Below are 115343 nucleotides of genomic sequence, written 5' to 3'. Positions count from 1 at the left end.
AAACTTGCTGAAGGGCAAATATTCTATCTTGAAGGTGGAAAGGCCTATTATTTTGCCCAAAACTTAAGCCTGTACAAAGGGTTTACTCTGGAAACGGATCCTGCTGATATTCAAGCAGGCAAAGGTCGGGCAAGAGTTTATATGGGTGGTACAGCCATCGTTAATAATAATCCTAATAGCTGCAATTTCATGTTAGGGCGCCAACCTTTGTCCGGAGAAAACCCATCTGTCCGAATTAATATCAAGTCCCTCGTTTTCCGTGACATTGATTTTGATTGCCCTTTAGCTCAAAATTACGGACAAAAAGGAGGAAACGGAACAGGAAATTATTTTGCGAATATGTTCTCTAATGGTATGGGCGTACAAATCCACAGTTTTGAGATTCACAATTGTTCATTTCAAAGGTTCATTCGTGGATTTATCCGTGTTCAAGGTTCTGCCGTCAAAGTAATTGAACATTTTCTGATTGATGGCTGTGACTTTTACAATGATGGTTACTATGACAACAATGGCCGTGGTTATCCTTGGATTGCAGGTGATGGCAAGCAACCGAAATCAAATATCTTCTCAGATATGGAATTTACGAATAATACTTTTTATGATTCACCACGTACCAGTTTCTTTAATGATAATAATGCAGAACTTGACTGGCCGAGTAGTGTCAGCTATCATATCACATTAACAAACAATACATTCGTGAACTTCAGTACCCGTTCTACAGGCCATAAACTTTTTGACTTAAGGTATCTTCCAGGAGGTTCTGTAATAACCGTCAAGAATAATCTGTTTATTCTAACCAAACAAGATAATGATTCCCGGCCTCTGTATTTTGAAGGTGCAGATATTCGCAACATCGAAGGGACTGGAAAAGTACTTTTTGATGTGGCTAATAACTGGTCAACGAATACGCACCTGACCGGAGGGCAGATATTTACAGGTGGTTCTTTCGCTGCCAGCAAACGCAGTTTCGCATCTTTTGGCGACGAAGCAATTAAGAATGGTCGTGAAGAACTCCAAGTTCATGTAGACAATATTTCGCCAACAGAATTAATGTCAAGTCCTAACCCACCACATATTGCACCGGATGCAGAGATGCACAATGTAAATAATCTGCAAGGGTTATATTATAATAATACAGAAACTGTTCGTAATAGCAATATCTACAAATTAGAAATCGGCGCGTCAAAATGGCGAGAGCACACAAAATAATTTAATAATTTTATAAGGAGGATATGTCCAAATAGCATATCCTCCTTTACTTGAAGCTTGATTATACGATCCCGTTTAATTGCTTTTTCAGCGCAAGCAATTGGTCCCGTACAGACATCAGTGTTTCAAGGACTTCATTCTGTTTATTTACTCCATTGCGATTTTCGTTCAGGTATTTCCTGGCAGCAGCAATCTTCAGTCCGCGGACTTTGATTAAATTATAGATTACCTTGATCTGTTCTATGTCTTTATCCGTATATTGACGCACCTTATTGCCCGTCACCTTCGGCCGAAGATGAGGGAACTCCTTTTCCCAAAACCGTAAGGTAGATTCATTCACTCCTACTTCTTTGGCTACCTCCTTAATGGAATAGTAAAGTCTGACGTCTTTATTCGGATTTAATGCCATAATTAACAGCCTTTTTATTAAACAAAACAGAATTTAATGACAAAATTAGCTAAATCTTTGTATCTTTGCAAGAGTTTTTGAAAAAGAATCAATTAAAACAGAAATAAAACGATGATGACAGCAAATGAGATCCGAGACTCCTTCAAGAAATTCTTCGAGTCCAAGGGGCACGTTATCGTACCATCAGCCCCTATGGTCATCAAGGATGACCCTACACTGATGTTTACGAATGCGGGGATGAACCAGTGGAAGGATATTATTTTAGGGACAAAGGATCCAGAGCCTCGGCGACGGTGTGACTCTCAGAAATGTCTGCGAGTAAGCGGCAAGCACAATGACCTTGAAGAAGTCGGTCATGATACTTACCATCACACCATGTTCGAAATGCTCGGCAACTGGAGTTTTGGTGACTATTTCAAAAAAGGTGCTATCGATTACGCCTGGGAATATCTGGTGGATGTCCTTCAGATGAATCCTGATGATCTGTATGTCACAGTGTTTGAAGGCGATCAGAAAGAGAACCTGAAACGCGATGACGAAGCTGCCAGTTATTGGGCCAAACACGTGTCTGCTGACCATATCATCAATGGTAACAAGCATGACAACTTCTGGGAGATGGGAGACACCGGACCTTGTGGCCCGTGTTCTGAAATCCATATTGATGAGCGTTCGGCAGAAGAAAAGGCGAAGGTACCGGGAAAAGACCTGGTCAACAAGGACAATCCTCAGGTTATAGAAATCTGGAACATTGTGTTCATGCAATATAACCGTAAAGCAGACGGTAGTCTGGAACCACTGCCCATGCATGTCATTGACACGGGAATGGGATTTGAGCGACTCGTCCGTATCATGCAGGACAAACATTCCAATTATGATACGGATATTTTCCAACCGATTATACAGGAAATCGAAGGTCTCTCTAACAAGAAATATGGGTTTACCACACCTTCAGGAAAGAATGGCGAGGGAACTACAGAACAGGAAAGAACAGATATAGCCTTCCGGGTCATCGCTGACCATGTACGTGCCGTAGCCTTCTCCATCGCTGACGGGCAACTGCCGGGGAACGCCAAAGCAGGATATGTTATCCGGCGTATCCTTCGCCGTGCCGTACGCTATGCCTACACTTTCTTAGGTCAGAAAGAGGCTTTCATGTACAAGTTAGTGCCCGTTCTTGTCCAAGAAATGGGTGAAGCCTATCCTGAACTGCCTGCCCAGCAAGAACTGATTACCCGCGTGATGAAGGAAGAGGAAGATTCCTTCCTGCGCACTCTCGACAAGGGTATCCAACTTCTTGACGGAGATATGGATGAACTGAAAGCTCACGAGAAAACGAAACTGGACGGAGACAGTGCCTTCCGCCTGTTTGACACTTATGGTTTTCCTTTGGACCTGACGGAATTAATCTGCAGGGAAAATGGCTATACCGTGGATGTCGAAGGCTTTAATAAAGAGATGTCCCAACAGAAAGCCAGGGCACGCAATGCAGCTGCCGTAGAAAACGGAGATTGGGAAGTCCTGTGTGAAGGAGTACAGCAGCAGTTCGTGGGTTATGACTATAGTGAATACGAATGTCACATCACCCGTTACAGAAAGGTAACTCAAAAGAAGAAAACGTTCTATGAGCTCATGCTTGACTATACACCTTTCTACGGTGAGATGGGTGGACAGGTAGGAGAATCGGGCACACTGGTCTCTGACAGCGAAACCATTCAAGTCCTGGATACCAAACGTGAGAATAACCAGAGCATCCATATTGTCAAAAACTTGCCTAAAGATCCAAGAGCAGACTTTACCGCATGTGTAGACCTGCAGAAACGTGACGGGTCTGCTGCCAACCATAGTGCAACCCATCTCCTGGACTATGCCCTCAAGCAAGTCCTGGGTGAACAGGTAGAGCAGAAAGGATCATTTGTAGATGACAAAACGTTGCGATTCGATTTCTCACATTTCAAGAAAGTAAGTGATGAGGAACTCCGTAAAGTAGAGCATATCGTCAATGACATGATCCGCCAAGATCTTCCTTTGGAAGAGCACAGAAACACACCTATTGAAGAGGCTAAAAAACTCGGTGCCGTAGCCCTTTTTGGAGAGAAATACGGAGATAATGTACGTGTTGTCCGCTTTGGTCCCAGCTGTGAATTCTGCGGAGGAATCCATGTCAAGAGCACGGGACATATCGGATTCTTCAAAATCATATCAGAAAGTAGCGTCGCAGCAGGCGTTCGTCGTATTGAAGCTCTTACGGGCAAAGCTTGTGAGGAGGCTATCTATGCCCTGGAAGACCATTACAAGACCATCCGTTCACTGTTTAACAACACTAAGGACCTTGAGGGTACCGTAAAGAAATATATCAGTGAGCATGAAGAGATGAAGAAAGATATTGAACAACTTCATGCCCAGGCAGTAAGTCGCCTGAAAGAGGAGTTGGTCAAGTCTGCAAAAAAAATCGACGGGGTCACGGTCATTCGTTCTGTCGTACCACTCAAGCCGGAAGGGGCTAAGGACCTGGTGTTCCAGATACGGGCTGCCATCCCTCACAAACTGGTTTGCGCTATCGGCAGTACAGGAGAGGACAAACCTCTTCTAAGTGTCATCTTCAGCGATGATATGGTGAAGGACCATCAACTGAATGCCGGTAAGATGATCCGTGAAGCTGCCAAACTCATAAAAGGTGGCGGAGGAGGTCAGGCTTACTATGCACAGGCCGGCGGTAAGGATATGAATGGGCTGTCTGCTGCAATAGACAAGATCATTGATCTGGCTAATCTGTAAGCCTTCGTAAGCAAACATAAAAAATCCGAACTTCAATTTATGAAGTTCGGATTTTTTCATGACTGGTAAGGCGAGATCCTGTAAAGTTTACCCCACTCAGAATTCTGTCTTCCAAAGTCACTAATCCTTCAAAGAATACGTGATCGTGGTCACTACACGCACCTTCTTGATATAAGGCGTATTAGCATCACGATTATCAATAGAAAACTGTCCCTGGTCTGCACTGATGATCTTATTCAATGTGCTATGACTGTTTTTGGCAAATTGAGTTGCCGTCTTCTCTGCATTGACAATCGCCTCTTCCATCAATTTCGGTTTCAATTTTGCGAATGCCACATATTCATAAGAGACCGGATTATCATAATTATTTGAAACGATTGCCACCCCTTGCTTGAATAGTTCTCCTTGTCTGGAAATAAGTTTGCGAACCAATCTTACATTCCTGGAGGTCACCGTCACGATAGAGGTCACATTATACCGATAAGGCATCTTGTTGACATTATACTGATCCGCGCTCATATCAATGACTTGCGGGGCGTTGATACTGATCTCATCCGTTTTGATCCCATTCTGAATCAAAAAATTCTTAATGGTCCGTTGCGAAGCAGCCATCTGATCATATAATTCAGAAAGATTGTTTCCCAGGACCTTTGATGGAATAGGCCAGGTCACCTTATCCGCCCAGACCTCCTTTTCGGCAAGTCCTTTTACCGTGACTTTCCGGTCCTTATTCGCGAAATCATCAATGCCACCTTTGATACAAAAACCTAAGACAATAATTCCGATTGCCGTAATCGCGGCACTTATTACACTCCTGTAGAATATTCCGTTTTTCATGTCAAAATATTTTTATAAGTAATATCACTGGGGTTGCGCCGTCACTGAAACTACTGAGTTCCAAAATGCAAGCAACTTCAACATTCATTCTGCCTCAAGACACAAAGGAACCTGTTTGAGACGAAAAAACTCAACCTCAACAAAGATAAATAAAAAATTCAACATAACGATCCGACTCATCTGATTTTACAACGAAAAAGTTGTATAATCCTTTTCTAAAAGGAAGAATGACTCTAAATATATTTCTGATCTAAGAAGTCACGGCCTTATCACAAATAGAAACACCTGATCTTATTTCTCTATAAGATGAAACTCCTGCATATCCGGCAGAAAGCGCCGGAATTCCTCAAGGGTGAGATGACGCCCGCGAAGACTGCGCACTTGAGGATAATTGACAAACTCCTCCAGTTTGGAGGTATACCAGTCATGCTCTTTGATTGATGATTCCACTTTCAACTGCCTCTCAAGAGACCAGGCAAACTTAGGGTTCACACGGGAGAGATAGTATTGTCCGGAGGCCAAACGCAAGACCAGCAGTAAGGAAACAGACGATAAGCCTCTCCTCAAACGGCACTCCGCCCAGTCAGCCACTTCCCATCCCTTCGTAGAAGTCATCACACTGATATTCCATCCATATTTTCGATTCAGTTCATTCATTTTCGCACGAAAAATCATGCCATGTGAAGACGTATCCTGAAGCCCATGGTATCCGATAGCATAGTGGATCATTTCATGAAGGAGCACATTCTGGGCTTGTCGCTCAGTCATATTATAATAGGTGGTCAGTCGGATCGTGAAATCAGAAAACACGGTCTTTCTCAAATGCCTGATCCGTTTAAAACTCATCGTACCCAATTGTGTACGGGCTCGGGACAACCCGAAATGGGGGTCAGGCAACCGACCCTCAAAATATTTCTGATTGAAAACACAAAAATTGGCTTTCATCCAATCAATGGAAACTATCATCGCTCTTATTTAATATAATAGACATTTCACTTTACAGACGTCTCTGTGATCTGTTCTCCCCAGACAACTTACCGTCTCGTCCCTGATGATTCCTCAGTCATGCTCCATCCCCTCTGTTTGCGTTTTAGGCCAGTTAATCAGATAAAGTTTACTGGTAGCCCTGGTGATTGCTGTATACAGCCAATGGAAATAAGATGGGGAAAACATCTCATCCGTCATATAGCCCTGGTCCAAATAGACATGCTTCCATTGCCCCCCTTGTGCCTTATGGCAAGTCACAGCGTAAGCAAACTTGATCTGCAAGGCGTTGAAGTAAGCATCCCCGCGAAGTCTGCTCATCCGGTCAGCCTTTCTGGGAAGATCGGTATAATCCTCCATGATTCGCGAGAAAAGTTCATTAGCCTGCTCCCGGTTCAATGCCGGTGACTCTGTCACAAGACTATCCATAATCACCGTAGCAGACAGTTCCTGATCATCATAGTCAGGAAATCTCAAATCCACATCAGCAAAATGAAAGCCATAAAGTTCCCTGACATGATGCACCCGCTCCACTTCAGCACGATCACCGTTAGCGAGAAAATCCAGACAACTGTCCTGTTGTTGCGAAGGTGCCTCTCCCAGTCGTGCCAATAGTCCATGAGGTTCGTCGGGTGTTGAAGCGGGCAAAGAGGAAGTAACCGTATGATCCCCTCCGGACCCCTTCATCATCCAATAATAATTATTCCTCACGATCATAATCCGGTCGCCCCCGCAAAGTTCGTCCTCCATTCCCAGGACCTGATTCCGAATCCCCTGATTATAAATGTTGGCTCGCTTGTTGCTTCTTGTAATCACAATCGTCTCATCCATCCCTACCTCATCATAACTGCCAGACAATTGTTCCACAAAATCTGCACCTGAAAGACACGACACATCAGCAAACCCATCAAACTGGATTTCGGGTGCTGTCAAAGCCCCCTCGAATGAAGTTTCCTTAAAAGAAAGGATGATCTTCCGGAGATTTGACGCATTCGAAAGTATGCCACTCCCCCGTTTCTGACGCAGCACTTCATTCAGATCACACTGGAAGACTTTCAATCCATACGACTGGATGACAGAAGCACACAAGGCCGGAGATTCATCTTCACCTATCGGTGGCAACTGTGCCTGATCACCTATGAGAACCAGACGATCATGCTGGCCGGAGTAAACATATTGGATCAAGTCATCCAGGAGACTCCCGCTGCCGAATCCACTCTCTGATGACTTTTTCTCCACAGGTTGAGGAGACCGGTTGATCATTGAAGCCTCATCTACCATAAAAAGGGTATGCTTGTACCGGTTCTCGGCAAGATTGAATATCCCCCCTATGCCGGTATAGGCTTTCTCACGATAGATACGACGATGGATGGTATAAGCGGCCTGTCCGCTGTTGACGGAAAACACCTTTGCTGCACGGCCTGTAGGAGCCAGCAATACCACCTTCATCTTCAGGTCAAGCATCGTCCGCACGATTGATCCGGAGATAGTCGTCTTCCCGGTCCCGGCACTCCCTCGGAAAATCATTATACTCCGCGGGTCACGGTCCGTCAAGAACCGGGACAGTATCGTCAGTGCCCGATCCTGTTCGGGAGTAGGAGTAAAGCTGAAATGCTGTAAGATCTGATGTTTTAGTTCCTCTTCTTGCATAAATGATTATCTTCCGGAAAGCACAGATTATTTTTCCAGAATAAGACACAAATAAAAACTTTTTGCTATCTTTGCAATTGCAAATGTACAAAATCCCATCGGAATACGAAGGAAATTATGCAAGAATTTCACATTTAGAATCAAGACATGCCGGAAACAGAACCTCATCATATTATCCATCAGCCGAGACTGACCTTTCGGATCAGCTGTGATTCGCTTTCTTTTTCAGTAGCCGACACGACCCTTGAAAGTCAACTCCGCTACGTACCTTATCCGGTGAAGAGTGGCATCTCCATAGCTGCGAATCTGCGTGAAGCGTTCAAGGATAATGACCTTCTGCAAATGGGTTATGACAGGGCAATGATCATCATCGATACCCTCAGCCTCCTCATCCCGACGGAAGAGTTTAAGAAAGATGATGCAGAGGCACTCTATCATTATACTTTTCCGGGACATGACAATGATGTCATCCTGACGAATGTCCTGCCTTACCTGAATTGCGTCGTAGCGTTCTCCGTGAACAAGGATCTCAAGCTCGTCATAGATGATCATTTCAGTGACGTGCGCTTCCAGCCGGTCATGCAGTCTATATGGGATCATCTTCATGAAGAGAGTTTCACGGGAATGTTCAAAAAACTCTATGGCTATTTCCATGACAAGAAACTTGAAATTATCTGCTACGACAAGAACCGGTTCAAGTTCTACAATGCTTATCAAGTCAAGCATTTCAGAGATGCGGTCTACTTCCTTCTCTACGTATGGAATCAACTGGAACTGGATGCACAAAGGGATGAGCTGCATATCTTGGGGAATATCCCGGAAAGGGAAGCTCTCACCAGTGAACTGAAAAAATTCCTGCACAAAGTATATTATCTGAATCCCTCGGCTGTCTATAACCGTGCCCCCATCGCACAGATCAAGGAACTCCCATTTGATTTGCTGGCATACTACATCCATAAACGAGCATGAGAATTATAACTGGAATTTACAAGGGCAGGAGGTTTGATATTCCCCGGACCTTCAAGGCCCGTCCTACAACGGACATGGCCAAAGAAAACATCTTCAATGTCATACGGGGCTACCTTGATCTGGAAGGAGCAATTGCCCTGGATCTGTTTTCAGGCACAGGAAGCATCTCCCTTGAACTCGCCAGCCGTGGCTGTCAGGAAGTAGTAAGTGTGGAAAACGACCGTGACCATGCGAAGTTTATCTCGCAATGTTTTGAAAAAATCGATTGTGACAAGGATATTCTGATCCGGGGAGATGTGTTCAAGTTTATCCGGCATAATCATCAGACCTTCGACTTTATTTTTGCAGATCCTCCCTATACTCTTCCTGAACTGCCCACCATCCCTGAGTTGGTGCTCAACAGTGGGATACTGGCTGAAAATGGTTTATTCATCATGGAGCATGGGAAAAAGCAGGATTTTTCACAACTCCCGCGTTTCAGAGAACACCGGAATTACGGGGCCGTCAACTTCTCCATTTTCAAATAGAGAATATTACAAATACTAATAACACTACTCGTTTCCCGGATCAAGAGATCCTCCCGGAAAACGCAACAGGCTAAAAATACAACTCAACAGAAAGATAAACCAATGTCAGTACATCAGTATTCCAAGATTCATCCTATGGGCACTGTCCCCTTAAAACATTTCAAGGACCTTCTACTACAAAAACAATTTATAGACCTTTCAGGATTAAAGCGTCTGGCTCAGCGCATGAATCCTAAAAACATACATGCTCCTAAAATATTCACCCAACTGGAAGAGCAGACTAAAACACCTGAATCTGAATAGTCTTTTATCAACATATCTTCCTGACCAGGAACAGGTTAACCGGCAACCCTTCAACTCTGAATCACCCTTATCACATCAAAGGAGAAAACAGACGAAGCAAACTCTCCCATAACCGATGTATGAAGGGTCTATGATGGATCTTATGATAGTAATCCTGCAGGAACACGCTTTGCCTTTCATCGTCAAGGTACACCTTCTTGATCCTTAGAGACATCCCCTCATCATAGAAAAATGCATTCGCTTCAAAATCATCCTCAAAACTCCGGAAATCCACATTCGTGCTACCTACCGTTGAAATGTAATCATCACTGACCATCAATTTTGAGTGATTGAATCCGGCCTTGTAAAGATACACTTTCACCCCCGCCTCAACCGTTTCCTCGACGTAAGAACGACTTGCCCAGTCGACAAGGGCAGAATCCCCTTTGAGGGGAATCATCAACCGGATATCTACACCGGCCAGGGCTGCAGTACGCATGGCAAACAATACCGGTTCCGTAGGGAGGAAATAAGGAGATTCCATATAGACATAATGCCGCGCCTGCAGGATAATACGGACATAACCTTGCATGATCGCCGGCCAGGCATCTGCGGGACTGCTGGAGACGACCTGCATCAGACAATCATTGCTGATTGCCGCATTAATAGGCGGATAGTATTTCCTGTCCGTCAGCAACGTACGGTCCACGAAATACCAGTCTACCAGGAAATCCCGTTGGATGGCATATACGCCTCCACCTTCTACCCGTATATGTGTATCGCGCCACGACTGCCGGCCTATCCCTTTCACATATCTCAATGCGATGTTCATCCCCCCGATAAATCCCACACGGCCGTCAATGACAATGAGTTTGCGGTGGTTCCGGTAATTGGCTTTACTCGTAAAAGCGGGGAATTTCACCGGCATGAAAGCATGAACATCAATACCGGCATCCCGCATACGCTCGAAAAAGCGGTTATGCGACCCCCAGGAACCTACATCATCATAAATGACGCGCACCTCAACACCTTCCTGAGACTTGTCAATCAAAGCATCAGAGATAAGATAGCCTAAAGCATCATCGCAGAAGATGAAAGAATCAATATGTATATGCTTTGTGGCTTTCCCTATTTCCCGTAAGAGAGCCGGGAAAAACTCATATCCTGTGGTATAGATCTCCACCACGTTATCCTTGAAAGGCAGAGCGAGGTTCTGTTTTGCGAAAAGTCTCATCAGTGGTTTCTGACTCTCCGGGATATGTAAGTTTTCCTGCTCTGCAAATTCGAGCATGGAGCGTTTCGACAGTTCATCAAGGCTCCGCTGGCTCATCAGCCTCTGCTTCCGGATATTCTGGCCGAAGAAAACATACAAGATGATCCCAATGACAGGTAAGAAAAAGAGAACCAGCAGCCATGCCATCGTTTTTGCGGGCTGTCGGTTATCCATCAATACAGCTACCATTGTCGCGAGAATGACAGCCATATAAGCAACAAGAACTATCCAATGTACATATATCATACTTACCTGCGCGAAATTAAGATTTCAGAATCACCCTCCTTATGTTTCATTTCAAGAGCTCCACAACACCGTCATAGCCCTGCCGTTTACCGGACATCGGCCGTCGGCAACTCACTTCCCGTCTCCCTTCAATTTCTGCAGATAGGCCAGTTCTCCTATCGCAAAATCCGTATTGTCAGGATCGTCAAGCATCCTTTTAAGCAATGCCTCAGCCTCGTCATACCGTTGCAGGTCAATATACACATAAGCCTTGCGGCGGTTCAGGAAATTGACAAAAGAGTTCACGGCCACATTTTCCCGATCCTCCCCGTCAATGTTGTTTTCAACATTCTCAAGAAGGCCGTCTATAAAACTAATGGCCCGGAAATCATGACCGTTAACCAGGCTATTCACGAGTTCTTCCGTATAGGTCACCCGATGAAGTGGGAACACAATATCCAGGTAATAGTAAGCCTGACGATACAGATGAAGTTCGCTATAACAGAACCCGATCAGATAGCACACTTCATAAAAACGATCCTTCTCCTCAGGCTTCAGATCCTCAAACACGGACTGGGCAAAATTAAAGGCGTCCAGAAGATATTGCAAAGATTCATAAAAACAATGATTCAGGAACAGTCGTTTCCCGCGGAATAGCAGATAGGCCAGTTTTGGCTGGGCACTTTCACACATCAGTTTTTGCTCTTCCGTCATCTCCTTTTCCTGATTTCTTTTCCGTTTCTGCAAGGCATCCTCCCACATCAGATGAAATTCTGCCAGACGCTCTTTCGGACAAGTGAGATCATAAGCGGCAAGCAGGCTCACGACCCTGGATTTCGTCAGCTCGCTGCCTGATGGGATACGGCGACTGACAGACAGAGGGATCAGGGTGATCGTAATACGATAATAAATCGTGCGATCCGTCGCCTTCTCAGAGTTCAGATGAAATTCCATGATACGGTTGAGTGGCCCGCGGAGATCAACATACTGTAATTCCAAAGAAGCCTCTTCACGTATCAGTTTTCCCTTTTCTATCAGCGCTCCGCTGACATCATAGTTGCGGATCGCCTTCCCATCTTCCAGATGGCCAGAAGGGCCCTTCAGGCAGACCGGCTCAAATTGCTTCACCCCGAACAAAGTATTCAGCAACTGCTCTATGGTAATTTTTTCATCTGCATTTCCCCTCCAGGAAGGTCCTGCTTTCTGATGCATCATCTCCTGCTCCCGAAGGAGAAACAGCTCCCTGCCCCATTCTGCTGAGTTTGTCTCAAAGTCCTTTTGCTCTGCCTTCTGGTTGTCATCTTCCAATTCCCGGAAACGCTTGACAAACGTACTCTGCCAGCGGAACATGTCCAGCATCTCTCGTTCCAGGACCTCCACGGCATTCTTGAGGGTCAGCAACAGACCTGACACGATATGCAGATCAACGAGGTTCTGGTCCGTATTTAAAGTATATACGATACGACACATCTCAGAGCTGAGCGAACACTGGTTACTCAGACTTCTCACTAAGGCGATGTGATCCATGGACGTCGAGAAAAAGAAAGGATAGGTTAACCGGATATAGGGCGTCCCCTTTTCTATCCGGATATAGAAATGCCCGGTCTGATAGTCAAAATGGTAAAGGACACCATTATGATCCTTGTCATTCTCTATCCTGTATTTGCAGTTGAACTTCTTCAAGGCCATCTTGACCAGCATGGTGTTGAAGGCTAAATCATAGTCATGCAAGGCACGGCCTGAGTCGATGTGCCGTCTCAGGGCCGGTATAATGACAAAGGCCACGATAAAGACGATTGTCCAGAGAACAACTATGATGACTATATTTCTCATTTCTAACTTTTTATATTGCTTCTCTTGACTTTTGCCCCTCCGCTTATACGGAAAGGAACAGATAATGAAGGCCCTTCATACAAGGATATTGCTTCCGAGCATCTTGGCCATCTGATTGCGGATAGTCTGCAAATTCTGGTATTTCTGAATCAGAAGTTTCATTTCTCCACTGTCACCGGTGCTCTCGGTGATCTTCCTTTTCAGTTCGTCCAGGTAATGCTCCACATAGTCCAGACGGAAATTGAGGATCAGGGTAAGCACATCATGTGCCAGACGGGAGGGCTCATCCTCCACCTTCAGACTCTCTGAAAGGTGGAACCGATCCGTACACATCCGTGCAGCCAACTGACTGATCTTGGGATTAGGGTGATTGATGAAATAGTTCTCACTTTCAAAACCTGTGTCCTTCAGATGCTCTACACATTCATGAAGGATCTGATTGTAAATATCCTCTGAAAACAGGAGTTGGTCTGTGCTGAGGTCTGCATCAACATATTGGGCAACGGGCAACGTGACATCCTTTCCCTGATGGTCCTGGACGGTGATCTTTTCATTTCCATGCCGGATGACCAACTGGATAAGTTGCTGTTCCACTTCCTTTTTCTGACTTATCGCTGCCGGTTCTGCTATCTGCGGCCGGGCAGCGGGCACAGCAGAATGCTGGTCAAGTCCGGCAGCACGTCTCTCTGCCTTCTCCTGCTCACTTTTTCCATTACGGATAAACTGGTTCATCTGCCGGATGAGTGTTGACTCATTCAGCCCAAGTCTTGCGGAACAAAGGTGGATATAGGTAGCCCGGACGATCTGGTCCGTGATGACGGAGACACTTTCGACAATCGAATTAATCGCCTCTGACCGCTTGATCGGATCCGAGACCCCCTTAAGAAGGACACGGATCTTAAACTCGATAAAATCTTCCTGATGGCCTTCCACATAACTTTTAAAATCGGCAGCCGTATGGCTCCGGGCAAAGCTGTCAGGATCATTACCATCGGGAAGGAGCAGGACCTTGACGTTCATCCCTTCTTTGAGGAGCATGTCGGTACCACGGAGAGCAGCATGGATCCCGGCTGCATCACCGTCATACAACAAGACAATATTATTCGTGAAACGATGAAGGAGACGTATCTGATACACGCTCAGTGCCGTTCCTGAGTTGGCTACCACATTCTCTATGCCACTCTGATTCATGCTGATCACATCCGTGTATCCCTCCACCATGTAGACCAGATTCTCACGGGCGATCGACTTCTTGGCCTGATAGATGCCATAAAGCTCCTTCTCTTTATGATAGATCGGACTATCCAGGGAATTCACATACTTCTGGCTGACCCCTTTCGTCCGCTTGTCCAAGACACGCCCCCCGAAAGCAATGACTTTTCCACTGACACTGATCCAAGGAAACAGCGCACGGCCGGCAAACCGGTCTTTCAGATGTCCGTCACGACCCTCATAGCTCAGCCCTGTCTTTTTAAGGAACTCCGGCTGGTACCCTTCCCTGACCGCCTCTGACGACATCGCATCCTGCAGGGGAAGGGCAAAACCCAACTGGAACCTGCTGATGATGTCATCCCTGAAACCACGACTGCGGAAATAGGCCATCCCCACAGCCTTGCCGTCCGGGTGCTGATGAAGGATGTTCTGAAAGTATTTTGCTGCCCATTCGTTGACGATGAACATGGACTCACGCTCGCCCTCTTCTCTCTTTTCCTCAGGAGTCAACTCTTTTTCATGGATTTCAATATTATATTTTCTGGCAAGCCATCTCAGGGCTTCCGGATAAGTCATCTGCTCCAGCTCCATCAGGAAATGGACGGCATTACCTCCCTTCCCGCAGGTAAAACAATGACAGATCCCCCTGCTCGGAGAAACTGAAAAAGAAGGATGCGTATCATTGTGAAAAGGGCAAAGACCGACATAATTGACACCCCGTTTCCTCAGTGTAACAAATTCCGAAACCACATCTACAATGTTCGTGGCTGCCATAATCTTATCAATCGTAGCTCTGTCTATCATATTGCTCTTCTTTCCCTCTCTACTTCCAGAAATGTCCTCACAGAATTTTATTTTCTTATATTGTTATCAGATAAAAGATTTCCTTTGTCCGCCCATCCTGTAACTTGCTGTCTCGTAAGGATGATTATGCAAATATACGAACTTTTTTCAAATTGTAGAATACACCTAATTATTTTTCATGAATCAAACCATGCTTTTTCAGTCAAAAAGACATCAAAAGGATCTATTATTGCACAAACCTTTCGTTTTGTGCACATCGTAAACGAAAACGTGCAATTTTCAAGTATTTTATTTGCCCAACAAGCAAAAAATTCGTAATTTTGCGCCGAATTTCGAAATTAATTTATTTATACATAACAATTTATGAAGTTGAAAATCGTTGTACTTGCCAAACAAGTACCTGACACAAGAAACGTGGGAAAGGACGCCATGACAGCTGAGGGAACTGTCAACCGTGCAGCCCTCCCTGCCATCTTCAATCCTGAAGATTTGAATGCTCTGGAGCAAGCTCTTCGCATCAAGGATCAGAATCCGGGTTCTACTGTTGGTATCCTGACCATGGGACCTCCCCGTGCCGGTGAGATTATTCGACAGGGCCTCTATCGTGGTGCCGATACGGGTTGGCTACTGACTGACCGTCTCTTTGCCGGTGCTGACACGTTGGCTACTTCTTATGCCTTGTCTCTGGGTATCCGTAAGATCGGAGATGTAGATATTGTGATCGGAGGTCGTCAGGCCATTGATGGTGATACGGCTCAAGTCGGTCCTCAGGTAGCCCAGAAACTGGGACTCAATCAAGTCACTTATGCCGAAGAGATTATAAAGATAGACAACAAAAAAGCCACGATCAGACGTCATATTGACGGGGGTGTAGAAACAGTGGAAGCTCCTTTGCCACTTCTCGTAACCGTTAATGGTACGGCTGCGCCATGCCGCCCGTGCAACGCCAAACTGGTCATGAAATACAAGTATGCGTCTTGTCCTATGGAGCGCAAAGGGGATGAGCCATGGACTGAACTTTACAAGACCCGCCCTTACCTTACCTTGAACCAGTGGAGTGTGGCCGATGTGGCAGGTGACTCTCAACAATGCGGCCTGAGTGGTTCCCCGACAAAGGTCAAAGCCGTACAAAATATTGTCTTCCATACCAAGGAAAGCAAGAGGCTGACTTCTTCTGATGAGGATATAGACCAGTTGATGAAAGAATTGATTTCGGAGAAAATTATCGGTTAATTACTGTAGTACCAGAAATTTATGAATAACATTTTTGTATATTGCGAGGTTGAAGGCACTACCGTTGCCGAGGTATCTCAGGAGTTGCTTTCCAAAGGCCGTAAACTGGCCAGTCAGCTGGGCGTAGAACTCGAAGCTGTCGTAGCCGGAACCGGCATAAAGGGTAAGGTGGAAGATCAGATCCTGCCCTACGGCGTTGATCATCTGTTCGTGTTCGATGCAGAAGGCCTTTTCCCTTATACCTCTGCTCCACATACGGACATTCTCGTCAACCTCTTCAAAGAGGAAAAGCCACAGATCGCTCTCATGGGAGCTACCGTTATCGGCCGGGACCTGGGCCCTCGTGTCTCATCATCCCTGACATCAGGACTGACCGCTGACTGTACCCAACTGGAGATCGGTTCTTATGATGACCGGAAGACCGGCAAGCACTATGACAATCTGCTCTTCCAGATGCGCCCGGCCTTCGGCGGGAATATCGTTGCAACCATCGTCAACCCTGATCACCGTCCGCAAATGGCTACCGTCCGCAGCGGTGTCATGCAAAAGGCTCTCTACAAGGGAAAAGCTAAAGGTCAGGTGTCTTACCCTGACGTGGCCAAATATGTTCCGGAAACCGACTTTGTCGTCAAGGTTATTGACCGTGAAGTCAAGGCTGCCAACTGTAACTTGAAAAGTGCTCCTATCATCGTTGCAGGGGGCTATGGTATGGGCAGCAAAGAAGGTTTCAATATGCTCTATGAACTCGCTGATGAACTCCATGCAGAGGTGGGCGCTTCCCGTGCTGCCGTCGATTCAGGATGGATAGACTCCAGCCGCCAGATCGGCCAGACCGGTGCCACCGTTCACCCAAAGGTTTACATCGCCTGCGGTATCTCCGGACAGATCCAGCATATCGTCGGTATGCAGGACGCAGGTATCATCATCTCTGTCAACTCTGATCCAGACGCTCCCATCAATAAGATTGCAGACTATGTTATCGTTGGTACCGTCGAGGATGTTGTACCTAAACTTATCAAGCATTACAAACAGAACACCAAGTAAACTATGGCAAATTATTATAGTGATCATCCAGAGATTGCATTCCAACTGAGCAATCCTCTGATGAAACGTATTGTTGAGCTTAGAGAGCGCAACTTCGTCGAAAAAGACAAATATGCTGAAGCTCCTGTCAACTACGAGGATGCTATGGAGAATTACAAACGGGTGCTGGACATCATCGGTGATATTTCCGCCAATGTCCTTCAGCCTAATTCGGAATCCATCGACCTGGAAGGTCCTCACCTTGAGAATGGCCGCATGAAATACGCCAGCAAGACCTATGAGGATCTTGACGCTACCCGTAAAGCCGGACTCTGGGGAGTTACCATGCCTCGCCAGTATGGTGGGCTCAACTTCCCTCTGACCATCTTCTCCATGATGTCAGAAGTGGTGGCAGCTGCCGATGCCGGCTTCCAGAACATCTGGAGCTTGCAGAGTTGTATCGACACTCTTTATGAGTTTGGCTCTGACGAGCAACGGGAAAAGTATATCCCGCGGGTTTGTCAGGGGGAGACCATGAGTATGGACCTCACGGAACCTGATGCCGGCTCTGACTTGCAGCGTGTCATGCTGAAGGCTACCTTCGATGAGAAGGACAACTGCTGGCACCTGAATGGGGTCAAGCGTTTCATCACGAATGGTGACTCTGACATCCACCTTGTCCTGGCTCGTTCTGAAGAGGGTACCCACGACGGACGCGGATTGTCCATGTTCATTTATGACAAGCATAACGGTGGGGTAACCGTCCGGCATATTGAGAACAAACTCGGTATTCACGGATCACCTACCTGCGAGTTGGTCTTCAAGAATGCAAAGGCTGAACTTTGTGGAAGCACCCGCCTGGGCCTCATCAAGTATGTCATGGCGCTGATGAATGGTGCCCGCCTGGGAATCGGTGCACAGAGTGTAGGGGTTGCACAGGAAGCTTATGACCTGGCCGTAATGTATGCCAAGGAACGTGAACAATTCGGAAAGAAGATCATCTCTTTCCCGGGTGTCTATGACATGCTGTCCCGCATGAAAGCCAAACTTGACGGTGGCCGTGCACTGCTCTATGAGACTGCCCGCTATGTGGATATCTACAAGACCCTTGAAGACATCTCACGGAGCCGCAAACTGACCCCTGAAGAACGCAAGGAGATGAAGAAATACGGACGTATGGCAGACGCCATTACTCCGCTTTGCAAGGGGATGAATTCCGAATATGCCAACCAGGCTGCCTATGATGCCATCTCCATCCACGGAGGTTCCGGCTTTATCATGGAATATGAAGCCCAGCGCCTCTACCGGGATGCCCGCATTTTCTCCATCTACGAGGGTACAACACAGTTGCAAGTGGTCGCTGCGATCCGCTATGTGACCAACGGCACTTACCTCAAGATCATTGAGGAGATGCTGGGACACGAAGTAGCTGAAGACCTGAAGCCTCTTCAAAAACGTGTCGAGGAGATGACTGCCCTTTACAAACAATCCATTGAATATGTAAGGGATGCTGACAATCAGGAGATGCACGATTTCCTTGCACACCGGCTTTGTGACATGACGGGTGATATTCTCGTTTCCCTGTTGCTTTTGGATGACGCCACTCGAAATGAAGATCTTTTCGGGCGGAGTGCAAAGGTTTTTGTCTTTGCAGCAAATGCTAAGGTAGTAGGAAATGCAGACTATATCCAGAACTTTATCGCAGAAGACTTGACGGATTTCCGCGTGGAAGAAACTCAGGAAGAAGCTGGAAAATAAAAGGTTATCATATCAAGAACAAAAGGGCGTCCGGTCAGGCCGCCCTTTTTTATAGGTTCTCAGTTGCTGAAAAAAATTAATCATGGCAAAAGTATTAGTCACAGGAGCCAATAAAGGAATCGGCTTCGCTATCAGTAAACAGTTAGGGCTCTGCGGATGGCATGTACTCGTAGGAGCTCGTAGCCGGGAAAGAGGAGAAAAAGCGGTCTGCCGCCTGAAGGCCATGGGGGTCAAAGAGGTGGAATGGGTTGAGGTCAACCTTTCTGATTTAGAGGCTATCCGACGTTCCGTAAAGTTAATTAAAGACAGTCACCCGGATCTGGAAATGCTGGTTAACAATGCCGGGATACCCGGGAACATGGAATGTGCAAGTTATGAGTCTGACATGGAAGACATCATCGAAACGGTAAAGGTGAACTATATCGGCACCTACGCCCTGACAAAAGGGCTTGTCCCTGTCATCGCCAGAAACCGTGGAAGGATCGTTAACATCACCGTCCCTACCAGCGTCAACCCTTATTGGAATCCGCTGGCCTACAAAGCCAGTAAGGCTGCCCAGAATGTGATGACCGCTACCATGGGTTTTGACTTTGACAAAAACAAGGTTCCGGTAGAGATTTTCTGCGTTCATCCCGGACCTACCACTACCGACCTGAATGGCAATATGACAGGGGAAGGATTTCATACCCCGGAGGTCGTCGCCGGAAAGTTCATGGAGATCATCAACGACGGGAAACGTCACCAGGGTGAATTCATAGAGATCTTCCCCATCGTATCTGCCTGATCACTGTACAGCAAGGAGATGCCCTGTTCCGCAAGTGAGCGGACGGGCATGTCCTCAATTAATTCAATATTCACTGCATGGGGAATTGCTGGTAAATCGTCAGGCCATAATCCCTTGCTATGGAGTAGACATAGTCCATGATGTCCGCCAGATGCTCCTCATAAAGTTTCCAGTCCTTTATTTTCAAGAAGAAATAAAACTCTACAGGAACGCCGCACTGGGTAGCCTCCAGCTCGCGGACCATCACCATCATTTCACTGTTCACATCATCACGCCTCATGAGGAATTCCTCCATGGCACGGCGGAACAGTCCCATATTCGTAACCTTCTTCTCATCGTCCACGAATTTAATACTCCGGAAATCGAAGTAAACGGCTCGCTTGATACGGCGGCCGGGACTTTGTTCCATTCCGATCCAGTTCTGGAAACTCCCGTTAATCAATGCTTGAGGCGAGATCGTAACTATCGTATTATCAAAATTCTGTACCTTGACCGTAGAGAGCGACATTTCCTTGACAACACCGTCAACAGTCGTATCCGGGACTGTGATCCAGTCGCCGACATGAATCATATCATTACTCGTCAAGCGCACTCCTGAGACCAGTCCTTCAATGGTATCCTTGAAAACGAGCATGAGCACGGCCGAGGTCGCGCCCAGTCCGGCAAAGAGCGCCATCGGACTCTTGTTGAGTAAGATGGCGATGATCACGACAAAGGCTATAAAGACCATCAAGATCTTCAGCACCCCGCAGAACGATTTCAGATATTGGCGGGTGGAAGACCGTCGGCTGATTATTTCCAGTTGATTGAAAGAATCAATAAACACGACTGCCGTGCGGGTGGTCATGACAACGATATAAATGGCTGTCAGACGGGTCAGGATGACACGGATGGAAGGAAACTGGTAGAACACCATCGGCAAGAGTTTCCAGACGACAATGGCCGGAACAATCCGGCAGGCACTGACCAGGACTCTCTCGTTGAATAAGACCGAATCCCATTTCGCTGTTGTTTTCCGGGTGATGCTCATGATCAGGGGGACAAGGGTCTTCCGGCAGATCACATAGAACAGCCAGGCCAGGAATGCGGTCACGAGAATGAGTAGGACATGTCGCAAGACAGGGACGGCAGGGCCATGAATCCCCGTGAGGGAAATCATCTGCTCGACAAAAATTCTGATCCTTTCCAACCAGATATGAGAACTCACTAATTTATGAACTTGCAAGACCATAGTAAAAAATTAAGAATGAAAGGGACAAGGGGCCATCATGTATTTCCAAAACAAGACAAGAATCCCCCGGCATAAGATTTATTGAGGAGAACAGAGTGATATACAGACGCGGTCCTGAAAGGCTCTCGCATTGACCGCATGCATCACCCCCTGGTTAAGGATGGCGAAACAGAGCAGGTGACTGTTGGCTGCCGTACAATAGCCTGCGAGAGAGACCACTCCGGTCTCGGTGCCCGTCTTTGCATGCACGTTCCCCCGTGTAAAAGCATTATGCATCCGGTGTTCCAGTGTACCGTCCACGCCCATAATGGGAAGTGCCGGATGCAGATGCATATAGATATTATCATTCTGATAAGCATATCTCAGCAAACGTACCAGCAACTCAGGCGTAATATAATTATAGAGTGACAGACCGCTTCCGTCAGCCAACCGGTAACGGGAAGGATCCAGACCTATTTTCTCGATCAGTTTCCGTTCCACAGCCCTTGCGCTCTTTGCTGACGCAGGATGATTGCCGGTGGAAGCAGCTACTTGATAATATAGTGATTCCGCATAAAGATTATCACTTTCCTTAAGCATCCTGACCAGGATCTGATCCAGGCTGTGGTAACGCGTACAAACCGTGAAGGCATCATCCGGACAACGCTTCGTACCTGTGGAAAACGGTGAAAAGATCACACCTGATTCACGGAGCCTGGAGATAAAACGGTCCATGAACTGGTCCTTTCCGGAGATCAGAAGAGGAGAAAGCGTAGGATTGTCATCATCCCAGCACCATCCTTCGCCATAAAGGTTGGTGTCTTTCATTGACTTGTCTGCATAGATGGAACCATGGATGGAATCCACTCCCATCTCCTTCAAGTTGGAGATGAAAGCTGACAGGTCATCAGAATTGAACCGGGGATCCATCCCTCCCACTAAATATACATCTCCCGTAAGGGTGTGGTTCTCTATCTTGCCGGTGTATCTTAACTGGGTCTTAAACTGGTAGGAACCTCCCAGACGGTCAATAGCCGTAATCGCGGTCAGCAGTTTCAGGCAAGAAGCAGGACGCATCATCTGGAATTCATTTTTCTCGAAGATGCATGAATCTGCCGTAAGATCCCATACCATCATCCCTACCTGGGAAGTCTGGAACATCTTGTTCTCCAGCAGTTTGTTGATCTTTTCCTGCACTGATTTCGGCCATGGCAGATTTGTGACAGTATCCGTATTGACGGAATCAGACCATGCCGAATCCTCCTTGACCTCCTCATTATTCTCTATATTTTCATCAATGACCTGAGCTTCCGCCGGCACGAGCATCACGGTCATCACCAGCAAAAGTAAACATCTCAAATTTTTCATCATCCTATATTATTCATTTATTGAATGTCCGGAACACGCGATCCCCTTCGGATCCATGTACAAGAACCATCCTTCATCTCTCCTGGCTCACACACCGTTTCTTCAGCTCAGACAGGAAGCCCTCCTCTTCTACCGGCATTACTGCCTCCATTCTCTTTCCAGATCCATACACCAACAGAAGATAATGGTTCAGTCCAAACACGGTTTTCATACGAGTCACCTCCTGGAGTTCCCTCAAGGGAATGGATTTATTAATTGAAAACCTGCCCTTATTGATGATCAGTATCTCCTGTTCCTTCCCAGGTGTCCCCGCTCCGACCTTATGAAAAGTGTAAGTCGTATGGATAACCCGTTCGATCATGCATAAAATAAGTACCATAAGCAATGTACCGATCAACGCATGCTTTTCCCAAAAGAAATAAAAGGTGAGAATCGAAAATAGAACGATACCACTCATAGCTCCTATCGTAAAACGATGATGAAATGTCTTGTCCATTACCTTTTTTCTTTTCATTCAGACCGAACAGAAATACACTCACTGGAAACCTGAACGGCGACATAGATGGTTACAAGTGCAAAATTACAAAAAAATGCTCGTTTAAGCTCCCTTTTGTTCATTAATTACACTTTTTATATCCGTTTACCCCTTTTTCACCTCCATTCAGCCTCCACAGAATAAATCCCCGGCGATCAGCCTTTGCTGAAAGCAACCGGAATGATCATTTGATCTGCTTCAAAGCGAGTTTGACGACCTGCTCCACCGGGAGATCGGGCTGTTCAGCCATAATTGCCCTTACAACCTTATCGGAAGGTGCCGGAGAAAAACCGAGCATGGTCAATGCGCTCACAGCCTCATCCTTAATATCCATATTAATGGAACTCTTGCTGGTCCCGCCTGCGGGAATCTCATCGGTGATGCCCAGGCTGACGATCTTATCCTTGAGGTCCAGGATGATACGCTGAGCTGTCTTCAGTCCGATGCCCTTGACGCTCTTGAGCATTTTATCATTCCCTGTAGAAATAATATTGCACAGTTCGCCCGGAGAAGTAGAAGAAAGGATCATCCTGGCCGTATTGGCCCCTATACCGGACACGGTGATCAACAGGCGATACAGGTCACGCTCCTGACGAGTGTAAAAGCCGAAAAGGGTGAAAGAATCATCACGTCCTCCCGTCACGAGAGACTCATGGACGAAAAGTTTGACCTCCCGGTTTTTTAAACCCTGGACAGCCGTATACGTGTTCAGGGATATGTTCAGCGCAAAACCTACCCCTGAAGCCTCTACGACAGCCAGTGCAGGAGTTATTTCCGTAAGTGTACCTTTGACATAATCAATCATAATTTTCTTTTTAAAGTTCAGACCTATTATACATTTTATCCCTCCGCAGGCCGGTGCAGTTCGATGATCGGTATTTCCGGTGGATCCCCGAGGCGGAAGGGCATGGTGCCGCCGATGCCGGTCGAGACATACAACATACTTCCGTCCTCGGTATACTTTCCACCCCACTCATGGTAGAACCATTTGACCGGGGAGAAATGGCCTATCCTCAGTTGTCCTGCATGGGTATGCCCGCTCAGTGTCAAGGCGATGTCCGTATGATGCAGGACCCCCATCCGCCAATGATGGGGATCATGGCTCAACAGGATCTTGAACATCCCCTCGGGTAATCCTTTCATTGCATGATCCAGATCACCATAGCTCTGAAAAGGTGGTCTGCTGATATTCTCCACCCCGATCACCGCTATCGTCGAATCCTCATCAGCAGGAGCATCCGGACAGGACTCCCCCCTTACACGACCGGCTGCCTCCTCCTGAGAATGACGAGCCACTTTTACCGGCCGGTGGATCAGGACATGATCGTTCAGAAGGAGTTTCCACCCCATCTTCTCTTCCAGATAATGGAGCACTTTCTGGTTCTTGCGGATATTTTCCTCGGAAGTATCCTTTCCATATTCACAATAATCATGGTTGCCCAGGACGGACAAGACTCCGTCGGGAGCATGAAGTCTGTCCAGGACAGTAGTAAAGGGGATGATCTCCTCCGCGCTGACATTCACCAGATCGCCCGTGAAGACGATCAGGTCCACCTTCTGCTTCTGCACCGTATCCACCACTTTAGTGATGAAGGACCGGTTTTTCAGAAATGTGCCGATATGAATATCGGAAAGTTGAAGGATACGATAGCCCTCGAAAGCCTGGGGAAGAAGAGGAGAGACACAAGATACCCTCCTCACCTTGATATGGCGCCAGCCGATCAGTAACCCGTAAACGGCTATCAGGAATATGCATCCTGCGCCGATCACCCCCGGCAACCAGCCCAGAAAGGGCCATAAGATCAGGAAGACAAGACCGGGGATGCCAATAAAAAGGATGGCCCCGAAGATCCCTCTCACCAATGAATTATGATGTATCGTCAATTTCATAACCTGTTCGGATAATTCAATACAAATATAGTGAATTCTTTGGAAAGGCCATCCTCACTGACTGGTTTTTATCAATTTTTCCGGAAAGGCCTGGTGATCCGGACATCCTGGGCCCGCCTGCGGGAACGAGCAGGCAACGGTATAAAGGGAACAGGAAAAATTATGGAATAAATTTGTTTTTCTGTATAAGTTAATGTATCTTTGCAAAGATACATCCTTTCTAAAAAATGCAGAATCAACATACATACGGACTTTTAGATAAAATCATTTATCCCAAAGATTTACGAAAACTCAGCATAGACCAACTCCCTGAGGTATGCAAGGAACTGAGAAAAGATATTCTTGACGAAGTATCGATCAATCCGGGGCACCTGGCTTCTTCGCTCGGTGCCGTGGAAATAACGGTAGCCTTGCATTACGTATTCAACACTCCCGATGACCGGATCGTCTGGGATGTGGGGCATCAGGCCTACGGGCATAAGATTCTGACCGGCCGCAGAAAACTCTTCTACACGAACCGACAGTTGCACGGCATCCGCCCGTTCCCCTCTCCTTTGGAGAGTCCTTATGACACCTTCACCTGCGGGCATGCCTCCAATTCCATCTCGGCTGCACTGGGCATGGCCGTAGCCGCTAAGAAAACCGGGCATGAGAAACGGCATATCGTAGCCGTTATCGGAGACGGCGCAATGAGCGGGGGACTCGTTTTCGAAGGACTCAATAATGTGAGCTCCACGCCCAATGACCTGCTCATCGTCCTGAATGATAACGACATGAGCATTGACAGGGCCGTAGGGGGAATGGAGAAATATCTCCTGCGGCTGGATACATCGGATACCTATAACCGTCTCCGCTTCAAGGCGAGCAGATGGCTCTTTTCCAAAGGTTATCTGAACGAGAACCGAAGAAGGGGGATTATCCGGTTGAACAATGCCATCAAATCGGCCATCAGCCATCAGCAGAACATCTTCGAGGGAATGAACATCCGTTATTTCGGCCCTTATAACGGGCATGATGTGAAAGAACTTGTACATACCTTCCGTCAGCTGAAGGACATGAAGGGACCGAAATTACTGCACCTCCACACCATCAAGGGAAAGGGTTACAAACCTGCTGAGAAATCGGCCACCGTCTGGCATGCCCCCGGGAAATTTGACATCCAGACCGGTTACCGGATCATCCAGGACAGTACTGACCAGCCTCCAAAATTCCAGCAGGTGTTCGGAGAAACGCTGCTTGAACTGGCTAAAAGTAACCCCCGGATTGTGGGGGTGACCCCTGCCATGGCCCCCGGGTGCTCCATGAATATCATGCAGAAAGTCATGCCGGACCGTGTGTTCGATGTGGGAATTGCCGAGGAGCATGCCGTCACCTTCTCGGGGGGGATGGCAAAGGACGGACTTCAGCCTTTCTGTAACATCTACAGTGCTTTCGCCCAAAGGGCTTATGATAATATCATCCATGATCTGGCTATTTTGAATCTGCCCGTCGTCCTCTGTCTGGACAGGGCAGGAATAGTCGGCCCTGACGGCCCTACACACCACGGCGTCTTTGATATGGCTGCACTGCGTCCGGTTCCCCATCTGACCATCGCTTCTCCAATGAATGAACATGAACTGAGAAAACTCATGTATACGGCACAGTTGGAAGGCAAGGGGACTTTCGTGATCCGCTACCCGCGGGGAAGAGGCGTGCTCACCGACTGGCGCTGCCCCCTGGAAGAGATCCCCGTAGGAACGGGGAGGAAACTGAGGGACGGGAAGGATGTGGCTGTCCTCAGCATCGGTCCTATCGGCAACGATGTAGAAAGAGCCATTAATGATCTGGAACAGGACAAAGATCCTCTTGCGGCCAGAGCCTCTCTGGGAAAGGTAGCTCATTATGACATGCGCTTCCTCAAACCGCTTGATGAACAACTCCTGAAGGAGATCGCAGAAAGATTTTCCAAGATCATTACCATTGAAGACGGAGTGAAAGCCGGCGGATTCGGCAGTGCTGTCCTGGAATGGATGAACGATCACGGATTCCATCCTGATATTCTGCGGATGGGCATACCGGATGAATTCGTAGAACACGGGACCGTGGAACAGTTGCATCAGATTGTGGGCATAGATACGGAAAGTATTAAACAGAATATCGCAGCACTGCTGTAACGGGCGTGCTGCCCCGTTCGCTTCTCTGTAGTCAATCTGTTTATATTCAAAAAGGAAAAACAGGAGGATAGATCGGTCTGTCCTCCTGTTAATGATTAACAAGGTGCCCACACCTATAATAATCTATTTATCATTATAAAGCATTTTACAGTATTATGAGGATTATCATTTCAGGCGCTTATGCCATAGGAACATACCTTGCCAAATTATTGTCCCGCAATGAAGAGGATATTACCCTTATCGATGAGGATGCAGACCGACTGGCAGAGATCGGCTCCGACTATGACCTGCTCACGCTGGAGGCCAATCCCGGGAGCATCAGGACTCTGAAGGAAGCGGGAGCACCAAACGCGGACCTCTATATCGCCGTGACGAAAAGTGAAGCGCTCAACCTGAACACTTGTATCCTGGCAAAGGCCCTGGGCACAAAAAAAACCGTCGGAGAAATAGGAAACTCCGAATACATTGAACCCGAATCACAAAAGTTCCTGCAACGACTGGGCATTGATTCCGTCATTTTCCCGGAGGTGCTCGCCGCACAGGACATCAACAACGGCCTGAGAATGAGTTGGGTCCGGCAGCGCTGGGATGTACACGGGGGTGCCCTCGTTATGCTCGGCATCAAACTCCGGGATAGTTGTGAGATTCTCAACCGACCCCTGAAAGATATCTGTGGCATGGGAGCACATTATCATATCGTTGCCATCAAACGCGGAGACGAGACCATTATTCCTTCGGGAAATAATAAACTGAAGACCTATGACCTGGCATATTTCATGACTACAAAGGACTATATCCCCTATATCCGGAAAATCGCTGGAAAGGAAAACTATGAAGATGTCAGGAACGTCATGTTCATGGGAGGCGGTGAAACTGCCGTAAAAGCCCTCAACACGCTCCCGGAATACATGAATGCAAAAGTCATTGAAAATGATAAAGAGCGTTGTAAAAGACTCAACGAACTTTTAGATGACAGGACACTGGTCATCCACGGTGACGGACGTGACGTCTCCTTACTGCAGGAAGAAGGTATCTCCAGCACACAGGCTTTCGTGGCTCTCACGCCGAACACGGAAACGAATATCCTGGCCTGTCTCACAGCAAAGAGGATGGGGGTCAGGAAAACTGTGGCAATGGTCGAAAACATTGATTATATCAGCATGGCAGAAAGCCTGGACATCGGAACGATTATCAACAAGAAAGTCATTGCGGCCTGCCATATCTATCAGATGATGCTCGACGCAGATGTGATGGATGTCCAATTCCTGATGAATGCCAATGCAGATGTCGTCGAATTCATCCCTAAAGAGGGCTCCAGAGTCACCTTAAAACCAGTTTGCAAACTCGGACTGCCTCACGAAGCTACCATCGGCGGCCTTGTCAGAGAAGGAAAAGGAATGCTGGTATCCGGAAACACACAGATCCAGACCGGTGACGCAGTAATCGTTTTCTGCCATCATATTAACCTGAAGAAAATTGAAAAGTTCTTTATCTGATCCATCAAAGACCAGGACAAACGAATAAATAATGCTTCATTTCAAATTAATCAACAAGATTATCGGCCATCTGCTTCTTATAGAAGCCTTCCTGATGAGTTGGTGCCTGGTCGTCAGCATCATCTACCATGAAGATGACATCTTCGCCTTTCTCTGCTCCATTACTCTTACCGTGCTCGCGGCTCTGAACCTGATCACGATAGGCAGGAATGCCAGGAATATCCTTTCACAAAGAGATGCTTACCTCATCGTCGCCGCAGCCTGGATCATCTTCAGCCTGTTCGGCACCCTGCCCTTCCTGATCAGCGGATACATCAGGAACTTCACGGACGCTTATTTCGAGACCATGTCTGGTTTTACAACCACAGGAGCCTCTATCATCGATAACGTCGAAGCCCTGCCACACGGCTTGTTGTTCTGGCGGTCACTGACCCAATATATCGGGGGACTGGGGATCGTCTTCTTTACCGTGGCCCTGCTGCCTTCTCTCGGAGGGGGCTCCATAAAAATATTCGCTGCCGAATCCACCGGACCGTTCAAGACCAAACTCCACCCTCGTATTTCCACAAATGCCAAATGGATATGGGTCGTCTATCTGATTCTTACCACAGGCTGTGCAGCCAGTTACTATATCGGCGGGATGAACTTGTTTGATGCCATCAATTTCTCGATGACGACAACTGCCACAGGAGGTTTCGGAACTCATAATGACAGCTTTGCCTTCTATCATTCCAAATTCCTGGAATACGCCTGCACGCTTTTCACTTTCCTGTCAGGAATCAACTTCACCCTTCAGTACAATTCTATCTTCAAGGGCAAGATACAGAACCTGTTCCATAATTCAGAGTTTAAGTTTTACCTGATCATGGTCCTCACCTTCTCTGCCTTCATCATGTCAAAACTGATACTGAATAATCACTATGACCTGGAACACGCTTTCCGCAAAGCAGTTTTCCAGGTGGTAACCTTCATTACGACAACCGGTTTTTTCAGCGATGACGCCTCGACATGGCCCCATATCACATGGGTGATCCTCGCCGTCTGCATGTTCTTCGGAGCCTGCTCGGGAAGCACGAGCGGAGGACTGAAATGTATCCGAGGGGTCATGACGATGAAAACGATCAGAAATGAATTTCTCCAGATCCTGCATCCTAATGCCGTCCTGCCGGTAAGAATCGACGGAATAAATGTATCGCAAGAAAAGAGGCTGACATTGCTCTCCTTTCTCTCCACTTACCTGATCCTCTGCCTGGTCACCTCTTCAGCCCTTATAGCCATGGGGATTGATAACACCAATGCCATTACGATGGCGTTGAGCAGTATGGGAAATGTAGGGCCGACACTTGGAACGGAGATCGGACCAACAATGTCATGGAGCATACTGCCTGCTGCCGCAAAATGGCTGTGTGCATTCATGATGCTGATCGGACGCCTGGAGCTCTTCACCGTACTGGTTATCTTTACCCCTTCTTTCTGGAAGAATCATTGAATTACAGAAAACCCGGAAATCAAGGAATCTTCCGCACTGCCATAGAAATCGTGTTGATTTATATTATTTAAATGGACCGGAACACTATATTATCTTCTGATTATTTGGAAAAATCAAAAGATTATGATATATTTGCAGATATATAACTAAATTATTATGAAACCATTTAAATTTGAACCTCTGTTGAAGTCGACCCTCTGGGGAGGCAACAAAATTATCCCGTTTAAGCACCTGAACATGCAACAGGATAATGTAGGAGAGAGTTGGGAAATCTCAGGTGTACCGGGTAGTCAGAGTATTGTAGCAGAAGGCCCTTACAAAGGGAAAACACTTCAGGCCCTCATTTCCGAGTTGAAAGACTCACTCGTGGGCGTAGACAATTACAAGCACTTCGGCACGGAATTCCCCCTGCTCATCAAATTTATTGATGCCAGCCAGCAACTCTCCATCCAGGTTCATCCGAATGATGAGATTGCCCACCAACTCGGCAAGGAGCGCGGCAAGACAGAAATGTGGTATGCGATGAATTCAGACCAGGGTGCAAGTCTGATGTGTGGCCTGAAGCAGCACATCAACCCGGAGCAATATAAAGCCATGGTGGCAAACGATACGATTACCGATGCCCTCGCCAATTATCCCGTCAAGGAGGGAGATTGTTTCTTCATACCTGCCGGCCGCATCCATAGCATCGGGAAGGGTTGTTTCCTGGTTGAGATACAGCAGACCAGTGATGTCACTTACCGTATCTATGATTTCAAGCGTAAGGACAAGAACGGCAACTATCGCCAGTTGCATACTCGTGAAGCTGCGATGTGCATTGACTATCAGGTCAAGAGCAATTATCGCCAGCAGTATGTCCCTCAGAAGAATCAGGGGGTCAGTCTGGTCAAGTGCCAATATTTCAACACTACGGTTTATGATTTAACTGAGCCAATGACGCTGGACTACAGTGAGCTTGACAGTTTCGTCATCCTGATCGGCGTGGAGGGCAAAGCAAAGATGAGCGACAATGAAGGCAATGAATTTGAGCTCCAGGCTGGTGAATCCCTTCTGATCCCTGCCACGACAAAACAGGTACATGTAGACGGTAATATCAAATTCCTGGAATCTTATGTATAAGGTATCCTGAAAATCAGAAAAAGAGAGGATGTTTCAAGTGTGAGATCCCCTCAAAAAAGTCAGACGTTAAATTAAACGTTATAATGCTCTATTCTGAGCCCGGTATATGCCGGGCTCATTCTTTTCAGCCCCAATGACATTTGCCCATCACTTCTTCAGCCATCAACACCAGACTTTTGGGGATTCAATATGTCCCATGCTGAGAGCGATACACCATTGAGGCTATCCCAATGCACCATTGAGATCATCCCGATGCACCATAGAGACCACCCCAATGCACCATAGAGACCACCCCAATGCACCATTGAGGCCATCCCGATGCACCAGGGATGAACATAGGCAGCAATGCCAAAGTCAGGGATCATAGTCACCTACCGCTCTCATCAAATACTGAGAAAATGATCAAGGTCTTTCAGCAAACGCTGAAAAGGTTCGGAATATTGATAGACCATATTTTTCTTCATCATCTGAGTCACACTCTCGATGCTGTGTTTATAACTCGACATCTCAGTCGTTTCCTGCATCACATGGACCGACTGCTCCCGGATTTCCTCCTCCCGTTCCTCCTCCAGTTTCTCGGAAACCTTCATGACGACAGGACACACCACCTTATCAAACAGATGATGTCCCTGGATAAACAAATAAGTATTGTCTGACCGTACCCCCAGTCGGTTGAGATCTTTTATCAAGGCCTCCTTCTGATCCTGAAACTGAGGGTAATCCTTTCTCAACCGTTGCAGTTTACGGTCAATTTTCCTGCGCATGTAAGAGATCATCTCCTCAGGGTGATTGATCTTGACATACCCCGGCTCAATGATTTTATTGAAATCCGTAATGGTGAAGTCATTATAATGAGGTCCTCTGTAGAACCAGATATTCCAGACGAATAAAGGCCATATTGCCTCAGAATAATCAAACAGATACTTCTCAAAGTCGAAAATATTATGATCATTCAGGGTCACCATCACACAGGCGTCATGCAAGCCAGGCGCATAGCACTGGTAATTTTCTATGGCATAGACATACGTATGGAAGATATAAGGATTCTCATTGATTAATTTCGACGTCTCGGTTGCCCCCTGGATAAGATAGTCATAGTCCGCATCCACACAGGCAATCATATCCCTGCCTACGCCGGAAAGCATATTGGCAATCGCAGCCTTCTTCCCCCTTTCCAGATAACTGCCCCTGACGGGGAGCATGATTTCGAAATAGCGGGTATTATTCTCAAAACGGCCCAGCACCTGCCGCCAGAAGAGTACATCATCATAACTTTCCACATAGGCGACAATCTTCCTACGGGCATGCTGAGAATTCAGTCGGTTGGCGGCTTCAAAATATTGAGAGGTTATATGGTCTTTTAATCTTGGAGACATAAGCAGCAAATTTACTTATCCTCCGGTTTCCCGGAAGTGTGGGCACCAACAGTAATATCCGTCACTTCAGTAACATTGTCCATCCATCCATTCATGATCACAGCCGGACTGTGCGTAGTCATGATCAACTGGACATTCGGGTTCAGTTTCAAGACCAGGTCAATCAACTGTTTCTGCCAGTCGAAATGCAGGCTCACCTCCGGTTCGTCCATGAAGAGGACGTAAGGTTTCTGGTCCTCTACCAGGACGGTCAGGAGGATGCAGAGCATCTGTTTCTCACCGCTTGACAACATATAAGGGACCAGTGTCTCCCCCAGTTGTGAAAAGCGTATCTCATTTTCCGTACGTATAATCTTCTTGCCCGTGGAGGCGAAGAGTTGATCGACCATATCCTGAAACATCTTTTTCGGTCCAGCGATTTTCTCCGCTTTTCCCGCTGCATCAGGTCCCCCGCACTGCAAGACCTGGATGATGCGATTACCGATATTGACCTGATAGTCCAGATATTTTCGCTGGAGATTATAAAGTTGCAGATCCATTTCCGTTCCCATCGGAATATCCAGTTGAGACACCAGCTCCGAGTTGACCAATGGCCGGTCAAAAGAGCGGATGACATCATAGCGGATCCATTTTGCGTCCCCCGGACACACCTGAAGATGAACGCCCTTCAAAAGATGACTGGGGAATTCGCCCCCCTGTGACAGTCCCTTGATGACCTTGTTCAGGATGGTGGTCTTCCCGACCCCATTGATACCACTCAGAATATTCACCTTACGGTCAAGATTCCAGATAATATGTTTGACCCCGCTCCAAAGAGAGTCAATTTCGATCTTTACGATATAATCAGCGTATTTCTGCATAATCTAAAAATCTCCCAATCACTTGTTCTATTCCTTATCTCACTTCCAGATGACAAATATAAGAAAAAGAAACTAAAATCAAAAGGAGTTCAGAATTTATTATTAACTTTGCGAATGATTTAACGGGAGACAGCATAAAGCACGGCAGTACCCTTCTGCTTGTGAGATGAAGGGCAAGCATTCATAATGATCATAAAGAATGATAAAAGACAGCGATCAAGATGACAATTATCCGAATATTTCGTTTTATGATCATGCCCTGCTTTATTTCACGAAGAGAGCATTAACAAGATGACACATATCAGCAAGCCACTTCAAGCACACCTGAGCATTTTCAGCGCCGAGATATTCTGGGGTCTGATGGCCCCTATAGGGAAAGCAGCCATGACCCATGGCATTGATGGAATAGACCTGGTGACCTTCAGGGTCCTGGGAGGAGTCATTCTTTTCTGGATCAGTTCGTTATTTGCCCCTAAGGAGACCGTTCCCATGAAGGATAAGTTGAAATTCATCGGTGCCGCCATTTTCGGTCTGATCTGTAACCAGTTCTGCTACAATATCGGACTGAGCATCACCTCCCCCAACAATGCCAGCATCATGACGACGACGATGCCCATCTTCTCCATGATATTTGCCTTTCTCATCCTGAGAGAGCCCATCACCTTAAAAAAGCTGTCAGGCGTCTTGATCGGCTGTGCAGGTGCCCTGATCCTGATTCTGACCAGTGCATCAGCCAATAATGCCAAAGTAGGGAATATCCGCGGCGACCTGCTGTGCCTGACCGCCCAGTGTTCCTTTGCCCTATACCTGACCCTGTACAATCCTCTGGTAAGAAAATATTCAGTCTTCACGACCAACAAATGGATGTTCCTCTGGGCTGCCATCATGATCCTGCCCTTCTCCACCCACCATGTCATCACCACTGTTGACTGGAGCAGGATCCCCTCCACGACCTTGTGGGAAGCAGGATACGTCGTCGTCATCGGCACCTATGTCTGCTACTTGCTGACGATGATTGCCCAGCAGACCCTGCGCCCCACCGTCGTATCCATCTACAACTACGTCCAGCCCATCGTTGCAGTCACCGTCAGCGTTCTCACAGGGATGGGTGTTTTCAAGTGGAGCCAAGGACTGGCCATCATCTTTGTCTTCTCCGGTGTCTGGCTGGTCACACACTCCAAGTCCAGGCGTGACGACCGCCCGCAAAAGGCCAGCGCTCACCCGGAGCATTGAGAGCCGAGGACACCGGCAGCCCGTGGAGTCAGAAAATACCATACTTATGGTAGGGAGAATGCCGTGAGTATGCGATTACCGGGAAGCCTTTTTCAGCGTAACTTTGTAACATGAATAAAAGATAAGAAGAGACCAGAGCAGGATACCCTTCTTACCCCCGTATAAAATATAACAACAAAAGAATTATGAGTAACAAAAAGAAACTTCACTTCGAGACTTTACAAGTTCATGTAGGGCAGGAACATGCCGACCCGACAACAGATTCACGGGCCGTACCTATTTACCAGACCACATCCTATGTGTTCAAGAACTGCAAGCATGCCGCTGACCGTTTTGGGCTCCGTGACCCGGGCAACATCTACGGCCGTCTGACCAACACCACCCAGGGCGTACTTGAAGACCGTGTAGCAGCCCTCGAAGGAGGTGTCGGCGGCCTGGCTGTAGCTTCCGGTGCAGCAGCCGTCACCTATGCCATCCTCAACCTTGCCTTTGCCGGCGATCATGTCGTAGCCAGCAAGACCATTTACGGCGGTTCGTATAATTTATTAAAACATACGCTTTCCCGCTACGGGATCTCCACGACCTTCGTTGATCCTGACGATCTCGACGCCTTCGAAAAAGCTATCCAGCCGAACACCAAACTGGTCTACATCGAGACCCTGGGCAACCCGAACTCCAACATCTCTGATATTGAAGGCACTGCAGCCGTCGCTCACCGGCACGGCATTCCGGTGGTTATTGACAACACCTTCGGCACCCCTTATCTGATCCGCCCAATAGAACATGGAGCAGACATCGTCGTCCATTCCGCCACCAAGTTTATTGGCGGTCACGGTACCACACTCGGAGGAATTATCGTAGACGGGGGCACCTTTGACTGGATGCACAGTGACAAATTCCCCGGTTTTACCCAGCCTGATCCCTCCTATCATGGACTGAAATTCGGCGAGCTGCCGGCACCATTCGTCACTCGTGTCCGAGCCCTGATCCTCCGTGATGAGGGTGCGACCATCGCGCCCATCGCAGCCTGGATCCTTCTGCAGGGCCTGGAGACATTGAGTCTGCGTGTAGAACGGGAAGTCTATAATACTCAAAAGATCATCGAGTATCTGAAAACCCAGCCCCAGGTCAAGAAGATCAACCATCCATCCCTGCCTGACCATCCGAACCATGACCTGTATGAAAAATACTTTCCTCATGGAGCCGGCAGCATTTTCACCTTTGAGATTGACGGATCCCAAAAGAAGGCGACAGACTGGATCGACCATCTGAAGATCTTCTCCCTGTTAGCTAACGTAGCCGACGTGAAATCCCTGGTCATCCATCCGGCCTCTACGACACACTCAGAGCTCAGTCCAGAAGAAGCTGCCGATCAAGGGATTTACCCGAACACCATCCGCTTAAGCATAGGCACGGAACATTACCTGGACCTCATCGATGATCTGGATCAGGCTTTTGAGGCCGTCAAGGACGAGAAATAGTCCGCATCTTGGCAAAGGAAAGAGGACATTATCAGGAATCCGGAGCATCGCCTATAGATGTTCCGGCATCCTGAACAAAATAAAACATTCATAAAAAGGAGATCATAATGACAAAGATTGCAAAAAATATTACGGAATTGATCGGCCATACCCCCTTGGTAGAGTTAGCCAAATATTCTGCCTTCAGAGGTCTGAAGAAACCGGTCATTGCAAAAGTTGAATCCTTCAACCCAGGAGGAAGCATCAAGGACCGTATCGCCCTTGCGATGATTCAAGACGCAGAAAAGAAGGGTACGCTCAAGCCAGGCGCGACAATCATTGAGCCGACCAGTGGGAATACGGGTGTAGGTCTCGCTTTGATGGCAGCCGTAAAAGGTTATAAGCTGATACTGACCATGCCGGAGACCATGAGCATCGAACGCAGGAACCTCGTAAAAGCATACGGAGCCCAGGTGAAGTTGACCAGTGGCCGTGATGGGATGACAGGAGCCATCCAGGCAGCCAACACACTCAGGGATTCCATTCCCGGCGCCGTCATTTTGGGGCAATTTGACAACCCCGCCAATCCGAAGGCCCACTATGAGACTACAGGACAGGAGATATGGGCAGACACCGATGGAAAAGTAGACATCTTCGTAGCCGGCGTCGGCACCGGCGGTACAATCTCCGGTGTGGCAAAGGCTCTGAAAGAGAAGAACCCGGAGATAAAGATCATCGCCGTCGAACCCTCCACCTCACCGGTACTCAATGGCGGCAAGAGCGGTCCCCACAAGATCCAGGGTATCGGAGCCGGATTCATTCCGAAGACTTACGATGCCGCCCTCATTGACGAAGTCATCGACGTAGATAATGATGCCGCCATCCTTGCCGGACGCCAACTGGCACAGCAAGAAGGACTGCTGGTAGGAATCTCTTCCGGTGCGGCAGCCTTTGCTGCTACTGAGATAGCCAGGCGGCCGGGGAATGGCAACAAGACCATTGTCACCCTGCTCCCTGATACAGGAGAGCGTTACCTGTCGACGGTCCTCTATGCCTTCGACGAATATCCTCTATAAAGAGAAGTCATGAAGGAAACGTTAAAGAAGGCCATGAAGAAGGCGCACTCCCATCAGCGAGTGCGCCTTTTTTCATAAGATTCCGATAAGGGTCCGTTGCCGCCCCGTCTCACCTCTCCAGCAGATGGCCCCCCAGACTATCCTTTGGTTCCGGTATAGGTCTGTTGGCATTTTCCTTCGCCCCCAAATCAACCAGTTCTTTAGCTTTCTTTGCGACACTCTGCTGTCCGGAGATCAATTTATTATCCGCAGAATCATACGCAGCCTGTGACTTCTTAAGCAGATCACCGAGTTTGTCATAGCGCTGGCAGAAATCCCCGAGCCGGTCCAGGAGCGCCTCAGCCAGGCCAAACACCTTCTGCTGGTTCTCTGCCTGTGTGTTCTGGACCCAGGCAACACGAATCATGTGGAGGATAGCCGTGAGATTCTGCTCACTGGTAAGAAACACCTTCTTCTGGAAAGCCTCATCCCAAAGGTGAGGATCATTGACCAGGGCCAACTGCAACGAGGCTTCCACAGGCATGAACATGATGACGAAATCAACGGCTTCCCGCGGGCTCTTCACATATTTGCTATAATCCTTCTGAGCCAGTTCCCTGACATGGCTGCGGACACTGACCAGATGTTCTTTCAGATAGCGGTCCTTCTCTTCAGGAGCAGTGGCATTGACATATTTCTCGAAAGCGACCAAGGAGACCTTTGAGTCGATGATCACATCTTCCCCCTGAGGGTAGTGAAGGATAACGTCAGGGATCATCTGAGCGCCCGTCTGGTCATTCCGTATCGGTTTTCCATCAGCATCACGGAGATGAGCCTGCACGTCATATTCCTTCCCCTCGACCAGTCCCTGGCTGTCCAGGAGATCCCCGAGGATCACCTCCCCCCAGTTGCCCGTCACCTTATTGTCACGGCGCAGCACATTCACCAGGGAGTCCGCCTTATCCCCTATGACCTGATTACTTTTCCTCATCTGGTCGATCATCTCACGGAGCCCCGCCTGGCCTGCAGCAGTTTTTATAGAACTGTCATTCAAGGCTTTACGCATATCCGAGATAGCCGTCTGCAACGGAGCCGTAATATGTCCGACATGCTCCACATTCGCCTCTTTCAACGCCCTGGAATTTTCTTCCAGCACGGCCCGGGCCGCAATATCCATCTCCTGTTTTGCAGATTTCAACTGCTCAGCGAACTGTCTCTCCTGCTGCCCCTTCAGGTCTGCGAGTTGTTTCTGGAACGATGCCCCCTGGTCCTGCAGTTGCTTCTCGTACATGGACTTCAACTCTTCCCGCTGGCTGCGGGTATTCTCCGCATCCTCCGTTCTCTGCCCCTGAAGGATCTCCAACTGCGTATGCGCTTTTCCGACCTCAACCTTCAGCGCAGCCTGAGAACGGCCGGCCAGGAGATAGCCGGCGACAGCGCCAGCTAAAAGGCCGATTATAAGTAATACTATATCCATTATTTACCTCCCAAGAATATTCCGTTAATGCAAGACAACCATATAATTCCGGATCAGCCAGTAAGAAAAGATTCCCGCGACATAACCCACCAGAGCTATCCAACTCACATGCTTCATATACCAGCCGAAAGTAATCTTCTCCAGTCCCATGACCACGACCCCCGCGGCGCTTCCGATGATCAGGATAGAGCCGCCGACCCCTGCACAATAGGCCAGCAGTTGCCAGAAGACCCCGTTTACCGCCATATCTCCTATTGCCTGTACAGGGTACATCCCCATACAACCGGCAACCAGGGGCACATTATCAATGACACTGGAGATCAGTCCGATAATACCGGTTACCATATAATGATTGCCGTTAAAAGTAACGTTCAGGCCCTGTCCCAGTATTTTCAGGGCACCGATCTCTTCCAGGCAGGCCACTGCCATCAGCACCCCCAGGAAGAAGAGGATGGTAGAAAGGTCAATATGAGACAACAGACTGGCCACCCTCCTGACGAAAGACTTCCTGCCTGTCAGGCGATGGAGACGGCGATAGAACAGTTCAGTGACGATCCAGAGGATGCTCAGCACAAGAAGGATGCCCACAAATGGAGGAAGATTCGTCAAGGTCTTGAATACAGGAACGAAAATCAAACCGCCGACCCCAAGGAAGAAGATGGTCTTGCGCTGCCGCCCGGAGAAATCCAGCACCTGATATTCAGGTTCCTCAGAAATCGGAATGTCCTCAGGAGTTTCCAGGTTCCCCGTGAGCTGGGTCTGGAGGATCAGGGCAGGGATGACCACCGAAATGACCGACGGGATGAAGACCTCCGAGAGGACTCCTGCAGGAGTGATCAGGTTCTTGTTCCATAGCATGATCGTCGTCACGTCACCGATAGGAGAAAAAGCCCCGCCCGAATTTGCCGCCAGGATAACCATAGAGTCATAGATCAGACGGTCCTTCCGGTTAGAGGTGAGCTTACGAAGGATCATGATCATTACGATGCTGGTGGTCATATTATCCAGTATGGCAGAAAGAAAGAAAGTCATAAAGGTGATTTTCCACAACAACGACCGCTTGCTCTTTGTCTTCATCACCTTCCGCACCCAGTCAAACCCACCGTTCTGGTCCACGATTTCCACAATCGTCATGGCCCCCATGAGGAAGAAGAGTGTCGTAGAAGTGCTCCCCAGATGCCGCTCTATCGTCTGGTTAACCACGGCAGGAATATCAGCTGCCGGAACACCGGGATTATAAATCCCCGGATTGACCATATACAACGTCCAGCAGGCAGCAAACATCAACAATGCTACAGCCGACTTATTCACTTTCGTCACGCTCTCCAAGGCTATGAAAAGATAACCTACACAGAACACGACCACGATAACGACAGATAATGTAGACATACGAACTAAACGATTAAAATTCCTCTCGAAGCAGCTTTCCCCTTCCATCACGATGAAAAGTGCCCTTTGCCATTCTTAATGCAAAGATACACAACTTTTCAGAAACAGATGCCATTTCCGACGTTATTCGAAAGCAAGAAAGCACTTTCTCTTACAAAGCAGATTAAATATTCACAGTATTTGGCTCATTCATTAATTTTTAGTATTTTTGTCAGGAAATAGAAGAAATGCCATGCAAACCAGTAAATACCTTGTAGCTAATTCCAGGGATGCCCTCTGGGGACTTACGATCAGTACTGTGGGTCAAGAGATTATTCTTCCGGGAGAAGAATATCCCACCCATGGCCATGCTGACGGGTATTACTTCAATGTAGAAAAGGGACGGGTACTCAATGAATACCAGATTCTCTATGAACCTGAAGGAGAAGGCGAATTCCAAAGCGAGCATATCAAACCCGTGAAGATCAAGGCAGGAGATATATTCCTTCTCTTTCCCGGCGAATGGCATTCCTATCATCCTTCAGCAAGCAAAGGCTGGAAGAGTTACTGGATCGGGTTCAAGGGCAAGAATATGGACGACCGGATCAAGGCCGGTTTCCTTTCCCCCGCAAAACCCATCTACCATGTAGGATACAGCAGTGACATCATCCGCCTCTATGAAGAGGCTTACCAGACGGCCTTAAAGGAAGCAGCCTACTCCCAGCAAATGCTGGCAGGCATCGTCAATCATCTCATCGGCATGATGTATTCCCTGGAAAGGAACATCATCCTCAACCGGAACCAGGAATATGTCGACATGATCAACCATGCCCGCAAGATGATCCGGGAATCACTGGAAGAGGACCTCTCCATCCAGGAGATCGCCAATCTTATGGGAGTCAGCTATTCGAATTTCAGAAAACTCTTCAAGGAATTCACCGGCATTGCTCCGGCCACTTACCAGCAGGAGCTCCGCCTGCAAAGGGCAAAAGAACTATTGTCGACGACCGATTTCAGTATCAAGGAAATAGCCTATCGCCTCCGTTTCGAAACTCCTGACTACTTTTCTTCTAAATTCAAGATCAAGACCGGATGCAAGCCCAGTGAGTTCAGACACCGGACCAGGTAAGGCCTGCCGTAAGAGCATTCCCCTACGGACGACTATACAGAAACAAGCACCAGGAAACACCGGCCTTGACCGCTGGCCTTTCCTGACGGTATGGATCTGAAGAGAAAACAGATGCCGTACCTACCTTTTTCCTCATACAAATACTCACTTTTCTCAAATTTTTATGCTTTAAAATCAAATAATGGAGTTGTATCCTCTCCATTCAGAGTATCTTTGTAAAATCAAACTAAACAATACTTAACCACAACTATAAACCGATGACAGAAAAAAGAAAGTGCTTCTTTGCCGTAGACTTAGGTGCGACGAGTGGCAGAACCATTATTGGAACCCTGCATCAGGGAAAGATGAAACTGGAAGAGTTGACTCGCTTCGACAATCATATCATAGAAACAGGCGGTCATTTCTACTGGGATATTTATGCCTTGTATGACGAGATCATACAAGGACTGAAACTTGCACACGACCGCCAGATCCCGGTCGGGAGTATCGGTATCGACACATGGGGATGTGATTTCGTCTTCGTGGGCCAGGACGGTGCCCTGATGCGGAACCCGATGTCCTACCGTGACCCATGTACCATGGAGATTATGGATGACTATTTCAGGAAGGCCGTCTCAAAAGAGGAGGTGTATGAAAGAACCGGAATACAATTCATGAATTTCAATTCACTTTTCCAACTCTATCAGATGAAAGAGTCGGGGAATTCGGCCATGAGACATGCCAGCAAGGTCCTTTTCATCCCGGATGCGCTGAGTTATATGCTGACAGGCAAAGCCATCTGTGAATATACGGTATCGTCCACCTCCCAGCTCCTTAACCCGAAGAGTGGAGACCTGGATGACAAACTCCTTCAGAGTATAGGACTGCGACGGGATCAATTTGGCAAGATGACCCCTCCGGCTACCGTCATCGGACCTCTGACCAAGGAAATCCAGGGGCTGACGGGACTGGGGGCCGTCCCGGTGATCGCCGTTGCCGGCCATGATACCGCCAGCGCAGTGGCTGCAGTCCCCGCCACAGATGAGAAATTCGCCTATCTGAGTTCCGGAACCTGGAGCCTGATGGGAATAGAAAACCGGGGGGCCATCATCAACAAGAAGAGTTTCCAACTTAACTTCACGAATGAAGGAGGAATAGAGGGGACTACCCGCTTTCTGAAAAACATCTGTGGAATGTGGCTTTACGAGCGCTGTCGGTCAGAATGGCCGGAGCTCAAGAGCCTGGGGCATCAGAAACTCCAGGCTGACGCTGCGCGGGAGACAGGTTTCAGAAGTCTTATCAATCCAGATGATCCGGTATTCGCAAACCCTGCCTCCATGGAGGTCGCCATCCAGAACTACTGTTCAGAACATCAGGAGCCCGTTCCCCAAAGTCCTGCTCAGATCTGCCGCTGCATCTTCGACAGTCTGGCACTGCGCTACCGTCAGGTATTCAACTGGCTGAAAGAGTTTGCTCCATTCCCTATCAACACCCTTCACATCATCGGAGGAGGCTCCCTGAATGTCATGCTGGACCAGTTTACGGCCAATTCCTGCGGCATACCCGTACTGGCCGGTCCGCAGGAAGGCACAGCCATCGGTAACATCATGCTTCAGGCCAAGGCCTCAGGCGATGTCAGAGACATCCATGAGATGCGAAAGATCATCGCTGACAGCATCGATCTCAGACGCTATGAGCCGCAAGACAAGGCACAATGGGATGATGCCTATCGGCAATATCTGGATATTTGCAAATAAGGATCGTCAGAAGATCTCCTTCCTTAAACGCTCCCTGACAAGCCGCAGAAACGGTATATTTGACAGGCATCAGCCGGAGGAAAAAGGTGAAAAAACAATATTAATAACTAAAAAATTAAACCAAACAATTATGAAATCAGAAACTATTGAGAAAAATTACCAGATTGCAAAAGAACGCTACGCCTCATTAGGTGTAGATACTGACAAGGCTATTGAGGTATTGCAGAAAACTCCTATCTCCCTGCACTGCTGGCAGGCTGATGATGTCATCGGTTTTGAGCGCAATGAAGCCCTCTCCGGCGGCATCCAGACCACGGGTAACTACCCCGGCCGTGCCCGCAACGTAGCAGAAGTACGTCAGGACATTGAAAAGGTCGTTTCCCTTCTTGGCGGAACTTTCCGCCTGAACCTTCATGAAACCTACGGTGAATTCGGCAGCAAATTCGTAGACCGTGACCAGTGCGAGCCAAAGCATTTCACAGGATGGATGCAATGGGCCAAAGAGCACAATATGAAACTCGATTTCAACTCCACCTCTTTCTCCCATCCGAAGAGCGGCTATCTCTCTCTGGCCAATCCGGATAAGGAGATCCGCGATTTCTGGATCGAGCATACCAAGCGTTGCCGCCGCATAGCCAACGCTATGGGCAAATATCAGGGCGATCCCTGCATCATGAATATCTGGATCCATGACGGGTCCAAGGACTATACCGTGGAACGCTCCCGTTACCGCCAGATTCTGAAAGACTCCCTAGATGACATCCTCTCCGAGAAACTTCCGGATATGAAGACCTGTCTGGAAGCCAAACTTTTCGGTATCGGACTGGAAGCCTACACTGTAGGTTCACACGATTTCTATGCCGGATACTGTTCCAAGAACAATGTGATCTACACCCTGGATACCGGTCATTACGAGCCAACGGAGAATGTCTCTGACGCCATCTCCGCCCTGCTGCTGTTTGTTCCGGAACTGATGCTGCATGTCAGCCGTCCCATGCACTGGGACTCCGACCATGTAACCATCTTCGATGACAAGACCCGCGACCTGTTTGCAGAGGTCGTACGTGCCGACGCCCTCAAGCGCACCCACATTGGCCTGGACTACTTTGATGCCTCCATCAACCGTATCGGCGCCTATATCATCGGTGCGCGGGCTACGCAGAAATCACTTCTGCAGGCACTTCTGGAGCCACTGCCCACACTGCGCAAATATGAGGATGACGGTAAATGGTTTGAGCGTCTGGCTCTTCTTGAAGAAGAGAAGACCCTTCCATTAGGAGCGGTTTATGATTACTTCAACTACAAGAACAACAAACCCGTAGCTGAAGAGTATATCCCGGATGTAGAGAAATACGAATCTGACGTACTGTCAAAGCGCAGCTGATGGAAATTCTCTTTGGATTACTGATCATAGCAGCCGGGGCATTCTGCCAGTCGAGCTGCTATGTTCCCATCAACAAGATCAAGAACTGGAGTTGGGAAAGCTACTGGCTCGTGCAGGGTGTATTTGCATGGCTTATCCTCCCCTTCTTAGGAGCGTTGCTGGCTATACCTGAAGGAGAGTCACTCTTTGGCCTCTTTGCAAGTGCCGATTCCTTCCATCTATGGATGACGATACTCTTCGGAGCGCTCTGGGGTGTCGGAGGTTTAACCTTCGGTCTTTCCATGCGCTATTTAGGAGTAGCCCTGGGACAGTCCATCGCTCTGGGAACATGTGCAGGACTGGGGACAATCATGGGACCGGTACTGCTTAATCTCTTCTTCCCCGAACTCAATGCACTGAGTTCACTGACCTTCGCCGTTATTTTCGGCGTTATCGTCACGCTGGTCGGCATCGCTATCATCGGTATTGCCGGCAAGATGAAAGCCAACAGTCTTCTCAAGAGAGAGAATCAAGAAACCGTCAAGGACTTCAACTTCCCTAAGGGAATTGCCATAGCACTCCTCTCCGGTTTCATGAGCGGATGTTTCAACGTGGGACTTGAATTCGGAAAGGACATCAACTTCGGTGATCTGACCAATCCGATGTTCAAGACACTACCGGCAACATTTCTCGTTACGTTAGGAGGTTTCGTTACCAATGCTCTCTACTGTTTCTACCAGAATCAGAAGAATCATACCTGGGGTGACTATAAGAAGGGAAATGTATGGGGGAACAATATCCTTTTCTGTGCCCTGGCAGGTGCCCTCTGGTACAGTCAGTTCTTCGGCCTCTCACTGGGAAAAGGATTCCTGACCTCTTCTCCTACATTGATGACACTGGCCTTCTGCATTCTGATGTCCCTCAACGTAGTATTCTCCAATGTCTGGGGGATTATCCTGAAGGAATGGAAAGGGTGTTCCAGAAAGACGATCACCGTCCTGGTACTCGGCATTATCGTACTGGTCATTTCCTGTTTCGTGCCTCAATTACTAAAGTAAAAACAAGTATTTATAACCTTAACTCCCGGGCACGACAAACGTCATACCCGGGAGTTTTTGATGAACGATAAAACCCGAATACTATCAAAGTTACATCCGGGTTCTTCTATCAACTATATGTAAAATATCTATCTTAAAGATTTCTCTATTACTTAGGTAAATGGAAAGCCTTGCTCATTTCCTTCATCTGAGCATCTGTCATGCCCTCAGGTTCAAAGCCCATGCTCTTGCAATCCAGATAGATCTTCGCACTCTTCGACAGGACATCTATCTGATCAAAGGCATCCAGTACATCTATGCCCTTGGCAAAGACACCATGCTTTTCCCACAGTACGACATCATAGTCTTCCAGTTCCTTCATCGTACCCTGGGCCAGATTCACGCTTCCAGGCAACTGATAAGGTACGACACCAAGTCCCAGCGGGCAGAAAGCCTTTGTCTCAGGGATCATGCTCCACAACAGATGGGTCAGGACATCCTTTTTCAAGAACGGTCTGTGATGGCTCATAGCCACCAGTTCAATAGGGTGTGTATGAATGGTTGCCTTGTCCCTGGAACATTGTCCCACCAGCCGGTTATGGACGGCGAGATGACTGGGAAGTTCACTGGTCGGCAATACCGGTTGATCAGCAATGATTTCATAATGGGCACAGTCGTCAAGGATACGGATGACACTCCCATTCTCCATCGGCCACCGGGCGAGGTCACGCATACGCTTACCTGTTCCCTTACAGAAAAAGTAACATCCCTTCAAGTGAGGAAGGGTCTCCCCTATGGCTTTCACTTCATCAATGGCAGGCATCTTCCTGATAGCATCATCTACCAGATCCGTAATATTGACCGTGATATTGCCCCCATTACGTTCAGCCCAACCATTCTGCCAGAGATACCCGGCAACTTCCGCAACCTTGTCAACTTCTTTTTTCAAGGCCGGTCTGCCTTCCAAAATGCTCTTCGTCATATTATCTTATTTTTAGTATATTGGTTTATGTTGCAAAGATACTCACTTCCCGCTGTAATGAACCTCAGGATTTGATTTTTCAGCTTAAAGTTTTGAGATTTATCCGTCCCGCTTTTCCGTCCCGCCATCCTATCCGGCCAGATGGATATAGCCCCCCTTACAGGGAATCACAAACCGACAGATCCGGATGACTTCTGAACGCAGGCACTAACCTCATAATAAATTTCTAAAGTATTTTGGAAATTATTAAAATTGTTGTACCTTTGTCTACATGAACGACTTGAATCAAAGCAACATCAGATGGACCGAGAATGTCATCATTGCCGACGCAGATTACATGGATAAGGTAGCCTTTAATCTTATCGTCAACTTCGAGAGAATGATCAACCGGAAAATACCACAGGCTGACATCAGCCAATGGGCGGTAGACATTGCCCTTGACGGAGGACTGCGTGAGGGAAGCCATGAAACGCAGGTAGTCCTCGTCCATGAGCACAATCATCCGAAGCTGGAGAATTTCAAGCCCTCTGTCTATGAGAGCGAACTGAATGCACAGGCTTTCCAGGATCCCAAACTGGGCGAGTTTATTATGAGTTCCATCCCTACGGAAGAAACTGTCACCAAAGACGATCTTTTCCTGGATATCGTCAATGAAGTGATCTCCCAGAAAGGCGTAAGGCGAATCATGATCATTCCAAATGCAGAAGAAGGCCAGCAATACGCAAGGGTACGCCAGTCCCTGGACTATGTAAATGACGATTCCAAGCGCATCACCGTCTTTGCCATGCAGCCCATGCCAGGCGGGAACTTCAGGCAGGAGATCCTGGGCTATTCACTGATGAATGCCCTCGGCATTCATGCTGATGAACTGGACCACTCAAGTTTTCAATAACTAAGGAAAAACCGTAACAAGAAATAAGATAAGGTCTGTGACAGCCTTTCAGCAAGGCTTCATCAAGATCTGTTTATTCATCAAACCAATCATTCACTGATTGCAATTCATTAATTTATAATAGACTATGAGTAGAGTTCTATTGCTGGGTGCCGGTGGCGTAGCCACTGTCTGCGCCTTCAAAATTAACAAGAATCCCGATGTGTTCACGGACTTTATGATCGCTTCACGCCACAAGGAGAAATGCGACCAACTGGTCCAGGCCATCGGCAATCCGAATATCAAGACAGCACAGGTAGATGCTGACGATGTAGAGGCTCTGGAAAAACTCTTCAAGAGTTATCAACCTGACCTGGTCATCAATCTTGTCCTCCCTTATGAAGACCTGACGATCATGGATGCCTGTCTGGCATGTGGATGCAACTATCTGGATACCGCCAATTATGAACCTAAAGACAAAGCCCACTTCGAATACAGCTGGCAATGGGCTTATAAAGACCGGTTCCAGAAAGCAGGCCTGACCGCAATACTGGGTTGTGGTTTCGACCCGGGTGTTTCAGGTGTCTACACCGCCTACGCCGCAAAACATATCTTCGACGAGATTCAATACCTGGATATTGTCGACTGTAATGCCGGAAACCATCACAAAGCCTTTGCGACCAACTTCAACCCGGAGATCAACATCCGGGAGATCACACAAAAAGGCCTCTACTATGAGAACGGCAAATGGATAGAGACCAAGCCGCTGGAGATCCACAAGCCCCTCACCTACCCGAATATCGGGCCACGTGAAAGTTATCTGATGCACCACGAAGAACTTGAGAGTCTGGTCAAGAACTATCCGACCATCAAGCGTGCCCGCTTCTGGATGACCTTCGGCCAGGAATATCTCACTCACCTCCGTGTGATCCAGGACATCGGCATGGCAAGCATCAAACCGATCAATTACAATGGCCAGATGATCGTCCCCCTCCAATTTCTGAAGGCTGTTCTCCCTAATCCACAGGATCTGGGAGCCCATTATACAGGAGAGACGAGCATCGGATGCCGCATCCGCGGGCTGAGAAACGGAAAGGAACATACCTATTATATCTATAACAACTGCAAGCACCAGGAAGCCTATCAAGAAACAGGCATGCAAGGAGTCAGCTACACCACCGGAGTTCCGGCCATGATCGGCGCCATGATGTTCCTCAAAGGGCTCTGGAAAAAACCGGGGGTCTGGAATGTCGAGGATTTCGACCCGGACCCGTTCATGGAACAACTCAACCGGCAAGGTCTGCCCTGGCATGAAATCAAGGATAAAGACCTGGAGGTTTAGCTTTCCTGATCCTCCGGAAAAGCCGGCCGCAGGCAGGCACTTTCTTCATCCGGTCAATGGCAGATCTCACCGACAGATATTTCTTACAATTATATACGATTAATTATGGCACAACAAAACGCTGAAAATACAGATAAGAACGACACGAAGGATACAGCCCAGACCGACAAGCAAACAGCGGCCCAGACGGCAAAACTCCAGGCAATGAAGGATGGAAAACTCAAGGCTCTCCAGTCGGCGATGTCAAAAATAGAGAAGGACTTCGGCAAGGGGTCTATCATGCGTATGGGTGATGAGAGAATACAGGATGTGGACGTCATCCCTACCGGCAGCATCGGACTGGATGTAGCCCTGGGAGTAGGAGGTTATCCCCGTGGCCGCGTTATCGAAATCTACGGTCCGGAGAGTTCCGGCAAGACCACACTGGCCATCCATGCCATAGCCGAAGCCCAGAAACTTGGCGGCATCGCAGCCTTTATCGATGCAGAGCATGCCTTTGACCGCTTCTATGCAGCTAATCTCGGCGTGGATGTCGACAATCTCTACATCTCACAGCCTGATAACGGTGAGCAAGCCCTCCAGATTGCGGATCAACTGATCAGTTCTTCTGCAATAGACATCCTGGTCGTAGACTCTGTAGCCGCTCTCACGCCAAAGGCAGAAATTGAAGGCGAAATGGGAGACAACAAGGTCGGCCTCCAGGCCCGTCTGATGAGTCAGGCACTCCGGAAACTCACAGGGACGATCTCCAAAACCAATACCTGTTGTATCTTTATCAACCAATTACGTGAGAAGATTGGTGTAATGTTCGGGAATCCCGAGACCACTACCGGTGGCAACGCCTTGAAGTTCTACGCATCTGTCCGTCTGGACATCCGCCGCATAAGTTCCATCAAGGATGGTGATCAGGTCATCGGCAATCAGGTCCGTGTAAAAGTTGTCAAGAACAAGGTAGCCCCTCCCTTCCGGAAGGCTGAATTTGAGATCACCTTCGGTCATGGCATTTCTAAAGTTGGAGAGATCGTGGACTTAGGGGTGGAATACGGCATCATCCAGAAGAGTGGCAGCTGGTACAGCTATAACGGCGCCAAGTTGGCACAAGGCCGTGATGCCACGAAGAAACTGTTACAGGACAATCCCGAACTCTGTGACGAACTTGAAGGGCTGATCAAGAAAGCCATTACAGACAAGAAGGAAGAAGAATAGTTCAGCTGGTCACCAGTCTTGCCCCAGAGGGAGACAAAACCAGCCAATTAAAAATAGGATCTGACCAAGGACCTGTGAACCCAAATCCAGGCCCTTGGTCTTTCTGTTTCCACCCCTAGTCCCGACAGCAAACAATTTGAATCTGCCCTCACAGTTTCTTCCTCATCCAGACTGACGTCATGGTACCAATCTCCGGTAAAGAGGGCTGACAAGCCCTTATTCTCTGCCAATTTGTCAAGATGTAGTTCTGATGATCATCTTGGCACATCGTTTGTAATGGATAAAGCGGACAGCAATGTCCACATAAAACAAGAAAATAACAAATAACAACTAAATAATTATGGGAAAGATTATTGGAATAGACTTAGGAACAACTAACAGTTGCGTTGCCGTATTCGAAGGCAATGAGCCGGTAGTTATTGCTAACAGCGAAGGTAAACGGACGACACCTTCCGTAATAGGTTTTGTCAAAGACGGCGAGCGTAAGATCGGTGACCCTGCCAAACGCCAGGCTATCACGAATCCGAAGAACACCGTTTATTCTATCAAGCGTTTCATGGGTGAGACCTATGACCAGTGTGCTAAGGAGATTGCCCGTGTACCTTATACCGTAGTGAATGAGAATGGCTATCCTCGTGTAGAAATCGAGGGGCGCAAATATACACCGCAGGAGATTTCTGCAATGGTCCTTCAGAAGATGAAGAAGACGGCAGAAGACTATCTGGGTCAGGAAGTGACGGATGCAGTCATCACTGTTCCGGCTTATTTCTCTGACACACAGCGTCAGGCTACAAAGGAAGCCGGAGAAATCGCAGGCTTGAAAGTCCGTCGTATCGTCAACGAGCCTACCGCTGCAGCTCTGGCATACGGTGTCGACAAGGCCAACAAAGAGATGAAGATTGCCGTCTTCGACCTCGGTGGTGGCACCTTCGATATTTCCATCCTGGAATTCGGTGGTGGTGTATTTGAAGTTCTCTCCACAAATGGTGACACCCATCTGGGAGGTGACGATTTCGACCAGGTCATCATCGACTGGCTGGTAAAAGGTTTCCAGGCTGATGAAGGAATAGATCTGAGCAAGGACCCCATGGCTATGCAACGCCTGAAGGAAGCTGCTGAAAAGGCAAAGATCGAACTGAGTTCTTCAATGACCACTGAGATCAACCTGCCTTATATCACCGCAGTAGGCGGTGTACCAAAGCATCTGGTAAAGACTTTGTCCCGTGCACAGTTTGAACAACTTGCACATGAGTTGATCCAGAAATGCCTGATTCCTTGCCAGAATGCTGTCCGTGACGCGAAACTGCAGGTTTCTGACATTAACCAGGTGATCCTCGTAGGAGGTTCCAGTCGTATTCCGGCTGTCCAGACATTGGTCAAGAACTTCTTCGGCAAGGAGCCTTCCAAGGGCGTTAACCCTGACGAGGTAGTAGCAGTAGGTGCAGCTATCCAGGGCGCTATCCTGAACAAGGAACAAGGTGTAGGAGATATTGTCCTTCTGGATGTAACTCCGTTGACACTGGGTATCGAGACAATGGGTGGTGTAATGACCAAACTGATCGATGCCAACTCTACGATTCCTTGCAAGAAGAGTGAGGTGTTCTCTACCGCAGCTGATAACCAGACGGAGGTGACCATTCACGTACTTCAGGGAGAACGTCCTATGGCTGCAGACAACAAATCTATCGGCCAGTTCAACCTCACCGGTATTCCACCAGCACGTCGGGGTGTTCCTCAGATTGAAGTTACTTTCGATATTGATGCGAATGGTATCCTGAATGTCAGTGCCAAGGATAAGGCTACAGGTAAGGAACAGAGTATTCGTATCGAGGCTTCAAGCGGACTGAGCAAGGAAGAAATCGACAAGATGAAAGCTGAAGCAAAGCAGAATGAAAATCAGGATAAGGAACAACGTGAGAAAGTTGACAAACTCAATCAGGCTGACTCTCTGATCTTCACGACTGAAAACTTCCTGAAGGATAATGGCGACAAGGTTCCTGCTGACAAGAAGTCACAGGTTGAACAGGCTTTACAACAGTTGAAAGATGCGCACAAGGCACAGGATGTAGCCGGCATTGACAAGGCTATGGCTAACCTGAATACCGTGATGCAGACGATGAGTCAGCAGATGTACCAGAATGCAGGCGGTGCTCAGCAACAGGCTGGTCCGGGTGCTGGAGCCGGTGCTCAAGACAACAACCAGGGATCACAGAACAATAACACCACAAATAACAACAATGGTGGCAAAGGTTCTGATGACAACATCCAGGATGCTGACTTTGAGGAAGTGAAATAGACTTTGACAAATAAACTAGAAAAAGGGGTATAACTTATCGTTATATCCCTTTTTCAGTTATTCAATTTTCGTGTCAGCAAGTGAGCATGGCATCAGGCATGATACCGAGAATCTTACAGATCTTACCCGCCAGAGACAAACTAGGTTCGCTCTTCCCTTTCACGAAATCATTCACCCTGCTTGGACTGACTTTCAATTTTTCAGCCAGTTCTTTCTGTGTCATTTTCTTCTCTGAAAGTCCGCATGCTATCAATTCAGCCGGTGTAGGCTTACCGATAGGGAAATGGATCTTCTCATATTCTTCCACTACATCACTCATCAACGTCAGTTCCACGCACTTAGGATCATCCAGTGGTGTGGAATCGTTTACATAGGGAAGAAGTTCTTCTATGCGCTGCTCCGCAAACTCATATTGCTGTTTGGTAATCTCTGACATCGTTCTGTCCTCCTTCATTTAAATCATTGAAGCATCAATCTCATCATATTCCTTATGGGTACCAACAAACCGGATATACAGCCTCGAAATGGTAAACTGTACTACAACCACTAACCGGTACTTGTTCCCATGAATATTGAATACATAATGTTGGTTACCCACCATATCCGTATCACCAAAGTCCTGCCGCATATCAGCGAGGCTATGCCATTCACGCTTACAGGCTATTTCGTACCAACGTTCGAGGGGTACCCTGGAATCTTCATATTTAGGCTGTTCATAGAAAAGCTTTAGTTTCTTATGGGATATAATTCTCATTTCTGCTGCAAATATAAATATTTGATTCTGTATTTCAAAATTAAAATATGCAGAAATCCTTTATTTCAGAATAATTTAACAGTTGATACGAGAATCCTTTAACTATCTATCACTTCATACAGGATTACCCAGCCACGCCAGAAGCACATAGAGTCCACTGAATAATTGTTTCGTATAAAGAGAAATGTCTCCATACCGAATATCTTTTATTAGAAGTTTACTCTGTATATTCTTACACGGATGCCTATTTTAATTGCTTCATAAATTCACAAAAGCCAAGTTTCATAAACTGGAAATAAGCCGAAATATTTTCTGGAGTATCGATCTTCAATAAACGCATCAACTCTACCGCAAATTCCAGAGAAGCTGTACCATTAGCTGTTACTATTCCATGATCACTTACCGCCTGTTGATTCTGATACCCCGCTTCATTGGTATAATTGTCTCCTCCCCATCGCTTCAGTTCATCCAATCCATTACCTGTATGCTTAATATGATTCAGGAAACCATTTTGTGCAAGGAAAGAAGCTGCATTACAAATAGCTCCAACTATGATCCCTTTCGAAATGGCTTGTTTGATAATAGGCACAAGCTTCTTAGCTTCTTCCGATTTCCAACCGAATCCTCCGATAAGAATCAATGCGGCATAATCAGCAGGCATTGTATCAAAAGTATAGTCCGGTTTTGTATAAAAGCCTCCTACAGAACGCACCAGATCCATTGTCGGAGCCACCACCTTATTTATATATAAAGGCTTTTCTTTTAAGCCAAATCTACCACAATTAATACTTCCTGAAATATAAGCCGGTTCATAATCGGCATATTCGTCAAGTAAAACAAATAAAACTTCCTTCTTCATGTTTAAATAATTTTTGTGTTTTGCAAAGGTATAAAATTAAATGCCTTACCACAATACTGAAACAGGAAATTAATTTCCTGTTTCAGTATAATACAATAAAGGAAGTCTGTTCTTTTATTACATTTCTCTTATTATCTCAAGAAACGCATCACTCACCTTAACGAAGCCATCAGGGCTGCTCATGAGGACGAACTGTTTGAAACCAACGACATCAACACATTGATGAAAAACTTGACGGAATAAAATATTCAATCAGATACTCAGGTTTATTCAAATAATCCTTTAAAAAATGCATAAAGCGTGGCTTCAACATAGAGGCTTTCCATACTGTGGCCGAAACATTAGGCAATGTAGGAAGCCTCACGGAAAAATACAAGCCCCTCAAATTGAAAGGGAGATACAGTGAGTATTGGGAGTTTCATATTGAACCTGATTGGTTACTGGTATGTGAACAAAATGATGAGGTGCTAACTCATATTGCTGTTTGGCAATCTCTGCCTTTGTCCAATCCTCCTTAATTTAAATCATTGAAGCATCAATCTCATCATATTCCTTATGGGTACCAACAAACCGGATATACAGCCTCAAAATCTGTATCACCAAAGTCTTGCCGGATAATTGATACTACATGCATCAACTTGCTTCGAAGATTGTTCAGTCGTTGTTCATTTCTCTAATACTAATTAGGATTCACAGAATAAAGAAACATTCTCTAATTACTCTTATTAATCAGGTTTACCACAACTTTTACCATCACATCTTTCTCCTCCGTCCTACTCTCAGCGATCATCAGCGTAAGGGCGACAAGGGTATTATCAGCTATGCGTTTCCTGCCATCATTACAGTAAAGAATACCATTGTTATTCATATACCAGAGAAATAATGTGGCAGCAATGCGCCTGTTTCCATCGCTGAATGAATGATTCTTTGTTACGAGATAAAGAAGCATCGCAGCCTTCTCCTCTACACTTGGATAAAGATCTTACCGTCAAAGGTCTGGTAGATCTGTCCTATAGAACTCTTGAATGACTCATCTTTCTCATTGCCAAACAATACGGATCCACCAAATTTCTCCCTTAAAAGGTCTATCTCACGCATAGCATTCTCATAGGTAGCATGAAAAGGTTCTTCCTTGGTTATCTTGGCAATATTCAATCGTTGATAGTCATAATCGTCAAGGGTGTCGAGGGCGTATGTATAATCTACTACCACATCAAAGAGAGCATTACTCTCATCGGTAACAGGCACAGGTTGCTGCTGGATAGTACGACCAAGAACCTGCACAAGTTGACGAAGTTCTCCAATCTGATGCTTACGGATTTTATCATTCACAGCATAGCCCTTGATGAGGTATTGCTTCAAGACATTGTTTGCCCATTGGCGAAATTGAGTGCCTCGCTTGCTATTAACACGATAGCCGACAGAAATAATAACATCAAGATTGAACAACTTAGTTGTGATCTTTTGAGTAAATCCTTCTCTACGTCCATATTCTTCGGTATGTGCAAAATTTGCACATACCAAGAATTCATCTAATTCACCTTCCTTGAAAATGTTTCTGATATGGCGGCCAATCACTGTTCTGTCTTTCTCAAACAACGTTGCCATTTGCTGTTGAGACAGCCACACAGTTTCCCCTTCCAACTTGACATCAAGTTGGGTCTTGCCATCTGCACTTTGATAAATAACAATTTTATTGTTCAGGTTAACCGTTGTGCCCATAGCAATATCATATTAAGAGACAAATATACTAAAAATAATCGACACGATAAATGTAAAGAAGAAAAATCAGTATTCCCTTTCTTCGAAGAAGATAAATCATACGATATAAATCGACTTCTAAAATTTTCTACTGACCTATTGCCTATCTCTTCTGATCTTCATACTTACTACATAAAGAATTTCTGCAGCATGCTGCAATTTTACTTTTCAAATTCAAGCCATTAGAACTTACCCAAAACATCATTTTCTCTATTTGTACAAAGATTTCTTCTCTCGTTTTTTAGATATTTACAACTATTCCGCTATCTTTGCAATAACTATTGTCAACGACCAAGCCCAAAGTCTGAAATTGGGAATTGATCAGATTTAATCTAGTTGCCAAAAAGTTATAAAATTCCAACCGTCTTCTGGTTTCTTGATTATCTTATCCGCTTGATTTTTCTTAAGAATCCAAAAAAGTTGCTCCTAAAAGTTAGGAATTTCCATTTTCATGTGTATAAGAAAGTAAAATGGCACAAAAAGAGATCATAGAACAGTTGTTTCGACGATGCTATCGACCAATGATACATCTGGCAAGAATCCTTCTTCATGATGATAAGGAGAGCGAGGATGTTGTCAGCGATGTATTCTTAGAGTTGATGAATAAGGATATCGTACCAGAAAGCGATACGGCCTTAGCCTTCCTGATGACGAGCGTCCGCAACAGGTGCCTAAATATTATCAGGAATCAAAACATTCAACAACGTATCCTTCATCTTTATTTACTGGATGATAAACTGGATGAATATGAAGCAGAAGAAAAGGAAGAAAGAATTCATCAGATAAGGCTGGTCATTGATGAAAAACTATCCGATGACAATCGCAGGATTCTCCTTGAACATTATCAGGAGCATCTTACTTATCACGAGATAGCCTTTCGGGAAGGCATCAGCGAGGTAGCTGTCTACAAACACCTAAAGAAGTCTTTGGATACCATTAAAGAATTAGTGAAGCGTTAATAATGAACGACAATGGAAAAGATTGAACAACTTATACAGATGATGGAGCATCCGGAACAGTATTCGAATGACCAATGGAGAGAAATCCTGAAAGACAAGGATTGCCGGGAATATTATCAATTGATATCAGAGACAGACAATGCCATCCACGACAAACCTCTTTCCGACAAAGATGTCAACCGAGCACAAAAGAATTTTGAAAGCAAATATTATTCCTCAACCCCTCATTTTTTGTTATTGAGAAAGATCGCAGCAATTTTCATCGGCCTTATACTTATCTCTTGTATAGCCATAGCTGCAGTATCTATTGTAAAACACCATCAACGAACACAGACATCACTAACTCATAACGGAATCATAAATCACAAGATAAAAGACAGTGTAAAGACAGTAGTAATGAAGACTGACTCTGTAAAAAGAAAGTCAGATACTGCTGGAGAAAAACGATTTGTCAATGTGTCTCTGGAGAATATTCTTCAGCAAATAGCTGTTTACTATCATGTAAAAGTTTCTTTCACAGACGGAAAAGCCACAAAGATAAGACTTTTCTTCAACTGGAATCAGAATAATACGCTCCCCCAGGTAGTGGAACAACTCAATAATTTTGAAGAGTTCCACATCACCTTATCTAATAATACCCTAACAGTAAAGTAAACATGAAAAAACTATTGATACTCCTTCTGTGTTACTTTACCGGCATTTCTTCCATCGCCCAAAGTATCACCCATAAATATAATAATGTGTCTATATCGGATGCCCTCCAGTCGATAAGTAAGGTTTCAAAAGACTATATCATCAACTTCGTCTACAATGATCTGGAAGACTTCAAGGTGACGACAGATATCCGCAATAAGAGCATTCCAACTGCCATTCGACAGATGATCGGCTTTTATCCTATTGGCATGAAAATAACCAAGGGCGGAACGGATATCAAAGGCCAGCCATTACCTGATATGATCTTTGTAGAATACTTGCAGAAAGAAGACCGTAAAATAACAGGAAAAATACTTGATGAGCATGGACAAACTATGGAATTTGTCAATGTTTCCATCCTACAGCCAAAAGATTCAAGTTTCATTAATGGGGGCGTGACTACAGAAACCGGTGATTTCGTCATCCCATGCAATCAGACCAATGTGTTGCTAAAAATTTCCTATATCGGTTATCGCACCCTTTACCGCCATTTTGCATCTGCCCGTGTGGGAAATATCTCGATGATACCTGACGCTTACCGCATCAAAGGTGTCACCGTAAAAGGCCACCACAAAGTAGAGATGGTAGACCGCTCCGTCTATACCTTCTCCGAGGAACAACTCAAAAATTCCAATCAGGCCCAGCAACTTATTGCCACTCTGCCGGGACTTCGTATCGACCGTATGCGCAACACCCTTGCCACCCTCTCAGGAAAGTCACTCAAGATTCTTATCAACGGCATTGAAGCCAGTGATAATGACCTGAAAATGCTCAAGCCCAAGGAAATCAAGAATGTGGAATACTATACGGTACCACCGGCTCGATATGCTGATGCCGGAACACTCATTAATATCCATACGCGGAAAGCAGATGACGGTTATGCTGCCGGAGTTGATGTTATGCAGGGATTCAAGGATGGTTTCAACAACTCTGCCATCTTTGCCAAGTATAACCATGGCAATAGTCAGTTCTCCTTCGACTACAACTTTTCCTGGCGCAATGTCCCCAACTGCGATACACAGCATTACTACAGTTTTATGGATAATGGCAATAAGACTAACTATAACTATAAAGGAAAATATGATTTTGGCTATACCACACAAGACTTCAATCTGAAATATCTCTATAGCCGTGACGACAGTCTGAACTTTCAGGCAAAGTTCACACCTTCCATCTTCTCTTGGTTCAATAACAGCCATAATAACATTTCGGCTGAAAACAATCTGAAATGGAAAAGCGGATGGAATGAACAGAAGCGACATCAGAACAGTTTCAGTCCTTCAATAGATCTCTATTTTGACAAGAAACTGAGTCATGGACAGGAGTTGACTACTGATATTGTGGGCACATGGTTCCACAATCGGGAGAGCAACAATAACCAACAGTACGAAGAGCAGGAACAAGTTCTTGATGATAATATGCGACAACACAACAACAAGCATTCTCTTATCGGCGAACTAGCCTACAGCAAGGAGTGGAAAAAGGCCAAACTCTCACTCGGTTATAAAGCAACACTGGCGAAATCCGACTTTAAGATCAGTAATGTCCTCTCCGATTATCAGGAATATCAATACCATGCTACCGACGATAAACATTATGCTTATGCACAGTTGAACGGCAGCATCCTCAAAATGGGATATCGTCTCAGCATGGGTGGCACGTATGTTCATTCCAGCAATGACGACACACATTATAACAAATGGTATTTTACCCCAACGGCAGAGTTCAGCTACCCGATGAAAAACGGAATATTACGCTTGGAAGGGAATATCAATACCGATATTCCGTCAATTGCAGACCTAAGCAATAACAGCACAGTGACGATTCCAGGATTGTACCGCCATGGTAATCCTTATCTGAAGAGCGCACTGAATAAGAACATGAAACTATCTTATTCACTCAACACACCTTATATTAATATGGATGTCAATTTCGGCCTAAGTAAAACCGATGATGCGATCAGTAACTATTACCAGTGGCAGGAGCTAAATGGAGACCGTGTGATTGTCTCCCGACCGGAGAACTGTGACTATATGCTCGACTATGGCTTCAAAGGTACTTTCCAAATCAGGCCTTTCAAAAGTGACCTTCTTGTCTTTTCCCTGGAAACCGGTTATTTATGGCAGAAGGAGAAAAGTGAAATCATCGGAACCCATCATTATCATTATCTTCCTTTGGACTGGACTGTGGATTTCCGGAAAGGCAACTGGGGAGCAGAATATTACCAGAGGATACCCAGTAAAATCCTGAGGGGCACTAATATTGACTCTGAAGAGAATACACAAAATATCTATCTCTATTATCAGCATAAACAGTTGCATATAGGTCTTTATATGCTCTTCCCCTTTACAGCAGCGAAGTATACTTCCGACATTCTTAGTAACGAAGTACTTGATTATCATAGCATGAGCAAGGTAACAGAACAGGCTCATACCATAGGACTGCATATAAGCTACAACATCTTCTCAGGCAAGCAGAAAGAACTACGGAAGAAGATAGACAACAAGGACCGCGACCAGGGATTCTTCTAAAGAATACTCGTAACTGTTCGGCCACCAAAAGAGTTATAAAATATTCCCCCTTAAGGGTACCCATCCGGCTGATATAACATTCGATTCATACATTATTTGCAACAGGAAATTCCAATTTACTTGTATCATAACCTCTTCGCCGAGCCTCTACAAGTAGATTATCACAGATCTCTTTCGGCAAACTCTTATTTCTCGACAAGATCCATAGATAACTGGAATTTCCGGCACCTACTAATGCCCACTGGTAATCTGTATCCAACATTAATATTCTGTAATCTGAATAGAATTTCCAGAAGAACGAGACACGTAGCAAACCGGAGATAGAAGTAGTTTTCGCATGACCAGTTATTGTACTTCTACGCCCCTTCCGGATATTCCATCCTGAGTTCTCTACTTGTATCGTTCCATCGTCTTTCAATACATATTCTGCAGTTACATCTGTCAGACCACGTTCAAAACGATGATCCATACGTGCCACTTCATGCCAAAGCCCCAGATACCGTTTCAGATCGAAGTGCCTGACGGGTTCAAGGTCCAGCATCTCTTGCTTGTTCCTGTGAAAAAGACTCATCATTTATGCCTCCTCGTATTTATATTCATAATCTGTTTAGATTATTTTTCCTGAATTGTTTTCCTAATCCATTTATACAAGCTGGAATACAGAAACTTAATTATGAGAGCTATCCTCTCTACCTTTAAAGATTAATCCATTTATTATTAATAAGTTGCATACGACAAAATATCTTATAGGACATAAAATAGTTAAGTCCTGCAAACACAAGAAATATCAGGATTATAATGACACCATCAGCCATTAAAGATACCTCAAATTTAGACCACATCAGAATAATTCCTAAAACTAGAAGAAGTAAAGATGTTATAATCCAGGCACTCTTACGAAAAACGGTACCACCAAGAGTATAGACAGAATGCATCCATATTATCCATGTCAAAAGCATTATATTACCTCCCGCATAACAAGAATTTCCTCCCACTGCATATCCTCCGAAAGATATATAATGATTTTTAAAAATATCTATGCTGATCAGACCAGTTTGAGATATCGGATACCGGAATAGAGAGATAATCCACTGGATAAGATCTGCGGCAATCTGTGCTACAACGACACAAAGTGTATAAAAGACAGTAACCATGACGATACGCGCAAGAAACTTCTCGAGGTTTGTGGCAGGTAACATCAAATAGTCCAATGAACTCTTCCGATCTTTCATATTCGAAAGGATCCATGAAGGTGTCAGGAACAAAAAAACAACAAATACACCAAGAGTAACTCCAGCAGCACTATCCAGGCGGAATGGAAACGAACTACTGGAAGAAAAGATCAGATTCGTAGTAAGAAGATATATAGCCAGAAAAGCTATAAAAAATCCCATGGTAATCTTCATCAATATTGACTTATTGTAATATACTGTCCATTTCAGTACTTTTCCGAAACGATAAATATCAAATGTTTTCATATTATATGCTATTAAAAATCAATAATTTAATCTTCCCTTAGTCGCAGCATTGAAAAAGAGCTCCAGATTGAGGGTTGTCTCCTCATCTTCTGGTTTGCGGAGAGATATAGCCGCATTACCTTGAAAAGAAGGTTCTGCATAAAGAACATCGTCCATCTCCTGTGCACTGCGAAAAGAAAAGGTATATTTGCCGGTAATATCAGCAACAGAAGAATTGACAAGGATATGTGAATTATCTAATATGATAATATGGTCCAGCAGACTTTCCAGATCGTGAACCTGATGAGTAGAAATAATAAGGGTACTCCCCTCTGTCACGTTCTGAGCAACTACCTTACGGAATAAACTCTTCGAAGGAATATCGAGGCCATTGGTCGGCTCATCCATTAGCAAATATCTCGTTCCTGAAGCTAATGCAAAACTCATATAGATTTTCTTCTTCTGTCCCATAGAGAGTTCCTTTAGATTGGGTTCCTCCGACAACTCAAAGTCTCTCAAACAATTTCGGAGTACTTCTATATTGAAATGAGGATAGAAAACCTCATTCATTTTAACAAACTCCCTCAAGGTTACCGGGGGCATATCGTACTCTTCCGGTACAATGAAAATGTCCTGCAAAACAGAAAGCCGACGATCCTTGGAAGGAACACCATCAACAAGGATCTCTCCACTTTTAGGACGAAGGAGTCCTGAAATAAGATAGAGCAGTGTACTCTTACCCATGCCATTTTTACCCAACAAACCATAGATATGGTTACTTTCCAATGAAAAACTCAGATCCTCAAAAACAGGATGCTTTCTGCCTGGATATTCAAAACTGATATGATTGATTTTGATCATAATGTTACTATTTTTAATGTTCAAATAAATATTGCTAATATTAACGGTCAAAATGCCTTTTTGATCATTTATCAAGAGCAGGATTATTCTTGCTCTTAAGCCATTCATCTTCAATATCTCTGATATTGATGCCTAGAAGTTTCATCTGCCGGAAAAGTTCGGGAAGAGTCTCCTCAAGGAAAGCTTTCTTGCGAGAAGCTATGATTAAATCTCTTGCGCCTTCATTGACGAAATAACCTAGGCCTCTCTTATTATATACGACATGTTCACGGGCAAGCAAATCATAAGTCTTAACAACTGTATTTGTGTTAACTTCCAACATAACTGCATACTCTCTGACACTTGGTATACGTTCATGGACTGCATATTTCCCCGCTACGATTTCATCGCACAGGCGATCTGCCATCTGGACATATATTGCTTTGTTATTATTAAAATTCATAAGTTCAATATTTATATTGCGTTATTTCCACTTGTTTTCTCGTATAAAAGATCCAAAGGTAAATTCATGACAGGCATAATATAAATATTCTGTCATTCATCACTATTAACGGATGAATTACTCAGGCTGGAAAACACTCTCTCTATTGCTGCTGCTATATATAATTGCTTCCATAATAATATTCTTTATTGAACACATTACCGAATCCAAGATTGTTATTTTTATTTGTCCTGCTCATTAGTTATAGTGTAGTATATCAATATGACACTACAAATATAAATCAAAATCCATTACGCAACAAACACCAAAGGTGAAAAAGTGATTAGGAAGGATATTATTTAACTATTATACATATAAAAAGGGTGGATAATGCCTACAATTAACTATAAATTAACTTATCTGTACCCTCACCTCAGCACACTGATCTGAACAAGAAATATATATAAATGAAGAAATATCCTATTTATCATACCCACATAAAGATATTTGTCATTATCTCTGACTTATTATTTAAAGCATCTACAACTAACACCAAATCCGACCTTATGCACAACAATATGATAAATCTTCCTTATATTTTTCATCATAAGGTTTGCTTTTTAATGAAGTTTCATTTACCTTTGCAAAACAAAAGGACAATTTATTTCTAAAACCGCCTTTTATAGCAGAGATAAAACCAATAGTACAAATGGAAAATATATCTTTATCGACCGGCCGGAAGACAATTGTGGGAGTTCAATTTCTCTTCGTTGCTTTTGGCGCCACAGTCCTTGTGCCACTCCTTGTCGGACTCGATCCTGCCACTGCCTTATTTACGGCCGGTCTGGGCACTTTCATCTTTCATCTCGTTACCCAAGGAAAGGTTCCTATATTTCTAGGGAGCAGTTTTGCTTTCATCACTCCTATTATCCAGGCCAGCAGAGAATGGGGCATGGCGGGAACCTTAGCCGGGATCGTCGGTGTATCTGTGGTCTATTTTATCATGAGTGCACTAATCAAATGGCAAGGTAAGAAATTTCTGAATCGTATCTTCCCGCCTGTTGTCATCGGCCCAATCATCATCCTCATTGGTTTATCCTTATCCTCTTCTGCTGTAGACATGGCTAAAGGAAACTGGACATTAGCTTTCATTTCACTTGTCACAGCCATCTGCATACTCTCATTAGGCAAGGGAATGTTAAAGCTCGTGCCTATCGTCTGCGGCATCACCGTAGGATACATAGCAGCACTCTGCATGGGTGTAGTTGACTTTTCCGGGGTGGAAAAGGCTGCATGGTTTGCCTTACCCGGATCCATAGCCCATTTCCATCTGCCCGAATTCTCCTGGCAACCAATCGTATTCATGATGCCTGTAGCCATAGCACCAGTGATAGAACATATCGGCGATGTCTATGTGGTCAGTTCTGTTGCAGGAAAAGACTTCGTAAAAGATCCAGGGCTCCACCGTACCATGTTAGGGGATGGTTTAGCCTGTCTGGCTGCCGCCTTTCTTGGGGGCCCTCCTGTCACAACTTATTCAGAAGTGACCGGCGCAATGCAGATTACGAAAGTAAAAGATCCCGTAGTAATACGCATAGCAGCCGGTACTGCGATCATTTTCTCTGTTATCGGTAAACTGAGTGCCCTACTACAGTCTATCCCCCGTGCTGTGCTGGGCGGAATCATGCTGCTGTTGTTCGGTTCTATCGCCAGTGTCGGTGTACAGAACCTGATCCAGCATAAAGTAGACCTCAACGAGACCCGTAATATCATTATCGTTTCCGTAACACTCACAATGGGAATAGGCGGTGCAGTCCTCCAGTTCGGCAACTTCACCATGAGTGGTATTGGTCTTTCTGCCATTATCGGTGTCGTCACCAATCTGCTTCTTCCACAAACGAAAAAGCCTGGGAAAGAATAAATACAGAAAAACTCATGATCTCCTTCCCTGTTCAAACTCATCCAGTTTGCGGCTCATTTCATCCCTCCCGAATCGGATAAGCTCTTCCCCCTTGTCAAAATCAAAAAGACCGAAACGGTCCATAGGTATATCTGCACAGAGGTCAGGCGGAATCAGTTCCATTTCCATTTGCACATTAGCTTGTATGGAGAGACTAGCCACCCGCATGGCTATGTTCATTGCGTTCTCGGAAAAATCATGATAGTGGAAAGGAAGGTTATCGAGGAATTTACCGAATTTCCCCTCCCGTGGTTTCTTTAATTTGGTCACAAAGGCTGGGGCCAACTTTCTATCTGGTGCTGAAGCATTAACGGCAAAGAGCCAGTCACCCTTTTTCCTGGCTACCCTGTTCAATGGCAATGTGTTTTGGACACCACCGTCAACATAGATATGACGATGATCCTTTACCGGTTTAAAGAAACAAGGTATGGACATGCTGGCCCTCATAGCCATTTTCAAGGAACCTTTACGGAAGACCATCTCTTTACCACTCACCAGATCAGAAGCAGAACAGCAGAAATTTACCGGCAGATCCTCTATCTTCGTGTCACCCACCAATTGATTGAAAACAGTCAGTAGTTTCTCTCCCGACATCAGATGATCCAGTCCGATAGAAACATCCATAAGTGACAAGACTTCTTTCTTGTTAAGTTTCAGAACGATCTCCTTAACTTCCTTCATCCTACCTGCAGCCCACAATCCTCCTATTAAAGCTCCAATAGAAGTTCCGGCTACGGAATGGATCACGTATCCCCTCTCCTCAAGGACTTCTATCGCACCGATATATGCGAACCCTCTGGCCCCGCCACCTCCCAGGACAAGTGCTACCTCGTGACTCCTTCCTGGTAAAACCAGCTGTTTTAATCTTTCAAATATATTCATTCTATTTTATTAATGATTACAGACTCATAAATCAATATCATACTGCACCGTAAATGGGATAACAAGTTCAACAGCCTCTACCACAGCAAAACTATAGAACTGAGAAAACCAGTTATAACAGCAGGGGCTTACGCAACGAATAGAGAAAAGAGCTCAAAAGACATAGTACTTAGTACTTTTATTAGATCAAAAGACAAATTTAGCAAAATCCGCTCACAATCGCAAATGTACAAAGAATTAATCCATCTGTGTCCTACTAAATCTATTTTTTCATTTTTTGAATAAAATTATTCCCTTAAACAGAAATTACTTTGTACTTTTGCCGAGCATTAAGTTTTCTCGCTGAAATAGATCTGTAAATTATGCTCATTGTCATTACCATATTTGCCTATTTTGCCATTCTTCTCCTTATCAGCCGATTTACGGCAAAAAAAACAGACAATAACACTTTCTATCGAGGTAATCAGCGATCACCATGGTATATGGTAGCTTTTGGAATGATTGGTGCCAGCATTTCTGGAATTACCTTTGTCTCCGTACCAGGTATGGTAATGCTAACGAATATGACTTATCTGCAGATGTGCATCGGTTTCATTTTCGGTTATTTTGCGGTTGCCTTCCTGCTATTACCAATCTATTATAAGTTCAATCTTACGACCATCTATTCCTATTTGCAAGACCGACTGGGTATGCGATCATACAAGACCGGTGCATCATTTTTCCTATTATCCAAGATGACCGGCGCAGCGGTACGCTTCTATGTCGTATGCATTATCCTGCAGAAATTTGTACTTGAAGGAATCGGTGTACCCTTCCCCGTTACTGTCATTGCTATGGTAGGTCTTATCTGGCTATATACCCGCAGAGGGGGAATCAAGACTCTAGTCTGGACAGACACTTTTCAGACACTATGTATGTTTGTGGCATTAATCCTTATCCTATTTGAAGTCATTTCTGATTTACACTTCACTGTTGGAGACGCTGTTGTTGCCATTGCACATGATACCCATAGTCAGATATTTGTTTGGAATGACTGGATCTCGAAACAGAATTTCTGGAAACAATTCCTGAGTGGCATCTTCATTGTTATTGTGATGACAGGCCTCGATCAGGATATGATGCAGAAAAACCTTACTTGCAAGAATCTTCGTGATGCCCAGAAAGATATGTGCAGCTATGGATTTGCCTTCGTTCCAGCCAACCTTCTCTTCCTCTCCCTGGGAATACTCCTATTGATGTTAGCCCATCAGCAAGGTGTTGCTTTGCCCAAACAAGGTGATGATCTTCTGCCGATGTTCGCCGCCAGTGGCAAACTAGGTGATACTGTTGTTATTCTTTTTACGATAGGAGTTGTGGCTGCAGCATTTTCCTCGGCCGATTCAGCGCTGACAGCCTTAACGACAAGTTTCTGCGTGGACATCTGCAATCAACCCCGGAATGAACATCTGCGCAAAAAGGCCCATATAGGCATAGCCGTCCTTTTCACCCTATTTATATTAGCATTTAAGGCCGTCAACTCAACAAGTGTCATCAATGCCATCTATATTCTTTGCTCTTATACATACGGACCCTTATTGGGTCTCTTCGCCTACGGCCTGCTTACCCGACGAGATGTATCTGACAAGTGGGTTCCTTATATCTGTATTCTCTCCCCTTTTATCTGTCTGATTTTAAATATCGCAGTATCCAAGATGACTAACTACACCTTTGGTTACGAACTCCTCATGCTGAACGGTTCTCTTACCTTTATAGGATTATACCTATCATCATTAAAAAGACATCATCCGTCAATTAGATTATAAATCACAAGGTCAACCCTTCTTTTACAAAAATACCTATGAGCACCGACTCAGGGCATATCACGAGACAATAGCATTGCTACCGCAACATCATAAATCAAGAGGAAGCCATAAAGAACAATGATTTACCAATCGATTTCCCCTATACCCTTCCCACGCAAGAATGCATTAGCCTTACTAAAATGTCTGCAATCAAAGAATCCGCGGTCAGCTGACCGGGGTGAAGGATGAGCAGCGGTCAGCACAAGATGCTTACGGGTATCAATAAGGGGCATTTTCGCTTTCGCATAACTCCCCCATAACATAAACACCAGGTTCTCGCGCTCATCACTCAATTTCCGGATTACAGCATCTGTAAAAGTCTCCCATCCTTTATTACGGTGTGAACCCGTTTCGTAGGCACGCACCGTAAGAACGGAGTTCATAAGAAACACCCCCTGATCTACCCATCGGTCCAGATTACCAGAAGCAGGTATCGGCTTGCCCAGATCCTGATGTATTTCCTGAAATATATTTGCCAAAGAAGCTGGAACAGGTACTCCTTCTGGCACGGAAAAACATACCCCATAATATTGCCCCGGAGTAGGATAAGGATCCTGTCCTAAAATGACAACTTTCACTTTTTCGAAAGGACAAGCATCGAACATGCGAAAGATGAAGCGTCCCCGTGGAAGCACATGATAATTTGCATACTCACTCCTTACAAATGCAACCAGTTTTTCAAAATATGGTTTATCAAATTCTCCTTGCAAACGTCGTCTCCAACTCTCCTCTATCTTGACGTCCATAAATACAAAATTATTGGTCTATCACAAAGATAGATATTATACTGCAAATAACCAAAAGACGATCTCGTTATGCCTAGGAATCCGTCCATATTTAACTTTAATTTCAAAACTGTCTAGGAAAAGGAAGAAAGCTATTTCTTAAAATAGGACACCTTATGAAAAGACGATGGTGAACTGTTTTCTACAACAGGCCAATATTGTATCTTTTGCGCCACCATCTCTCCAGGATTCTACGCAGTATCCTCTTTTTATGCAAAGTGATTCCTAACCCTTTTAACTCTTATCTTTACTTTTTCTTGTCTAAAGCTCAAATTATTAAAGGAGTTTAAGCATTTGTAAGTATTCATTTAGTTCTTTTAATCTTATTTCTTTTTCTGTTTGTACACAAAATCGTAATTTTGCGCCAAATTACAAGTTTAGGACAAAAAATCATCACCAATAAGTTCTAAAAACTTGAAAATCAAGTGACCAAAGCAAAATATAAATCTTAAAAAGAATTTATGGGTAAACAGATTTTCCAAACTGAGTCCAAATCACGATGGATTAAATTTTTGTGGACACTGAGAGTAATGGCAGTAATACTTTTCCTGCTGGTCATCACCTTCATTACGATGTTCGCCTTGGAAGGCTCCCCAAAGATGCCACTGATCCGGGAATACCGCCGGGCTCTGACTGCAGAAAAGCCCTTGATGAGATCCAACGCGATGTCAAGACAGTATAAGACTTTCCGTGATTTCTTCAAAGAGAAGAATATGCACAACGACTATACGGCTGAGGCCATGAGGCAGCACCGCTTTCATGTAAAGGCGGATAAAGCCACTGACCGCTACTTACAAGAATGGGATAGTCCTGCACTAGGGGTTCGGGCTGCATGGTATGTTAACTGGGATGGCCATTCCTTTCAATCCCTTAAACGTAATCTCAAGCATTTGAATATGATCCTCCCAGAGTGGTTTTTTATTAATCCAAAGACCGACTCATTGGAAATCCATATTGATAAAAAAGCCCTCAGACTGTTCCGCAAGTCAGGCATCCCTGTATTGCCGATGCTCACCAACAACTATGGTGAAAGCTTCCGTGCCAAACCTATCGGCAGGATCATAAACAATCCAAAGACCAGCAAAAAATTTATCTATCGCCTCCTGAAGACTTGCCAAAGGTATCATTTTTCAGGCATCAATCTTGACCTTGAGGAATTACAGATCAACGATAACACGAATCTCACCAACTTTGTAAAACATCTCTCCTCTACTTTTCATGACAACAATCTTTTTGTAACCCAGGATATTGCACCTGACAATGAAGACTATGATGTGGTCAATCTTTCAAAATATGATGACTATCTCTTCCTCATGGCCTATGATGAGCACAATGCCGGCAGTTCTCCCGGAGCTATCAGTTCACAATTATGGGTCGAGCATGCCATGGATCAGGCTGCCAGATCCATCCCCAATGATAAAATCGTCCTCGGTCTTGCCGGTTATGGTTATGACTGGACGAAAGCCGACGGGGGCACTACGGTCTCCTATAATGCAGCACTGGCCAGTGCTTCCGATGCCGGTTCTGACATCAATTATGACGAGAACACTTACAATTTGAACTTCTCTTATGATGATGATAATAACCAGTTGCATGAAGTCTACTTCACGGATGCTGCCACCCTGTTCAACCTTATGCGTTTTGGCAGTGAATATCCTACAGCCGGTTTCTGCCTCTGGCGCTTAGGAACAGAAGATCAGCGAATGTGGAAATTCTATGACCATAACATGACCCGCCCAGACGCCGTTAAATTTCCCCTTATTAAATTAGAAAATATCCCTGGGCTCTATGATATTAACTATATGGGCAACGGGGAGATACTCAATGTCAAATCCGAGCCACAACCCGGAAGGGCAAAATTATCCATTGACCGGCAGGACATGCTGATCTCAGGAGAAAAATACTTACAGATCCCGCAATCCTACGAAATTGACAAAATCGGACACGCAAAGAAGAAACAACTATTGTTGACCTTTGATGACGGGCCTGATTACAGATGGACCCCTACTATTCTCAGTATTCTCAAGCATTATCACATCAAGGCTACCTTCTTTATGGTAGGACTGCAGATGGAGAAAAACCTGCCTTTGGTAAAAGAGGTATATCAAGAGGGGCACACTATCGGCAACCATACGTTTACCCACCCGAATGTAGCTATGAACTCCGCTCAACGGGCTTATACAGAACTGAAGCTCACCCGGATGCTCCTGGAAAGTATTACCGGACAAAGCACTATCTTATTCCGTGCGCCATACAATGCTGATGCAGATCCTACGACACGGGATGAAATCGAACCTATTATATTAGCCTCCAGACGCAATTACCTGTTCGTCGGCGAATCCATAGATCCTGATGACTGGCAACCGGGGATCACGACACAACAAATTTACAACCGTGTCATCAAAGGAGTCCACCAGGGCAACGGACATATCATCCTGATGCATGATGCAGGAGGAGTAACCCGTAAACACACCCTTCAGGCTCTGCCTCTCATTATCCGTGAGCTCAAAAAAGAAGGTTACCATTTTATCTCTATCGAACAGTATCTCGGAAAAAGCCGCGACCAACTGATGCCACCGATCAAAAAGGGAAATACTTACTATGCCATGCAATCCAATCTTGCCCTGGCCACCTTGATCTATGAAATCGGCGACTTCATTACGGCACTACTGATCATCTTCCTGGTACTGGGTCTTATCCGATTAGTAGTAATGTATATCCTGATGATCAGGGAGAAGCGGATTGAGCACCATCGCATTTATCCGGAAATTGATCCCCATACTGCACCTCTGGTATCCATTATCGTCCCGGCTTACAATGAAGAAGTAAACATCACTGCTACCTTAAGTAATCTCCGTAAGCAAGACTATCCCAATTTCAACGTTGTCTTCGTGGACGATGGCAGTAAGGATAACACCTTACAATGTGTTCAGGATCATTTCGGTGACGATCATAAAATTCAGATCCTTCACCAGAAGAATGCCGGCAAGGCTTCTGCACTGAACAACGGCATCAACCATACTGATGCAGAATATATCGTCTGTATTGATGCTGACACCCGTCTGCAGCATGACGCCATAGGCATCATGATGAAACACATGTTAGCTGATACCGACAAGAAGGTTGGTGCCGTAGCAGGCAATGTGAAAACCGGGAACGAGCGTAACATCCTTACGAAATGGCAGTCCATTGAATACACTACCAGTCAGAATTTCGACAGGATGGCTTACTCCAGTGTAAATGCCATTACAGTAATACCAGGAGCTATCGGCTGTTTCCGCCGTCAGGCGATCATTGATGCCGGAGGATTGACTACGGATACACTGGCTGAGGATTGTGACCTGACAATGCGTATCCTGGATGCAGGTTACATTATAGAAAATGAAAACAAGGCAGTAGCATTGACCGAGGCTCCAGAAACGATAAGACAGTTTGTCAAGCAGCGCACACGCTGGTGTTTCGGTGTCTTGCAATCTTTCTGGAAGCACCGGTCAGAACTCTTCACCACAAAGCACAAGGGACTGGGGCTATGGGCACTGCCGAATATGCTGGTGTTCCAGTATATCATCCCTACCTTCTCGCCTATTGCCGACCTGCTGATGATCATAGGACTGTTTACAGGCAATTTCTGGCAGATATTCTCCTATTACCTGCTGTTCCTGCTGATCGATGGCAGTGTTTCCTTTATGGCCTTCATGTTTGAGCATGAACGACTCAGCAAACTGTTCTGGATTATTCCGCAACGTTTCTTCTACCGCTGGATCATGTACTTCGTGCTCTTCAAGACCTATCTTAAGGCCATTAAGGGAGAGTTACAGTCCTGGGGCGTTCTCAAACGTACCGGTGATGTGCAGATAGAATGACAAAAAATTGTGAATATTTTGCGAATTTGCTTTTTTGCCGTATCTTTGCTGCATGATTTATCCCAAAAATTTCGAAGAAAAGATCGGTTTCGATGAAATCAAGCAGCAACTCTCAAAATTCTGCCTGTGCAGATTAGGACAGGAACGGGTCACCACCCTTTCCTTCTCCTGTCAGTCAGAGGATATCAACGAAAATCTTGAGGAGGTTCGTGAACTCCGTAGTCTGTTAGAAAAAGAAGAACAGTTTCCGCTTGATGGATTCCTTGACCTTCGTCAGGCCATCCAGAGAATCCATATTCAGAACACCCATCTGGAAGAAGACGAACTCTTCGCTCTCGAAAAACTGTTAAAAACGGAAAGGCTGATTCTTAAATTTGTCAGATCCCGCGATGATGACCAGGGCAAGAAGCAAGAGACAGGTACCGACTGTCCGGGCACCACTTACCCCGCCCTGTACGAATTAGCTGATGGGGTGGCCGATTTTCCTAAGATTATACAAAGGATACAGCAGATTATCGACGAAGATGGACATCTGCGGGACAATGCTTCGCCTGAATTACATGATATTCGCAGCTCCCTCAAGCGTGCCCGGGGAAGCATTACCAAGACATTATACGGAATTCTCCGTTCTGCACAGAGTGAAGGAGTGGTGGATAAAGACATCTCACCCACCATGCGTGATGGAAGTCTCGTTATCCCGGTAGCCCCGAGTTTGAAACGGCGGATCCGCGGTATTGTCCATGATGAGTCTGCTACAGGAAAGACGGTCTTCATTGAACCCGAAGAAGTGGTAGATGCAAACAATAAGGTCCGGGAACTGGAAGGGAAAGAGCGTCAGGAAGAAATCAGGATATTGAAAGAAGTTACCACACTCATCCGTCCGTACGTGAGAGAACTGCTTGATGTATGTCGCTTTATGGGTGATATTGACCTGATCTATGCAAAGGTGGCATTAGCCAGATCCATGAAGGCTTCTGAACCTAAAGTAGAAGACCAGCCCGTGATAGACTGGGTTCAGGCACGGCACCCTCTTCTGGAAAAGACCTTGAAAGAAAAGGAAAATGGGTCGCACCAACTTGTTCCTTTAGATATTATCCTGAAGAAGGACGCCCGGATCCTGGTCATTTCAGGACCTAATGCAGGTGGAAAATCGGTGTGCCTGAAAACCGTCGGGCTCTTGCAGTATATGTTGCAGTGCGGCCTGCCTATCCCTGTAGCAGAAAATTCACATGCGGGTATCTTCCAGGACATCATGATTGACATCGGTGATGAACAAAGCCTGGAAAATGACCTGAGCACTTATTCCTCACATTTGCTTCACATGAAGAACATGATGAAACAGGCGAATGAACACACCCTCTTTCTGATTGATGAATTCGGCAGCGGAACAGAGCCCCGCATCGGTGGAGCAATCGCAGAGTGTGTCCTCAACCAACTCTTGGAAAAGGGGGCATGGGGAGTAGTGACTACACACTATTCTAATCTGAAGCACTTTGCCGACTCCCATCAAGAGGTGGTCAATGGCGCGATGCTCTATGACCGCCATGAGATGCGACCCCTCTTTCAGTTGGCCATCGGACGACCGGGGAGTTCTTTTGCCGTCGACATAGCCCGGAAGATCGGCCTTCCGGAAAACGTCATCAGGGAGGCCTCCGAGATTGTCGGCAACGATTATATCCAGAGTGATAAATACCTTCAGGATATTGTGCGTGACAAACGTTATTGGGAAAGCAAACGCCAGCAAATCCACCAGAAGGAAAAGGAAGTGGAGAAGGAATCTGCACGATATGAGGAAAGCCTTAGCGATGTCGAGGAAAAGCGCCGGGAAATCCTTGAAAAGGCAAAAGATGAAGCCCGTTCCTTATTGGCAGAAAGTAACAAGAAGATTGAAAACGCCATTAAGACGATACGTGAAAGTCAGGCTCAAAAGGAGATTACCCGACAGGCCAGGCAAGAGTTGGACCATTTCAAACAAAAGGTAGACAGTGAACAGAAGAATGAGGATGCCATAGCCCTCAAAATAGAGAAAATCAAGCAACGCAGAGAGCGCCGTGAAAAACACAAGGCTGAAAGGGCTAAAAACCTGGAACTTCAGAAAAGCCACCGGACAGGAACTGTAACCCTGGCTCATCCCGAACTGGCTATCGGTGATCCCGTCCGGATCAAGGGCATGAACCAGACCGGGAAGATAGTAAGTCTGAACGGAAAGGGGGCAAGGGTCGTGTTCGGTGATATGTTGACAACTGTAGATAAGAGCAAACTGGAATATGTCCCCATCCTCCCAGATGCCCGGATGGAGAAGCAGAATGATACCACCCGGCAAGAGGCAATAGCAGACCGACTCCGGAATGAGTCTGTCAGCCAGACGACACAGTCGACCATTGACACTCACAGAAGTCAGTTTCACCAAGATCTGGATGTCCGCGGCATGCGAGGAGATGAAGCTCTTAACACCGTACAACACTTCATCGATGATGCTATTCTCATGAACGTCCCCCGGGTCAGAATCCTTCACGGGAAAGGTACGGGCATACTGAGAGACCTGATCCGACAATATCTTGCGACCATTCCGAATGTAACTCATTTCTCAGACGAGAATGTCCAATTCGGAGGTGCAGGAATAACGGTGGTCGATTTTTAATCTACACAAATCCTGCCAAAAACCGTTCTGGACAAGGAACAGAGAAAATGTTAAAAATGGGTAAATACTTCAGAATCCTTTCCCATTTGAAATAAAATTCTTATCTTTGCATTCACTTGTGAAAACAAGTTACACGGGCAAGTCTCTTACGGCCAGCTCCTCTGGAATTCCCCCAGGTTGGGAACGAAGCAAGGGTACAGGGTCGTAGCGGCGCGCTAAGAATCGCTTGCCCACCTGCCTTCTAAAGCTCAGAGGAGAGCATGGAATGGTATCATTCTGAAGGTTGCCGGTCCGATTCCGGCAGAAGGCACAATTATTAAGGGCAGTTCACCATCAGCAGTGTGACTGCTCTTTTTCATGGTGCCCCCTCCGGCATTTCGAGGACTGATATTGTTGTTTTTTTGATCATGGAGAAGCAAAATGCACCATATCGCCCACAATTGACTATCGTCGTGAGAATCAGTGACTATGATTCTGACTTATCGTTAAAAGAACAACAATATTATTTGAACCCTTTTTGTTTATTCAAAAAAAGTAAATTTTCCACCTATCCCTCTTTTTTATGAAGGATTTTAAGTATTTTTGCAGAAAATAAGAGGCTCCACAGTGAAGATTCTGCCAGATGGAAAGAAAAACTATTACTCCATTGCAGAAAGAAGGCTAATCCGCCACAATCTCAGGCTATTACTTCATTGCACTCTCAAACAAGATACAATTATCGAACATGATTACATCGCAAAATATTACACAAGTAAGAGCTTTTGCACGACAGGATGGAGCCTTTCTCTCCGTGTTGTGGATTGCCGGATTTCTTTGTACGATGCTGGCGGTAAGAATGCCCCTGCTGGCTCCCGTGGGAGACCTGGCCGTCCTGGCCACTCCTTTTTTTGTAGCCTTCAGACTGAAGAGATTCAGAGATGGTGCCCTTGATGGTGTCATCTCTTTTCGTAGAGGACTCCTCTATACAGCTGAGACCTTCTTTCATGCCGCACTCATCATGGGGGTAGTACAGTATCTCTATTTCAAATTCGGTGACATCAGCGGCTTTCTGCAGCAATGGAATGAATCTTATTCCATCATTGCCAAAGTCTACAACTTGAATGCCGCACAGGCCCAGCAACTTAAGGAGGCCGTCAGTATGATGAGCCCGCTGGCATGGGCTTCTATGTTTTTCATCCTTGAACTCTTCGGAGCATTGATTGCGAGTCCGATCATAGCAGCCATCATGGCTCGACCGGTTTCTCACACGCACATACAAGATAATCATTCTGACAACAATTGAAATCCATCTTAAAGAAATGAATATATCTGTCATCATCCCCCTTTACAATGAATCAGAGTCTCTTCCGGAGCTCTATAACTGGATCGTTAGAGTCATGGATGCCCATCATTACACCTATGAAATTATCTTCGTCAACGACGGATCAACAGATGATTCCTGGAAAGTAATCCAATCATTGTCGAAAAAGTCCGACTGTGTAAAGGGCATCCGCTTCCGCCGCAATTACGGCAAGAGTCCTGCATTATACTGTGGATTTAAGGTTGCACAAGGTGACGTAGTGATCACCATGGATGCGGACCTGCAAGACTCTCCGGAAGAGATACCTGGTCTGTACAAGATGATTACGGAAGAGAATTACGACATGGTTTCCGGATATAAGAAAAAACGCTATGATCCCCTATCCAAGACCATTCCGACCAAACTCTTTAATGCTACAGCACGGTGGATCAGCGGAATCCACAATCTTCACGATTTCAATTGCGGATTGAAAGCCTATAAAAAAGTAGTCGTCAAGAATATTGAAGTTTATGGTGAAATGCACCGTTACATACCCTATCTGGCAAAAAATGCTGGTTTTGACAAAATCGGAGAAAAGGTGGTACATCATCACGCCCGAAAATATGGCAAATCCAAGTTTGGTGTCAATCGTTTCTTTAACGGCTACCTGGACCTGCTCACCCTCTGGTTCCTCACTAATTTTGGCAAAAAGCCCATGCACGTATTCGGATTTCTGGGGTCCATCGTGTTCTTTGTCGGTTTTATAGCCCTGATCATCCTGGGTATAGACAAACTTGTTGCCCTACATGAAGGAATATATGGCAATCTGATCACCGACTCTCCTTATTTCTTTATTGCCCTGACCACTATGGTACTGGGGACACAACTCTTCCTCGCAGGATTTTTAGGGGATTTGATCAGCCGGCAAAACACAAAAAGGAATGATTATCAAATCGCAGAGGAAATTCATTTAAAAGATAAAGATTAATGGCATACACCAATCACTCCAAACGGTTGGACCAACAGGAACACCCGTTTGATCATTTCCTTTTAGAGGCAATAATTTATGCAAACAAGAAAAACAAGAAAGAAATATGCTAAAGAGAAGTCCCTGCGGGCATTTGTCCTGATCATGCTCTTAGCAGGCTTTACCCTGGCAGGATGTTCCAGTCTAGACTGTCCTTATGAAAATAGAGTCTATACAAAATATCAGTTGAAAGGTGACGTACAGACTCTTCCCGATACGCTTACTGTCACCACGAGCCGCCTTTCAGACGGTCTGGACACCATTCTCCTCAACAAGGCTGTGGAAGTAGACAGCTTTGAGTTACCCGTCAGTTACATGGGCGATCAGGACGTATTCCATTTCCATATTATAAGAGTTGGCGGCCAGACCTTCACGGACACGGTAACCGTAAAGAAGGAAAACCAGGCACATTTTGAATCAGTAGATTGCAATCCAGCCTATTTCCACACCCTTACAGGAGTCAGCTACACCACTCATGCCATTGATTCTATCGTCATTCATAACACTCAAGTGAATTATGATGCTTCACAACCACATTTCTATATTTATTTCCGCTATCACGATTAGCCTCATGCTCCTCTGGAGCCCTGGAGCGTATGCTCAACAGAAAAACTCCCCGGGAAAGATGAGCGACCGTCCGAAAGGCAGAACGGCTGCAACAGACACTACGGCTACTTTCCGCAGCTTTGAAGTGACCTTGGATCTCCTGGGAGCTGCTCAAATGTGGCTCAGTGATTATGGTCAGTATGAGGCGGCTTTAAGGATTGACCTCAAAGACAAATATTTTCCTATCCTGGAAATAGGATATGGGAAAGCTGATGCGAAGGATGTATCAACTAATTTGCACTATAAGACCGGTGCTCCCTATTTTCGCATAGGAGTGGATTTCAACCTGCTCAAGAACAAACATGATATTTACAGACTGTATGGAGGGTTCCGCTATGCGTTCACCTCCTATAAGTTTGACGTCAACAGTCCGGGAACGACAGATCCCGTCTGGGGAGAAATTGCGCCATACAGTGCCAATGGCATCAAAGCCCGTTACCAGTGGTTAGAAGCCGTGGCAGGTGTCGATGTGAAAATCTCCGGTCCTTTGCACTTAGGATGGAGCGTGAGATGCCGCAGACGCCTGTTCCATGATGACGGGACTATTGGTAACACCTGGTACGTACCGGGATTCGGCAAGCAGAGCGGAAGTAGACTAGGAGGCACCTTTAACCTGATATTCGAATTTTAAGGATGATCGGGAAGAGGGGACCCTTCCTCAGACCATACAAAGATGACAACTGAAATATAAAATCCTATGGATAAAAAAAATCGCAGAAAACTGAGATGGCAACTTCCATTTCTGATCCTTCTTATTATCGGGACCGTTTATGTTATTCGCCAGCAACGCTCCACACCTTACCAAAAAGATACCGGATTCATCTTTGGCACGGTGTACCATATCACCTATCAAAATAGTAAAGACCTCCAGCCGGGCATCGATGAGGCTCTCCATGAGGTGGATGCATCCCTGTCCCCTTTTAACTCACAATCCATTATCACACAAGTCAACCAAAACAGGCATGTCAAACTTAACAAGATGTTCACCGATGTATTCTCTTTAGCAGAACAGGTCTCTGCCGAAACCGGAGGAGCATTCGACATTACCGTTGCTCCTCTCGTCAACACCTGGGGATTTGGTTTCAAGAAAGGGAAAGCTCCTACCAGAAGGACTGTTGACAGCCTCAGGACTTTCGTGGGATTCAACAAGGTCAAACTTGTCAATGGCATGATTATCAAGAAAGATCCCCGCATCATGCTGGACTGCTCAGGCATTGCTAAGGGTTATGGGTGTGATGTTGTAGCCCGCTTCCTGAAAAAGAATGGCATACAAAACTTTATCGTGGAAATAGGTGGAGAAATCGTCACCAGCGGCATCGACCAGAAAAGGGTCCCCTGGCATATCGGCGTTACCAAACCGACCGACGACTCCCTGAACACGAATCAGCAAATTGAAAGTATTCTCAATGTAACGAATATCGCCATGGCTACCAGTGGAAATTACCGTAATTTTTATTATAAAGGAGGCCGGAAGTATGCACATACCATTGATCCGCATACCGGTTATCCCGTCCAGCACAGTTTGCTTTCCTCAACTGTACTTGCCAAGAACTGTGCTACAGCAGATGCATACGCTACAGCCTTCATGGTCCTGGGGGTGAACCGTGCCAAGACAGTACTGGAAAAGCATCCGGAACTTATGGTCTATTTCATCTACTCTGACCGCCATGGGAAATTAAAGGAATGGTATTCTCCAGGACTTAAAAACAAGATTCTCGATGATCAGTTGACCCCTTCTCAAAAGAAATAGCATGGCAGAACTAAGAGTGTATGATCAACTTCTTAAGTTGCCCCTCTTTTTAGGCCTCAGCCGTGATGACCTCTCCCTGATTATCACCCGTACCCCCTTCGGTTTTTTAAAATATAATAAGGGGAAGAGGGTGATCAAGGAAAATGAGTCGTGCGACCGTCTTTATTTCTTACTGAATGGCACTCTTGATGCTGAATCGTCTGCAGATGACCACAGCTATCGTTTCATAGAGGAAGTAAATGCCCCTGAAGTGTTACAACCGGAAAGATTATTCGGACTTCACCAGCGTTTTACCAAGAATTTCATTTGCAAAACAGAGGTAAACCTGATGACTCTGGAAAAGGGCGAAGTGATGAAACTCTCTGAAGAATTCGGAATATTCCGCCTTAATCTCCTTAATATCATCAGTGCACAGTCACAGAAACTTTCCAGACGCCCCTGGCAACGAGTCCCTCAGGATATAGAACATCGTATAACCCGTTTTTTAGAATCCCACTGCGACCGGCCTGCAGGCCCCAAAACGATCTATATCAGGATGGCCGATCTTGCAAGAGAACTCAATGAGAGCCGGCTAGACGTGTCACGTGCCTTGAACCGACTGAGTCGTCAGGGACTCGCCACACTCTCACGGGGCAGAATTATCATACCGGCTCTGGAGAAACTGCTTATGGACAGAAATCATCAGAACTGAACCAAATATGCTCTTTCCTGAAAATGATTTACAAAGGGGATGAAATAGATGTTAAATTGAGCAATTTAATGTATGTGCAGCGACAATTTTCATTATCTTTGTATCAAAAATAGAGAAAGAGCATGACAAAAGACGAAATAGAGAAGCAAAAACACCAGAATCCATTTTTTGTTCCTTATGGCACGCCTCATCTTACGGTTCCTTTTGACCGTATATTACCCAAAGATTACGAAGAAGGTATCCTTGAAGGTATCCGCCGCGAAAATGAGGAGGTGGACCGGATTGTAAACAATCCTGATACACCCACTTTTGATAATACACTTGATTGGGAAGACAAAAGCAAAGGCGATCATTACTATGATCTGCTGGACCGGGTCACTTCCGTCTTTTCCTGTATGCTCAGTGCAGAAACCAGCGACCAACTTGAATCGCTGGCTCAAAAACTGAGTCCTGCACTTACCAGGCATTCCAATGATATTAGTCTGAATCAAAAATTATTCGAAAGGGTCAGATATGTACATGACCATCATGGTACACTTACTCCTGAAGAAAACATGCTCCTGGACAAGAGCTACGAAGGATTTGTCCGCAGCGGGGCCTTGCTCGATGAAGAGGGTAAAACTCACCTGAGAAAACTTACAGAGGAAAATGATCTCCTCACCCTGCAGTTTTCCCAAAACTTGCTGAAAGAAAACAAAGCCTTCACGTTGGATATTACGGATCCGGCCGACCTTGACGGACTGCCACAGTCCTTACTGGATGCAGCAGAACATACTGAACAAGGAAAAAAGACATGGACTTTTACCCTTGATTACCCCAGTTACTCACCTTTCATGACCTATTCCACACGAAGGAACCTGCGTGAAAAGATGTACCGGGCCAAGAACACGGTCTGCACTCATAAGAACAAAGAAAATAATATTGAGATCTGCCGCCTGATTGTCAACCAACGGTTACAAATCGCCCAACTTCTCGGTTATTCCACTTATGCTGACTATGTCTTGAAAGAACGCATGGCAGGAGACACGAAGACGGTCTATAAACTTTTTAATGATCTGATCACAGCGTACAAGCCTTCCGCTTTGAAAGAGGTAGAAGAAGTGAATTCTATTGCTCTCCAGAAGGAAGGCCCCGGCTTCAAGATGGAACCGTGGGATTTCAGCTATTACTCCCACCAGTTACAGATGCAACGATACCACCTGGACGCAGAGATGCTTCGCCCCTATTTCGAACTCTCGAAGGTGATCAAGGGCGTTTTCGGTTTAGCCACCCGCCTCTACGGCATAACCTTTCAGTATGATCCCAATATTCCCGTCTACCATCCTGACGTCAAAGCCTATGAGGTCTATGACCAAGATGGCAGTTACCTTGCCGTACTCTACACGGATTTCCACCCGCGGAAAGGAAAGAAAGAAGGAGCCTGGATGACAGAATTTCAGGGACAGTGGATTGAGAAGGACGGGAAGAACATACGCCCTCAAGTGAGCCTCGTCATGAACCTTACCAAACCGACGGCTGGCAAACCGGCACTGCTGACATGGGGAGAGGTCCAGACTTTCCTGCACGAATTCGGCCATGCGCTGCACGGCATGTTTGCCAACACGCGCTTTTCCAGTCTTTCCGGTACTAATGTATGGTGGGATTTCGTCGAACTCCCTTCACAATTAATGGAAAACTTCGCCTCAGAGAAAGATTTCTTGCGGACCTTTGCTTTTCATTATCAAACCGGTGAACCTATTCCGGACGAACTTATTGACCGCATTATCAAAAGCAGGAATTTCCTCGTAGCTTACAGTTGTATGAGACAGGTAAGTTTCGGGCTGCTTGATATGGCTTACTACACCAGGACAAAGCCGCTGGAGGGAGATCTGGTCGATTTTGAACAGAAAGCCCAGGCCCCTGTCCACCTCCTGCCTTCCCTTCCGGAAAGTTGCATGACCGTACAGTTTTCCCATATCATGTCCGGCGGATATGCCGCCAGCTACTATAGTTATAAATGGGCTGAAGTGCTGGATGCCGATGCCTTCAGTGTCTTCAAAAAGAATGGTATCTTCGATCGTACTACCGCTCAGCGATTCCGTGATTGCATCCTTTCAAAGGGAGGGACAGAGCATCCGATGACGCTTTACAAACGTTTCCGCGGTCAAGAGCCAACGATCGGAGCATTGCTCAAGCGCGATGGCATCCGCCGGCAGGAAGAATCTTTAAGGATTATGGAAAAATGACACAAGAAGAAAAGCAGCATCAAGATCAAGAAAAGCAGCATCAGAAAAAGCAGCATCTGCTGGATCTGCGTTATCTGCGCATGGCCCGTATCTGGTCTGAAAACAGCTATTGCCAAAGACGAAAAGTCGGAGCATTGGTGGTCAAGGATAAAATGATTATCAGCGATGGCTATAATGGTACCCCAAGCGGGTTCGAGAATATATGTGAGGATGATAATGGACTGACCAAGCCATACGTCCTTCACGCTGAAGCAAACGCGATCACGAAATTAGCCAGAAGCTCGAATAACAGTGATGGAAGCACACTCTACGTGACGGCTTCACCGTGCATCGAATGTGCTAAACTGATCATTCAAGCAGGCATCAAACGTGTCGTTTATGGAGAGAAATATCGTCTTGATGACGGTATCAAACTCCTTACCCGTGCTGGTGTGAAAGTGCTCTATCTGAATCCGGACGAGGAAGAGAACTCCTCTCCAAAATCTAAATAAGCAACTATTTACTCATGATGAATGTAAATAAATCCAAACGTTTCATGCCGATTGTCATGGCAGTTTGTGTCGTCATCGGTATTGTTATCGGCTCATTCTTCTCCAACCATTTTGGTGGCAACAGACTGAGTATTATCAATTCAGGCAGTAATCGGCTGAACAACCTCCTCCACATCATTGATGACCAATATGTGGACCCGGTCAACATAGACTCCCTGGTGGACAAGGCCATCCCTGCCATCCTGGCCCAGTTGGACCCGCACTCGGTCTATATCAGCGCCAAAGATGCACAAGAAGCCAATGACGACTTGAAAGGTTCTTTCGCGGGAGTAGGCATCGAGTTTACGATCCGTAATGACACTATCCATGTGGAAAATGTCATCAAAAATGGACCGGCTGAAAGGGCAGGCATCCTGGCCGGAGACCGCATCGTACAAATCAACAACAAGAATTTTACCGGCAAAGAGGTGACCAATGAAGAGGCTATGCACCGTCTGAAGGGTCCCAAAGATACAAAGGTAAAGATCGGCATCATCCGTTTCGGCAGCAGGAAGATCCATCAATTTATGGTCACACGTGGAGAGATCCCTCAGAAGAGTGTCACTACCACTTATATGCTTAACGATGATACCGGCTATATCCGGATCAAGGATTTCGGAGAGACCACTTACCCGGAAACACTTATCGCTCTGGCCAAACTCTCTCAGAAAGGATTCAAGAATCTGGTGATCGATTTACGGGACAATACTGGTGGTTATCTTGAGAGCGCCGTACAGATAGCTAATGAGTTCCTTCCCAAGAACAGACTCATCGTTTATACCCAGGGACGTAAAAGCCCACGGCAGGACTACAGGAGCAATGGTAATGGGAGTTATCAGAATATCCCTCTGGTGGTTCTGGTCAATGAGGGTACGGCTTCTGCCGCTGAGATTTTCTCTGGAGCCATGCAAGACAATGACCGGGCAATGATTATCGGCCGCCGTACTTTCGGAAAGGGACTGGTCCAACAGCAGATTGCCTTTCCTGACGGAAGTATGATCCGGCTTACCATAGCCCGTTATTATACCCCATCCGGAAGATGCATACAGAAACCTTACTCGATGGGAGATGATAAAGACTACGAGGAAGATCTCCTCAACCGTTATGAACATGGAGAATTTTTCTCCCGTGACAGTATCAAGCATCATGGTCCGGCTTATCACACCAAACTGGGGCGTGTCGTTTATGGCGGTGGGGGCATTATACCGGACATCTTCGTGCCTGAGGATACTATCGGAATGACTTCCTATTTCAAGGAGGCTGCCATGAGCGGACTTATCATGCAATATGCTTTCACCTATACGGACAATAACAGGCCTAAGCTCAACAACTTCAAGGAAATGCAGCAACTCGCCGATTATCTTGACCGCCAGAACCTGGTAGATAAATTTGCAACCTATGCGGCTAATAACGGCTTGAAACGTCGTAACCTGTTGATCAGGACCTCGCACAAACTCCTTCAACGTTATATCAACAGTCGGATCATCTACAATATGCTGGACGAAGAAGCCTGGAACGAATACATTAATCAGGATGATCCGGTGATCAGGAAAGCACTGGAGGTGTTCCGCAATCATGACGCCTTCCCTAAACGTCCTGCACCCCATCGCAAGGCACCAAAAAAGAAACCTCTTACAAAAGTTAAGGGAAAAGGACTGAAAATACGTCCAAGACATAAATTAGCGTATGCTCCACTGATGCTGAAGCCACAGTATATGCACGATTGGAAATCCCGGAATCATGCTTGACAAAAGGCAATTGAGACAGTTGATACGGGAACAAAAGCGGATGCAGGTGCCTTCACAAAGAAAGGTTCAATCTGAAGCGATCGCCAAGATGATCCTTCACCACCCGAAGATCAAGGCTGCATCCACCCTTCTCCTCTATGCTGCACTCCCTGATGAAGTCGAGACCCAGGAAATACTTGACAGTTTGGTGAAGGGGGGTAAAATGATCCTCTTGCCAGCGGTCATCAACCAGGAAGAACTTGAACTTCGCCGCTATGAAAATGTTCAGAATCTCCAGAAAGGGGCCTATCAGATACAGGAGCCGGTGGGCATGCCCTTTGACCATCTTGAACAAGTTGATGTAGCAGTCATTCCGGGAATGGCTTTTGATTGTTCCGGTAACCGACTGGGACGTGGAAAAGGCTACTATGACAGGTTGTTGCGAAAGATGCCCCATTGCTATAAGATCGGCATCTGCTTTGACTTCCAAAAGTTCCGTCACATCCCGTCGGATCCTTATGACATAAAAATGGATGAGATCATTACGTATTCAAATCCTGCCGCCGCCGGCTCTTTGTGACCGCCAGGAAAGAACAAGAAGAACTGGTGAATCTCAAGACCATCAGTAAAAATGAATGTCCGTGATTACCCGGGCGCCAACGGTTGCATTCAGCTTCCTGACAAGTGCCGATTTCATCATGGAGAGATCAGCACGAAGAGCAGGATTGAGGAGTTTTACAAAAAGAATCTGATTACGGATAAACAAACCGGCTGTATAGTTCTCGGTAACAGGACCTGCTATCTTAGCCCACTCACTGATCAGGCGTCTTTGCTGCAATGGCGTCTCGAGACCGTCCTGACGGAGTGCCTGGCGGAGCACATCATCCACTATTTCTACTTTTCTTCTGAACATGGCTTATCCTTCTCCTTCCTTAACCGTAATCTTTCCGTCATCGACAAAGAAAATCCGATAATTTCCGTCACCTTGCTTCAGAATACTATCTAAATGATCCCGGTTGGTATCGGTGATAAAGATCTGTCCAAAATGGCGTCCCGAAACCAGACGGACAATCCGTTCCACACGAAAAGTGTCAAGTTTGTCAAATATATCGTCAAGCAATAAAAGAGGCATGGCATGATCCGACTTCTGACGCAAGAAATCAAACTGTGCCAACTTTAACGACAAGACAAAAGATTTCAATTGTCCCTGACTCCCCTCACGCTTTAGCGGATAACCATCCATGAGCATCTCCAGATCATCACGGTGAGCGCCGTGAAGCGAATAGCCTACGGCACGGTCCCGGGATCTGCTAGAATGCAGTATGTCGAGCAGATTCCCCTCGCTCGCATGGGACACATACCTGAGGGATACTGTCTCCTGCTGGTTAGAAACATCCTGATAGATCTCCTGGAATACGGGGATCAGCCGTTGGATAAAATCATTACGCTTGCCAAAGAGGATATTTCCCTGCCGGGCCATTTCATTTTCAAGGACATCCATAAGGGTCTCATCCGGCTCAGCTTCTCCCTTCAACAGGATATTCCGCTGTTGTAAAGCCTTATTATAATACATCAGCGCGTTTAGGTAAGTATGATCATACTGGGAGATCGCCACATCCATAAATTTCCGGCGCTCCTCACCTCCACCAAGGACAAGAGATATATCTGACGGAGAAATGAGGATCAGAGGGATCAGTCCAATATGCTGGGACAGCCGCCGATAATCTTTACCATTCCGCTTGAAATGTTTTTTCCGGCCTCTTTTCATAACACAGGAGATCACCTCATGCTGGACAACAGACAGATCATAATCTCCTTCCAGCATAAAAAAATCCTCACCATGAGTGATCAGTTGGGAATCAGGAGAACCAGAAACGCCATGACAGAAAGACAAATAATATACGGCATCAAGAAAATTGGTTTTCCCCACCCCATTAAGGCCCAGAAAACAGTTCATCTTAGGAGACAGGTCAAGATCTGCCGCCTTGATATTTTTGAAATTTACAATCGAAATCCGTTTGAGAACCATATCCCTTAAGCCTTCCCGATGCATTACTTTCCTGCAAAGTTAAACCTTTTAGTCATGAAAAACGAAAAAAGTGCTTGATAAATTTCAATATATGGGAAAATATAAGTAATTTTGTCCCGATAAAGCTATAGATATTACCAACCTCAAATCACAGCAAGTGGCAACGAGGATTAACTTTGGTGTCACCGGATACTTGCTTAAAACTTATGATCAGGTCCAGGGCAAGCGTTGTGGGTATCATAAAGAAACAATAAAATCAATTCATAATAATGGCAAAAAACAAGAAAGAGGGCTCTATGGATATGGAGGATACCCTCAATAAATCTGAAGCTACCTTCTTAAAAAACAGGAAACTTTTCGCATGGGTTGTAGTAGCCATCATCGCAATTATTGCAGCGATAATAGCCTACCATAATCTCGTCGCTGTTCCTAATGAGAACAAAGCAAGTACAGAACTTGGCCGCGGACAGGAATATTTTGATAATGAAATGTTCGACAAAGCGCTCAACGGAGACGGAGCCGGATATAATGGGTTCGTAGCTATTGCTGATAACTATGGCAGCACAAATGCCGGTAACCTGGCTAATCTCTATGCAGGATTGTGCTATGCGAACCTGAACAAGTGGCCTGACGCATTGAAATATCTCAAGAAATATAATCCTAAAAATGACCAGATGGTCAGCCCCGCCGCTATTGGTGCCTTAGGGGATGCATACGCCCATAACGGGCAACTTGACAAGGCGATAGACAACTTTAAGAAGGCTGCCGAAATGGCTGACAAGCATGCTCTGGATCATCGGAACAACAGTCTCTCTCCTACTTATTTGATCAAAGCGGGTGAAATTCTGGAGAGTCAAGGAAAGAAAGCGGATGCTTTAAAGATCTATCAGGACATCAAGAAAAAATATGTCAATGCTGCAATTGTACAAAGCAGCGAAATTGACAAATATATAGAAAGGGCTTCCACTAAATAATGGCAACAGCATTACATAATCTTTCAAAATACGACTTTGACAGTATTCCTGATGCCAGTAATATGTGCTTTGGTATTGTAGTGGCAGAATGGAATCATGATATTACAGGTGCTATGCTGGAGGGTGCAGTAAAAACACTTGAGAAGCATGGCTGCTTATCTGAAAACATTCATGTGAAAACCGTTCCAGGAAGTTTCGAACTGGTTTATGGTGCTCACCAGATGGTACTTAATGGAGGTTATGATGCAGTCATCATTTTCGGAAGCGTGATCAGAGGAGATACACCTCACTTTGACTATATCTGTCAAGGGGTCACCTACGGGATTGCACGCTTGAATGCCACTCAGGAGATACCGATCATCTATGGACTCCTAACTACCAATGACCATCAGCAAGCTCTTGACCGCTGTGGAGGGAAATTAGGAAACAAAGGAGATGAATGTGCAATAGATGCTATTAAAATGGCAAAATTCTAAAAATAAAGGCTGAAAACTAATTGGTTCTCAGCCTTTATTTTATCTTTTATCTAACCGTCCCGGAGTTATTCTTCTTCGTCTGACTGGGTATCAGATCCGGTATCCAGACTATTGTCCTTACTGATGTCAACCGTCCCCGTGTGGGATAATTTCATCACCAAAGGGATATATTCGTCACTGGTGACATCCGGAGAACCTACGCTTACTGCAAAAAGCAAATTACTGCTTTCCGCTTTTACGAAGATGATCCCCAGCAATGCTCCCTTCTTTTTCGTATCATCATCAATATAAGAGGAAAAATCTGATTTCGTAAAGGTGCGGCTGAAAAAGACCGAACCATTTTTCCGAACAACTTTCACGGTGATCTGATTGTCATCATATTTGGTGTTCTCATCCACTTGTGCCTGCGGTAAAGAAGGGTCTGATTTGCGAAGCACATCAATGGTATAGGTCTCCCCCATCCAGGAGGCTGTACGAACATCATGAAAAGGACTCATGCTCTGAGTCTTCTCTTTCGCGGGGATCACCGCACTCTTAGGAACGATAATATCATTGCTTTTCTTCTTGCTGGAACAAGAGATCAGTGCTCCGTCAAGCAAAACAAGTACAGCTGCAGCAAATATTATTTTTTTCATTTTCCAGTTTCTTTAAGCAACGCAAAGGTAATAAAAAAAAATCACACAGATGCCTGTTCATTTGGAATAGTTTAAGTACAGGGTAAAATCAACTGTCACCAAGGTTGGCAAAAGGGGACATCAGCAGAAAACTTATTGTCCATCAGATAATGAAAATAGAAGAAGGAGATGATGAAAAAAAAGAAGAAAGACTCCAAAGGTAAACTTTTTTCTGTATATTTGCGGAAAACAAAAAGATCCAACATGAAAAAATCCATCCTCCTCTTATCCCTTTTCCTTCTGGCTTTCATTTCATGTGGAAAGCATCCCACAGCCCAGGATAATGAAGCGGAAGACTCTTTATCCTTGCTGGTCATGCAGATTAAGAAATGTTCGCGCCTTTATACTGCGGAATATAAAGTCCGTAAAATTATTACTCACCAGGACCAACTCCAATTAAAGGGTACTCTGTTAAGTAAATCATTTGACCTTCCTGTCCCTGTTGCAGGAACCAGACAGGTGGCTATCCCAATAGAGGCTACCTTGAAAGCCTATGTTGATTTCAGCGATTTCTCAGAGAAAAATATCAGGAAGAAGGGAAACCAACTTGAGATCATCCTCCCGGATCCAAAGATAGAGCTCACCAGTACACGCATTGATTATCAGGGTATCCGTTCTAATATTCCTCTTCTTCGAGGGAGATTCCGAGACGAAGAACTGGAAAACTATGAGCGGCAGGGGCGTAAAGCCATCCTGGATGATGTCCCCCGGATGGGTATGATAGAGACGGCACGCCGGAGTGCCGCCGAGATCCTGATCCCGATAGCTGAGGCTATGGGGTATCCGCAAAATCATATTACGATCACCTTACGGAAAGATTTCAGGACGGGAGACCTCCAGAAACTCTTAGATGCAACAAAAACAGAAACGGAACATGAAAGAGAATAATTTCAAAACAACTTTTTTCACACGACTGCTGATGAAAATCATTTTGGGACTCACCTGTATTCTCCTGTCCATAGTGGTCATCCATTCTATTATGAGAGACAACCATCTCTCTATCTTCAGAAAGGGATCAACTCTTCTCACCCCTACACAGATAAAATCAATACAGAATATCGGGCAGTGGGAATTTCTCTCCATCAGCGATGAAGAACTCGTCGATACCGTTCGGCATGGTTTTTTCAGTGATGATGAACTGATGAATATCTACTATGGTACTCTGCGGTTAGGAATAGACATGAAGGATGTCAGAGACGGCTGGATCAAAAGAGATCATGATACGCTTACCTGCACCCTGCCGCCTATCCGGCTCCTGGATAATGAGTTTATCGATGAAGCCCGCACAAAGACTTTCTATCAAAACGGACACTGGAGCGCCGATGACCATGATGATCTCTATCACCGGGCTGCATACCTCATGAAAAAACGCTGTCTCACTCCTGATAATATAGAAAGCGCCAGGCTGAATGCCAGTGACCGTTTCTACAATCTCTTCAAGTCCATGGGTATACAGTTTGTCAGAATCCGATTTGAGAAGACAGCGGCCCCCAAACCATGAGCGGCAAAATTCTTACCTCTTTAATCCATGAGCAGATGCATTCTTTGACCGCTCAGGCCTGGACTTTCTCTATTCCGCATAAGGCTTCCCGCTTGATCTGCCGGCATAAGTTCAGGGTGAGGAAAAGACAAACCACAGCCCCTGAGACCATCACCAAACCAGAAGTAACTGGTATATCCCCTAACGATACCAGTGGACTTGCCACAGCACCTGACACAAAACCGCTCGCACCAAAGATCGCACTCGCTGCACCTGCTCTCAAGCGCTCTGTATCCATGGCAATAGCCGTAGCTGCTGGCTGCATAAGTCCAAAACCTATCACCATCCATACATAACCGATCATAAGCAGCCCCAGAGGTGCATGTACGATCAGACACAGGGTAGTAATAACGGAACCGATAAGCAGATGAATCGCTGCTGCCTTAAGGGCAGTATTCTGATGCTTAAAACGCGCTCCCAGCAAACTTCCGATACCGATCGTAAAAGCAATCAGGCCAAAACACAGGCTATAGGCTATAGGAGATAGCCCATAAGTTTTCTGGAGGACAAAGGGAGAAGAAGCAATATAGGCAAAAAACGTGAGGAATCCGGTCATGGATACACATGTACTCAATGTAAAACAAGGATTACGGAACACCTTGAATAAGTTGACGTAGACGTGAAGGACCCCGGCTTTGGACCGCTTCTCCAAAGGCAGTGTCTCACGCAGGAAACAACTGCACACCATCAATATGACTCCGATAGCAAGCAATAAGCAGAAGATTCCGCGCCATGAGACAAAAGCGGTCATCACTCCTCCAAGGATCGGTGCAGTAACCGGTGCGATACCGTTGATGGCCCCTAAAACTGCCATAAAACTCTGTAAGTCAATCCCACTAAACATATCCGTAGCAATACTTTTAGAAAGAACTATTCCTCCGGCTCCTCCTATCCCTTGAAAAAGACGCATAAGGTTGAATAAATAGATGTTGGGAGAAAGCACGCAGAACACTGAGGCAAGGGCAAAAAGCAGCATCGAGAGGATCAGTAATCGTTTCCTGCCAAATTTATCTGAGAGAGGACCGATAAAAATTTGTCCCACAGCCAGACCTACCATGCCCATGGTAAGGCTCAGGGCTACTAATGAAGGAGAGGTGTGAAAAGATGCTGACATCGCCGGCATCGCCGGAAGATAAAAATCTGTGACAAAAGGGCCGAATGCGGTCAGTAAACCTAACGTTATAGGTACGAAAAGACCAATTTTCTGTTTCATTATAATATATTTATAGCATTGCCGGCTTTATGGGCCGGCAAATGCCACAAAGGTACTCATAAAGAATACAAGAAAAAAACGAGTTATTCCAATACGTAACGACTTATTACATTACTTAACGATTTTAAACACCATCATCGTAACCCAAAGGTAAGAATCTCGATTATTGTACTTGAAGGGCCAGGACTGCCGGACGGAGATCAACACCACGGGCGATCAGAGTAACCTTTCCTGAAACTTTTTTTGATTTCAGTACCACCAGGCATTTCCCGAAGAAAGCCTTGCGCTGGTCAGCCTTGAAGCGTTCCATGGAAAACTCGCATCCATTATCCACCCCGGCAATAGAAGCCGGTCCCTTGACATCAAAATAAATCTCATTATCTGCATCAGGACAGAGATTTCCGGCCTTGTCTACAACTTCAACCGTTACAAAGGATAAGTTTCTGCCATTGGCCATAAGTTTGGTACGATCGGCCTTCAGAAGGATATGATCAGGAAGGCCGGCAGTATGGATAGACTCCTCACGGACTACTTTCCCCTTTAAACGGGCTACGACCTTCACGGTTCCCGGTTCAAACTTCACCCTCCAGACGACATGATACTGGTGATCGTTGGTTTTCCTCCGCACGCCCTGACTCTTGCCATTAATAAACAGTTCCACTTCATCTGCATGATTATAGTAGCACCACATATCGATCGTCTGTCCGGGTAACCAGTTCCAATGTGGAAACAGATGCAACACATCACGGTCAGTCCATTCACTCTGATACATGTAATAAATATCCTTAGGGAATCCTGCCAGATCTATGATCCCAAAATAACTGCTCCGTGCAGGAAAACCGTAAGGAGTTGGCTCCCCGATATAGTCCCAGCCAGTCCAGATAAACTGGCCGCAGCAATAAGGAGTATGCTTCACAATATCCCATGTTTCCTCATCTGTACTGCTCCACGGTGCATGCATATTGTCATAAGACGAGCACATCATCGACGGATCCGTATAAGGACGGTCCCACCGGTCCGGAACGATGTATATAGAATCTGAAGGCATCTTGTAATAACCACGGGTCATCAGAGCGCTGACACTTTCCGTCATGATAAAAGGCTTGCCAGGAAAATTCTTCGGGACATCCTTGATCCATTGCCGGTGATAGTTATATCCGATCACATCCAGAGCACCACTCTTGAAAAGATTATTATTCGGATTCGGCTCATTGCAGCCAGCCGTAACAGGACGCGTCTTATCATACCGCTTTACAATATCCGCCAGATGAATAGTCAGCAAAGAATTCGGCGAGAGAGATGAAGAATGAGAAAGCGCAGAGGGATCATGTGCTGCGTTCAGCAACAGGTTCGCTTGATCGAGGGTCAATTGATTCGGCCCCTTGGAAGACCACTGTTCCAGGACTTCATTGCCTATGCTCCACAACAAGATACAGGGGTGATTACGGTCACGACGGATCATATCCGACAGGTCACGCTCATGCCACTTATCAAAGAAACGGGCATAGTCATTCTTCGTCTTCCTCTCTCTCCACATATCAAAAGCCTCATCCATGACTATGAACCCCATCGTATCGCACATGTTGAGAAGTTCGGGCGCAGGAGGATTATGGGAGCAGCGAATGGCATTACAACCCATATCCTTCAGCATCAGCAGCTGACGGTGCAGGGCATCTTCATTTAAAGCTGCTCCCAGACAGCCCAGGTCATGGTGGTCACATACACCATTGATCTTGAAGTTCTTGCCATTCAACCAAAACCCCGTCTTTGAATCAAAGCGAAAAGACCGGAATCCGGTAGTTGTTTCCTCTGTATCTGTTACCCGATGGTGGAGGAGTACTTGGGCGTACACCTGATACACATAGGGATGCCCGATGGACCACAAATGGGGAGCATGCACATTGAGGCTTACTGACAGACGGTGACTCTGGGCTCTAGCAACTATCCGTCCCTGGTGGTCCCTTATCAGATACCTGATCATCGGTTTTTCAACCTTCTGTCCCTTACCGGCCAGTTGGACATCTATCCTTACCTTTCCATCCGCCTCAGAAACCACATGCAGTCCCCAATGAGCAATATGAAGAGACGGCGTACCCACGACCCAGACATGACGGTAGATGCCACAGCCACTGTACCAACGCGAATTGGGCTGATCACTGTCGTCCACCTTCACGGCCAGAACATTATCTCCTGTCCGGTTCAGATAGGGGGTCAGTTCATAGCGGAAAGAACTGTATCCGTATGGTCTGTTCCCCAGTTCATGACCATTCAAGTAGACCGTCGAATTCATGTACACTCCGTCAAAATCAATGAAATAACAAGCCGATTTCCCCCCTCCGGGAAGATCTGACAAAGAAAAATGTTTCCGGTACCAACCTGTCCCACCAGGCAGAGCACCCCCGCCAGCACCACTGGGATTACGGTCGCTGAAATCTCCTTCAATAGCCCAGTCATGTGGCAGATCGAGTTTTCTCCAATGTGAGTCATCATAGTCCGCCTGTGACATTTTCGCATTATTGCCAAGGAGGAACAGCCATCCCTCATCAAAGCAAGACCTCTCACCTGCCTGCACTCCTAAGAAGCAAGTCAGCAAAAGGAACACGGTCATGATCACTTTCTTCCCATCATCTTTCATCTTTATATTCTCTTTATTATTCGTTGTTCTTTCTTCATTTTTATACCTTCTCACTCATTACTACCGGTTTATCGCAGCCGCACACTTTCCGCCTGCCCGTTATAAGACAGCAGCATTCCCTGTGGATGATCCAGATCCAAAGGTTGAGGCCGTCCCGCTTTCACCACGACAATACGGAAATGGCGACTCTTGAGCATCCCCTTAAAAGCCCCTCTCCGCTTTCCGATAGTCAAAGTTTTACGGTGTTCATCATAATTGAAAGGGATCAGGGCATACTGTCCTCTTTCATAATCATAATTAGTACCCTCATCCTCATAGAGAGTAAAGTGAGCATCTGCACCTTCATAGACATAAAGTTCTATCGGATCAGCAGGTTTCTGGTCACTCCATTCTTCAGCCGGCCCGAAAGGGACAATTGAGCCCTCCGGAACGAAGACAGGTATACGGCCGTAGGGAGCGTCCGCAGTAATCCTCTGCCCACCCTCGTAATACCGTCCCGTCCAAAGATCATACCATCCCCGCTGCCTCGGCAGATAGACCTGACGGCTCCGGGCCAGGAAATGGGTCACGGGGCAGGCCATAAGGGCGGGGCCGAACATCCATTGGTCACGAATATCATCAACGCCGGGATCACCGTTAAAGTCCATCACCAAAGCTCTCATCAGCGTATAGTCACGGAAATGAACAGCTCCGTCAAGACTGTACAGGTAAGGCATCATCCGGTAACGGAAACGATCAGTTGCGACTATCGCCCTGTAAGCAGGATGATTGTCAGGGGCGATGTTCCAGACCTCACGTAACGGCCATTGCCCGTGAGTACGATAAAGCGGGATAAAGCATCCCAGCTCGTTCCATCTGGCTTGCAACTCCCTCCATTCCCGGAGGTCTGCATTCTCCACACCGGTACGGTCAAAGAGTTTCTGAGCAGTTACATAGCGGTTTTCCACAGAGAACCCTCCTATATCCATACCCCAGAACGGCAGTCCGGATATGGAATAATTCAGCCCTGCCGTTATTTGTGCCCGCATGTCCTCCCAGCGCGTGCCAATGTCTCCACTCCAGGTAGCAGTACTATAGCGTTGCAGCCCCGCAAAGCCACTCCGGGTCAGGAGGAACACCCTTTGGCCTGGATTCACCTTGCGCTGACCGTCATAAATGGCCTCAGCATTCATCAGTGCATAAGCATTAAAATACTCTGTACTCGAACCCAGGCTGGTAGGACCACACAGAGCCTTGCGATACCACATTGGCGTACAGTCACACACGTCAGGTTCGGAGGCATCCATCCACCAGGCATCTATGCCGAAATGATATTTTTGATACAGATTTTCATTCAACTGATCCCAGAACATCTTGCGGGCACCTGGAGAATAGGCATCATAGAAAGACCCCGGGTATCCAAGCCAGTCCAGGATCGAGTCCTGGATAGCCTGGTGATAGATCCACCCATGGGCATCCAACTCCTTATAATTTCTGACCGTCACATAAAACTTAGGCCAGACAGAGATCATAAACCTCCCATGCATTTGATGGATGCTGTCCAGCATTGCCTGAGGATGAGCATAACGGGAAGCATCAAAAGTATGATCTCCCCATGAATCAATCTTCCAGTAATTCCAGTCCTGTACGATATTATCTATAGGGATATGACGAGTACGGAATTCTTTCATGACCCTTTCCACTTCTCCACTGTTCCGATAACGCTCACGGCTCTGCCAGAATCCAAGTGCCCACTTCGGATAAACGGGGGCCTTGCCTGTAAGCGTACGGTAACCGGAGATCACGTCATCCAGATCTCGGCCCGCAATAAAATAGTAATCCATTTCACGGCTCATCTCACTCCATATACTCAATTTCCCCTGGTCTTGATCACTTCTTGGCGTAGCTGCACGCAAGCCACAGTAACTGACATCACCATCCGGCTTCCATTCGATGCGGACAGGAACCCTTACACCCTTTTTCATGGGCACGACAAATTTCCACGAATTTGGATTCCATGCCGTACGCCACCGTTCCGGGACAACTAATTTGCCATCGATATATACCTTGATATAACCTGCGTAATAAAGGAGAAAATGATAGTGATTATCAACAGGAGCCTGAAGAAAACCTTCATAGACCACATTGGATCCTCCAAGTGTAATGTCCTGTGGTAAATTCCGGATGCCTCCATGATCCGTGGCCTTTGCAATAGCAGATTTTGGAGGACATCCATATTCAAAATACAGGGAATCTTCACGACGCACCAGCCTGTTTCCTTTCTTGTCAACATAAGTACCGGTCAATGCTCCCGCCCGCCAGTCCTTATCATATAAGGTGAAAGCATGGTTAAGTTGCACATAAGGGTTGGGATTTCCAAAACGGCAGTAAGAATAACTGTCCCACAGGATCCCATAATTACGATTGCTCACTACAAAGGGTACACTTACCTTTGTGTTATATTGAAACAGATCCTCATTCCGCCCTTTCATGTCCAGCTCCCCTGCCTGATGCTGCCCCAAGCCATAAAAGGCTTCATCAGAAGGACTATCAAAAAGTGCACGGCAAGACCAGCCTTTACGCTGTGCAGCCGTAAGGTGTCCCGCCCCTATTTCACGAGCCGGAACGAAAAACGGTTTAAGAGTCTTGCCCCCATGAGCCGTTTCCTGAACATACAGCCGTCCGTCCGGATGATAGAAGGCAATACGGCCTGACAGGGCATCAACATCAACGCGCAGGGATGAGGTGCTAATCAAGATATGGGAATTCTTCTGCCTGACACGAAAGACAGGACGGGCTGTCTGAGGAACAATCATCAGGCTCTGTGTGGCAGGGAACGTCTTTTCCTTCGTTGCACGGACACGAATGATATGGTCCCCTACTACCTGAAGACTGACCAGGTGAGGACCATCCGGCCCAGGGGACTGGACATACACAATAATTGTATTCCCCTTCTGTATATAATTTGCTGCTGATAAGGGAGCAACAAAGAAATAGAGAATAATAAAAAAAAGCCACTTCTTGGTTTTCATTATATATTAATTAAATATTGACCACACAAAGATAGACAATAAATACTAAAACATAAGGAATATTATGTTACCAATGAATACATAAAATGTTAACTCGCCTATTTCTTAAGATCAAAATGAATCCTCAAACCTTAATATTGAACAGAACCCTTATTCTTTTTTCTGTACTGTGAAGGTTTAATGCCATACGCCTCAGAAAAATATTTAGAGAAATAACGGGGATTGTTAAAGCCGACCTTATAGGCCACCTCGCTCACCGTGAAAGATCCATCAAGGAGTAATTTCTCCGCCTCTTTCAGACGGATGTCACGGATGAAAACGGAAGGCGTTTCACTCGTAATTTCCAGCATACGCTTATAAAGTTGTACTCGTGACATATTTAATCCTACACTTAGAGACTCTACGCTGAGTTCAGGATCAGCAAGGTGAGAACGAACCAATTCTTCCGCTTTCTCTATCAGTTTGCGATCAGCCTCAGGCATTTCAGTTGCAGCCAGCAGCCCTGAAGGCGATCCGGTTTCCCCCCGCCGATGCCACTCCAGAAGATGCTCAATACGCAAGTGAAGGGTCTCAAGGCTACAAGGTTTCGTAACATAATCATCCGCACCATAAGATAATCCTTCCGTTTCCTGTTCTGGAGCAAGGCGTGCAGTAAGCATCAGAAAGGGAATATCAGCAGTATCCGGATTGGACTTGATTTTCTTGCAAAAAGTATTACCGTCCATCACCGGCATCATCACATCGCTTAAGATAATATCAGGACGGCGCATTCTAATCTGCTTCAGTGCCTCTTTTCCATTAGGTGCAAGTAGGACATCATACCATTCCGAAAAGACTTCATCCATAAAGGAAAGAAAGTCATTGCTGTCATCAACGAGAAGCAGGCAAAAACGTTTCCTGTCTTTGCCTAAGGATGACTTTACCTTATCCGATGGGCCCTTTCCTTCTATCTCTGACGGCATAGACACCTGCCCAGAAATATCTTGCGGTGAAGCCTCCAGAGAATCATCTGTACGAACAGGAATGGTAACGACAAATATTGTCCCCCCACCAGGATTATCTTTCACCTCCACCGTGCCGCCATGCATTTCTGCAAAATTCTTGACCAGATTCAGTCCGATTCCACTTCCTCCAAAAGGTTGCATCTCATCAGCATTTACTTGAAAGAACTGATCAAAGACGCGCTTTTTATCCACATTGCTGATCCCTCTTCCTGTATCTGCAACCATTATCTCCAACCCCTCTGTATGCTCAAAGGCTGATGCCGATAGGGATAACGATACCGTGACCTTACCTCCTGAAGGTGTAAACTTATAAGCATTAGAGAGAAGGTTATCTACGATCTTACCCATTTTATCCGGATCGAAATAAATCTGTAATGCCGATACCGTCGAGCGAAAAGAAAGTTGAATATCTTTTCCTCCCAACATTTGAAAATTGGTACAGATATTTCTGACAAAAGCGACAATATCATTAGGAATAGCATTCAATTTCTGTTCATCAAGGTCCAACTTTCTCACATCAAGAAACTGATTGACTAAAGTCAACAATCTCTTTGCATTACGCTCTACAAGTTGTAATTTCTCTTTCTTCCTGGGATCATCCTCTTCTTTGATCATTCGCGTTACCGGGACAAGGACCAAAGTCAGCGGCGTACGAAGTTCATGGGTAATGTTGGTAAAGAAATTCAACTTTAACTGGTTCAACTCTCTTTCACGCTTGTCCTCAATTCTCTTCTGACGAAGGTCAAACTGCTCCTGCTGATGCTTCAGTAATCTATGATAGCCCGCATAGAGAAATATCAAGAAAGCAACAACATAGAAGAGAACAGCTCCTATGGACAAGTAAAAAGGAGGATGAACATGAATGGTTAAAGTGCTGATATCCGGATTCACTGTTCCATCACTATTGACAACACGGACCTGAAGTCTATAGGTCCCTGAAGAGAGATTGGAAAAAGTAATATTGGGATCATTTGCTGCTGTTGTCATCCACCTGTCTTCTGCTCCTTCTAACCGGTAGCAGAAACGGTATCGAGAGGGCAACGTGACTTTATTGACCGCTAAAAGTACGGTAAAGGTGTTTTCATTATGCTTCAAGTCAACATTACGGCTCAAATTAAGAGCTTCTTTCAGGACCTCATGACCGTCATATTTTTCCCCCACTGAAAGTATATGATCGAAAAACATCAGACCACTGAAGATCACTCTTAAAGAGCCATTAGACTTTTTACTCTGTATAGAACGGATGACGCTAACTCCATTCTGCCCGCCTACAAGAACATCTCCATGATCGGTAAGAAGGACAGAACGATAATTGAATAATCTATCCTGCAAACCGTCAAAACTATTATATTCAGTTACGGAAAATGATAATTTCGAATTATGTCCCCGCCTGATCCTTACCTGGGCAATGGTATGATCATATACCAGCCATATTACACCCTTTCGATCTTCCACGATCGAGCAACCTACGCCGGCAGAGAGTTCTCCCGGTAAAGAGATGGAGCGGAGCAGGCCGGAAAGTGGGTCATAGAGAGAAATGCCAGAAGGAGATGCCATCCAAAAGATGCCACGGCTATCCTGAACTACTTGATTCGTAGCAAGACTCAAGAAAGCCCGTCCGTCAACCGTTGACTCATAGTTACGGATACGACGCGTCGTGAGGTCCATAACTGAAAATCCTCTCGAATGACCAATCAGGATTTTATCTGATCCTCTGATCCTACTGATTGAACTGATATAATCAGAAGGGAGCGTAGAATTAACGGTATTATAGGTAACAAATCGCCTGGTCCGGGGATTCATGATCTGTAATCCTGCACCTAATGTTCCTATGATAATATCACCGTCATTGTCCTCGCAAAGAGCCCAGACATCATCTGAAGCTAACTGACCAGGGAAATCATGGGCACGGAATATTGTCCAATGGCCATCACAAAAGCGGGCCAGTCCCCCTTTATAAGTTCCGAAATATAAAGAACCGTCATGAGCAGCTAAAGTACTTACGACAATATTGGATCCCAGACCTGTTGGGACATACCAAAAGTTTTTGCAATTCCCGTATAAGGATTATAACGCACTATACCCTTATCATTAGTACCACAATAAAGACATTCCTTTTTATCCTCACACATTGAACAAACATCCCCTAAAGGGAGGATCATAAACCTTGATGAATTATTGGAACAATAGGCCAATCCATTTTCATAAGTACCTATCCAGAAGCCACCGGAAATATCCCTATAGATCGTCTGGAGCGTGTTGTCCGGCAAAGAACCCTCTTGACCGGACTTGCACATATAGGTCTGACATGAATGCCGCTTGCCATCTAAAATCAATAATCCTTGATGATCAGTAGCCAGTAATATCCGGCCGGAAGCATCCTGGTTGATGTCCTTCACAATAAGGTTAAAATAAGGCAGGGATATGCCCATCGCCTTACAAAAACTGAAAAGACTCCCAAACCAGTGGTGTAAAGTGGAACTATAGATCATGCAACCCGTTTCACCCTCCAGCCAATAGTTGTGTTCTTTGTCTATAAATGTCTTGGAAGCTGCAATCCTGACGGGCGAATACTTCTGAGCATCACGATTGATCCACACAATATGCTGATGATACCCATCAACACAGACCAGCAAACCATTACGATAAGTAATCACAACGGTATTTCCACGTAAAGCAAAAGCTACGACCTGCCCTTTCGGAATGCCTGTACCTTGCCGGAAGAAACAGGCCTTTTTACGGTGCACATCATAAAAATAGCAACCTTTGCCATAGATATTCAACCAGAAATTACCCGCTTTATCAATTAGAACCTTATTAGGAACACCTTTCATTCCCCGTTTCTGCATCCAAGAAGAAAGATTGGAGTCAAAACATTCATGATGAAGGTCAAGAATGCAATAGCCGGATAGCGTATGGATCCAAAGATCACCCTTGAAATCTTGCTGGATGTCATCCACGGTATTATTCGGAAGAGAGTTTTTGTCTTCTTTATTAAAGAAATAATTCTTGAACCGATAACCATCAAAACGATCAAGTCCTGATTGGGTTCCAAACCACATAAAACCATCACGGTCACGAAAAATGACATTAACCTGACTATTACTTAAGCCTTCACGTGTACTCAGTGTACTAAATTCTATATGGTTAAAGTTATAGCATGAATTCAGGATGGAAATTCTTGTTATGTTCGCATCCGCCATAAGCCGGGTAGAAGTTTTCAAACACAACAAGATCAAAATTACCAACTCAATATAGTCTTTCATGGTTTTATGTTTTCCAGGTTCTCTGACAAGAATAAAACTTCTATTCCCCCTTCGTCTTGAAATCTCTCACATAAGCCAACGGTTCGAAAGTCGTTCCTTCAGCTCTCCTGATTCTGCTGTTTCTTCTATGATAAGGCATTCAAGGCAAATAAGACCACTTTCACCACAGCCTGTGATAAAAATATTCCTGCATACGGCATAATTTATCAGCCATCAAAATGCCCCCTCATACAACAAGGGGGTTCTTTATCTTTTCTCAGAACTTTCACGGATTTTCAGGATCATCGGAACGACGATCTGATGCACCCTTGAATCTCCTGCAATATTCTCAAGAAGAAGTTGGCAAGCCCTGCATCCCGTTTCATGCGCCTGATCCATAATCGCCGAAAGTTTGGGGGTCACGAACGCCGCCTCATCCCCTTCGGTAAAACCGATAATGGCCACATCCTCGGGAATACGCAAGCCACAACTCTTTATCGCATCGAAAGCTCCGTAAGTGATAATATCATTGAATGCAAGGATTGCATCAGGCCGATGGTCACTTTTCAGGAGATCAATGGTATGCTGGCGCGCAATGTCAAAATCTATCCTATCACAAACGACCAGCGTCCGGTCTATAGGGATTCTGTTTTCTCTCAGTGCCTGCAGATAACCATGCTTGCGGCGCTTGACCATATTCAGAGTATTCGGCCCGCCGATGAAAGCAATTCTCCTGGAACCTGTATCAATAAGATGCTGGGTAGCATCCTGGGCAGCGACATCCCCGTTGCCGATCACATTAGAGAATTTATCTTCCAGGCAGGTGCGCGCGAAGAATACCAACGGCTCGCCCATCCTGTAAAGTTGCTCATAATGGCTATAATCTACAGTATCCTGGGCCAGGCACGCAATGATACCTTCCACATGCATATCGAGGAAATTGTCAATCGCCTGATCTTCCCGCAAATGGTTTTCATGAGAATTAGCAGAAATGACCGAATAGCCCTTCTTCGAGGCATAATCTTCGATGCCATCAAGAACGGCTGCGAAATAATGAGTCACAAGATTGGGCACAATGACTCCGATGACCTTCGGTGCTTCCTTGCGGAGGCTCTGGGCAAATGGATTCGGACGATAATTCATCTGTTTTGCCAGGGCCTTCACCTTCGCTGTCATTTCCACCCCTACTTCATGACTATCTCTTAATGCCCTTGAAACCGTAGCAATGCTTACACCAAGCTTATCAGCCAGATCCTTTAAAGATGTACGATGCTGCTTCATTCGTCAAGATTCAATCTCGTTAAGTTTCATTAGTCCTTTTCAGACAATATGCCTTATCGTTTTTCACGACCAACTTATTTTTCACAAAGATAGCAAAAGTACGGAGAAAACGCTAACGTTTACGTAACTTTTTAATGGTTTATGGATACATTAATCGACAAAATAGATTATATTTGCAAAAAAGATATGTGAAAGTGTAATGAATAGTTGATAATAAGTTAGTTAGAAACAAGAAGCTTAAAACTGTCGGGAGACACTTTTAAGCTTTCATTTTTTCGGGCCTATCGTTGCCTAAAAGAAGAAAGAGTGATTTTCTCCCCGCCCTGCCTCTAAATATAATATTCAGCAGAGTCCACCAGTCCGGCACGAAGGGCATACCTTGTAGCCTCATGAATATTATTCACCCCCAGTTTACGAAAGATATTCTTCCGGTGAGTATTGATCGTATGAAAACTGGAGAAGCGCTTGGCAGCAATCTCTTTCGTGGTCATCCCCAGGGCAATATCTTTCAGGATTTCAGTCTCCGTCTTGGTGAGTTTTACCGTTTCCTCCTCACACGACTCCGGTTTGAGCAGCATCTCCGTCATGGACTGGCAAATATAGCGATGGTTCTGAATGGCAAAATCGATAGCCTCCCGGATTTCGGACAAAGGCGAATCTTTCAGGAGAATACTGAAGTCATTATTACCGGCCAGGACACGGCGGACAAAATCCAGGCTGAGATTTTCAGAGAAAAGCAGCCACCGTGTTTGCGGAAAACGGGCATTAAGGATCAGGAGTTCTTCTACATCATTAATATCAAAAAGGGTATAATCAAGAATCACCACCGCATTCTGCTGAACCTTCAGTGCTTCCAAAAGTTCATCCTTATCTTCCGTATATTTATATTCAGCATCCGCTATGCCATCTATAATATAGATCAGTCCTGCACGGGTGATATCCTGTTTATCAGCGAGATAAATCTCCATTAGCATTACTATTTGTCGCAAATATAGCACATATTATTGAAAAATGGAAGCATCTTGTAGCAAAAAGCAAGAACAAGACCTGTTTTAAGAATAATCCGGTCCTATTCTTCATATAAATACACTTAATAGCCAATCCATCGGCCGGGCAACACCCCTTCATCCCTCCTTATACCTGACATCGGGATCACGGAATAGTCAATCTCAAACCGACAGCCAAATTTAGTCATAATCAATATGCACCATTTCGGGGGACCGTAATGCACCATTTCGGTATACCATTACCATTTCGTTACCCCAAAACACACCATTTCGCTTACCATTGACTATCGTCGGAGTCATGCACACACCCTCAGGATCACGAGTGACCATAACACCTGTATGAAGACGTCAAATTCCCCCCAACAACTTGCATTCCTGTAAAAGCCTCAGAAGGTAGCATCAAAACTGAAGCGGACCCCCCACTTATGAATATTTTCGTCATTCAAATAAGTCAGCCTCCGTACAAATTCCACCGTGAAGAAATTGAGAATATTCCTCACGCCAAAAGAGGCCTCCCAATAAGGCTGATGGGTCATGACATGAGCATTGGTCGGGAACTGATAAATATCCGGATCCGTCTGATTCTGCTCCAGGAAAGGATTATTCTTTTCAGTAAGATGGCCGATCATCCCCTTAATGGCAAAATATTCACGCCAGTGGAGTCTTCTGACCAAAGGGATACGATTCAATATCTTACCATTCATATCCCAGGCAGCCGACCAGAAAAGCTGGCGGTCATTGATGAATTCCCAGTCACGCATCATGCTGAAAGTATTTTCGAGCATAAAGTAACTCATATTATAAGGAGGCATGACGAGCATCGGGAACGGAACCTTCTTCCACTGAGCCTTAGCCGTCAGATGCGTGTCTACACATCCCCAGCTGCCCAACCAAAAACGCTTATAGATTCCCGCCTCTGTCATGGAGCTGCTAAACTGTCCTCCCAAGAAATGCCTCAAGCCCAAAGACTGTGAGATATAAAAGTCAGGAGAATCAAGATTGACCGGGAACCTCTGCTGCTTGGTATTTACGAAAGTTACCCCAGGATTATAATGAAGAGTCAGATCTACATCCGACATACGGATCTTCCGGGCTTCCGCATCAGTCCCCAAAGCAACTGACTGAGGAGACTTCGGCATATAATAATAATGCAGATTACCGGCCGTCGTATTACTTTCCGTCTGGAGCCCTCCACTCACACTGAACCCCCAGTCGGTTTCGTAGATTCCACTCAATCGTTGCCGGTTATAAGCGAACATCTGATCTTCAGTAGAAGAGCGAATGGTCATAAAGACATTATCCTTATTATGGATCAGATTGCGGTCTGCATCCGACATCACGTCAGAAGTAGTTTCAAACTCTATGTTCCTCTGCGGGAACTCAAAAGAAGAATGCTGCTTTTTATTAAAGGCATACGACAGTTTGGCACCATAATACCATTTGTTACTCTTCATGCCATAAGCACCGTATCCATCAAAGAAAAGATGAGGATTAAAAGCTGCCGTCGATCTTCCTGCCAGACGCATGCGGAGACCGTCTACATAGTTGCTGGAAAGATAAGTATTAAGTGGTCCGAGATCAAATTTGCTCGGTGTATTCCTGGACCCCGTCTCCATATAATTTTCAGCAAACACCTTAACGGCCGTAATCACATATTTCCACCCGTGGGAATTAGTCATCCGGTTAATGAATGAATTCATTGATGATTCACTCTTTGTAAGGCCGACTGCCCGGTATTGATTCCAGAAATTCTCATCACGGTTCATCTCGTTGATATCATGCTTCACGAGAGCCCTGCCCTTAAAAAGTTGACTGGGCAGATCCTCAAAGGAATAGTTGCTCAGTCTCGTGTTCCGGACGACAAGAGCTTTCGACAAGAAATTTGCGAAACGCATTTCAGCAATCATATCATCCTTAGTCAGGACCCAGTCACCATTACTCAGGCGGGTATACTCCTGTTCAATTTTCATATCATCCACCCAGTCAATATCTGAATTATGAGGTATGAAAAGGTTACATTTCTTCACATGGAGCGTGCTGTCATCCAGCACCCATATCTCTCCCCTGAAACCAAGATCCTGAGAGTTGGCCGGAATAAATTGCAGATGGATACACTTGTCACGGTCCACATAGACCGTATCCTCTATATAGAAATGATAGAAAGAGATGGCCGTATTGCCGATGGGGGAAGGGAAAGGGAACTGCAGGATCCGGACATGGTCATCATAAATATCCACATCGGTGAAAAAATCCTTCAGCATCTTGTTCAGGCTCGCTCCCGTTTGTAAGAGTTTACCTATTCCAGAGCTCTGATGTCCCATAATAATATCCTTTTCCTTCAAAGGATTTTTACGATAGATATGCTGGCTGACCGTTTCATCAACAGACAAAGGCAACACCAGTTTGTGATTATAAGGCGACACCTCCACCTGATCACGCATATATTTGCGATGGCTGAAGAATTTATTTTTGAGTTGTTCAGGTTTGAGATCATTGATTGCCAGTGTGATCTTCTGGTATTTATCATACTGATAAAAGTCATGATTACGCAAATCAGTACGTTTCTTCGCAGCGATTACCCGGCGCATGAGTTCTACGGCGGGGTTATCCTTACGGTGATAATGGCCGCGCTTTGATTTCACGACCACCTCGCCCAGACTGCGGCTGTCCTCCTTCAAGGTTACCGAAAGGGGGGTGGCATCATCGGTAATTTTTACTATTTTAGACTTATATCCCAGACAGGATAAGGTAAGGTTCCAGCCCACATGCCGTTCAATGTCAAATTTACCGTCAGCATCACTGGACACAGCGATATGATGTCCCTTATAGGACACACTGGCAAAAGGAATAGCATCACCGTTACTATCCAGTATTCTTCCCGTGACCTGCTGATCCTGAGCTTGAACCTGAATAACAAAAGCTAGCAACAAAAACATGATGCATGCTGGTTTCTTTATAACGCGCTCTAATACCTTGATAATAATCACTCCGCTAACAATTTCAGAGCCCAAAGGTACAGATTATTTGATAAATAAATAAAACTTTTTCCGTTATTTACGTTTTTTTATTAATTTTGCAAGTCAGAAAAGAAAAAGTATCCTGTTAATGGGACAAGTAGAACAAGAAAAGAACAACGGCAGGAATTTACGCCCTCTGAAGAGTGCGCCAGTATTGCCAAAAATAATCGGGACAGGATTTGGTTCCGGTTATTTTCCGTTATGTCCAGGGACGGCAGGAGCAGTCCTGGCATTGCTGATATGGATTCTTCTGGGAGAAGCGATCCCACTTCCGTCACGGGAGTCCTTCCCCGTCGCCCTGGAGTCCTTTACGATAGCCCTTATCCTGATCTTCACGGTTGCAGGAATATGGGCCACGGCAAAATTGATGCCTTTCTGGGGGGACGATCCCAAGCGTGTAGTCGTCGACGAGATGGTGGGGCAATGGACAGCGTTGCTGGCCGCCCCTGCCTTCGAATATGAGAACCGGATAGCGATGGCACTGGCCGCCCTTATTCTTTTCCGCTTCTTCGACATCGTTAAACCCCTTGGAATAAGAACCCTGGACAGGAAGAGAGGAGCGTTCTGGGTCATGGCAGATGATCTGCTTGCCGGGGTCTATTCCTTGGTCATCTTAATCATAGTAGGCAATATTCCCGGATGGGTCATTTGAATCGAATCAAACACGAAATATGGCTGATCAGCAAGGCGGAGATGAGCGCCACCATTGCAAGCATCGTTGACTTTGGCTTGTCCATCGGACTTACCGAAGCAAAATTTTTACCTTATATATGGGCAAACCTCATCGGGGTCGTCAGTGGCGGTATCACCAATTGTATCATCAATTACCGCTTTGTCTTCAAGAACACGAAGCGGAATAAGCGAAGTGTCGCCCTCCGTTATTTCATGATATGGAGCATCAGTCTTGTCTTGAATGGTGGCGGAACAGACCTCGTCACCTATCTGATAGGAGAAAACTATTTCATCATGATCAAGTGTATTATCTCGTTGTTTGTAGCTCTTTTATGGAACTATCCCGGGCAAAGGAGATTCGTGTTTTCCTACAGAAATGCCCAAACAGCCGGAAGTGACTCCCCCTCCGGGAAAGAGGCCGATCAGGACAGCCGGCAGCCGGATACCATCCGGGAAGAGTCTGGAAACGATCAGAAAGGAAAGGCGCCTTGTCCTCCTGAGAGTTCGTCAGCTCCGGCTTCCCCGGATAAGACAGGCAAAAGATTATGATCAGAAATCTAAATCAAGCAATATGAAATACAGAGACTTTCTTCAAAAAATGATCTATAAGATCATTGATCCTCTGATTAAAGGTATGTACAAGTCCGGGATCACCCCGAATATGATCACCACAGTAGGATTTATCGGCAATCTGGCAGCTGCAGGTTTCTTCATTCACGCAGCTTACATCATGGGAGCAATTGACCTGGATGCAAACACAGTGAACAGAGGTCTGCATGAGATCGGCTGGGGCGGTGCCATCCTTCTCTTCTCAAGTCTTTTCGATCTGATGGACGGCAGACTTGCCAGGATAGGACATCTGTCGAGTTCTTTCGGCGCGATGTGGGATTCCACGTTAGACCGCTACAGTGAACTGATCACTCTCTTCGGCATCTGTCTGGTCTTCCTTCGCTTTAATCCCGATCCTTCGATATTTGAACTTAAATCCGCAGGCCCTGCACAGGGATTCTGGTGGGGAGTGATCACCTTCACCGCAATGGTAGGTTCAGTAATGGTCAGTTATGTACGTGCCCGCGCCGAAGGATTAGGCATCGAGTGCAAGGTAGGTCTCATGCAGCGCCCTGAGCGTGTAGTAGTTACCGCTGTCACAGCCATCCTTACCGGCTGCACGAAAAATCTCTGGTGGGTTGCCGGGGGCATGGCTCTTATCGCATTACTGGCCAACATCACTGCTTTCTGGAGGGTGGCTTACTGTTACAAGCCTTTAAAAGAAAAGGAATTGAAGGAAAAGGAAACTCACGAGAAAGAAGAAATGGAAGGAAGCAAACTCAAAGCCATAAAGTCCAAGAAGAGATCGCGTCAACAGGCTTGACACTAAGCCTACTGTCAATCCGCAATCATATAATGAATCATTAACATGAACGAAAAGTTCATTCAGGAAGGAGGAATATCAAGATGCTTTCTATCTATCTCATCATGGTCTACATCGTACTCATCATCTGGAAGAAGAGCCGGAAACTTGCGCTCTACTTCTTGCCATGGGTTATATTCGGAGTAAGTTATGACATGATGCGATTGTGTCCGAATTACAAAGTGAGCCCTATTGATGTAGGTAATCTTTACAAGATGGAAAAGTCTCTTTTTGGCATTCCTGCCAGTGGAATGGCAGAACTCCATAGGGCGGCAGAAGTATGCAAAGGCTCTGCACAAGCCATCTATGAAAGTGGCACACTTATTCCCGGAGAATATTTTGCGATCCACCATGTAGCCTGGTTTGATTTCCTTGCCGGATTATTCTATCTGTGCTGGGTACCGGTACCCTTGGGATTTGCATTCTATCTGTTTTTCAGGAAGCAATACAAATGGTGTCTGAAATTTTCCTGGTCATTCCTGCTGGTGAACGTGATCGGGTTCATCATCTACTATATCCATCCCGCCACTCCCCCATGGTATGTCATGAATTATGGATTTCATCTGAACCTCAATACCCCCGGTAATGCAGGAGGCTTAGCACGATGGGATGCCATGACCCATATTCCCCTGTTCCATCTGATCTACGGAGAGAATGCGAATGTATTTGCAGCAGTACCAAGTTTGCATGCTGCCTATTTGCTCATCACGACCTATTACGCTAAGCGCAGCCACAAACCGTGGTATACCGTCACCCTATTTGCCATTATCTGTTTAGGTATCTGGTTCACGGCCGTCTATGCAGGACATCATTATGTCCTTGACATCATTACAGGCGTTCTCACCGGCATCACAGGAATACTGATTGCAGAACTCGGCATTTACCGGATTCCGAAAATCAGGAGATTCCTGGAAAGCCGATAGGATCAGTCAGTCTGTCCTTTATCCACAACCGCGCCCGGCACTATTATTCCAGATGAATATGGCCAAGTCCGGAGCTATGCTGCCGGAGATGCTGATAAGTCCCCCTGACCGTTATGCCGCCGACCCCGGAGGCGGATATATCTACATTCCCGCCTTTCTTGAGGCACAGTAATATACTCCCTGCGCCAGACGTAGAAGCGGTGATGTCGGAAGCCTCTATCTGCCGCAATGCAGCACTGCCTGTCCCGTTGGTTTGTACAGACAGTCCTCTGGCAGAAAGCTCTTCCGCTGTCATGCTCCCCGTACCCGAGAGGTTTATGTCCGTATTCCCCGCAATATTCAACTTCCCGAAATGGGCATTACCAGTCCCACTACAATCGAGAGAAGAAGACCGGGCAGTCAAGTGATGAACCATCAGATTACCCGTTCCACTCAGACCAGATACGAAACGGGTACAGACAATATCTCCCAAGGAAATATTTCCCGTACCACTGAGGGCCACCTTGAAATCACCTGTCATGATCTTGTTTTTTGCAGAAAACTTTCCGATCCCTCTCATATCTACCTCGTTTAAGGCAGGGGACGCGACATAGACCGTTACGAGACGCCTTTGCTTATTGAACAGTCCGGAAAGATGATGATGTGGCCCGGAAAGGAGGAGAGAGCCGTCTGAGACATGAGCGCTGATCCTGTCCACGTCTTTTTTCGGTCCCTTTATTTTTATACAGCAAGTCCGGTCAGTTGTATAGACCACATCCATGGCCCCCTGAATATAGATGCGGTTAAATTCACGTGGGGACAGATCTTCCTTCATGCTGGAAAGGTTTTCCTGACTTGTCTCCTCCGCATTCTTGGTCCCTCTGCAGGAATAACACCCTAATAAAAGAGGGATCATTGCAATTAAAAAAACACCCTTGTTCATTTCAAAAAAGTAAAGATTTTAATGTTTGCCAACATAAATGTCGCCAGAGCCATTTTTCTGTTGGATAAGACGACCGAAAGAACCTTTAACCATAACATCCCCACTGCCTTCAGACCTGACATTCACCACATCCCCCTTTACGAAATGCAAGGTTACATCACCACTGCCCTCAGCAGAAACAGCAGTGTTGACAGCAGAGATTTTTCCGAGGGAAGTATCCCCGCTGCCCTCACATTCCACAGAAAGGCCAGAGGTAGTAAGCCGGTTCATTTTCAGATCGCCGCTCCCCGACAACCGAGCCAGGCAGCGGTCACAGATGACCTCCTCAAAGGAAGCATCCCCACTGCCATCCAGTCCGACATTCAAATTATCAGTATCCACCTTACCTCTTGCGAAGAAATCACCCGATCCCTGCAGACTCACTCCCAGAAGATCCGGAGAAGACACATAAGCGGTAAGGCCCCTGTCATAAGAGAAAAAATTTATGTTCAGATGCCGTTGCTCATGTTCCGAAAGGATCAGAGTGCCATCCTTTGAAACACTCGCATACGCCCCCTGGATAAGTTCTTTAGGGCCCACAATCCTGACAGACCATACACTGTCCTGGGTATAGACAACATCCATGGAACCTTCCTCCTGGATACGGTTAAACCCCGTAACAGCCAGTTTTTTGGAAACCTGCCGTGACCTGCCGGCATTCACCTGCACTCCATGACAAGAGCAAAGCGTTATGGCAAGAACTGTCAATGCCATCAAAATCACATTCTTTTTCATCTTCATCCTGTTTAATAGATTTTTCACTGATTTGACGTTTCAACAGGCACGAAAGTTGCAGAACAACGAAAAAAGGCCACCCAACAATCCTGTTTTGTAGCCTTTTGCTCTAAGATAGAAAGAAATCGATCAATCTATTTCTTCATCAGCCTCATAACCACCTATCTCACGAATCGTATTCTTCAGCATCACATACTGGTCAAACAGATTGTTCACAGCCTGTTCACCTTTGGAGAAATCATGCATAGGGCTCTTGAAGAAGAAACTCAGGAACCGCTGGATGCCATAGCGTCCATCACGGGCTGCCAGATCCATCAGCAGGGTGAGGTCAAGCAACAAAGGAGCAGCGAGAATGGAATCCCTGCACAAGAAATTGATCTTGATCTGCATCGGATACCCCATCCATCCGAAAATGTCAATATTATCCCAGCCCTCCTTATTGTCATTGCGAGGCGGATAATAGTTGATACGGACCTTGTGATAGATATGACCATAAAGGTCAGGTTGATCTTCCTTTTTCAAGATCGTCTCCAGCGTGGACAACTTACTTACCTCCTTGGTGCGGAAATTGGCAGGTTCATCCAGCACCAGTCCGTCACGGTTACCCAGAATATTTGTAGAGAACCATCCATTCAACCCCAGATTCCTGACCTTCAGGATCGGAGCAAAACCCGATTTCACCAGGGTCTGGCCTGTCTTGAAATCCTTCCCTGCAATAGGCATCTTCACCTTCTCAGCCAGTTCCCACATAGCCGGAATATCCACTGTTGTATTAGGAGCACCCATAATAAAGGGAGCACCTTCCGTAAGCGCAGCGTATGCATAGCACATGGAGGGAGCCACATGCTCACGGTCATCCGCCTTCATAGCCTTCTCCAGATCAGCCAGAGAGCCATGAACTTCCTTGTCATAAGGAACATAGATTTCGGTGGAAGCCGCCCAGATCACCACGACACGGGCACAACCGTTCTTCTCCTTGAAGGATCTGATGTCCTTTTTCAAAGCCTCAACCATTTCCCAGCGATTCTTGCAGTCTTTCACATTGTCCCCATCAATGCGCTTGGCATAATTCCGATCAAAGGCAGCCTTCATCGGAACGATTTTTTCCAATTCCTCACGTACCGGCTCAATATCCTTAGCCTTCAGCACTTCAGCATAAACTGCAGCCTGATAGGCATTCTGAGGATAGGTATCCCATGTCCCAAAGACAATATCATCAAGATGAGCCAACGGAACGATATCACCATAATGCAGATATTTCTTATCGGTGCCTTTACCGACACGAATCTTGTCGTACTGGGTCATGGAACCTATCGGTTTGGCAAGTCCTTTACGAACCATCAACACACCAGTCATAAAAGTTGTAGCCACTGCACCACAGCCTACAACCATAATACCCAACTTACCATCAGCAGATTTTAGATTAGTCAATTTCTTCATGCCTTTTGTTTTTTATTTATTAAGTTTATAACGTTAAAATATAGCAAATGTAAATCAAATAACTTAAACTAAAAAACTTTTTAAGTATTATTTATCTTTTTGCGAATTTATGACCAATTTGCATCTATTATCTGTTAATCAAACGTGCTCGATGATCCTATTCTTCCGGGAAATCATTCTCTTTCGGCACTCTATCCTCTTGTTTGCAAGGCAAGAATCTATCTCCGTCTGACAGACCGGCATCAATCATCCAGCCGACTCAAAATATCTATAAAAAGTCGATTGGAAATTTTGCAGATATGCCGAAATTGGTTAACTTTGCAGTCTACTAAAGGAGCACGCATTTCAATATGTCAACGCCCATTTCTGCAAAAAGCCTGAGCATATAATTTCTTATTAGGGTTGTTTTGTGAAAAGTGTAAAAAGAATAACACGAAAGCCGCGCAAGCAGTTGGATAAGGCTGTACTCACGGGAAAATTACCCGTATAGATATTGTCATATACATTACATGGCAAGAAATGATTCAAAAGGAAGATGAAGATATGAAAGAAGACTTCTACAGAATAGGCCTTGACGTAGGCTCAACGACCGCAAAGATAGCGGTTTTAGACCAGAACGACCAACTTGTTTATTCTCGTTATGAGCGGCACAATGCACACGTTACGGAACGAGTGCGGACTTATTTCGACGATCTTGAGGGCAAGATAGGTGATTCTCCTCTGTCCATCTGCGTGACCGGTTCTGTAGGCATGTCCACTGCCGATCAATTACAAGCTCCATTCGTCCAGGAAGTCGTAGCAGCCACCGTCTTTGCCAAAAGTCGCTATCCACAGGCAAAGGCGTTGATAGACATCGGCGGGGAAGATGCAAAGGTCGTGTTTTTCAATGGGAGGAACATGGAGTTGCGCATGAACGGCAACTGTGCCGGCGGCACCGGTGCCTTCCTGGACCAGATGTCAGTCCTGATGGGAACGGACAACCAGACGATGAGTGACCTGGCAATGAAAGCCACCCATATCTATCCGATGGCAGCCCGTTGCGGTGTTTTCGCCAAGACGGATATTCAGAACCTTATGAGCAGGGACCTGCCGAAAACAGACATCGCTGCCAGCATCTTCCACTCCGTAGCCGTACAAACGGTCGTCACGCTCTCCCACGGATGTACTTTCAATGCCCCGATCCTGCTCTGCGGAGGCCCTCTGTCCTTCTTGCCAGCATTGAGAAAAGCCTTCGCCGATTATCTGAAAATGGACTCCCAAAAAGACTTTATCATCACCCGGGACGCTAAACTCATCCCTGCCCTGGGCTGCGCTATCCGCTCAGGCAGGACTGTGGCTGATCAGGAGAAATACACTACCACGACATTAGCCCAACTGATCCATCGGATGGATACACGAGCCATGCCGAAATGGAAAAGTACCCTGAAGCCCCTTTTTAAAGACGAAAGAGAGCATCAGGACTGGATGAACTCCAAGAAACAGTATGCCATACCCGTAAAAGACCTCCAACCCGGAAAGCAACAAGTGGTCATCGGCATTGATTCAGGGTCAACGACAACAAAAGTTGTAGCCGTGAAGGTGCCCTCCTCCAATGATCTTGCACGGCGAAAGAATCCCGAAATCGTATTCACGGACTACCGTCCTAATGTCGGTGATCCCATCAAGGCCGCCGCCGAAGGGCTGCAGGCTCTGAAGGAAAAAGCTGAAGCTGCCGGCACTGACCTGGAGATTATGGGAAGCTGCTCCACCGGATATGGTGAGGAACTCATCAAAACCGCTTTTAACCTGGATAGCAGCATCATCGAAACCATGGCACATTATCGTGCTGCCGCACGGATGATGCCGGATGTTTCGTTCATCCTGGACATCGGCGGGCAAGACATGAAGGCCATCTTCGTGGAAAAAGGAGCCGTAGTCAGGATGGAGCTGAATGAATCCTGCTCTTCAGGGTGCGGAACCTTTATCCAGACCTTTGCCAGCAGCCTGGGCTATTCCGTACAAGATTTTGCACGGCTGGCCTGTACGGCAGATGCCCCCTGTGACCTGGGCACACGCTGCACCGTATTCATGAACTCGAAAGTCAAACAGGTGCTTCGCGAAGGAGCAACTATTGCAGACATCTCGGCAGGAATATCCTACTCCGTCATCAAGAACTGTCTCTATAAAGTTCTGAAACTCCACGATAATGAAAAACCGGAGGGAAGAATCGTGGTCCAGGGGGGAACGATGCGCAATGATGCTGTCGTCAGAGCCTTTGAACTGCTCACGGGAACGGATGTATGCCGCAGTAATATGCCCGAATTAATGGGGGCTTACGGCTGTGCACTCCACGCCCTCACCAACTTCCAGAAAAGGAGGAACACGAAGGGACATTCCATCGACGAACTGGTAGGTATGTCATCTTACCAGACCCGCCAGCTCCGCTGCCATGGGTGTGAAAACCAATGCTATGTGAGTATGTATACCTTCAAAGGAGGCAACAAGTTCTATAGCGGCAACAAATGTGAGCGGATATTCAACAATCACGGAAAAAGTGTCACCAAGGGAGAGAACATTTATGTCTATAAATACCATGCCCTCTTTGACCGTCCTCTTGAACCCATAGAGAAAACGAAAAAGGCACCCTCCCGGAAAATCGGTATCCCCCGTATCCTCAACATGTATGAAGAATATCCCTTCTGGAATGCCTTACTCAGGAATGCAGGATTCACCGTTGTCCTATCCTCTCCTTCCACTTTCTTCCACTATGAAAGTGCATTGAATACCGTAATGGCAGACAATATCTGCTTTCCCGCCAAACTCGTGCACTCTCATATTGCAGAACTGGAGGGAGACGAAACGATCGAGCGTATCCTTATGCCCTACGTTGTCTATGAACATAATGAAGACAAGAGGACCATCAATTCTTATAACTGTCCCATCGTTTCAGGATATTCTGATGTCATCCGATCCGCTATGGAGCCGAAAACTCCTATTGACTCCCCTGTCATCAATTTCTCTGACGAAAGGTTGCTGGAGAAACAGATTATTGATTATCTCAAGACACTGGGGGTTTCAAGAGCCAGAGCCAGAAAAGCTTTCGCAGCCGCAGTAAAGGCTGAAGAAGAGTACACGACAGCTCTGACCTTCAAAGCGAAGGACATCCTCAAGAGAA

General features: G+C 45.9%; 92 protein-coding genes, 1 other RNA gene and 2 pseudogenes (2 of these 95 cut by a window edge). 52 read left to right on the top strand and 43 right to left on the bottom strand.

Features of this window, described 5'->3' with window-relative positions; translation table 11 throughout:
• Window positions 1–1209, top strand: the 3' portion of a protein-coding gene (locus ACYRYG_RS06395; protein ID WP_460197836.1) for a hypothetical protein. Its footprint begins 996 nt before the window's first position; the window shows 1209 of its 2205 coding nt (coding positions 997–2205); its start codon lies beyond the left edge, outside the window; its stop codon occupies window positions 1207–1209.
• Window positions 1210–1270: 61 nt separating this feature from the next.
• On the opposite strand, the gene ACYRYG_RS06390 is transcribed toward ACYRYG_RS06395, so the two are convergent.
• Window positions 1271–1618, bottom strand: coding sequence for a MerR family transcriptional regulator (locus tag ACYRYG_RS06390; RefSeq protein ID WP_293416112.1), 348 nt, complete (start codon window positions 1616–1618; stop codon window positions 1271–1273).
• A gap of 111 nt (window positions 1619–1729) precedes the next feature.
• Here ACYRYG_RS06390 and alaS point away from each other — a divergent pair, with 111 nt between their 5' ends.
• Window positions 1730–4393, top strand: coding sequence for an alanine--tRNA ligase (gene alaS / locus ACYRYG_RS06385; RefSeq protein ID WP_460197835.1), 2664 nt, complete (start codon window positions 1730–1732; stop codon window positions 4391–4393).
• 120 nt (window positions 4394–4513) lie between these two features.
• Here alaS and ACYRYG_RS06380 read toward each other — a convergent pair whose 3' ends face one another.
• The 3 genes from ACYRYG_RS06380 to ACYRYG_RS06370 form a co-directional block, all read right to left on the bottom strand.
• Window positions 4514–5230: an SIMPL domain-containing protein gene (locus ACYRYG_RS06380; protein WP_293416116.1), complete on the bottom strand. Its 717-nt coding sequence runs from the start codon at window positions 5228–5230 to the stop codon at window positions 4514–4516.
• A 291-nt stretch (window positions 5231–5521) separates the two neighbouring features.
• Window positions 5522–6196 carry a SprT-like domain-containing protein gene (locus ACYRYG_RS06375; protein WP_293416118.1) on the bottom strand — a complete coding sequence of 225 codons (675 nt, stop codon included), beginning with the start codon at window positions 6194–6196 and terminating at the stop codon, window positions 5522–5524.
• A gap of 93 nt (window positions 6197–6289) precedes the next feature.
• Window positions 6290–7864, bottom strand: a complete 1575-nt coding sequence (locus tag ACYRYG_RS06370; RefSeq protein WP_294075780.1) for an ATP-dependent DNA helicase — start codon at window positions 7862–7864, stop codon at window positions 6290–6292.
• 147 nt (window positions 7865–8011) lie between these two features.
• Here ACYRYG_RS06370 and ACYRYG_RS06365 point away from each other — a divergent pair, with 147 nt between their 5' ends.
• The 3 genes from ACYRYG_RS06365 to ACYRYG_RS06355 all read left to right on the top strand — a co-directional run bounded on the left by ACYRYG_RS06365 (window position 8012) and on the right by ACYRYG_RS06355 (window position 9663).
• Complete coding sequence (locus ACYRYG_RS06365; protein ID WP_460197834.1) at window positions 8012–8833, top strand: DUF3822 family protein; 822 nt, start codon at window positions 8012–8014, stop codon at window positions 8831–8833.
• The gene (locus tag ACYRYG_RS06360) at window positions 8830–9360 is read left to right on the top strand and encodes an RsmD family RNA methyltransferase (protein WP_293416124.1); all 531 of its coding nucleotides are present in this window, start codon (window positions 8830–8832) and stop codon (window positions 9358–9360) included. The genes ACYRYG_RS06365 and ACYRYG_RS06360 overlap by 4 nt, the downstream gene beginning before the upstream one ends.
• Before the next feature lie 102 nt (window positions 9361–9462).
• A complete protein-coding gene (locus ACYRYG_RS06355) occupies window positions 9463–9663 on the top strand; it encodes a hypothetical protein (RefSeq protein WP_293416126.1) in 201 nt (66 codons plus the stop codon).
• A gap of 70 nt (window positions 9664–9733) precedes the next feature.
• Here ACYRYG_RS06355 and cls read toward each other — a convergent pair whose 3' ends face one another.
• The 3 genes from cls to dnaG all read right to left on the bottom strand — a co-directional run bounded on the left by cls (window position 9734) and on the right by dnaG (window position 14989).
• Window positions 9734–11161, bottom strand: a complete 1428-nt coding sequence (cls, locus tag ACYRYG_RS06350) for a cardiolipin synthase (RefSeq protein WP_293416128.1) — start codon at window positions 11159–11161, stop codon at window positions 9734–9736.
• Between the two features lie 111 nt (window positions 11162–11272).
• Window positions 11273–12973, bottom strand: a complete 1701-nt coding sequence (locus ACYRYG_RS06345) for a hypothetical protein (RefSeq protein ID WP_293427698.1) — start codon at window positions 12971–12973, stop codon at window positions 11273–11275.
• Window positions 12974–13048: 75 nt separating this feature from the next.
• Complete coding sequence (gene dnaG / locus ACYRYG_RS06340; protein WP_293416132.1) at window positions 13049–14989, bottom strand: DNA primase; 1941 nt, start codon at window positions 14987–14989, stop codon at window positions 13049–13051.
• Between the two features lie 363 nt (window positions 14990–15352).
• Here dnaG and ACYRYG_RS06335 point away from each other — a divergent pair, with 363 nt between their 5' ends.
• The 4 genes from ACYRYG_RS06335 to ACYRYG_RS06320 all read left to right on the top strand — a co-directional run bounded on the left by ACYRYG_RS06335 (window position 15353) and on the right by ACYRYG_RS06320 (window position 19787).
• Window positions 15353–16222, top strand: a complete 870-nt coding sequence (locus ACYRYG_RS06335; RefSeq protein ID WP_293425229.1) for an electron transfer flavoprotein subunit beta/FixA family protein — start codon at window positions 15353–15355, stop codon at window positions 16220–16222.
• Between the two features lie 21 nt (window positions 16223–16243).
• Window positions 16244–17266 carry an electron transfer flavoprotein subunit alpha/FixB family protein gene (locus ACYRYG_RS06330; RefSeq protein WP_293416136.1) on the top strand — a complete coding sequence of 341 codons (1023 nt, stop codon included), beginning with the start codon at window positions 16244–16246 and terminating at the stop codon, window positions 17264–17266.
• A gap of 3 nt (window positions 17267–17269) precedes the next feature.
• A complete protein-coding gene (locus ACYRYG_RS06325) occupies window positions 17270–19003 on the top strand; it encodes an acyl-CoA dehydrogenase family protein (RefSeq protein WP_293416138.1) in 1734 nt (577 codons plus the stop codon).
• A gap of 82 nt (window positions 19004–19085) precedes the next feature.
• Window positions 19086–19787: an SDR family NAD(P)-dependent oxidoreductase gene (locus ACYRYG_RS06320; RefSeq protein ID WP_293416140.1), complete on the top strand. Its 702-nt coding sequence runs from the start codon at window positions 19086–19088 to the stop codon at window positions 19785–19787.
• Window positions 19788–19857: 70 nt separating this feature from the next.
• Here ACYRYG_RS06320 and ACYRYG_RS06315 read toward each other — a convergent pair whose 3' ends face one another.
• The 5 genes from ACYRYG_RS06315 to ACYRYG_RS06295 form a co-directional block, all read right to left on the bottom strand.
• Window positions 19858–20976 (bottom strand): mechanosensitive ion channel domain-containing protein, encoded by a 1119-nt coding sequence (locus ACYRYG_RS06315; protein WP_293416190.1) that lies wholly within the window; start codon window positions 20974–20976, stop codon window positions 19858–19860.
• Between the two features lie 120 nt (window positions 20977–21096).
• Window positions 21097–22365: a D-alanyl-D-alanine carboxypeptidase/D-alanyl-D-alanine endopeptidase gene (gene dacB, locus ACYRYG_RS06310; protein ID WP_294075784.1), complete on the bottom strand. Its 1269-nt coding sequence runs from the start codon at window positions 22363–22365 to the stop codon at window positions 21097–21099.
• Window positions 22366–22438: 73 nt separating this feature from the next.
• Window positions 22439–22861, bottom strand: coding sequence for a PH domain-containing protein (locus ACYRYG_RS06305; RefSeq protein WP_293416144.1), 423 nt, complete (start codon window positions 22859–22861; stop codon window positions 22439–22441).
• Between the two features lie 223 nt (window positions 22862–23084).
• Entirely contained in the window at window positions 23085–23705 is a 621-nt protein-coding gene (gene ruvA, locus ACYRYG_RS06300) for a Holliday junction branch migration protein RuvA (RefSeq protein WP_293416146.1), read from the bottom strand.
• 35 nt (window positions 23706–23740) lie between these two features.
• Window positions 23741–24790 (bottom strand): metallophosphoesterase, encoded by a 1050-nt coding sequence (locus ACYRYG_RS06295; protein ID WP_293416148.1) that lies wholly within the window; start codon window positions 24788–24790, stop codon window positions 23741–23743.
• 227 nt (window positions 24791–25017) lie between these two features.
• Here ACYRYG_RS06295 and dxs point away from each other — a divergent pair, with 227 nt between their 5' ends.
• The 4 genes from dxs (at window position 25018) to ACYRYG_RS06275 (ending at window position 31047) form a co-directional block, all read left to right on the top strand.
• Complete coding sequence (dxs, locus tag ACYRYG_RS06290; RefSeq protein ID WP_293428878.1) at window positions 25018–26943, top strand: 1-deoxy-D-xylulose-5-phosphate synthase; 1926 nt, start codon at window positions 25018–25020, stop codon at window positions 26941–26943.
• 155 nt (window positions 26944–27098) lie between these two features.
• On the top strand, window positions 27099–28439 hold the full coding sequence (trkA, locus tag ACYRYG_RS06285) for a Trk system potassium transporter TrkA (protein ID WP_293416152.1): 1341 nt from the start codon (window positions 27099–27101) through the stop codon (window positions 28437–28439).
• Between the two features lie 31 nt (window positions 28440–28470).
• Window positions 28471–29928: a TrkH family potassium uptake protein gene (locus ACYRYG_RS06280; RefSeq protein ID WP_293416154.1), complete on the top strand. Its 1458-nt coding sequence runs from the start codon at window positions 28471–28473 to the stop codon at window positions 29926–29928.
• Between the two features lie 156 nt (window positions 29929–30084).
• Complete coding sequence (locus ACYRYG_RS06275) at window positions 30085–31047, top strand: type I phosphomannose isomerase catalytic subunit (RefSeq protein ID WP_293416156.1); 963 nt, start codon at window positions 30085–30087, stop codon at window positions 31045–31047.
• Window positions 31048–31202: 155 nt separating this feature from the next.
• On the opposite strand, the gene ACYRYG_RS06270 is transcribed toward ACYRYG_RS06275, so the two are convergent.
• The 3 genes from ACYRYG_RS06270 to ACYRYG_RS06260 are packed head-to-tail and all read right to left on the bottom strand — an operon-like array spanning window position 31203 to window position 33283.
• On the bottom strand, window positions 31203–31412 hold the full coding sequence (locus ACYRYG_RS06270) for a hypothetical protein (RefSeq protein WP_460197833.1): 210 nt from the start codon (window positions 31410–31412) through the stop codon (window positions 31203–31205).
• An 18-nt stretch (window positions 31413–31430) separates the two neighbouring features.
• Window positions 31431–32423, bottom strand: coding sequence for a DUF4435 domain-containing protein (locus ACYRYG_RS06265; protein ID WP_293416160.1), 993 nt, complete (start codon window positions 32421–32423; stop codon window positions 31431–31433).
• A gap of 11 nt (window positions 32424–32434) precedes the next feature.
• The gene (locus ACYRYG_RS06260; RefSeq protein ID WP_293416162.1) at window positions 32435–33283 is read right to left on the bottom strand and encodes an AAA family ATPase; all 849 of its coding nucleotides are present in this window, start codon (window positions 33281–33283) and stop codon (window positions 32435–32437) included.
• 291 nt (window positions 33284–33574) lie between these two features.
• Between ACYRYG_RS06260 and ACYRYG_RS06255 the strand changes: the two genes are divergently transcribed.
• The 3 genes from ACYRYG_RS06255 (at window position 33575) to cysK (ending at window position 37052) form a co-directional block, all read left to right on the top strand.
• Entirely contained in the window at window positions 33575–34516 is a 942-nt protein-coding gene (locus tag ACYRYG_RS06255; RefSeq protein WP_293416164.1) for a DMT family transporter, read from the top strand.
• Between the two features lie 185 nt (window positions 34517–34701).
• Window positions 34702–35997, top strand: a complete 1296-nt coding sequence (locus ACYRYG_RS06250) for an O-acetylhomoserine aminocarboxypropyltransferase/cysteine synthase family protein (protein WP_293416166.1) — start codon at window positions 34702–34704, stop codon at window positions 35995–35997.
• 107 nt (window positions 35998–36104) lie between these two features.
• Window positions 36105–37052: a cysteine synthase A gene (gene cysK, locus ACYRYG_RS06245; protein ID WP_293416168.1), complete on the top strand. Its 948-nt coding sequence runs from the start codon at window positions 36105–36107 to the stop codon at window positions 37050–37052.
• A gap of 109 nt (window positions 37053–37161) precedes the next feature.
• Here cysK and ACYRYG_RS06240 read toward each other — a convergent pair whose 3' ends face one another.
• Window positions 37162–38508: a DNA recombination protein RmuC gene (locus tag ACYRYG_RS06240; RefSeq protein WP_293416170.1), complete on the bottom strand. Its 1347-nt coding sequence runs from the start codon at window positions 38506–38508 to the stop codon at window positions 37162–37164.
• 24 nt (window positions 38509–38532) lie between these two features.
• Window positions 38533–39897, bottom strand: a complete 1365-nt coding sequence (nhaD, locus tag ACYRYG_RS06235) for a sodium:proton antiporter NhaD (RefSeq protein WP_293416172.1) — start codon at window positions 39895–39897, stop codon at window positions 38533–38535.
• 232 nt (window positions 39898–40129) lie between these two features.
• Between nhaD and ACYRYG_RS06230 the strand changes: the two genes are divergently transcribed.
• From ACYRYG_RS06230 to ACYRYG_RS06215, 4 genes are all read left to right on the top strand, one after another.
• Window positions 40130–41005: an AraC family transcriptional regulator gene (locus ACYRYG_RS06230; protein WP_293416174.1), complete on the top strand. Its 876-nt coding sequence runs from the start codon at window positions 40130–40132 to the stop codon at window positions 41003–41005.
• A gap of 257 nt (window positions 41006–41262) precedes the next feature.
• On the top strand, window positions 41263–42741 hold the full coding sequence (locus tag ACYRYG_RS06225; protein WP_293416176.1) for a rhamnulokinase: 1479 nt from the start codon (window positions 41263–41265) through the stop codon (window positions 42739–42741).
• 130 nt (window positions 42742–42871) lie between these two features.
• Window positions 42872–44125: an L-rhamnose isomerase gene (locus ACYRYG_RS06220; RefSeq protein WP_293416178.1), complete on the top strand. Its 1254-nt coding sequence runs from the start codon at window positions 42872–42874 to the stop codon at window positions 44123–44125.
• Entirely contained in the window at window positions 44125–45162 is a 1038-nt protein-coding gene (locus tag ACYRYG_RS06215; protein WP_293416180.1) for an L-rhamnose/proton symporter RhaT, read from the top strand. The genes ACYRYG_RS06220 and ACYRYG_RS06215 overlap by 1 nt, the downstream gene beginning before the upstream one ends.
• Before the next feature lie 148 nt (window positions 45163–45310).
• On the opposite strand, the gene rhaD is transcribed toward ACYRYG_RS06215, so the two are convergent.
• Window positions 45311–46123 (bottom strand): rhamnulose-1-phosphate aldolase, encoded by an 813-nt coding sequence (gene rhaD, locus ACYRYG_RS06210; RefSeq protein WP_460197832.1) that lies wholly within the window; start codon window positions 46121–46123, stop codon window positions 45311–45313.
• A gap of 271 nt (window positions 46124–46394) precedes the next feature.
• Between rhaD and ACYRYG_RS06205 the strand changes: the two genes are divergently transcribed.
• The 4 genes from ACYRYG_RS06205 to dnaK all read left to right on the top strand — a co-directional run bounded on the left by ACYRYG_RS06205 (window position 46395) and on the right by dnaK (window position 51838).
• A complete protein-coding gene (locus ACYRYG_RS06205; protein WP_293416184.1) occupies window positions 46395–47015 on the top strand; it encodes a DUF6621 family protein in 621 nt (206 codons plus the stop codon).
• Window positions 47016–47142: 127 nt separating this feature from the next.
• Complete coding sequence (locus tag ACYRYG_RS06200; RefSeq protein ID WP_293416186.1) at window positions 47143–48336, top strand: saccharopine dehydrogenase family protein; 1194 nt, start codon at window positions 47143–47145, stop codon at window positions 48334–48336.
• A gap of 204 nt (window positions 48337–48540) precedes the next feature.
• A complete protein-coding gene (gene recA / locus ACYRYG_RS06195; RefSeq protein WP_460197843.1) occupies window positions 48541–49542 on the top strand; it encodes a recombinase RecA in 1002 nt (333 codons plus the stop codon).
• A gap of 340 nt (window positions 49543–49882) precedes the next feature.
• Window positions 49883–51838 carry a molecular chaperone DnaK gene (gene dnaK, locus ACYRYG_RS06190; RefSeq protein ID WP_293427683.1) on the top strand — a complete coding sequence of 652 codons (1956 nt, stop codon included), beginning with the start codon at window positions 49883–49885 and terminating at the stop codon, window positions 51836–51838.
• A 73-nt stretch (window positions 51839–51911) separates the two neighbouring features.
• Here dnaK and ACYRYG_RS06185 read toward each other — a convergent pair whose 3' ends face one another.
• The 3 genes from ACYRYG_RS06185 to ACYRYG_RS06175 all read right to left on the bottom strand — a co-directional run bounded on the left by ACYRYG_RS06185 (window position 51912) and on the right by ACYRYG_RS06175 (window position 53451).
• Window positions 51912–52274 carry a helix-turn-helix domain-containing protein gene (locus ACYRYG_RS06185; RefSeq protein WP_293428904.1) on the bottom strand — a complete coding sequence of 121 codons (363 nt, stop codon included), beginning with the start codon at window positions 52272–52274 and terminating at the stop codon, window positions 51912–51914.
• 18 nt (window positions 52275–52292) lie between these two features.
• Complete coding sequence (locus tag ACYRYG_RS06180; protein ID WP_293428888.1) at window positions 52293–52592, bottom strand: type II toxin-antitoxin system HigB family toxin; 300 nt, start codon at window positions 52590–52592, stop codon at window positions 52293–52295.
• Between the two features lie 244 nt (window positions 52593–52836).
• Window positions 52837–53451, bottom strand: coding sequence for a type 1 glutamine amidotransferase family protein (locus ACYRYG_RS06175; RefSeq protein ID WP_293443010.1), 615 nt, complete (start codon window positions 53449–53451; stop codon window positions 52837–52839).
• Window positions 53452–53744: 293 nt separating this feature from the next.
• Between ACYRYG_RS06175 and ACYRYG_RS06170 the strand changes: the two genes are divergently transcribed.
• Entirely contained in the window at window positions 53745–53969 is a 225-nt protein-coding gene (locus ACYRYG_RS06170; protein WP_460197842.1) for a type II toxin-antitoxin system mRNA interferase toxin, RelE/StbE family, read from the top strand.
• Window positions 53970–54163: 194 nt separating this feature from the next.
• Here the strand turns inward: ACYRYG_RS06170 and rhuM are convergent.
• A pseudogene (gene rhuM, locus ACYRYG_RS06165) lies at window positions 54164–55173 on the bottom strand (RhuM family protein).
• 509 nt (window positions 55174–55682) lie between these two features.
• Between rhuM and ACYRYG_RS06160 the strand changes: the two are divergent.
• The 3 genes from ACYRYG_RS06160 to ACYRYG_RS06150 are packed head-to-tail and all read left to right on the top strand — an operon-like array spanning window position 55683 to window position 59395.
• A complete protein-coding gene (locus tag ACYRYG_RS06160; RefSeq protein WP_460197831.1) occupies window positions 55683–56171 on the top strand; it encodes a sigma-70 family RNA polymerase sigma factor in 489 nt (162 codons plus the stop codon).
• Window positions 56172–56183: 12 nt separating this feature from the next.
• Window positions 56184–56825, top strand: a complete 642-nt coding sequence (locus ACYRYG_RS06155; RefSeq protein WP_293433421.1) for a DUF4974 domain-containing protein — start codon at window positions 56184–56186, stop codon at window positions 56823–56825.
• Between the two features lie 2 nt (window positions 56826–56827).
• Complete coding sequence (locus tag ACYRYG_RS06150) at window positions 56828–59395, top strand: TonB-dependent receptor (RefSeq protein WP_293443025.1); 2568 nt, start codon at window positions 56828–56830, stop codon at window positions 59393–59395.
• Window positions 59396–59480: 85 nt separating this feature from the next.
• On the opposite strand, the gene ACYRYG_RS06145 is transcribed toward ACYRYG_RS06150, so the two are convergent.
• From ACYRYG_RS06145 to ACYRYG_RS06130, 4 genes are all read right to left on the bottom strand, one after another.
• Complete coding sequence (locus ACYRYG_RS06145; RefSeq protein ID WP_293427647.1) at window positions 59481–59969, bottom strand: lipocalin family protein; 489 nt, start codon at window positions 59967–59969, stop codon at window positions 59481–59483.
• A gap of 121 nt (window positions 59970–60090) precedes the next feature.
• Window positions 60091–60873: a hypothetical protein gene (locus ACYRYG_RS06140; protein WP_293427644.1), complete on the bottom strand. Its 783-nt coding sequence runs from the start codon at window positions 60871–60873 to the stop codon at window positions 60091–60093.
• A gap of 18 nt (window positions 60874–60891) precedes the next feature.
• Window positions 60892–61713 (bottom strand): ABC transporter ATP-binding protein, encoded by an 822-nt coding sequence (locus ACYRYG_RS06135; RefSeq protein ID WP_293416572.1) that lies wholly within the window; start codon window positions 61711–61713, stop codon window positions 60892–60894.
• A gap of 64 nt (window positions 61714–61777) precedes the next feature.
• Window positions 61778–62155, bottom strand: a complete 378-nt coding sequence (locus tag ACYRYG_RS06130; protein WP_293443029.1) for a GntR family transcriptional regulator — start codon at window positions 62153–62155, stop codon at window positions 61778–61780.
• 688 nt (window positions 62156–62843) lie between these two features.
• Here ACYRYG_RS06130 and ACYRYG_RS06125 point away from each other — a divergent pair.
• The gene (locus ACYRYG_RS06125) at window positions 62844–64055 is read left to right on the top strand and encodes a uracil-xanthine permease family protein (protein WP_294730207.1); all 1212 of its coding nucleotides are present in this window, start codon (window positions 62844–62846) and stop codon (window positions 64053–64055) included.
• 12 nt (window positions 64056–64067) lie between these two features.
• On the opposite strand, the gene ACYRYG_RS06120 is transcribed toward ACYRYG_RS06125, so the two are convergent.
• On the bottom strand, window positions 64068–64976 hold the full coding sequence (locus tag ACYRYG_RS06120; RefSeq protein WP_294730209.1) for a patatin-like phospholipase family protein: 909 nt from the start codon (window positions 64974–64976) through the stop codon (window positions 64068–64070).
• 362 nt (window positions 64977–65338) lie between these two features.
• Here ACYRYG_RS06120 and ACYRYG_RS06115 point away from each other — a divergent pair, with 362 nt between their 5' ends.
• Window positions 65339–66778 (top strand): sodium:solute symporter, encoded by a 1440-nt coding sequence (locus ACYRYG_RS06115; protein ID WP_293416564.1) that lies wholly within the window; start codon window positions 65339–65341, stop codon window positions 66776–66778.
• Between the two features lie 122 nt (window positions 66779–66900).
• On the opposite strand, the gene ung is transcribed toward ACYRYG_RS06115, so the two are convergent.
• Window positions 66901–67563 carry a uracil-DNA glycosylase gene (gene ung, locus ACYRYG_RS06110; protein ID WP_293416562.1) on the bottom strand — a complete coding sequence of 221 codons (663 nt, stop codon included), beginning with the start codon at window positions 67561–67563 and terminating at the stop codon, window positions 66901–66903.
• A gap of 500 nt (window positions 67564–68063) precedes the next feature.
• On the opposite strand from ung, the gene ACYRYG_RS06105 reads away from it, so the two are divergent.
• The 13 genes from ACYRYG_RS06105 to ACYRYG_RS06045 all read left to right on the top strand — a co-directional run bounded on the left by ACYRYG_RS06105 (window position 68064) and on the right by ACYRYG_RS06045 (window position 84521).
• A complete protein-coding gene (locus ACYRYG_RS06105; protein WP_460197830.1) occupies window positions 68064–71465 on the top strand; it encodes a glycosyltransferase in 3402 nt (1133 codons plus the stop codon).
• A 52-nt stretch (window positions 71466–71517) separates the two neighbouring features.
• A complete protein-coding gene (locus ACYRYG_RS06100; RefSeq protein ID WP_460197829.1) occupies window positions 71518–74106 on the top strand; it encodes an endonuclease MutS2 in 2589 nt (862 codons plus the stop codon).
• 135 nt (window positions 74107–74241) lie between these two features.
• An RNA gene (ffs, locus tag ACYRYG_RS06095) (signal recognition particle sRNA small type) lies at window positions 74242–74335 on the top strand.
• Between the two features lie 495 nt (window positions 74336–74830).
• Window positions 74831–75388, top strand: coding sequence for a DUF4199 domain-containing protein (locus ACYRYG_RS06090; RefSeq protein ID WP_293416556.1), 558 nt, complete (start codon window positions 74831–74833; stop codon window positions 75386–75388).
• 16 nt (window positions 75389–75404) lie between these two features.
• Complete coding sequence (locus ACYRYG_RS06085) at window positions 75405–76373, top strand: glycosyltransferase family 2 protein (protein ID WP_293416554.1); 969 nt, start codon at window positions 75405–75407, stop codon at window positions 76371–76373.
• Window positions 76374–76451: 78 nt separating this feature from the next.
• Window positions 76452–76979 (top strand): DUF6452 family protein, encoded by a 528-nt coding sequence (locus ACYRYG_RS06080; protein ID WP_460197828.1) that lies wholly within the window; start codon window positions 76452–76454, stop codon window positions 76977–76979.
• A 4-nt stretch (window positions 76980–76983) separates the two neighbouring features.
• Complete coding sequence (locus ACYRYG_RS06075) at window positions 76984–77649, top strand: DUF6048 family protein (protein WP_293416552.1); 666 nt, start codon at window positions 76984–76986, stop codon at window positions 77647–77649.
• A gap of 66 nt (window positions 77650–77715) precedes the next feature.
• Window positions 77716–78768: an FAD:protein FMN transferase gene (locus tag ACYRYG_RS06070; RefSeq protein ID WP_293416550.1), complete on the top strand. Its 1053-nt coding sequence runs from the start codon at window positions 77716–77718 to the stop codon at window positions 78766–78768.
• A gap of 1 nt (window position 78769) precedes the next feature.
• On the top strand, window positions 78770–79459 hold the full coding sequence (locus ACYRYG_RS06065) for a Crp/Fnr family transcriptional regulator (RefSeq protein WP_293416548.1): 690 nt from the start codon (window positions 78770–78772) through the stop codon (window positions 79457–79459).
• 122 nt (window positions 79460–79581) lie between these two features.
• On the top strand, window positions 79582–81684 hold the full coding sequence (locus ACYRYG_RS06060; RefSeq protein ID WP_293425293.1) for a M3 family metallopeptidase: 2103 nt from the start codon (window positions 79582–79584) through the stop codon (window positions 81682–81684).
• Window positions 81681–82175 carry a dCMP deaminase family protein gene (locus tag ACYRYG_RS06055; RefSeq protein WP_293416544.1) on the top strand — a complete coding sequence of 165 codons (495 nt, stop codon included), beginning with the start codon at window positions 81681–81683 and terminating at the stop codon, window positions 82173–82175. Before ACYRYG_RS06060 ends, ACYRYG_RS06055 begins: the two co-directional genes overlap by 4 nt.
• 17 nt (window positions 82176–82192) lie before the next feature.
• Entirely contained in the window at window positions 82193–83962 is a 1770-nt protein-coding gene (locus ACYRYG_RS06050) for a S41 family peptidase (RefSeq protein ID WP_293416578.1), read from the top strand.
• Window positions 83955–84521: a 5-formyltetrahydrofolate cyclo-ligase gene (locus ACYRYG_RS06045; RefSeq protein ID WP_293416542.1), complete on the top strand. Its 567-nt coding sequence runs from the start codon at window positions 83955–83957 to the stop codon at window positions 84519–84521. The genes ACYRYG_RS06050 and ACYRYG_RS06045 overlap by 8 nt, the downstream gene beginning before the upstream one ends.
• Before the next feature lie 42 nt (window positions 84522–84563).
• Here the strand turns inward: ACYRYG_RS06045 and ACYRYG_RS06040 are convergent, their stop codons facing one another.
• Together ACYRYG_RS06040 and recF are read right to left on the bottom strand one after the other, a co-directional pair.
• The gene (locus ACYRYG_RS06040) at window positions 84564–84854 is read right to left on the bottom strand and encodes a DciA family protein (protein ID WP_293416540.1); all 291 of its coding nucleotides are present in this window, start codon (window positions 84852–84854) and stop codon (window positions 84564–84566) included.
• 3 nt (window positions 84855–84857) lie between these two features.
• The gene (gene recF, locus ACYRYG_RS06035) at window positions 84858–85970 is read right to left on the bottom strand and encodes a DNA replication/repair protein RecF (RefSeq protein ID WP_293416576.1); all 1113 of its coding nucleotides are present in this window, start codon (window positions 85968–85970) and stop codon (window positions 84858–84860) included.
• A gap of 269 nt (window positions 85971–86239) precedes the next feature.
• On the opposite strand from recF, the gene ACYRYG_RS06030 reads away from it, so the two are divergent.
• Window positions 86240–86944 (top strand): tetratricopeptide repeat protein, encoded by a 705-nt coding sequence (locus ACYRYG_RS06030; RefSeq protein WP_293416538.1) that lies wholly within the window; start codon window positions 86240–86242, stop codon window positions 86942–86944.
• Window positions 86944–87420: a 6,7-dimethyl-8-ribityllumazine synthase gene (gene ribH / locus ACYRYG_RS06025; protein WP_293416536.1), complete on the top strand. Its 477-nt coding sequence runs from the start codon at window positions 86944–86946 to the stop codon at window positions 87418–87420. Before ACYRYG_RS06030 ends, ribH begins: the two co-directional genes overlap by 1 nt.
• A 65-nt stretch (window positions 87421–87485) precedes the next feature.
• Here the strand turns inward: ribH and ACYRYG_RS06020 are convergent, their stop codons facing one another.
• Window positions 87486–88055, bottom strand: coding sequence for a DUF4738 domain-containing protein (locus ACYRYG_RS06020; protein ID WP_293416534.1), 570 nt, complete (start codon window positions 88053–88055; stop codon window positions 87486–87488).
• 243 nt (window positions 88056–88298) lie between these two features.
• Between ACYRYG_RS06020 and ACYRYG_RS06015 the strand changes: the two genes are divergently transcribed.
• Both ACYRYG_RS06015 and ACYRYG_RS06010 read left to right on the top strand, forming a co-directional pair.
• On the top strand, window positions 88299–88982 hold the full coding sequence (locus tag ACYRYG_RS06015; protein WP_293416532.1) for a DUF4230 domain-containing protein: 684 nt from the start codon (window positions 88299–88301) through the stop codon (window positions 88980–88982).
• Window positions 88969–89595, top strand: a complete 627-nt coding sequence (locus tag ACYRYG_RS06010; protein WP_293416530.1) for a DUF4230 domain-containing protein — start codon at window positions 88969–88971, stop codon at window positions 89593–89595. The genes ACYRYG_RS06015 and ACYRYG_RS06010 overlap by 14 nt, the downstream gene beginning before the upstream one ends.
• Window positions 89596–89647: 52 nt before the next feature.
• Here ACYRYG_RS06010 and ACYRYG_RS06005 read toward each other — a convergent pair whose 3' ends face one another.
• The 9 genes and pseudogenes from ACYRYG_RS06005 to ACYRYG_RS05965 all read right to left on the bottom strand — a co-directional run bounded on the left by ACYRYG_RS06005 (window position 89648) and on the right by ACYRYG_RS05965 (window position 105966).
• On the bottom strand, window positions 89648–90847 hold the full coding sequence (locus ACYRYG_RS06005; protein WP_293416528.1) for a multidrug effflux MFS transporter: 1200 nt from the start codon (window positions 90845–90847) through the stop codon (window positions 89648–89650).
• 163 nt (window positions 90848–91010) lie between these two features.
• Window positions 91011–93482, bottom strand: a complete 2472-nt coding sequence (locus tag ACYRYG_RS06000) for a glycoside hydrolase family 2 TIM barrel-domain containing protein (protein ID WP_293429178.1) — start codon at window positions 93480–93482, stop codon at window positions 91011–91013.
• Between the two features lie 68 nt (window positions 93483–93550).
• The gene (locus tag ACYRYG_RS05995) at window positions 93551–96493 is read right to left on the bottom strand and encodes a TIM-barrel domain-containing protein (RefSeq protein ID WP_460197827.1); all 2943 of its coding nucleotides are present in this window, start codon (window positions 96491–96493) and stop codon (window positions 93551–93553) included.
• 131 nt (window positions 96494–96624) lie between these two features.
• The gene (locus ACYRYG_RS05990) at window positions 96625–99165 is read right to left on the bottom strand and encodes a hybrid sensor histidine kinase/response regulator transcription factor (RefSeq protein WP_293427640.1); all 2541 of its coding nucleotides are present in this window, start codon (window positions 99163–99165) and stop codon (window positions 96625–96627) included.
• A gap of 159 nt (window positions 99166–99324) precedes the next feature.
• A pseudogene (locus ACYRYG_RS05985) lies at window positions 99325–99414 on the bottom strand (hypothetical protein); the annotation flags it as partial.
• 83 nt (window positions 99415–99497) lie between these two features.
• A complete protein-coding gene (locus tag ACYRYG_RS05980) occupies window positions 99498–100763 on the bottom strand; it encodes a ligand-binding sensor domain-containing protein (RefSeq protein WP_293427638.1) in 1266 nt (421 codons plus the stop codon).
• Window positions 100764–101009: 246 nt separating this feature from the next.
• On the bottom strand, window positions 101010–102023 hold the full coding sequence (locus ACYRYG_RS05975; RefSeq protein WP_293416520.1) for a LacI family DNA-binding transcriptional regulator: 1014 nt from the start codon (window positions 102021–102023) through the stop codon (window positions 101010–101012).
• Window positions 102024–102352: 329 nt separating this feature from the next.
• Complete coding sequence (locus ACYRYG_RS05970) at window positions 102353–102991, bottom strand: response regulator transcription factor (protein ID WP_293416574.1); 639 nt, start codon at window positions 102989–102991, stop codon at window positions 102353–102355.
• 425 nt (window positions 102992–103416) lie between these two features.
• A complete protein-coding gene (locus ACYRYG_RS05965; protein ID WP_293417908.1) occupies window positions 103417–105966 on the bottom strand; it encodes a DUF5686 and carboxypeptidase-like regulatory domain-containing protein in 2550 nt (849 codons plus the stop codon).
• Window positions 105967–106135: 169 nt separating this feature from the next.
• Here ACYRYG_RS05965 and ACYRYG_RS05960 point away from each other — a divergent pair, with 169 nt between their 5' ends.
• The 4 genes from ACYRYG_RS05960 (at window position 106136) to ACYRYG_RS05945 (ending at window position 109053) form a co-directional block, all read left to right on the top strand.
• Window positions 106136–106699 carry a phosphatidylglycerophosphatase A family protein gene (locus tag ACYRYG_RS05960; protein ID WP_293417905.1) on the top strand — a complete coding sequence of 188 codons (564 nt, stop codon included), beginning with the start codon at window positions 106136–106138 and terminating at the stop codon, window positions 106697–106699.
• Window positions 106687–107268 (top strand): GtrA family protein, encoded by a 582-nt coding sequence (locus ACYRYG_RS05955; RefSeq protein ID WP_293422069.1) that lies wholly within the window; start codon window positions 106687–106689, stop codon window positions 107266–107268. The genes ACYRYG_RS05960 and ACYRYG_RS05955 overlap by 13 nt, the downstream gene beginning before the upstream one ends.
• 22 nt (window positions 107269–107290) lie before the next feature.
• Complete coding sequence (locus tag ACYRYG_RS05950; protein WP_293417899.1) at window positions 107291–108091, top strand: CDP-alcohol phosphatidyltransferase family protein; 801 nt, start codon at window positions 107291–107293, stop codon at window positions 108089–108091.
• An 83-nt stretch (window positions 108092–108174) separates the two neighbouring features.
• Entirely contained in the window at window positions 108175–109053 is an 879-nt protein-coding gene (locus tag ACYRYG_RS05945; protein WP_293417896.1) for a phosphatase PAP2 family protein, read from the top strand.
• 43 nt (window positions 109054–109096) lie between these two features.
• Here ACYRYG_RS05945 and ACYRYG_RS05940 read toward each other — a convergent pair whose 3' ends face one another.
• The 3 genes from ACYRYG_RS05940 to ACYRYG_RS05930 form a co-directional block, all read right to left on the bottom strand.
• Complete coding sequence (locus ACYRYG_RS05940; protein WP_293425487.1) at window positions 109097–109948, bottom strand: GIN domain-containing protein; 852 nt, start codon at window positions 109946–109948, stop codon at window positions 109097–109099.
• 45 nt (window positions 109949–109993) lie between these two features.
• Complete coding sequence (locus ACYRYG_RS05935) at window positions 109994–110749, bottom strand: GIN domain-containing protein (RefSeq protein WP_293422063.1); 756 nt, start codon at window positions 110747–110749, stop codon at window positions 109994–109996.
• A gap of 129 nt (window positions 110750–110878) precedes the next feature.
• Window positions 110879–112189: an inositol-3-phosphate synthase gene (locus ACYRYG_RS05930; RefSeq protein ID WP_293417887.1), complete on the bottom strand. Its 1311-nt coding sequence runs from the start codon at window positions 112187–112189 to the stop codon at window positions 110879–110881.
• A 543-nt stretch (window positions 112190–112732) separates the two neighbouring features.
• Here ACYRYG_RS05930 and ACYRYG_RS05925 point away from each other — a divergent pair.
• Window positions 112733–115343, top strand: partial view of an acyl-CoA dehydratase activase-related protein gene (locus ACYRYG_RS05925; RefSeq protein ID WP_460197841.1) — the 5' portion only. 1688 nt of this gene lie beyond the right edge of the window; only the first 2611 of its 4299 coding nucleotides appear in the window; the start codon lies at window positions 112733–112735; its stop codon lies beyond the right edge, outside the window.

The sequence above is a fragment of the Segatella asaccharophila genome (genome assembly GCF_054687055.1).
Note: the sequence above shows the minus strand (reverse complement) of the source record. Positions and strands in the feature narration are given on the sequence as shown.

Excerpts from the sequence above, each read along its gene's own strand:
- ACYRYG_RS06065 (WP_293416548.1), top strand. The coding sequence starts at position 78,770 with ATGGCAGAACTAAGAGTGTATGATCAACTTCTTAAGTTGCCCCTCTTT.
- ACYRYG_RS05930 (WP_293417887.1), bottom strand. The coding sequence starts at position 112,189 with ATGAAGAAATTGACTAATCTAAAATCTGCTGATGGTAAGTTGGGTATT.
- ACYRYG_RS05970 (WP_293416574.1), bottom strand. The coding sequence starts at position 102,991 with ATGGAGATTTATCTCGCTGATAAACAGGATATCACCCGTGCAGGACTG.
- ACYRYG_RS05980 (WP_293427638.1), bottom strand. The coding sequence starts at position 100,763 with ATGAAAGACTATATTGAGTTGGTAATTTTGATCTTGTTGTGTTTGAAA.
- ACYRYG_RS06205 (WP_293416184.1), top strand. The coding sequence starts at position 46,395 with ATGAACGACTTGAATCAAAGCAACATCAGATGGACCGAGAATGTCATC.
- ACYRYG_RS06135 (WP_293416572.1), bottom strand. The coding sequence starts at position 61,713 with ATGATCAAAATCAATCATATCAGTTTTGAATATCCAGGCAGAAAGCAT.
- ACYRYG_RS06330 (WP_293416136.1), top strand. The coding sequence starts at position 16,244 with ATGAATAACATTTTTGTATATTGCGAGGTTGAAGGCACTACCGTTGCC.
- ACYRYG_RS06130 (WP_293443029.1), bottom strand. The coding sequence starts at position 62,155 with ATGAATTTTAATAATAACAAAGCAATATATGTCCAGATGGCAGATCGC.
- ACYRYG_RS06030 (WP_293416538.1), top strand. The coding sequence starts at position 86,240 with ATGGCAAAAAACAAGAAAGAGGGCTCTATGGATATGGAGGATACCCTC.
- ACYRYG_RS05975 (WP_293416520.1), bottom strand. The coding sequence starts at position 102,023 with ATGAAGCAGCATCGTACATCTTTAAAGGATCTGGCTGATAAGCTTGGT.
- nhaD (WP_293416172.1), bottom strand. The coding sequence starts at position 39,897 with ATGTCTACATTATCTGTCGTTATCGTGGTCGTGTTCTGTGTAGGTTAT.
- ACYRYG_RS06125 (WP_294730207.1), top strand. The coding sequence starts at position 62,844 with ATGGAAAATATATCTTTATCGACCGGCCGGAAGACAATTGTGGGAGTT.
- ACYRYG_RS06185 (WP_293428904.1), bottom strand. The coding sequence starts at position 52,274 with ATGTCAGAGATTACCAAACAGCAATATGAGTTTGCGGAGCAGCGCATA.
- ACYRYG_RS06295 (WP_293416148.1), bottom strand. The coding sequence starts at position 24,790 with ATGAAATTGACGATACATCATAATTCATTGGTGAGAGGGATCTTCGGG.
- rhaD (WP_460197832.1), bottom strand. The coding sequence starts at position 46,123 with ATGACGAAGAGCATTTTGGAAGGCAGACCGGCCTTGAAAAAAGAAGTT.
- alaS (WP_460197835.1), top strand. The coding sequence starts at position 1,730 with ATGATGACAGCAAATGAGATCCGAGACTCCTTCAAGAAATTCTTCGAG.
- ACYRYG_RS06075 (WP_293416552.1), top strand. The coding sequence starts at position 76,984 with ATGCTCCTCTGGAGCCCTGGAGCGTATGCTCAACAGAAAAACTCCCCG.
- ACYRYG_RS06260 (WP_293416162.1), bottom strand. The coding sequence starts at position 33,283 with ATGCAGAAATACGCTGATTATATCGTAAAGATCGAAATTGACTCTCTT.
- ACYRYG_RS06320 (WP_293416140.1), top strand. The coding sequence starts at position 19,086 with ATGGCAAAAGTATTAGTCACAGGAGCCAATAAAGGAATCGGCTTCGCT.
- ACYRYG_RS06145 (WP_293427647.1), bottom strand. The coding sequence starts at position 59,969 with ATGATGAGTCTTTTTCACAGGAACAAGCAAGAGATGCTGGACCTTGAA.
- ACYRYG_RS06250 (WP_293416166.1), top strand. The coding sequence starts at position 34,702 with ATGAGTAACAAAAAGAAACTTCACTTCGAGACTTTACAAGTTCATGTA.
- recA (WP_460197843.1), top strand. The coding sequence starts at position 48,541 with ATGAAGGATGGAAAACTCAAGGCTCTCCAGTCGGCGATGTCAAAAATA.
- ACYRYG_RS05990 (WP_293427640.1), bottom strand. The coding sequence starts at position 99,165 with ATGGACCTCACGACGCGTCGTATCCGTAACTATGAGTCAACGGTTGAC.
- ACYRYG_RS06230 (WP_293416174.1), top strand. The coding sequence starts at position 40,130 with ATGCAAACCAGTAAATACCTTGTAGCTAATTCCAGGGATGCCCTCTGG.
- ACYRYG_RS06275 (WP_293416156.1), top strand. The coding sequence starts at position 30,085 with ATGAAACCATTTAAATTTGAACCTCTGTTGAAGTCGACCCTCTGGGGA.
- ACYRYG_RS06365 (WP_460197834.1), top strand. The coding sequence starts at position 8,012 with ATGCCGGAAACAGAACCTCATCATATTATCCATCAGCCGAGACTGACC.
- ACYRYG_RS06015 (WP_293416532.1), top strand. The coding sequence starts at position 88,299 with ATGAAAAAATCCATCCTCCTCTTATCCCTTTTCCTTCTGGCTTTCATT.
- ACYRYG_RS06270 (WP_460197833.1), bottom strand. The coding sequence starts at position 31,412 with ATGATCCCTGACTTTGGCATTGCTGCCTATGTTCATCCCTGGTGCATC.
- ACYRYG_RS06105 (WP_460197830.1), top strand. The coding sequence starts at position 68,064 with ATGGGTAAACAGATTTTCCAAACTGAGTCCAAATCACGATGGATTAAA.
- ACYRYG_RS05995 (WP_460197827.1), bottom strand. The coding sequence starts at position 96,493 with ATGAAAACCAAGAAGTGGCTTTTTTTTATTATTCTCTATTTCTTTGTT.
- ACYRYG_RS06355 (WP_293416126.1), top strand. The coding sequence starts at position 9,463 with ATGTCAGTACATCAGTATTCCAAGATTCATCCTATGGGCACTGTCCCC.
- cls (WP_293416128.1), bottom strand. The coding sequence starts at position 11,161 with ATGATATATGTACATTGGATAGTTCTTGTTGCTTATATGGCTGTCATT.
- ACYRYG_RS06040 (WP_293416540.1), bottom strand. The coding sequence starts at position 84,854 with ATGTTCAGAAGAAAAGTAGAAATAGTGGATGATGTGCTCCGCCAGGCA.
- recF (WP_293416576.1), bottom strand. The coding sequence starts at position 85,970 with ATGGTTCTCAAACGGATTTCGATTGTAAATTTCAAAAATATCAAGGCG.
- ACYRYG_RS05965 (WP_293417908.1), bottom strand. The coding sequence starts at position 105,966 with ATGTTTTTGTTGCTAGCTTTTGTTATTCAGGTTCAAGCTCAGGATCAG.
- trkA (WP_293416152.1), top strand. The coding sequence starts at position 27,099 with ATGAGGATTATCATTTCAGGCGCTTATGCCATAGGAACATACCTTGCC.
- ACYRYG_RS06375 (WP_293416118.1), bottom strand. The coding sequence starts at position 6,196 with ATGATAGTTTCCATTGATTGGATGAAAGCCAATTTTTGTGTTTTCAAT.
- ACYRYG_RS05945 (WP_293417896.1), top strand. The coding sequence starts at position 108,175 with ATGCTTTCTATCTATCTCATCATGGTCTACATCGTACTCATCATCTGG.
- ACYRYG_RS06180 (WP_293428888.1), bottom strand. The coding sequence starts at position 52,592 with ATGAGAATTATATCCCATAAGAAACTAAAGCTTTTCTATGAACAGCCT.
- ACYRYG_RS06380 (WP_293416116.1), bottom strand. The coding sequence starts at position 5,230 with ATGAAAAACGGAATATTCTACAGGAGTGTAATAAGTGCCGCGATTACG.
- ACYRYG_RS06265 (WP_293416160.1), bottom strand. The coding sequence starts at position 32,423 with ATGTCTCCAAGATTAAAAGACCATATAACCTCTCAATATTTTGAAGCC.
- ACYRYG_RS06360 (WP_293416124.1), top strand. The coding sequence starts at position 8,830 with ATGAGAATTATAACTGGAATTTACAAGGGCAGGAGGTTTGATATTCCC.
- ACYRYG_RS05960 (WP_293417905.1), top strand. The coding sequence starts at position 106,136 with ATGGGACAAGTAGAACAAGAAAAGAACAACGGCAGGAATTTACGCCCT.
- ACYRYG_RS06100 (WP_460197829.1), top strand. The coding sequence starts at position 71,518 with ATGATTTATCCCAAAAATTTCGAAGAAAAGATCGGTTTCGATGAAATC.
- ACYRYG_RS06045 (WP_293416542.1), top strand. The coding sequence starts at position 83,955 with ATGCTTGACAAAAGGCAATTGAGACAGTTGATACGGGAACAAAAGCGG.
- ACYRYG_RS06390 (WP_293416112.1), bottom strand. The coding sequence starts at position 1,618 with ATGGCATTAAATCCGAATAAAGACGTCAGACTTTACTATTCCATTAAG.
- ACYRYG_RS06000 (WP_293429178.1), bottom strand. The coding sequence starts at position 93,482 with ATGAAAGATGATGGGAAGAAAGTGATCATGACCGTGTTCCTTTTGCTG.
- ACYRYG_RS06060 (WP_293425293.1), top strand. The coding sequence starts at position 79,582 with ATGACAAAAGACGAAATAGAGAAGCAAAAACACCAGAATCCATTTTTT.
- ACYRYG_RS06085 (WP_293416554.1), top strand. The coding sequence starts at position 75,405 with ATGAATATATCTGTCATCATCCCCCTTTACAATGAATCAGAGTCTCTT.
- ACYRYG_RS06240 (WP_293416170.1), bottom strand. The coding sequence starts at position 38,508 with ATGGATATAGTATTACTTATAATCGGCCTTTTAGCTGGCGCTGTCGCC.
- ACYRYG_RS05940 (WP_293425487.1), bottom strand. The coding sequence starts at position 109,948 with ATGATCCCTCTTTTATTAGGGTGTTATTCCTGCAGAGGGACCAAGAAT.
- ACYRYG_RS06155 (WP_293433421.1), top strand. The coding sequence starts at position 56,184 with ATGGAAAAGATTGAACAACTTATACAGATGATGGAGCATCCGGAACAG.
- ACYRYG_RS06325 (WP_293416138.1), top strand. The coding sequence starts at position 17,270 with ATGGCAAATTATTATAGTGATCATCCAGAGATTGCATTCCAACTGAGC.
- ACYRYG_RS06140 (WP_293427644.1), bottom strand. The coding sequence starts at position 60,873 with ATGAAAACATTTGATATTTATCGTTTCGGAAAAGTACTGAAATGGACA.
- dacB (WP_294075784.1), bottom strand. The coding sequence starts at position 22,365 with ATGAAAAATTTGAGATGTTTACTTTTGCTGGTGATGACCGTGATGCTC.
- ACYRYG_RS05955 (WP_293422069.1), top strand. The coding sequence starts at position 106,687 with ATGGGTCATTTGAATCGAATCAAACACGAAATATGGCTGATCAGCAAG.
- ACYRYG_RS06080 (WP_460197828.1), top strand. The coding sequence starts at position 76,452 with ATGCAAACAAGAAAAACAAGAAAGAAATATGCTAAAGAGAAGTCCCTG.
- ACYRYG_RS06010 (WP_293416530.1), top strand. The coding sequence starts at position 88,969 with ATGAAAGAGAATAATTTCAAAACAACTTTTTTCACACGACTGCTGATG.
- ACYRYG_RS06175 (WP_293443010.1), bottom strand. The coding sequence starts at position 53,451 with ATGAAGAAGGAAGTTTTATTTGTTTTACTTGACGAATATGCCGATTAT.
- cysK (WP_293416168.1), top strand. The coding sequence starts at position 36,105 with ATGACAAAGATTGCAAAAAATATTACGGAATTGATCGGCCATACCCCC.
- dnaG (WP_293416132.1), bottom strand. The coding sequence starts at position 14,989 with ATGATAGACAGAGCTACGATTGATAAGATTATGGCAGCCACGAACATT.
- ACYRYG_RS05950 (WP_293417899.1), top strand. The coding sequence starts at position 107,291 with ATGAAATACAGAGACTTTCTTCAAAAAATGATCTATAAGATCATTGAT.
- ACYRYG_RS06150 (WP_293443025.1), top strand. The coding sequence starts at position 56,828 with ATGAAAAAACTATTGATACTCCTTCTGTGTTACTTTACCGGCATTTCT.
- ACYRYG_RS06280 (WP_293416154.1), top strand. The coding sequence starts at position 28,471 with ATGCTTCATTTCAAATTAATCAACAAGATTATCGGCCATCTGCTTCTT.
- ACYRYG_RS06200 (WP_293416186.1), top strand. The coding sequence starts at position 47,143 with ATGAGTAGAGTTCTATTGCTGGGTGCCGGTGGCGTAGCCACTGTCTGC.
- ACYRYG_RS06225 (WP_293416176.1), top strand. The coding sequence starts at position 41,263 with ATGACAGAAAAAAGAAAGTGCTTCTTTGCCGTAGACTTAGGTGCGACG.
- ACYRYG_RS06160 (WP_460197831.1), top strand. The coding sequence starts at position 55,683 with ATGGCACAAAAAGAGATCATAGAACAGTTGTTTCGACGATGCTATCGA.
- ACYRYG_RS06255 (WP_293416164.1), top strand. The coding sequence starts at position 33,575 with ATGACACATATCAGCAAGCCACTTCAAGCACACCTGAGCATTTTCAGC.
- dxs (WP_293428878.1), top strand. The coding sequence starts at position 25,018 with ATGCAGAATCAACATACATACGGACTTTTAGATAAAATCATTTATCCC.
- ACYRYG_RS06305 (WP_293416144.1), bottom strand. The coding sequence starts at position 22,861 with ATGGACAAGACATTTCATCATCGTTTTACGATAGGAGCTATGAGTGGT.
- ACYRYG_RS06050 (WP_293416578.1), top strand. The coding sequence starts at position 82,193 with ATGAATGTAAATAAATCCAAACGTTTCATGCCGATTGTCATGGCAGTT.
- ACYRYG_RS06115 (WP_293416564.1), top strand. The coding sequence starts at position 65,339 with ATGCTCATTGTCATTACCATATTTGCCTATTTTGCCATTCTTCTCCTT.
- ACYRYG_RS06055 (WP_293416544.1), top strand. The coding sequence starts at position 81,681 with ATGACACAAGAAGAAAAGCAGCATCAAGATCAAGAAAAGCAGCATCAG.
- ruvA (WP_293416146.1), bottom strand. The coding sequence starts at position 23,705 with ATGATTGATTATGTCAAAGGTACACTTACGGAAATAACTCCTGCACTG.
- ACYRYG_RS06020 (WP_293416534.1), bottom strand. The coding sequence starts at position 88,055 with ATGAAAAAAATAATATTTGCTGCAGCTGTACTTGTTTTGCTTGACGGA.
- ACYRYG_RS06120 (WP_294730209.1), bottom strand. The coding sequence starts at position 64,976 with ATGAATATATTTGAAAGATTAAAACAGCTGGTTTTACCAGGAAGGAGT.
- ung (WP_293416562.1), bottom strand. The coding sequence starts at position 67,563 with ATGGACGTCAAGATAGAGGAGAGTTGGAGACGACGTTTGCAAGGAGAA.
- ACYRYG_RS06090 (WP_293416556.1), top strand. The coding sequence starts at position 74,831 with ATGATTACATCGCAAAATATTACACAAGTAAGAGCTTTTGCACGACAG.
- ACYRYG_RS06345 (WP_293427698.1), bottom strand. The coding sequence starts at position 12,973 with ATGAGAAATATAGTCATCATAGTTGTTCTCTGGACAATCGTCTTTATC.
- dnaK (WP_293427683.1), top strand. The coding sequence starts at position 49,883 with ATGGGAAAGATTATTGGAATAGACTTAGGAACAACTAACAGTTGCGTT.
- ACYRYG_RS05935 (WP_293422063.1), bottom strand. The coding sequence starts at position 110,749 with ATGAAAAAGAATGTGATTTTGATGGCATTGACAGTTCTTGCCATAACG.
- ACYRYG_RS06215 (WP_293416180.1), top strand. The coding sequence starts at position 44,125 with ATGGAAATTCTCTTTGGATTACTGATCATAGCAGCCGGGGCATTCTGC.
- ACYRYG_RS06370 (WP_294075780.1), bottom strand. The coding sequence starts at position 7,864 with ATGCAAGAAGAGGAACTAAAACATCAGATCTTACAGCATTTCAGCTTT.
- ACYRYG_RS06335 (WP_293425229.1), top strand. The coding sequence starts at position 15,353 with ATGAAGTTGAAAATCGTTGTACTTGCCAAACAAGTACCTGACACAAGA.
- ribH (WP_293416536.1), top strand. The coding sequence starts at position 86,944 with ATGGCAACAGCATTACATAATCTTTCAAAATACGACTTTGACAGTATT.
- ACYRYG_RS06070 (WP_293416550.1), top strand. The coding sequence starts at position 77,716 with ATGGATAAAAAAAATCGCAGAAAACTGAGATGGCAACTTCCATTTCTG.
- ACYRYG_RS06005 (WP_293416528.1), bottom strand. The coding sequence starts at position 90,847 with ATGAAACAGAAAATTGGTCTTTTCGTACCTATAACGTTAGGTTTACTG.
- ACYRYG_RS06220 (WP_293416178.1), top strand. The coding sequence starts at position 42,872 with ATGAAATCAGAAACTATTGAGAAAAATTACCAGATTGCAAAAGAACGC.